Annotated in this window: 91 protein-coding genes, 5 tRNA genes and 1 pseudogene (2 of these 97 running past the window's edge); 32 read left to right on the top strand and 65 right to left on the bottom strand. The window is 70.4% G+C overall.

Annotated features, from left to right (window positions below; translation table 11 throughout):
• On the bottom strand, positions 1-1,396 hold the 5' portion of the coding sequence (gene lepA, locus ABH928_RS07580; RefSeq protein ID WP_370063418.1) for a translation elongation factor 4. It extends 479 nt beyond the left edge of the window; the window shows 1,396 of its 1,875 coding nt (coding positions 1-1,396); its start codon is at positions 1,394-1,396; the stop codon falls past the left edge of the window.
• Between the two features lie 85 nt (positions 1,397-1,481).
• Here lepA and ABH928_RS07575 point away from each other — a divergent pair, with 85 nt between their 5' ends.
• Both ABH928_RS07575 and rpsT read left to right on the top strand, forming a co-directional pair.
• Positions 1,482-1,790 (top strand): antibiotic biosynthesis monooxygenase, encoded by a 309-nt coding sequence (locus ABH928_RS07575; protein WP_370063416.1) that lies wholly within the window; start codon positions 1,482-1,484, stop codon positions 1,788-1,790.
• Positions 1,791-1,968: 178 nt separating this feature from the next.
• Positions 1,969-2,235, top strand: coding sequence for a 30S ribosomal protein S20 (gene rpsT, locus ABH928_RS07570; protein WP_111500226.1), 267 nt, complete (start codon positions 1,969-1,971; stop codon positions 2,233-2,235).
• Positions 2,236-2,431: 196 nt separating this feature from the next.
• Here the strand turns inward: rpsT and holA are convergent, their stop codons facing one another.
• The 9 genes from holA to ABH928_RS07525 all read right to left on the bottom strand — a co-directional run bounded on the left by holA (position 2,432) and on the right by ABH928_RS07525 (position 14,164).
• Positions 2,432-3,421 (bottom strand): DNA polymerase III subunit delta, encoded by a 990-nt coding sequence (holA, locus tag ABH928_RS07565; RefSeq protein ID WP_370063413.1) that lies wholly within the window; start codon positions 3,419-3,421, stop codon positions 2,432-2,434.
• A gap of 67 nt (positions 3,422-3,488) precedes the next feature.
• Positions 3,489-3,746, bottom strand: coding sequence for a hypothetical protein (locus ABH928_RS07560; protein WP_370063411.1), 258 nt, complete (start codon positions 3,744-3,746; stop codon positions 3,489-3,491).
• A 14-nt stretch (positions 3,747-3,760) separates the two neighbouring features.
• Positions 3,761-6,208, bottom strand: a complete 2,448-nt coding sequence (locus tag ABH928_RS07555) for a ComEC/Rec2 family competence protein (RefSeq protein WP_370063409.1) — start codon at positions 6,206-6,208, stop codon at positions 3,761-3,763.
• Positions 6,205-7,131 carry a helix-hairpin-helix domain-containing protein gene (locus ABH928_RS07550; protein WP_370063407.1) on the bottom strand — a complete coding sequence of 309 codons (927 nt, stop codon included), beginning with the start codon at positions 7,129-7,131 and terminating at the stop codon, positions 6,205-6,207. The genes ABH928_RS07555 and ABH928_RS07550 overlap by 4 nt, the downstream gene beginning before the upstream one ends.
• 118 nt (positions 7,132-7,249) lie before the next feature.
• The gene (locus tag ABH928_RS07545; protein WP_370063405.1) at positions 7,250-7,594 is read right to left on the bottom strand and encodes a hypothetical protein; all 345 of its coding nucleotides are present in this window, start codon (positions 7,592-7,594) and stop codon (positions 7,250-7,252) included.
• Between the two features lie 84 nt (positions 7,595-7,678).
• A complete protein-coding gene (locus ABH928_RS07540; protein WP_370063403.1) occupies positions 7,679-8,518 on the bottom strand; it encodes a DegV family protein in 840 nt (279 codons plus the stop codon).
• A 172-nt stretch (positions 8,519-8,690) separates the two neighbouring features.
• Complete coding sequence (leuS, locus tag ABH928_RS07535; protein WP_370063401.1) at positions 8,691-11,600, bottom strand: leucine--tRNA ligase; 2,910 nt, start codon at positions 11,598-11,600, stop codon at positions 8,691-8,693.
• Between the two features lie 246 nt (positions 11,601-11,846).
• Positions 11,847-13,826: a protease pro-enzyme activation domain-containing protein gene (locus ABH928_RS07530; RefSeq protein WP_370063399.1), complete on the bottom strand. Its 1,980-nt coding sequence runs from the start codon at positions 13,824-13,826 to the stop codon at positions 11,847-11,849.
• A gap of 265 nt (positions 13,827-14,091) precedes the next feature.
• Positions 14,092-14,164: transfer RNA gene (locus ABH928_RS07525), tRNA-Ala, on the bottom strand.
• 145 nt (positions 14,165-14,309) lie between these two features.
• Here ABH928_RS07525 and ABH928_RS07520 point away from each other — a divergent pair.
• A complete protein-coding gene (locus ABH928_RS07520) occupies positions 14,310-15,176 on the top strand; it encodes a helix-turn-helix transcriptional regulator (protein ID WP_370063397.1) in 867 nt (288 codons plus the stop codon).
• Between the two features lie 79 nt (positions 15,177-15,255).
• Here ABH928_RS07520 and ABH928_RS07515 read toward each other — a convergent pair.
• From ABH928_RS07515 to ABH928_RS07480, 8 genes and pseudogenes are all read right to left on the bottom strand, one after another.
• Positions 15,256-15,328 (bottom strand) — tRNA-Ala (locus ABH928_RS07515).
• Between the two features lie 33 nt (positions 15,329-15,361).
• Positions 15,362-15,434: transfer RNA gene (locus tag ABH928_RS07510), tRNA-Ala, on the bottom strand.
• An 82-nt stretch (positions 15,435-15,516) separates the two neighbouring features.
• Positions 15,517-16,164 carry a histidine phosphatase family protein gene (locus ABH928_RS07505; RefSeq protein ID WP_370063804.1) on the bottom strand — a complete coding sequence of 216 codons (648 nt, stop codon included), beginning with the start codon at positions 16,162-16,164 and terminating at the stop codon, positions 15,517-15,519.
• A complete protein-coding gene (rsfS, locus tag ABH928_RS07500) occupies positions 16,161-16,637 on the bottom strand; it encodes a ribosome silencing factor (protein WP_370063395.1) in 477 nt (158 codons plus the stop codon). The genes ABH928_RS07505 and rsfS overlap by 4 nt, the downstream gene beginning before the upstream one ends.
• A gap of 179 nt (positions 16,638-16,816) precedes the next feature.
• The gene (locus ABH928_RS07495; protein WP_370063394.1) at positions 16,817-18,601 is read right to left on the bottom strand and encodes a LytR C-terminal domain-containing protein; all 1,785 of its coding nucleotides are present in this window, start codon (positions 18,599-18,601) and stop codon (positions 16,817-16,819) included.
• Between the two features lie 83 nt (positions 18,602-18,684).
• Positions 18,685-19,302, bottom strand: a pseudogene (nadD, locus tag ABH928_RS07490) (nicotinate-nucleotide adenylyltransferase); the annotation flags it as partial.
• A gap of 116 nt (positions 19,303-19,418) precedes the next feature.
• On the bottom strand, positions 19,419-19,568 hold the full coding sequence (locus ABH928_RS07485; protein ID WP_370063393.1) for a hypothetical protein: 150 nt from the start codon (positions 19,566-19,568) through the stop codon (positions 19,419-19,421).
• A 64-nt stretch (positions 19,569-19,632) separates the two neighbouring features.
• The gene (locus tag ABH928_RS07480) at positions 19,633-19,776 is read right to left on the bottom strand and encodes a hypothetical protein (RefSeq protein WP_370063392.1); all 144 of its coding nucleotides are present in this window, start codon (positions 19,774-19,776) and stop codon (positions 19,633-19,635) included.
• Positions 19,777-19,985: 209 nt separating this feature from the next.
• Between ABH928_RS07480 and ABH928_RS07475 the strand changes: the two genes are divergently transcribed.
• On the top strand, positions 19,986-21,074 hold the full coding sequence (locus tag ABH928_RS07475; protein WP_370063391.1) for a M48 family metallopeptidase: 1,089 nt from the start codon (positions 19,986-19,988) through the stop codon (positions 21,072-21,074).
• A 52-nt stretch (positions 21,075-21,126) separates the two neighbouring features.
• Here the strand turns inward: ABH928_RS07475 and ABH928_RS07470 are convergent, their stop codons facing one another.
• The 14 genes from ABH928_RS07470 to ABH928_RS07405 all read right to left on the bottom strand — a co-directional run bounded on the left by ABH928_RS07470 (position 21,127) and on the right by ABH928_RS07405 (position 35,993).
• On the bottom strand, positions 21,127-22,620 hold the full coding sequence (locus tag ABH928_RS07470; protein ID WP_370063390.1) for a hypothetical protein: 1,494 nt from the start codon (positions 22,618-22,620) through the stop codon (positions 21,127-21,129).
• 144 nt (positions 22,621-22,764) lie between these two features.
• Positions 22,765-23,208, bottom strand: a complete 444-nt coding sequence (locus ABH928_RS07465; protein WP_370063389.1) for a hypothetical protein — start codon at positions 23,206-23,208, stop codon at positions 22,765-22,767.
• A 116-nt stretch (positions 23,209-23,324) separates the two neighbouring features.
• Positions 23,325-24,644 (bottom strand): glutamate-5-semialdehyde dehydrogenase, encoded by a 1,320-nt coding sequence (locus ABH928_RS07460; protein ID WP_370063388.1) that lies wholly within the window; start codon positions 24,642-24,644, stop codon positions 23,325-23,327.
• Positions 24,645-24,860: 216 nt separating this feature from the next.
• Entirely contained in the window at positions 24,861-25,415 is a 555-nt protein-coding gene (locus ABH928_RS07455; RefSeq protein WP_370063386.1) for a hypothetical protein, read from the bottom strand.
• Between the two features lie 72 nt (positions 25,416-25,487).
• On the bottom strand, positions 25,488-26,606 hold the full coding sequence (gene proB / locus ABH928_RS07450) for a glutamate 5-kinase (RefSeq protein ID WP_370063802.1): 1,119 nt from the start codon (positions 26,604-26,606) through the stop codon (positions 25,488-25,490).
• A 129-nt stretch (positions 26,607-26,735) separates the two neighbouring features.
• Positions 26,736-27,518, bottom strand: coding sequence for a group II truncated hemoglobin (locus tag ABH928_RS07445; protein ID WP_370063384.1), 783 nt, complete (start codon positions 27,516-27,518; stop codon positions 26,736-26,738).
• A 34-nt stretch (positions 27,519-27,552) separates the two neighbouring features.
• Entirely contained in the window at positions 27,553-29,028 is a 1,476-nt protein-coding gene (gene obgE / locus ABH928_RS07440) for a GTPase ObgE (RefSeq protein ID WP_370063382.1), read from the bottom strand.
• A gap of 188 nt (positions 29,029-29,216) precedes the next feature.
• Positions 29,217-29,471, bottom strand: coding sequence for a 50S ribosomal protein L27 (gene rpmA, locus ABH928_RS07435; RefSeq protein WP_370063380.1), 255 nt, complete (start codon positions 29,469-29,471; stop codon positions 29,217-29,219).
• Positions 29,472-29,486: 15 nt separating this feature from the next.
• Positions 29,487-29,801 carry a 50S ribosomal protein L21 gene (gene rplU / locus ABH928_RS07430; protein ID WP_196195531.1) on the bottom strand — a complete coding sequence of 105 codons (315 nt, stop codon included), beginning with the start codon at positions 29,799-29,801 and terminating at the stop codon, positions 29,487-29,489.
• Positions 29,802-30,083: 282 nt separating this feature from the next.
• Positions 30,084-33,740 (bottom strand): ribonuclease E/G, encoded by a 3,657-nt coding sequence (locus tag ABH928_RS07425; RefSeq protein WP_370063378.1) that lies wholly within the window; start codon positions 33,738-33,740, stop codon positions 30,084-30,086.
• A 207-nt stretch (positions 33,741-33,947) separates the two neighbouring features.
• A complete protein-coding gene (locus ABH928_RS07420) occupies positions 33,948-34,781 on the bottom strand; it encodes a TIGR03936 family radical SAM-associated protein (RefSeq protein WP_370063800.1) in 834 nt (277 codons plus the stop codon).
• Positions 34,782-34,838: 57 nt separating this feature from the next.
• A complete protein-coding gene (locus tag ABH928_RS07415; protein WP_370063375.1) occupies positions 34,839-35,264 on the bottom strand; it encodes a PIN domain-containing protein in 426 nt (141 codons plus the stop codon).
• The gene (locus ABH928_RS07410) at positions 35,240-35,473 is read right to left on the bottom strand and encodes a type II toxin-antitoxin system VapB family antitoxin (protein ID WP_370063373.1); all 234 of its coding nucleotides are present in this window, start codon (positions 35,471-35,473) and stop codon (positions 35,240-35,242) included. The genes ABH928_RS07415 and ABH928_RS07410 overlap by 25 nt, the downstream gene beginning before the upstream one ends.
• The gene (locus ABH928_RS07405; RefSeq protein ID WP_370063371.1) at positions 35,445-35,993 is read right to left on the bottom strand and encodes a CGNR zinc finger domain-containing protein; all 549 of its coding nucleotides are present in this window, start codon (positions 35,991-35,993) and stop codon (positions 35,445-35,447) included. The genes ABH928_RS07410 and ABH928_RS07405 overlap by 29 nt, the downstream gene beginning before the upstream one ends.
• 86 nt (positions 35,994-36,079) lie before the next feature.
• Here ABH928_RS07405 and ABH928_RS07400 point away from each other — a divergent pair, with 86 nt between their 5' ends.
• A complete protein-coding gene (locus ABH928_RS07400; protein WP_370063369.1) occupies positions 36,080-36,439 on the top strand; it encodes a VOC family protein in 360 nt (119 codons plus the stop codon).
• An 81-nt stretch (positions 36,440-36,520) separates the two neighbouring features.
• Here the strand turns inward: ABH928_RS07400 and ABH928_RS07395 are convergent, their stop codons facing one another.
• On the bottom strand, positions 36,521-38,452 hold the full coding sequence (locus ABH928_RS07395; protein WP_370063367.1) for a TIGR03960 family B12-binding radical SAM protein: 1,932 nt from the start codon (positions 38,450-38,452) through the stop codon (positions 36,521-36,523).
• Positions 38,453-38,568: 116 nt separating this feature from the next.
• Between ABH928_RS07395 and ABH928_RS07390 the strand changes: the two genes are divergently transcribed.
• Positions 38,569-39,573, top strand: coding sequence for an adenosine deaminase (locus ABH928_RS07390; protein ID WP_370063365.1), 1,005 nt, complete (start codon positions 38,569-38,571; stop codon positions 39,571-39,573).
• Positions 39,574-39,627: 54 nt separating this feature from the next.
• Here ABH928_RS07390 and ABH928_RS07385 read toward each other — a convergent pair whose 3' ends face one another.
• The 10 genes from ABH928_RS07385 to ABH928_RS07340 form a co-directional block, all read right to left on the bottom strand.
• The gene (locus tag ABH928_RS07385; RefSeq protein ID WP_370063363.1) at positions 39,628-40,581 is read right to left on the bottom strand and encodes a hypothetical protein; all 954 of its coding nucleotides are present in this window, start codon (positions 40,579-40,581) and stop codon (positions 39,628-39,630) included.
• Between the two features lie 173 nt (positions 40,582-40,754).
• On the bottom strand, positions 40,755-41,858 hold the full coding sequence (locus tag ABH928_RS07380) for a glycosyltransferase (RefSeq protein ID WP_370063361.1): 1,104 nt from the start codon (positions 41,856-41,858) through the stop codon (positions 40,755-40,757).
• 169 nt (positions 41,859-42,027) lie between these two features.
• A complete protein-coding gene (gene rodA / locus ABH928_RS07375) occupies positions 42,028-43,233 on the bottom strand; it encodes a rod shape-determining protein RodA (RefSeq protein ID WP_370063358.1) in 1,206 nt (401 codons plus the stop codon).
• Positions 43,221-45,491 carry a penicillin-binding protein 2 gene (mrdA, locus tag ABH928_RS07370; RefSeq protein WP_370063356.1) on the bottom strand — a complete coding sequence of 757 codons (2,271 nt, stop codon included), beginning with the start codon at positions 45,489-45,491 and terminating at the stop codon, positions 43,221-43,223. The genes rodA and mrdA overlap by 13 nt, the downstream gene beginning before the upstream one ends.
• 79 nt (positions 45,492-45,570) lie before the next feature.
• On the bottom strand, positions 45,571-46,287 hold the full coding sequence (gene mreD / locus ABH928_RS07365) for a rod shape-determining protein MreD (RefSeq protein ID WP_370063354.1): 717 nt from the start codon (positions 46,285-46,287) through the stop codon (positions 45,571-45,573).
• A 4-nt stretch (positions 46,288-46,291) separates the two neighbouring features.
• Positions 46,292-47,233, bottom strand: a complete 942-nt coding sequence (gene mreC / locus ABH928_RS07360; protein WP_370063352.1) for a rod shape-determining protein MreC — start codon at positions 47,231-47,233, stop codon at positions 46,292-46,294.
• Positions 47,234-47,303: 70 nt separating this feature from the next.
• Positions 47,304-48,329 carry a rod shape-determining protein gene (locus ABH928_RS07355; protein WP_370063798.1) on the bottom strand — a complete coding sequence of 342 codons (1,026 nt, stop codon included), beginning with the start codon at positions 48,327-48,329 and terminating at the stop codon, positions 47,304-47,306.
• A 306-nt stretch (positions 48,330-48,635) separates the two neighbouring features.
• A complete protein-coding gene (ndk, locus tag ABH928_RS07350) occupies positions 48,636-49,058 on the bottom strand; it encodes a nucleoside-diphosphate kinase (protein WP_370063350.1) in 423 nt (140 codons plus the stop codon).
• Positions 49,059-49,246: 188 nt separating this feature from the next.
• Positions 49,247-49,615, bottom strand: a complete 369-nt coding sequence (locus ABH928_RS07345) for a DUF4233 domain-containing protein (RefSeq protein WP_370063348.1) — start codon at positions 49,613-49,615, stop codon at positions 49,247-49,249.
• Positions 49,616-49,831: 216 nt separating this feature from the next.
• Positions 49,832-51,169 carry a folylpolyglutamate synthase/dihydrofolate synthase family protein gene (locus ABH928_RS07340; protein ID WP_370063346.1) on the bottom strand — a complete coding sequence of 446 codons (1,338 nt, stop codon included), beginning with the start codon at positions 51,167-51,169 and terminating at the stop codon, positions 49,832-49,834.
• A gap of 75 nt (positions 51,170-51,244) precedes the next feature.
• Between ABH928_RS07340 and ABH928_RS07335 the strand changes: the two genes are divergently transcribed.
• Positions 51,245-52,627, top strand: a complete 1,383-nt coding sequence (locus ABH928_RS07335) for an MFS transporter (RefSeq protein ID WP_370063344.1) — start codon at positions 51,245-51,247, stop codon at positions 52,625-52,627.
• Positions 52,628-52,820: 193 nt separating this feature from the next.
• Here ABH928_RS07335 and ABH928_RS07330 read toward each other — a convergent pair whose 3' ends face one another.
• Positions 52,821-55,448, bottom strand: coding sequence for a valine--tRNA ligase (locus ABH928_RS07330; RefSeq protein WP_370063795.1), 2,628 nt, complete (start codon positions 55,446-55,448; stop codon positions 52,821-52,823).
• A gap of 165 nt (positions 55,449-55,613) precedes the next feature.
• On the opposite strand from ABH928_RS07330, the gene ABH928_RS07325 reads away from it, so the two are divergent.
• Entirely contained in the window at positions 55,614-56,396 is a 783-nt protein-coding gene (locus ABH928_RS07325; RefSeq protein ID WP_370063342.1) for a peptidylprolyl isomerase, read from the top strand.
• 68 nt (positions 56,397-56,464) lie between these two features.
• Here the strand turns inward: ABH928_RS07325 and clpX are convergent, their stop codons facing one another.
• The 6 genes from clpX to ABH928_RS07295 all read right to left on the bottom strand — a co-directional run bounded on the left by clpX (position 56,465) and on the right by ABH928_RS07295 (position 61,547).
• Positions 56,465-57,748 (bottom strand): ATP-dependent Clp protease ATP-binding subunit ClpX, encoded by a 1,284-nt coding sequence (gene clpX, locus ABH928_RS07320; RefSeq protein ID WP_196195550.1) that lies wholly within the window; start codon positions 57,746-57,748, stop codon positions 56,465-56,467.
• A gap of 258 nt (positions 57,749-58,006) precedes the next feature.
• Positions 58,007-58,669 (bottom strand): ATP-dependent Clp protease proteolytic subunit, encoded by a 663-nt coding sequence (locus ABH928_RS07315; protein WP_370063339.1) that lies wholly within the window; start codon positions 58,667-58,669, stop codon positions 58,007-58,009.
• 58 nt (positions 58,670-58,727) lie between these two features.
• Positions 58,728-59,345, bottom strand: coding sequence for an ATP-dependent Clp protease proteolytic subunit (locus tag ABH928_RS07310; RefSeq protein ID WP_196195730.1), 618 nt, complete (start codon positions 59,343-59,345; stop codon positions 58,728-58,730).
• 266 nt (positions 59,346-59,611) lie between these two features.
• Positions 59,612-61,009, bottom strand: coding sequence for a trigger factor (gene tig, locus ABH928_RS07305; RefSeq protein ID WP_370063337.1), 1,398 nt, complete (start codon positions 61,007-61,009; stop codon positions 59,612-59,614).
• A gap of 250 nt (positions 61,010-61,259) precedes the next feature.
• Positions 61,260-61,336, bottom strand: a tRNA-Pro gene (locus ABH928_RS07300).
• A gap of 58 nt (positions 61,337-61,394) precedes the next feature.
• Complete coding sequence (locus ABH928_RS07295) at positions 61,395-61,547, bottom strand: hypothetical protein (protein ID WP_370063335.1); 153 nt, start codon at positions 61,545-61,547, stop codon at positions 61,395-61,397.
• 65 nt (positions 61,548-61,612) lie between these two features.
• Here ABH928_RS07295 and ABH928_RS07290 point away from each other — a divergent pair.
• Positions 61,613-61,686, top strand: a tRNA-Gly gene (locus ABH928_RS07290).
• 90 nt (positions 61,687-61,776) lie between these two features.
• The gene (locus ABH928_RS07285) at positions 61,777-62,286 is read left to right on the top strand and encodes an NUDIX domain-containing protein (protein ID WP_370063333.1); all 510 of its coding nucleotides are present in this window, start codon (positions 61,777-61,779) and stop codon (positions 62,284-62,286) included.
• 6 nt (positions 62,287-62,292) lie between these two features.
• Here the strand turns inward: ABH928_RS07285 and ABH928_RS07280 are convergent, their stop codons facing one another.
• The 3 genes from ABH928_RS07280 to ABH928_RS07270 form a co-directional block, all read right to left on the bottom strand.
• The gene (locus ABH928_RS07280) at positions 62,293-62,700 is read right to left on the bottom strand and encodes an ASCH domain-containing protein (protein WP_370063793.1); all 408 of its coding nucleotides are present in this window, start codon (positions 62,698-62,700) and stop codon (positions 62,293-62,295) included.
• Between the two features lie 26 nt (positions 62,701-62,726).
• Positions 62,727-62,924, bottom strand: coding sequence for a hypothetical protein (locus ABH928_RS07275; protein ID WP_196195557.1), 198 nt, complete (start codon positions 62,922-62,924; stop codon positions 62,727-62,729).
• Positions 62,925-63,287: 363 nt separating this feature from the next.
• Complete coding sequence (locus ABH928_RS07270) at positions 63,288-64,445, bottom strand: PP2C family protein-serine/threonine phosphatase (protein ID WP_370063330.1); 1,158 nt, start codon at positions 64,443-64,445, stop codon at positions 63,288-63,290.
• A 248-nt stretch (positions 64,446-64,693) separates the two neighbouring features.
• On the opposite strand from ABH928_RS07270, the gene ABH928_RS07265 reads away from it, so the two are divergent.
• Entirely contained in the window at positions 64,694-66,028 is a 1,335-nt protein-coding gene (locus ABH928_RS07265; RefSeq protein WP_370063328.1) for a GNAT family N-acetyltransferase, read from the top strand.
• A gap of 33 nt (positions 66,029-66,061) precedes the next feature.
• Here the strand turns inward: ABH928_RS07265 and ABH928_RS07260 are convergent, their stop codons facing one another.
• The 3 genes from ABH928_RS07260 to ABH928_RS07250 are packed head-to-tail and all read right to left on the bottom strand — an operon-like array spanning position 66,062 to position 68,054.
• A complete protein-coding gene (locus ABH928_RS07260; protein ID WP_370063326.1) occupies positions 66,062-66,877 on the bottom strand; it encodes an Fpg/Nei family DNA glycosylase in 816 nt (271 codons plus the stop codon).
• Positions 66,878-66,902: 25 nt separating this feature from the next.
• Complete coding sequence (locus ABH928_RS07255; RefSeq protein WP_370063324.1) at positions 66,903-67,388, bottom strand: ribose-5-phosphate isomerase; 486 nt, start codon at positions 67,386-67,388, stop codon at positions 66,903-66,905.
• Between the two features lie 57 nt (positions 67,389-67,445).
• On the bottom strand, positions 67,446-68,054 hold the full coding sequence (locus tag ABH928_RS07250; protein WP_370063322.1) for a biotin transporter BioY: 609 nt from the start codon (positions 68,052-68,054) through the stop codon (positions 67,446-67,448).
• A 390-nt stretch (positions 68,055-68,444) separates the two neighbouring features.
• On the opposite strand from ABH928_RS07250, the gene ABH928_RS07245 reads away from it, so the two are divergent.
• Complete coding sequence (locus ABH928_RS07245; protein ID WP_370063320.1) at positions 68,445-69,866, top strand: amino acid permease; 1,422 nt, start codon at positions 68,445-68,447, stop codon at positions 69,864-69,866.
• A gap of 196 nt (positions 69,867-70,062) precedes the next feature.
• Here the strand turns inward: ABH928_RS07245 and ABH928_RS07240 are convergent, their stop codons facing one another.
• Entirely contained in the window at positions 70,063-70,704 is a 642-nt protein-coding gene (locus tag ABH928_RS07240; protein WP_370063318.1) for a DsbA family protein, read from the bottom strand.
• A gap of 329 nt (positions 70,705-71,033) precedes the next feature.
• Here ABH928_RS07240 and pepN (ABH928_RS07235) point away from each other — a divergent pair, with 329 nt between their 5' ends.
• The 10 genes from pepN (ABH928_RS07235) to ABH928_RS07190 all read left to right on the top strand — a co-directional run bounded on the left by pepN (ABH928_RS07235) (position 71,034) and on the right by ABH928_RS07190 (position 88,936).
• Positions 71,034-73,622: an aminopeptidase N gene (pepN, locus tag ABH928_RS07235; RefSeq protein ID WP_370063316.1), complete on the top strand. Its 2,589-nt coding sequence runs from the start codon at positions 71,034-71,036 to the stop codon at positions 73,620-73,622.
• Positions 73,623-73,889: 267 nt separating this feature from the next.
• A complete protein-coding gene (locus ABH928_RS07230) occupies positions 73,890-75,866 on the top strand; it encodes a PQQ-binding-like beta-propeller repeat protein (protein WP_370063314.1) in 1,977 nt (658 codons plus the stop codon).
• A 224-nt stretch (positions 75,867-76,090) separates the two neighbouring features.
• Positions 76,091-77,071 carry a hypothetical protein gene (locus ABH928_RS07225; protein ID WP_370063312.1) on the top strand — a complete coding sequence of 327 codons (981 nt, stop codon included), beginning with the start codon at positions 76,091-76,093 and terminating at the stop codon, positions 77,069-77,071.
• Between the two features lie 134 nt (positions 77,072-77,205).
• Complete coding sequence (locus tag ABH928_RS07220; RefSeq protein WP_370063310.1) at positions 77,206-80,988, top strand: RHS repeat-associated core domain-containing protein; 3,783 nt, start codon at positions 77,206-77,208, stop codon at positions 80,986-80,988.
• 15 nt (positions 80,989-81,003) lie between these two features.
• Entirely contained in the window at positions 81,004-81,315 is a 312-nt protein-coding gene (locus ABH928_RS07215) for a hypothetical protein (RefSeq protein ID WP_370063308.1), read from the top strand.
• A gap of 66 nt (positions 81,316-81,381) precedes the next feature.
• Positions 81,382-81,822: an SMI1/KNR4 family protein gene (locus ABH928_RS07210; RefSeq protein ID WP_370063306.1), complete on the top strand. Its 441-nt coding sequence runs from the start codon at positions 81,382-81,384 to the stop codon at positions 81,820-81,822.
• A 208-nt stretch (positions 81,823-82,030) separates the two neighbouring features.
• Positions 82,031-82,165: a hypothetical protein gene (locus ABH928_RS07205; RefSeq protein WP_370063304.1), complete on the top strand. Its 135-nt coding sequence runs from the start codon at positions 82,031-82,033 to the stop codon at positions 82,163-82,165.
• A gap of 205 nt (positions 82,166-82,370) precedes the next feature.
• Complete coding sequence (locus ABH928_RS07200; protein WP_370063302.1) at positions 82,371-86,216, top strand: RHS repeat-associated core domain-containing protein; 3,846 nt, start codon at positions 82,371-82,373, stop codon at positions 86,214-86,216.
• A gap of 3 nt (positions 86,217-86,219) precedes the next feature.
• Entirely contained in the window at positions 86,220-86,618 is a 399-nt protein-coding gene (locus ABH928_RS07195; protein WP_370063300.1) for a hypothetical protein, read from the top strand.
• Positions 86,619-87,184: 566 nt separating this feature from the next.
• Complete coding sequence (locus tag ABH928_RS07190) at positions 87,185-88,936, top strand: PQQ-binding-like beta-propeller repeat protein (protein ID WP_370063298.1); 1,752 nt, start codon at positions 87,185-87,187, stop codon at positions 88,934-88,936.
• Positions 88,937-89,038: 102 nt separating this feature from the next.
• Here the strand turns inward: ABH928_RS07190 and ABH928_RS07185 are convergent, their stop codons facing one another.
• The 5 genes from ABH928_RS07185 to ABH928_RS07165 all read right to left on the bottom strand — a co-directional run bounded on the left by ABH928_RS07185 (position 89,039) and on the right by ABH928_RS07165 (position 93,596).
• A complete protein-coding gene (locus ABH928_RS07185; RefSeq protein ID WP_370063296.1) occupies positions 89,039-90,385 on the bottom strand; it encodes a S8 family serine peptidase in 1,347 nt (448 codons plus the stop codon).
• Between the two features lie 55 nt (positions 90,386-90,440).
• Positions 90,441-91,793: a WXG100 family type VII secretion target gene (locus tag ABH928_RS07180; protein WP_370063294.1), complete on the bottom strand. Its 1,353-nt coding sequence runs from the start codon at positions 91,791-91,793 to the stop codon at positions 90,441-90,443.
• A complete protein-coding gene (locus ABH928_RS07175) occupies positions 91,793-92,071 on the bottom strand; it encodes a hypothetical protein (protein WP_370063292.1) in 279 nt (92 codons plus the stop codon). Before ABH928_RS07175 ends, ABH928_RS07180 begins: the two co-directional genes overlap by 1 nt.
• A 121-nt stretch (positions 92,072-92,192) precedes the next feature.
• Positions 92,193-92,846 carry an alpha/beta family hydrolase gene (locus ABH928_RS07170; protein WP_370063290.1) on the bottom strand — a complete coding sequence of 218 codons (654 nt, stop codon included), beginning with the start codon at positions 92,844-92,846 and terminating at the stop codon, positions 92,193-92,195.
• Between the two features lie 9 nt (positions 92,847-92,855).
• Positions 92,856-93,596 (bottom strand): hypothetical protein, encoded by a 741-nt coding sequence (locus ABH928_RS07165; protein WP_370063288.1) that lies wholly within the window; start codon positions 93,594-93,596, stop codon positions 92,856-92,858.
• A gap of 177 nt (positions 93,597-93,773) precedes the next feature.
• Between ABH928_RS07165 and pepN (ABH928_RS07160) the strand changes: the two genes are divergently transcribed.
• Entirely contained in the window at positions 93,774-96,368 is a 2,595-nt protein-coding gene (pepN, locus tag ABH928_RS07160; RefSeq protein WP_370063286.1) for an aminopeptidase N, read from the top strand.
• Positions 96,369-96,484: 116 nt separating this feature from the next.
• Here pepN (ABH928_RS07160) and dacB read toward each other — a convergent pair whose 3' ends face one another.
• Both dacB and malQ read right to left on the bottom strand, forming a co-directional pair.
• Positions 96,485-98,077, bottom strand: a complete 1,593-nt coding sequence (gene dacB, locus ABH928_RS07155) for a D-alanyl-D-alanine carboxypeptidase/D-alanyl-D-alanine-endopeptidase (RefSeq protein WP_370063284.1) — start codon at positions 98,075-98,077, stop codon at positions 96,485-96,487.
• A 242-nt stretch (positions 98,078-98,319) separates the two neighbouring features.
• Complete coding sequence (gene malQ / locus ABH928_RS07150) at positions 98,320-100,440, bottom strand: 4-alpha-glucanotransferase (protein WP_370063791.1); 2,121 nt, start codon at positions 100,438-100,440, stop codon at positions 98,320-98,322.
• A gap of 452 nt (positions 100,441-100,892) precedes the next feature.
• Here malQ and ABH928_RS07145 point away from each other — a divergent pair, with 452 nt between their 5' ends.
• The gene (locus ABH928_RS07145) at positions 100,893-105,056 is read left to right on the top strand and encodes a beta-N-acetylglucosaminidase domain-containing protein (protein ID WP_370063282.1); all 4,164 of its coding nucleotides are present in this window, start codon (positions 100,893-100,895) and stop codon (positions 105,054-105,056) included.
• Between the two features lie 178 nt (positions 105,057-105,234).
• Here the strand turns inward: ABH928_RS07145 and ABH928_RS07140 are convergent, their stop codons facing one another.
• The gene (locus ABH928_RS07140) at positions 105,235-105,822 is read right to left on the bottom strand and encodes an HNH endonuclease (RefSeq protein ID WP_370063280.1); all 588 of its coding nucleotides are present in this window, start codon (positions 105,820-105,822) and stop codon (positions 105,235-105,237) included.
• 285 nt (positions 105,823-106,107) lie between these two features.
• Here ABH928_RS07140 and ABH928_RS07135 point away from each other — a divergent pair, with 285 nt between their 5' ends.
• The 8 genes from ABH928_RS07135 to ABH928_RS07100 form a co-directional block, all read left to right on the top strand.
• Positions 106,108-107,166, top strand: coding sequence for a mechanosensitive ion channel family protein (locus tag ABH928_RS07135; RefSeq protein WP_370063278.1), 1,059 nt, complete (start codon positions 106,108-106,110; stop codon positions 107,164-107,166).
• A gap of 195 nt (positions 107,167-107,361) precedes the next feature.
• Positions 107,362-108,501, top strand: coding sequence for a hypothetical protein (locus tag ABH928_RS07130; RefSeq protein WP_370063276.1), 1,140 nt, complete (start codon positions 107,362-107,364; stop codon positions 108,499-108,501).
• A gap of 193 nt (positions 108,502-108,694) precedes the next feature.
• Positions 108,695-109,936 (top strand): ROK family transcriptional regulator, encoded by a 1,242-nt coding sequence (locus ABH928_RS07125; protein ID WP_370063274.1) that lies wholly within the window; start codon positions 108,695-108,697, stop codon positions 109,934-109,936.
• A 188-nt stretch (positions 109,937-110,124) separates the two neighbouring features.
• Entirely contained in the window at positions 110,125-111,480 is a 1,356-nt protein-coding gene (locus ABH928_RS07120) for an extracellular solute-binding protein (protein ID WP_370063271.1), read from the top strand.
• A 141-nt stretch (positions 111,481-111,621) separates the two neighbouring features.
• Positions 111,622-112,629: a carbohydrate ABC transporter permease gene (locus ABH928_RS07115; RefSeq protein ID WP_370063269.1), complete on the top strand. Its 1,008-nt coding sequence runs from the start codon at positions 111,622-111,624 to the stop codon at positions 112,627-112,629.
• A gap of 23 nt (positions 112,630-112,652) precedes the next feature.
• Entirely contained in the window at positions 112,653-113,558 is a 906-nt protein-coding gene (locus ABH928_RS07110) for a carbohydrate ABC transporter permease (protein WP_370063267.1), read from the top strand.
• A complete protein-coding gene (locus tag ABH928_RS07105; RefSeq protein ID WP_370063265.1) occupies positions 113,558-114,826 on the top strand; it encodes a 6-phospho-beta-glucosidase in 1,269 nt (422 codons plus the stop codon). Before ABH928_RS07110 ends, ABH928_RS07105 begins: the two co-directional genes overlap by 1 nt.
• Positions 114,827-114,834: 8 nt before the next feature.
• Positions 114,835-115,343, top strand: partial view of an N-acetylglucosamine kinase gene (locus tag ABH928_RS07100; RefSeq protein WP_370063263.1) — the 5' portion only. The gene runs 580 nt beyond the window's last position; the window shows 509 of its 1,089 coding nt (coding positions 1-509); the start codon lies at positions 114,835-114,837; the stop codon falls past the right edge of the window.

Here is a 115,343-nt window from a genome sequence, read left to right as displayed (position 1 = left end):
GCGGCAGGTTGTAGCGGATCTCGACGCGGTCCTCGGAGAGGTAGTCCATGCCCTGGAGCACCCCGCGTCGGGCCTGGCAGAGCTCCATGATGGCGCCGACGAACTCGTTGGGCGCGAGGATCGTGCCGCGCACGATCGGCTCGTGGACCTCGGCGATCTTGCCGCTGGGGAACTCGCTCGGGTTGGTGACCGTGTGCTCGGACTCGTCCTCCATGACGACCCGGTAGACCACGTTCGGGGCGGTGGAGATCAGGTCGAGGTTGAACTCGCGCTCCAGGCGCTCCCGGATGATCTCCAGGTGCAGCAGGCCGAGGAAGCCGCAGCGGTAGCCGAAGCCGAGCGCCACGGAGGTCTCCGGCTCGTAGACCAGCGCGGCGTCGTTGAGGCGCAGCTTGTCGAGGGCGTCACGCAGCAGCGGGTAGTCCGAGCCGTCCAGCGGGTAGAGGCCGGAGAAGACCATCGGCTTCGGGTCCTTGTAGCCGCCCAGCGCCTCGGTGGCGCCCTTGTGCATCGAGGTGATGGTGTCACCGACGCGGGACTGGCGGACGTCCTTCACACCGGTGATCAGGTAACCCACCTCGCCGACGCCGAGACCCTGGGACGGGATCGGCTCGGGCGAGATGACGCCGATCTCCAGCAGCTCGTGCGTCGCGCCGGTCGACATCATCTGGATGCGCTCGCGCTTGTTGAGCTGGCCGTCGATCACACGGACGTAGGTGACCACGCCGCGGTAGGCGTCGTAGACCGAGTCGAAGATCATCGCGCGGGCGGGGGCGTCCTTGACGCCGACCGGGGCCGGGACCTTCTCGACGACGGCGTCCAGGATGTCCTCGACGCCCAGGCCGGTCTTGGCACTGGCCCGCAGCACGTCGGTCGGCTCGCAGCCGATGATGCGGGCGATCTCGTCCGCGTACTTCTCCGGCTGGGCGGCCGGCAGGTCGATCTTGTTGAGCACCGGGATGATGGTGAGGTCGTTCTCCAGCGCCAGGTAGAGGTTGGCGAGGGTCTGCGCCTCGATGCCCTGCGCGGCGTCGACCACGAGGAGGGTGCCCTCGCAGGCCGCCAGCGAGCGGGAGACCTCGTAGGTGAAGTCGACGTGGCCCGGCGTGTCGATCATGTTGAGGATGTGCGTGGCGCCGGCGCTCGCACCCGTGCGCGGGGCCCAGGGGAGCCGGACCGCCTGCGACTTGATGGTGATGCCGCGCTCACGCTCGATGTCCATCCGGTCCAGGTACTGCGCCCGCATCTGGCGGGGGTCGACCACGCCGGTGATCTGCAGCATCCGGTCGGCAAGGGTGGACTTGCCGTGGTCGATGTGGGCGATGATGCAGAAGTTGCGGATCAGCGCCGGATCGGTGTTGCTCGGCTGCGGAACGTTGGACGGAATGGCGGACACTAAGGATCCAGTTCTTCTGATCGGCCGGGACAAGTTTTTCCCACCCATCGTCCCATGGCCCGGCCGTGCGGCAGAATCCTGGGCCATGATCATGGAATCCGCTCTGCTCGACGTCCGCCCCGGCCAGGAGGACGCCTTCCTCGCCTCGTTCGCCGAGGCCCGGCCGCTCATCGCGGTACAGCCCGGATTCCGGTCCCTGGAGCTGCGCCGCTGTGTGGACGAGAGGGCCGAGGGGAGCAGCGCACGCTTCCTGCTGCTGGTGGAGTGGGAGCGGCTCACCGACCACACCGAGGGCTTCCGCCGGTCGGCCGAGTACGAGCAGTGGCGCGCGCTGCTGCACCGCTACTACGACCCGTTCCCGCTGGTCGAGCACTTCGGCGAGTCGGTGCTCTGACCGAGTCACGTCTGACCGGGTCACGTCCGACCGGGTTGCGTCTGACCGGGTTACGGGGGCCCTGAACAGCTCTGGTATCGTGGAGCACCGTGTCTGTGCTGTGCCATGCCCTCTAACCTGGCCCGGCGCGGACGCAGTCCCGGAAGACAGAAGAATCAACTCAGACTGAGGCTCATTCGTGGCGAACATCAAGTCCCAGATCAAGCGCATCAAGACCAACGAGAAGGCTCGTCAGCGCAACAAGGCTGTCAAGTCCTCGCTGAAGACCGCCATCCGCAAGACCCGTGAGGCTGTGGAGGCCGGCGACTTCGCGAAGGCCGACGAGCTGGCCCGTGTCGCGTCCCGTGAGCTGGACAAGGCCGTCAGCAAGGGCGTCATCCACAAGAACCAGGCCGCGAACAAGAAGTCCGCGCTGGCCACCAAGGTTGACGCGCTCAAGGGCTGAAACTCCTTGATCGACCGCCCGACCGGACTGCGTTCCCTCTCAAACGCGCCGGACGGGCCGCACAACCAGCAGCCCACGCGGCCTGCGTTCGCCACGCGGGTGGGCTGCAGTAGCTGAAGCTGACGGAAGGGCCCCGTGATCCACTCGGATCACGGGGCCCTTCTGGTTTTCCGTCCGGGCGCCCCTACCGACGCGGCTACCGGCTCTGCGTGGAGCGGGCGGCGCGGGAGACGGCGACGACGCACTGCTCCAGTGCGTACGCCGGGTCGCCGGAGCCGCCCTTGACGGCGGCGTCCGCCTCGGCGATGGCGCGCAGCGCGGCGGCGACCCCGTCGCCGGTCCAGCCACGGACCTGCTGGCGGACCCGGTCGACCTTCCACGGCGGCATGCCGAGCTCGCGGGCGAGGTCGGCCGGGCGCAGCGAGCGGTCGGCGGTGGCCACGCGGCCGATGGCCCGGACGCCGGAGGCGAGCGCGAAGACGATGCCGGTGGGCTTCTCCCCCACCGCCAGCGCCCAGCGGAGCTGGCCCAGCGCGTCGGCGGTGCGTCCGGCGACGGCCAGGTCGGCGACCTGGAAGCCGGTCGACTCGGCGCGGCCGGTGTAGTAGCGGGCGACGACGGTCTCGTCGATGGTGCCCTCGGTGTCTGCGGCCAGCTGGCTGCAGGCCGAGGCCAGCTCGCGCAGGTCACCGCCGACGGCGTCGAGCAGGGCTCGGCAGGCGTCCTCGCTGGCGGAGCGGCCCGAGGCACGGAACTCGGCGCGGACGAAGGCGAGCTTGTCGGTGGGCTTGGTCAGCTTGGGGCAGGCCACCTCGCGAGCCCCGGCCTTCTTGCCCGCGTCGAGCAGTCCCTTGCCCTTGGCGCCGCCCGCGTGGACCAGCACCAGCATGACGTCGGGGGCCGGGTCGTCGATGTAGGCCTTGATCTCCTTGACCACGTCGGCGCCGACGTCCTGGGCGGCGCGGACCGCGATGACCTTGCGCTCCGAGAAGAGCGACGGGCTGGTCAGCTCGCTCAGCATGCCGGGCTGCAGTGTGCCGGGCACGAGATCCCGCACGTCGGTGTCCGCGTCGGCGGCCCGCGCGGCGGCGACGATCTCCGCCACGGCGCGGTCGAGCAACAGCTCCTCCTGACCGACGATCAGCGTCAGCGGGGAGAGCAGGTCTTCGGTGGGTTTCCTGGCCATCGCACCCCACCCTATCCGGGGCCACCGACAGTCCGGCCCCGGACGGGGTTCGGTCCACCCGCTGGGTTCAGCTCTCCAGCCAGCCGTCGTGGTCGGCGGCGAGGGCGTCGAGCGCGGCCGGGGTCAGCCCGGAGGGGAGCGGCGCCTCCAGCACGACCAGCCACTGCGCGTCCTCGGCGTCGTCCTCACCTGCCAGCGCGTCGCGGTGCAGCTCCGGCTCGGGCAGGCCGGGGTACTCGGCGGCGAGCTTCTGCGCGAGCTCCCCGGCGACGTCGCGGTCGGGCAGCACCAGCACGTAGTGGTCATTCGAGTTCACAGGACTCATTCTCCGGCACGCGTCTACTCCTTCCGCACAGCGACCGCGAGGTGGCCGGAGGAGTCGAGGACGGCGAGGTCGCCGGAGACGTCGGTGCGCAGCACGGTCGCGCCGAAGGCGTGGAGCAGCTGGAGGGTGCTCGGCGCCGGGTGACCGTAGGTGTTATCGGCGCCGACGGAGATCAGGGCGAGGCGCGGGTGGAGGGCCGCGAGGAGCGCCGGGTCCTGCTTGGCGGAGCCGTGGTGGGCGACCTTCAGCACGTCGACGTCGCGCAGTTGCGGGTAGGCGGGCAGGTCCGCGAGCAGGCGCTGCTGGGCGGGAGGTTCGAGGTCGCCGAGGAGGGCGATGCGCAGCGGCGGCAGGTGGGAGCCGGGGTCGCCGAGCGCGAGGGTGACCAGGAGGGCGACGGAGGCGTTGTTGGGCCCGTGCGGCGGAAGCCGGGCGGCGTCGGGCCAGAGGACCTGCCAGCGGAGCCGCCCCATGCTCCGGTTCTCCCCGCGCGAGGCGCGCAGCACCGGGACGCCGTCGGCCGCCGCCCAGCGGCGGACGCGGGCGTACTCGGCGGGCGGGTCGTCGACCGTGGTGGTCTCGATCGCGCCGACGTGGCGGTCCCGCAGCACGCCAGGCAGGCCCTCGACGTGGTCCGCGTGATCGTGCGTCAGGATCACCAGGGCGAGGGTGGTCACGCCGAGGGTGCGCAGGCAGGCATCGACGGCGTGGGGATCGGGACCGGCGTCGACCAGCAGCGCCGTGGACGGCTCGTCCCCCGACGACAGGACGAGTGCGTCCCCCTGGCCGACGTCACAGGCGACCAGCCGCCAGCCCTCCGGCGGCCAGCCGGTGGCGAAGCGGGTCAGCGGCGCGGGCCGGAGCAGGGCGAGCACCAGGGCCAACGCGAGCACGCCGGCGACCACCGGATGACGCAGCACGGTCGCGGCGGCGACCAGCGCGCAGGTGACGGCCACGAGCAGCAGCGCGCCCCACCAGCCGCCGGGCCAGGCGATCTCCGCGCCGGGCAGCGAGGCCCCGAACCGGGCCAGCGCGATGAGTGCGGCGACGGGAAGCGCCGCGAGCCTGGCGATCCACTGGGCGAGGGTGAGCGAGACGGGGGCTGCCGCGAGGGCGGCGAAGCCCAGCACGGTGGCAGGGGCGACGCAGAGCTCGGCCAGCAGGTTGCAGGGGATGGCGACCAGGCTGATCCGTGCCGCGCGCAGCACCAGCAGCGGACCGACCCAGGCCTGGGCCGCGGCCGCGGCGCCGAGGGGCTCGGCGAACCGCTCGGGCATGCCGTGCCGGTGGAGCGCAGCCGTCCAGCGCGGGCCGACGGTGATCAGCCCGGCCGTGGCCAGGGCGGACAGGGCGAAGCCGTAGGAGTGCGCCAGCGCCGGATCCGCGAGGATCAGCAGCAGCGTCGCGCCGGAGAGGGCGGGCAGCGGCGCGGCCCGGCGGCCGGTGGCGAGGCCCAGCAGCATCACCAGGCAGGTGGCGGAGGCCCGCAGCACGGACGGCTCCGGGCGGCTGAGGACGACGAAGCCGCCGATGAGCAGCACGCCGCCGACCGCGCCGACGCGCAACCGCAGGCCGAGCCGGGCGGCGAGGCCACCACGCTCCGGGGTCCGGGCGCGGGAGGCGCGTCCGATCAGCAGCACCATCAGGATCGACAGGTTGGATCCGCTGACGGCCACCAGATGGCTGAGGTCGGTGGCGGAGAAGACGTCGTCCAGGTCGGCGGTCATGGCGCTGGCGTCGCCGTCGACCAGGCCCGGAAGCAGCGCCCGTTCGTCCGGGTCGAGCGGCGCGACGGCGCGACGCAGTCCGGCGCGGAGTGATCCGGCGGCGCGCTCGACGACGTTGGGCGGGCCGAGCACGCGGGGCTGATCGGTCGTCAGCAGGGTGGCGACCAGGTCCGGTGTGGCGTTCGGACCGGGCGGCCGGGCACGGGCGGTGACGACGACCTCGGTGGACGGCAGCAGCCCGAGCCAGGCGCGGGCGGCCTGGCCGCGCACCACCACGGCGACGGGCGAGCGGGTGGCCGTCCCGCCGACGCGGACCACGGCCGCCCGCAGCGCGGTGGAGCCGTCGGCGTCGCGGGTGTGCGGGTCGGTGTTGACCAACAGCCGCACCTCGGCGGGGCGTCCGGTCCTGGCCAACTCCGCGACCGGGCCCCGGTGCAGCGCCACCCCGGCGAGGCCGGTACTGAAGCACGCGGCGGCGGCGCTGAGCAGCAGCGCGCCGACGGAGCGCCAACGCGCCCGTCGCAGCAGCAGGGCCGCGCCGACGGCGAACGCACCCGCGGCGACGAACATCGCGTCGGTGTGGGAGCCGTGGAGACAGAGCAGCAGGGCGGTCACCGCCCAGACGACGGCAGCGGGCCCGGTGAGCCGCAGGTCCAGCGGCGGCGGCTCGGCCTTCGCCGTCGCGCGGGTGGCCTTGCCGCGCGTGGCCCTGCCGCTCACAGCTTTGCCGCTCATGGGCGGAGCTGGGAACGGAGGTCCTCGAGTCGGCGCTCGCCAAAGCCGGGGACCTGGCGGAGCTGGTCGACGGACTGGAAACCGCCGTGCTGCTCCCGGAACTGGATGATGCGCCCGGCCAGCACCGGGCCGACCCCGGGCAGCGCATCGAGCTGGGCCCCGGTGGCCGCGTTGAGACTGAGCGGCCCGGAGGCGCGCGACGCTCCGGGCCCGCCCTGACCGGCCGGAGCGCCCGGGCCGACGATGATCTCCTCGCCGTCGTTGACCTTGCGGGCGAGGTTCAGCCCCGTCAGATCGGTGCCGGGGAGCGGGCCTCCCGCCGCGTTGATCGCGTCCTGGACCCGTGAGCCCGGCGGCAGCGTCCGCAGGCCCGGCGCGCGGACCTTGCCGGAGACGTCGACGACCAGCTCGGCGATGGCCGTCGTCGACGGCGCGGGCGATCCGGGCGGCCCGGGCTGCGCCGGCGGCACGGGCGCTCCCGCCGCCGGCGAGCTCGTCGAGGTCGGCGCCACCGCCACGGCCGCCCCCTCCACAGCCGGGGCAGGCACGGCGACCGGCTCCGGCCGCCCGGCCCAGAAGTGCTGCACGCCGTACCCGAGCGCCAGGACCAGCAGCACGGCCAAGCCGATGACGGCGCGCCGGTCCAGATCCCAGCGCTCCTTGAGCGCGAGCCCGAAGGAGAGACGAACGCGCGGTGAGGTGGGCGCATGCGGTGAGGTGGGCGAGTGGGGTGGTGACGGCGAGTGGGGAGGATCCGAGGTCGCCGGGCCCAGGGACGGCTGGGCGAGGGACGGCTGGTCGATGGGCGGGCTGACGGACGGGAGCGGCTGCTGCGGGCCGAAGAGGGTGTCGACGCGGTGGCGGACCAGCGCGGCCGTCTCCTCGCGACGGGCCCGGGCGGCGGGGGTGAGCAGGGTTCGCATGCCGCAGACGTTAGGAGCCGCGACCCCCGTACCGGGCAAGTGAACTGACGGCCTGTGGACAACCCGGCCCTGTGGAAAACCCGCTCACCCGCAGGAGTGAGGAGCCAGGGGAGAACAACTACAACGCGGCGTCCTCCGGCAGGAACTGGCAGGCGCAGTGGCGGCAGTAGAGCTGCCGCTCCCAGTCGGCGCGGATCCGCCTCGCGCCGTCCACCGCACGGGACACGACGAAGCCGACCACCGCGCCGGTGAGCAGGAGCAGCATCCCGAGCACCGTGTTCCCCGAGGCGAAGGCGAACACGCCCAGCACGGCGACCGCAGCCGGACCAGCGTAGCCGACCGCACGGGTCGGCGGCGGCGCGAGGGCGGCCTTGAGTTCGGCGTCCTGCGCCAGCGACCGCCAGAAGGCGTCCAGTTTGAAGACCTGTCCGGGGAGACCGCACCGGGGGCAGGCGAAGGCCATGGGTTCCTCCCTCCTCCTGCGAGGAGGTTGCCCACTCCTGTGCCGCACGATGCGCACGGCGGGACGCGCAGCGCGCGAAGCGGCTCAGCGCGGGGAGACGACCACCGCGAGCAGCCCCGGGCCGACGTGCGCGCCGATGACCGCGCCGACCTCCGAGACCGTCAGCTCGCCGAGGTGCGGGATCTGCTCGCGCAGCCGTTCGGCGAGCGCCTCGGCACGCTCGGGGGCGGCGAGGTGATGGACCGCCAGATCGACCTCGGCGGCGCCCGCGTGGGCGACGGCGAGCTCCTCCAGGCGGGCGATGGCGCGGCCCGCCGTGCGGACCTTCTCCAGCGGCTGGATCCGGCCGTCGGCCAGGTGCAGCAGCGGCTTGACGGCGAGGGCGGAGCCCAGCATCGCGCGGGCCGCGCCGATCCGGCCGCCGCGCCGCAGGTACTCCAGGGTGTCCACGTAGAAGAAGCCCGCCGTGCCCTTGGCACGGGTGGACGCGGCCTCGACCGCCTGGTCGGCGGTGCCGCCGGAGCGGGCGACCTCGGCCGCCGCGAGGACGCAGAAGCCGAGCGCCATGGCGACCATCCGCGTGTCCACCACGCGTACCGGCAGCGGGGCGTCTTCCGCGGCCAGCAGGGCCGCCTCGTAGGTGCCGGAGAACTCCGCCGACAGGTGCAGTGAGACGATCTCCGTCGCGCCGCGTTCGGCCGCCGCGCGGTAGGCCGCCGCGAACTCCTCGGGGTTGGGACGCGAGGTGGTGACCGGTCCCTTGGCGCGCAGCGCGGCGGCGACCTCGCCGGGCGAGACCTCGGTGCCCTCCGCCAGGACCCGGTCGCCGATCACCACGCTGAGCGGGACGACGGAGATCCCGTAGCGGTCCACCGCGTCGGCCGGAAGGTACGCCGTGGAGTCGGTGAGGATCGCGAGGGACATGGCCTGGAGGTTACCCGCCGATGGACCGGAAGGGACAGGCGAACCTGCCCCTTCCGGAGGGATATTTATCGTTTTCTCCGACCGGCTTGCGACGGCCGGACACGAGATCGAACCGGCCGAGAATTCGAGCCGGACCGACGAGCGAGCCGGACGGGAGAGCGAGCCGGACGACTCAGATGACGATGTTGACCAGCTTCGGCGCGCGGACGATCACCTTGCGCACCTCCGCGCCGCCCAGGGCCGCGACGACGGCCGGGTCGGCCAGCGCCAGCGCCTCCAGCTCGGCGTCGCCGATCGCCGGCGGGACCTCCAGGCGGGCCTTGACCTTGCCCTTGACCTGGACGACGCAGGTCACCGAGTCCTCGACCAGGTACGCCGCGTCGGCCTCGGGCAGCTGGGCGTGGACCAGCGAGTCCTCGTGGCCCAGCTTCTCCCACAGCTCCTCGGCGATGTGCGGGGCCAGCGGGGCGACCAGCAGCACCGCCTGCTCGGCCACGGCACGCGGCGTCGAGCCGCGCTTGACCAGGAAGTTGTTCAGCTCGGTGGCCTTGGCGACCGCCGTGTTGAAGCGCAGGTTGGCCATGTCGGTGCGGACGCCGTCGATCGCCTTGTTCAGCGCGCGCAGTGTCTCCTCATCCGGAGTCTCGTCGGTGACGACGACCGCGCCGGTCTCCTCGTCGACCACGGTGCGCCACAGACGCTGCAGGAAGCGGAACGAGCCGACCACGGCGCGGGTGTCCCAGGGACGGGAGACGTCCAGCGGGCCCATCGCCATCTCGTACAGGCGCAGCGTGTCGACGCTGTACTCGGAGGTGACCTCCTCCGGCGCGACGACGTTCTTCAGCGACTTGCCGATCTTGCCGATCTCGCGGCTGACCGGCTTGTCCTCGAAGTACCAGACGCCGTCCCGCTCCTCGACCTCGGCGGCCGGGACCGGGAAGCCGCGCTCGTCGCGGTAGACGTAGGCCTGGATCATGCCCTGGTTGAACAGCTTGTGGAACGGCTCGCAGGAGCTGACGTGGCCCAGGTCGAACAGCACCTTGTGCCAGAAGCGCGCGTACAGCAGGTGCAGCACGGCGTGCTCGGCGCCGCCGACGTACAGGTCGACGCCGCCGGCCTGCTTGGCCTCGGTCGGGCCCATCCAGTAGGACTCGTTGACCGGGTTGACGACCTCGGTGTCGTCCTCCGGGTCCACGTAGCGCAGCTCGTACCAGCACGAACCGGCCCAGTTGGGCATGGTGTTGGTCTCGCGGCGGTACTGCTTCGGCCCGTCGCCCAGGTCCAGGGTGACGTTGACCCACTCCTCGGCGCGCGACAGCGGCGTCTCCGGCCGGGTGTCGGCGTCGTCCGGGTCGAAGGTGCGCGGCGAGTAGTCCTCGATCTCGGGCAGCTCGACCGGCAGCATCGACTGCGGCAGCGAGTGCGCGACGCCGTCCTCGTCGTAGACGATCGGGAACGGCTCGCCCCAGTAGCGCTGACGGCTGAACAGCCAGTCGCGCAGCTTGAAGTTGACGGTGCTTTCGCCGATGCCCTGGGAGTCCAGCCACTCGGTGACGGCCTTCTTGGCGTCTACGACGCCCAGGCCGTCCAGCGAGACGAAGTCGTTCTTGGAGTTGACGATGGCGGCGTCGTAGGAGTCGAACGAGTCGTCCCACGTCGACGGGTCGGTGCCGCGCTCGTCGCTCGGCTGGACGACGCAGCGCATCGGCAGCCGGAACGCGCGGGCGAAGGCGAAGTCGCGGCTGTCGTGCGCCGGGACGGCCATGATGGCGCCGGTGCCGTAGCCCATCAGCACGTAGTCGGCGATGAAGACCGGCACCTGCTCGCCGCTGACCGGGTTGACCGCGTAGGCGCCGGTGAAGACACCGGTCTTGACCTTGGCGTCGGCCTGGCGCTCGATGTCGGACTTGGCGGCGGCGGTACGGCGGTAGGCGGCGACGGCCTCGGCGGGTGTGGCGAAGCCGCCGGTCCACTCGGTCGGCAGGTTCCCCGACGGCTGCGTCGGCCACGCGGCCGGCATGATCGACTCGACCAGCTCGTGCTCGGGCGCCAGCACCATGTAGGTGGCGCCGAACAGGGTGTCAGGACGGGTGGTGAAGACGGTGATCGCCGCCTCGCCGTCCGCTGCGCCGTCGGCCCCGGCGGTCCGGTGGACCGTGAAGTCGACCTTGGCGCCCTCGGAGCGGCCGATCCAGTTGCGCTGCTGCAGCTTGATGGCCTCGGGCCAGTCCAGCAGGTCCAGGTCGTCGATCAGACGGTCCGCGTAAGCGGTGATCCGCATCATCCACTGGCGCAGGTTGGCCTTGAAGACGGGGAAGTTGCCGCGCTCGGAGCGGCCGTCGGCGGTGACCTCCTCGTTGGCCAGCACGGTGCCCAGGCCCGGGCACCAGTTGACCGGGGCCTGCTTGACGAAGGCCAGGCGGTACTCGCTCAGCACCTCGTCCCGCTCGGCCGGGGTCAGCGCGGACCACGCGCGGCCGTCCGGGGTGGCCTTGGCGCCGGAGGCGAACAGCTCGACCAGCTCGCTGATCGGGCGCGCCGAAGCGGCCTCGGGGTCGTACCAGGAGTTGAAGATCTGCAGGAAGATCCACTGGGTCCACTTGTAGTACGACGGGTCGATCGTGGAGATCGAGCGCCGCAGGTCGTGGCCCAGACCCAGGCTGCGCAGCTGCTCCCGGTACTTGGCGATGTTGGCCTCGGTGGTCACCCGCGGGTGGGTGCCGGTCTGCACCGCGTACTGCTCGGCCGGCAGGCCGAAGGCGTCGAAGCCCATGGTGTGCAGCACGTTGTGACCGGTCATCCGCAGGTGGCGGGCGTAGACGTCGGTGGCGATGTACCCCAGCGGGTGACCGACGTGCAGACCGGCGCCCGAGGGGTACGGGAACATGTCCATGATGAACGCGTGCGGACGCTCGGCGGTGTCGTGGCCGGCGGCCTCGGCCAGCGGTCCGACCGGGTTCGGGGCGGCGAAGACGCCGTCCTTCTCCCAGCGGTCCTGCCAGCGGGCCTCGATCTGCGCCGCCAGGGCGTGGGTGTACCGGTACGGAGCGGCGGCTGCCGCCTCGGGGGTGCTCTCGCTCATCGTCCTCAGACTCCAGGGGTGCCAGCTCGGAAAGAAGGATTTAGCCGGAAAACGAAAAAACCCCTCGTCCAGGAGGGGTCGCCACGCTGACTCCGGCCGTCTCTTCTTCCTGGCCGGTCCTTGTCAGCGCGGCCGGCTAAGGAGCAGGCGCGCGGTTCGCATGGCGCAAGGGTAGCAGGGCGGTCAGTTGCACAGTTTGGGGGCGCGGGGAACTGCGCGGGCCTCACGCCCCCAAACGACGTGCGGCTACCTCGCCGCGGGAACGCCCTTGCTCGCGCCGAAGGATGCCAAGTAGTCCTGCGACGGGGAGCCGACGCCGGTGACCTCGTCGTAGCCCGCCGTCGCGTGGAGCGACGAGTCGTGGCCCAGCGCACGCAGCGACGTCACCGTGCCGTCCATCGCGTCGACGCTGTTGCGGTAGTCGACGCGGACATCCGCCAGCTGGACGTTCTTGCCGTACGGGGTGTCGGTAACGTCGTGCAGCGCCTGCGTGCCGTACCGCTGGTAGATCGCCGGGTCGGCGAAACCGAGCGGGCGGCCGGCGGCCTGCTCGGCGAGGGCCTGCATGCCCGCGAACAGCGGGGCGGCCAGGCTCGTGCCGCCGATGCGGTACTCGCTGTAGGCGGTCGTGTTGTTGGGGAAGGTCTGGGTCTGGCCGACCACGAAGCCGGTGTTGGGGTCGGCGTCCGCCGCGACGTCGGGGACGGTGCGGTGGCCGCCGGCCAGGGTCGACGGGACCACACCCTGTTGCCAACTCGGCTCGGCCGTACGGGCGCTGACCCCGCCGCCGCCGCCGGAGAGGAACGCGCCGGGCAGGCTCGCCCAGGTCTTGCCGGACGCGGAGAGCAGCGCCTTGTCGGTGCCCCAGCCGGTCTCGAACTCGTACTGGCCGTTGGCGCCGACAGCGAGCGAGGTCCCGCCGACGGCGGTGACCCACGGGAGCGATGCGGGGACGTCCGTCTGCTTGGTGCCGGTCGCGGCCTGCTCGTCGCCGTTGTCGCCGCTGGAGAAGTAGAAGCCGACGCCCTCGTTGGCGCCGGTCTCGAAGATCTGGTCGTAGACGGGGTCCTGGGAGGGGTCGCTGGCGTTCTCCGGCTCGCCCCAGGAGTCGCTGACGATGGTCGCCAGCTTGCTGTCGACGATCTTGTTCAACGCGTCGACCAGGTCATTGTCCTGGCAGGAGGCCGCGCCGACATAGGTGACGCCGGCGGCGGGAGCCATCGCGTGCAGGGCCTCGACGTCGAGCGTCTGCTCGCCGTACCAGCCGGAGGCACCGCAGCCGTCGGGCGTCTTCGGGGTGTTGGGCTCGGTGTTGGTCCAGGTCGGCGCGTCGTCGCGGACCAGCTGGCCCGCGGTGTACGCGGCGTCGCCGTGCGCGGAGGCGTACCGCGCGGCGTCGGAGAGCAGCGTCGGGGAGTCGTAGGCGTCGACCACCGCGACCCGGACGCCCGCGCCGGTCAGGCCGCTCGCCGTGGCGCCGTAGGCACTGCGCAACTGGGCGCCGGTGTAGCCCTTGACCACGTACGGCATGGTGCGCCCGTACGCCTTGGGGGTGCTGCTCGCCGGGTTCTGCCCGTAGTAGGCGGACGTCGGCGGGGCGTTGACGAACGCGGTGGCCGGGCCGGGGAGGGTGTCGCGGCGGCCGTGCCGGACCTCGTGCGGGGAGGTGTCCAGACCGGTGACGGCCAGGACGTCGCCCGCGACGATGGCGGGGACGCTGGCCGGCCCGTCGGGAGCGGTCCAGACGTGGCCGTGCTTGCGATAGGCGTGCAGCCGGGCGCCGAAGGCGCGGAGCGCGGAGCCCGCGTCGCCGTGGACCGTCACGTAGTGGGCGTCGGTCGCGACGACGCGGAAGCCCGCGCCGGTGAGCCAGGCGCCGACCGCGTCGCGCTGGGCCTGGGTCGGCGCGTACCGCTGCTGGATCTGTTGCGGCGTCAGATAGTGCGCGTACATGTGCGATCGGGGATCGGAGACGGCGCGGGCGCGGGCCGCCAGCCCGGCACTGTCGCGATCGGCGAGGTAGACGCGGACGGTGACCGCGGAGGAGGCGGGGACCCGGCCCTCGTCGTGAGCCTGCGCCGCGGTCCAGGCGGGGGCGGAGCCGGGCAGCGGAATCCGCTCCGGGCGGGACGAGTCCGCGGCGGCGCCCGCGGGAAGCGCGGCAGCGGCCGTGACGCCCGCGCACACCAGGGCGGCCGTGACCGCCAGGAGCCTTACACGTCGCATGGGACGAACACCTCTCTTGTCGTGCAGGTCCGACCCGGTGCGGACATGCGATCGACTGGAGGATGCGCTTTGTGAGGGGGGTCGCTGCAGCGCTGCGGCTGATCGCGCCGATGATCGACTGATTATTCATCAGTTCGTGCTACTTGTCGGCCTGTCTGCACGGACGCTCCCGCAGGCCTGCCCGCACGCGCATCGGGACGCATGCCGGCACACATGCCGAAGGGCCGACATCCGTATCGGATACCGGCCCTTCGATCTCGTCTTGTGGAGCTATGGGGAATTGAACCCCAGACCTCTTGCATGCCATGCAAGCGCTCTACCAACTGAGCTATAGCCCCGCGTTTCCGCCTCCCGGCGATGCGCCTACTGTACACGTTCGCAGACACCGCCCACCAATCCGTTTCGGGCGCGAGGGAGCCGCCGCCGTCAGCTCCGTCGTGGTCAGATCCGCCGCTGTCAGTGGGGTCCGGCAGGATGGAGGGCATGACGACCGTCTCAGTCGATCGCCGCGCGCAGCTCGCCGAGTTCCTCAAGGCCCGACGGGCGCGGGTGACGCCCGAGCAGGTCGGGATGGCTCCCGGGCCGCAGGCGCGGCGGCGGACGCCGGGTCTGCGGCGCGAGGAGGTGGCGCAGCTCGCCGGGGTCGGGGTGACCTGGTACACGTGGCTGGAGCAGGGGCGGCCGATCAACGCCAGCGAGCAGGTGCTGGCGGCCATCGCGCGCACCCTCCAGCTGGACCTGGCCGAGCAGGCCCACCTCTTCCGGCTGGCCGGCCTGCGCCCGGACGTGCCGGACTCGGACGAGTGCGCCACGCAGCCCCAGGTGCAGGCGATCCTGGACGCGCTGGACCCGCTGCCCGCGGCGATCAGCAGCGCCCGCTACGACATCCTGCGCTGGAACGCGGGCTACGAGGCGATCTTCCCGGGCGCGACGCTGACCGACGCCTACCGCCGCAACGCGCTCTGGGCCGCCGCCGTGGTCCCGGAGTGCTGCAGCGTCTTCGTCAACCGCGACGAGGAGCTGCCGCGCATGATCGCGGTACTGCGGTCCGCCTACGGCGAGCACGTGGGCGAGCCGGAGTGGGAGCGGTTCATCGCCGACCTCACCGCCGCCAGCGCGGATTTCGCGCGGCTCTGGGCGCAGCAGGACGTCGCGCTGCAGTCGTCGCGGCTGAAGATATTCCGGCACCACGCCGTGGGCGAACTCCGGATGACCGCGACCAGCATGCAGGTGCTCGGCATGCCCACGGCCCGGATGGTCGTCTACACGCCCAACGACGCAGAGACGCAGGAGCGGATCACCTTCCTCCAGTCCCACCCCGGCCTGGCGAGGGTGGACCACACCCACTGAACGACAGCGCCCACTGGACGACCGCACCCGCCGAACGCAGAACCGCCCCCGGCGGGAGCCGGAGGCGGTTCATTCGCTGTGGAGCTATGGGGAATTGAACCCCAGACCTCCTGCATGCCATGCAGGCGCTCTACCAACTGAGCTATAGCCCCGTGAGGGTACCGACGATGTGCAATTGTTTTGCGTGGAGCTATGGGGAATTGAACCCCAGACCTCTTGCATGCCATGCAAGCGCTCTACCAACTGAGCTATAGCCCCGCGTTCCTGCGAACGAAGAAGACTTTAGCGGTTGTGGGGCCGAACTGTGAAATCCGACCCCGCCCGCGACCTGCGGAAGCTCTCAGGTGTCGTCGCCGATGACCGGCTCCGGGAGAGTCCCCGCGTTGTGCTCCTCCAGGCGCCAGCCGCGGTAGCCGCGGCCCAGCACCGACCAGCAGCAGTTGGAGAGGCCGCCCAGCGCCTCCCAACTGCTCGGCTCCAGGCCGATCATGCGGCCGATGGCCATCCGGATCGTGCCGCCGTGGCTGACCACGACGAGCGTGCCGCCGTCCGGCAGCCCCTCGACCGCGTCGGCGACCACCGGGACCGCACGGTCGGCGACCTCCGTGTGGAGCTCGCCGCCACCGCGGCGGACCGGCTCGCCCTGCTTCCAGAGCCGGTACTCCTCGGCGTACTGCGCCCGGATCTCCTCGTTGGTCAGGCCCTGCCAGGTGCCCGCGAAGGTCTCCCGCAGGCCGGGGTCGTGCTTGACCCCCAGGCCGGTGACCTCCGCCAGCTGCTGCGCCGTCGCGGCGGCCCGCTGGAGGTCGGAGGAGACGATCGCGTCCGGGTTCAGCGCGGCCAGCAGGCGCGCGGCACGGCGCGCCTGGGCCAGACCGGTCTCCGTCAGCGGGATGTCGGTGCTGCCCTGGAAACGACCTTCGAGGTTCCACGACGTCTGGCCGTGCCGCCAGAAGACGACACGGCGTCCGCCGTTCCGGCCGCTCAGCGCCGGACCTTCGCTGCCTCGGCGGCGAGCACCGCCTCGACGTGGGCGAACTCACTCGGCTGCTCGACCGGGGCCTCGTCCGACTCCTCGGCGCGCTTGCGGCTGGCCTTGGCGTCCTCCGGCAGCTCCAGCTCGGGGCAGTCCTTCCAGAGCCGCTCCAGGCTGTAGTAGGCGCGCTCCTCGGAGTGCTGGACGTGGACGACGATGTCCAGGTAGTCGAGCAGGATCCAACGACCCTCCCGCTCGCCCTCGCGGCGGACGGGCTTGGCCTGGTGGTCCTTGGCCAGCTTCTCCTCGATCTCGTCCGCGATGGCCTTGACCTGGCGGTCGTTGGGCGCGGAGGCGAGGACGAAGGCGTCGGTGATGGCGAGGACCTCACTGACGTCGAAGGCGATGATGTTGTGGGCCAGCTTGTCGGCGGCGGCCTGGGCGGCTGCCTCGACGAGTTCGAGGGCCCGGTCAGTTGCGGTCACAAGGATCTCTCCGCTAGGGGACACGATCTGTCCAGGATCTCACGAACCGCGGACAGCCCGCGAAGGCGTTGGCTCACACCCCGGTCCCCACCGGGAGGAGCAGCACCTTCGCGGGCATCCACGCGACCGTGGGCAGGCCCGTCGGCTCAGTCGCCGACCATGCCGACTTCGAACATCGGCTAACTGCCGACCTTGAAGTCGTGGCCCAGCACCACCAGCAGGTCGACCGACTGGCTGCCGGGGGAGACCTTCTTGATCGCCGTAGTGGACAGACCCAGGTAGTTGGCCAGGGTCTGTGCGTCCTTCAGGCGGGAGTCGTCGGTGTAGGTGATCTCCGAGCTGCTGCGCTCGGACTGCTTGCCGCCGCCGGGAACCAGGGTGAAGCCTCCGTTGGTGACCGCGGCGTCGGCGTTGGTCAGCGCGTTGGACTTCCCCGAGGCGTCGACGATCTGTACCCGGGCTGCGACCTGCGCGCCGTTCTGCTTGACCTTGCCCGCGAGCAGCCCGGAGACCATGGACGCCGCGTCGCCGCCGAGCGTCCCGTTGCCCTGCACCGGCAGGGTCTCGGTGGAGTACGAGCCGGAGCGGGCGTCCGTGGACAACCGGGCCAACAGCGCGCCCAACTGGCTGTCGGAGAACGACGGGTCGGCGACCGCGCCCATCTCGTCGATCTTCGTCGCGGCCGACGTCGGGTCGGTCGGCATCGCCTTGATCAGCGCGGCCAGCACCTGGCCGAAGCGGTTCAGCTGCGCCTGCGCCGGCTCGCCCTTGCCCTGGTAGGTGGCGTAGGTCATGGCCGCCTGGCCGTTGAGGAGGTTCTGGCCCGGCGTGGCGACCTCCTTGCCGTTGACGGTGATGGGGACGTCGTTCTGGACCTGGACCCCGCCGACCAGGTCGACCAGGTTCTGCAGGAACGGCTCGTAGACGTCCCAGGTGCCGGAGACATCGGTGCCGAGCAGCGCGTTGATGCCGGTCCTGGTGGCGTCGGTGCCCTGGCTGTCGACGGCTGCGGAGAGCGGCAACAGCGTGCTGGACGAGTCCTGCGGGATGCCGAGCGTGCCGGGCAGCAGCATGGTCACGCCCTTGTCGGAGCTGGGCTCGGAGACCAGCAGGGCGCTGTAGACGTTCTTGTTCAGGTCGTGCAGGTGGACCGCGATGACCTCGCGCTGCGTGCTGGCTGCGACGGCGCCGGGCGAGGAGGAGAGGATCTTGCCGGTGGCCCAGAGGTAGCCGACGCCGCCGACGGCGATCAGGGCCAGCGCGACCAGGAGCGCCGTTCCCCTGCTGCGCATCTTGCGGCGCCGCTCGTCCCGGCGCTCGCCTCGGGTCTCGGAGAACTTGACCCAGTCGATGACGTCCTGGGAGTCCTCCTCCTCGTCGTCGACGAAGGTGAAGGAGTCGTCGGTGTAGGACTTGTCGTCGAGCGGCCCGGGGGCCTTGGGGGCCGCGGGGCCGGCGCTGGTCGGCGCGGCGGGGGGCTCGGGCTCGGTGACCCGGTACTGCTGCTCGGCGGTGTACTGCGGCTGCGCCGGCGCCTGCGGTGCGCTGACCGGGGGCGCGAACGAGCCGGTGTCGGCGGGACCGTAGTCCTGGTAGTAGTCCTGGCCCTGGTAGGACTGCTGGCCGCCGTAGCCGTTCTGCTCGCCGCCGTAGCCGCCCTGCCCGTAGCCCGGCTGCTGCTGGTAGGCCTGGCTGTAGCCGGGCTGCTGCTGGTAGCCGCCCTGCTCATGGCCCGACTGCTCATGGCCCGGCTGCGCGTACCCCTGCTGCCCGTGTCCCGGCTGCTCGTACCCCTGCTGCGCGCCGTACTGCACCTGCGCAGGCCGCTGCTGCTGCGAAGGGAAGACCCACTCGCCCGTGTAGGGGTCCTGGTACCCCTGCTCGTAGGAGTTCTGCTGCGGCACGCCGCCGTAGAACTCCTGGCCCTGGTCCCCCGGTCCCCTGCGGTCTGCGGTTCCGGTCACGCCGCCCCTATCCCAGTTCCCTTGTTCGGCCCGGTCGGCACTGTGTCTGCGTCCTCCTGGTCGAGATCGTCGACCAGGTCGGCGTAGAGGCGTCGCTTGTCGATGTAGCGCACCACGCCGTCGGGGACGAGGTACCAGACCGGTTCGCCCCGGGCGACCCGTACGCGGCAGTCGGTGGAGGAGATGGCCAGCGCCGGGACCTCCACCAGTGACACGCCGCCCTCGGGCAGACCGGGGTCCGTCAAAGTGTGCCCTGGCCGGGTCACTCCGATGAAGTGCGCCAGGTCGAAGAGTTCCTCGGCGTCGCGCCAGGAGAGGATCTGCTCCAGGGCGTCCGCGCCGGTGATGAAGAAGAGGTCCGCGTCCGGGTGCTCGCCCTGCAGCTCGCGGAGGGTGTCGATGGTGTACGTCGGCCCGCTGCGGTCGATGTCGATCCGGCTGACCGAGAACTGCGGGTTGGACGCCGTGGCGATGACCGTCATCAGATAGCGGTCCTCGGCGGGCGAGACCGGGCTGCCGGACTTCTGCCACGGCCTGCCGGTCGGCACGAAGACGACCTCGTCCAGCTGGAACAGGCTCGCCACCTCACTTGCGGCGACGAGGTGGCCGTGATGGATCGGGTCGAAGGTGCCGCCCATCACCCCGAGCCGCTTCTTCAGCGGCTCGACGGCACCGGCGGGAGCCTCGGCGTGCTCTCTCATAGGCGGCCACCCTACGCGATCCCGCCGGGCCACGACGCTGGGGTCTGTGGCCCGGCCCGGCGACCCTGCGGCGGGCCGCCGTCGCGGTGAACACGCCGTCAGGATCGCGCGAGGTTCTAGCGGTCCTTGTTGAAACGCGTGGTGATGAAGAGCAGCGTCAGCAGGATCAGCAGGGCGCCGCCACCGGTGAACCACGGCTGGAGCGAGTCGTGCATGCCATTGCCCTCGGCGAGCTGGGCGATCGCGGCTGTGGCGTGTGAGGTCATCTGAAGTCGGACTTTCTGACTCGGCGGCAGGTCTGGCTGGTGATGCTCATGCTACGCACTTCGCTCAGTCGCGGTAGCCGCGCAGCAGCACGAACGCCATGACGACCACTCCGACGATGGCAGCGATCACGAGCACCCGCAGGAACATGCCCGGACCGCTGCCGTTGGAGATGGCGGCGAGCTGGAGCAGCGCGTCGTTGGTGTGCATGGGGAAGCCCTTCGAACGGAGTGGTGGCGCCCTCCGAGAGTAGTCCTGGCCGACCGGGAACCCGACACCGGCCCGGAACGTCTCCCCCGTGAGGGGACGAGCAGTAGCGTGACCGCAGCGCACATGCAGCGAACACAAGTCGAGTCACAGGACGGCGGGGGCCGGTGGCAGAAACCGGGGTCCGCGGTCATGCCGGGAGGAACCAGCAGATGACCCAGCCCAACGACAGCAAGGTGCCGAGCCGCGCCCGCAAGCGCTTCCCCGGCATCTCCACCCGCGCCTGGGAGCACCCCGCCGACCGTTCGGCGCTGGTGGCCCTGCGCAAGCTGAGCGGTTTCGACGACATCCTCAAGAAGCTCGGCGGCTTCGTCTCCGAGCGCGCGGTCCGGCTGATGTTCCTGGCCTCCGCCGTCCGCGCCAGCGAGCGGCAGTTCCCGCAGCTGCACGAGATGGTGCGGGACGCCGCCTACATCCTGGACCTGGAGCAGATCCCGGCCCTCTACGTCACCCAGGACCCGCGCCCCAACGCCATGTGCATCGGCATGGACGCTCCGGTGATCGTGGTGACCACCTCGCTCGTCGAGCTCCTCGACGAGGAGGAGATGCGCGCGGTGGTCGGCCACGAGGTCGCGCACGCGATGTCGGGCCACGCGGTCTACCGGACCATGCTGCTCATCCTCACCAACATCGCCACCCGGATCGCCTTCATCCCGCTCGGCGGCCTGGCGATCGGCGCGCTGATCACCGCGCTCAACGAGTGGTTCCGCAAGGCCGAGCTCTCCTGCGACCGGGCCGGGCTGCTTGTGGGCCAGGACCTGCAGGCCTCGATGCGCGGCCTGATGAAGCTGGCGGGCGGCCACCACCTGCACGAGATGAACACCGACGCCTTCCTGGAGCAGGCCGAGGAGTACGACCGGGCGGGTGACCTGCGCGACGGCGTGATCAAGCTGCTGCAGGTGCTGCCGCAGCAGCACCCGTTCGCGGCCGTCCGGGTGGCGAAGATCAAGAAGTGGGCCGAGGGCGACGAGTACCGCTCGATCATGGCCGGCGCCTACCCGCGACGGGAGGAGGACTCCGACGCCTCCTTCCGCGAGCAGGCCAAGGCCGCGGCGGACTCCTACGCGCAGTCGTTCAAGGACACCAAGGACCCGCTGATGGGCCTGATCCGCGACGTCGCGGGCGGCACCGCCGACCTGGGCGGCAAGCTGCGGGACGTCTTCGCCGGCCGCACCTCGGGCCCGGCGTCGGGCCCCGAGGGCGACGGCGAAGCCCCCGTGGACGGCGACGGCACGCACTGACGCACCGCACGAACGAGGCCCTCCGGAGCTGCTCCGGAGGGCCTCGTTCGTGTCAGAGGTTGCCCTGGAGGGTGCCGCAGACGGTCCAGGCGTTGGACTGGTGGTCGAACGGGTCGATCCCGGTCGGGCTGGCGCTGGCGCTGGGGCGCGCGGTGGGCGACGCCTTGGCGGCCGAGCCGCTCGCGTGCTGCTGCGGGAAGAGCGGCTCCAGATAGGCGCTCTGGTCGACCTGGCAGCTGGTCGCACCGGCCTGGACGACGGAGTCGACCAGCTGGACCCGGCGGCTCATGATGTCGTCCGGCGTCAGCCAGTACGTCAGCGAGCGGCGCACCGCGAAGTAGACCACCGGCTGGACCTGCGGCTCGGCGGCCTTGGCACCGCCCGCCGCCGAAGCCCCCGCCGAACCGGACGCGCCCGGGGTCGACGACGCGGCTGCGGTGGACGACGGCGACGGCGTGACGGAAGGCGAGGCGGACGGCGAGGCGGAGGCGCTCTGCTTCGGGGTCAGCGCGTAGAGGAACGTGTAGTCGCTGGTCACCTGGAGCGTCTGGGCGTCGAGCTCGCTGTAGGTGATCTTGCCGGGGCCGACCAGCACCTCGTCGGTGGCCAGCTGCGTCGTCGTCGGGTCGAAGCGGACCATCCAGCCGGTGGCCTCGTGGCGCTGGTCGTCTGTGGGACGGCTGACGCTCTGGTCGAACTGCGGGTACTGACCCGGGGAGATCCAGAGCCGGACCGCGTCGGTGTCCTGGCCGGACAGCACCTCGGGGTCGAGCGAGGAGGCCTTCAGGTAGTCCTGGACGGTGGTGAGCGCGGCCAGCACCTGGTCGTGGGTGAAGTGGTCCGTGTGCCGGGTGTTGGGCAGGTTGAAGCCCTGGTCCCCCACCGCCAGGAACTCCTGACCCGGCAGCCCGGCGAAGGGCCCGGTGGTGTCCCCGCCGGACGGCGAGGCGGAGGCGGAGGCGGAGGCGGAGGCGGAGGCGGAGGCGGAGGCGGAGGCGGAGGCGGAGGCGGAGGCGGAGGCGGAGGCGGAGGCGGAGCCGGACGCGGACGACGAGCCGCTCGGGCTGCCAGTCTTGCTGCCACCGGTGGGCTTGCTGCTGGTCGTCGGCTTACTACCGGTCGTGGCCGTGCCAGGGGGGAGGGTCGCCCGGCCGGTGGGGATGCCGTTCGGGCCCGGCTGCAGCGGGATGATCTGGACGCTCAGGTTGGCGGCCACGCCGGAGACCGGCGTCGGGTACGGATGACGCACGCCCATGTAGACGGCCGTGGCGAAGGCGAAGCCGATCAGGAGCATCAGCGCGAGCGCCTGGCGCGGCAGGCCGCCGCCACCGTGGCCGTGGTGGGTCGACCTCTCGCCGCTGCCGCCGCCCCGGCCGCTGCGGCGGCGAACCGCCCGCTGCCCGCTGGAGAGCCGCTCGCTGGCGGAGAGCTCCTGGATCCGGGCAGCACGGATGAACGATTCGTCGAACACGACGGATCGGAACTCGTCCTCGCCCCCGGCGTTGCCCTCCGGCCCGCCCTCGGGGGGCTCTGTCGGGCCGCCCATGAACCTAGAGTAAGTCGCTTCCGGTAAGTGGGAGATGCCCGGCCCGGCAAGTTCTCGGTGGGAACTGACCTTGATTGTTCGTCAGCTGACGGACAAATGAGACATTCGCCACAAACGGGCCGTGGCCGGTGCGCTCGGATGTGCTCAGCTGTGCGCCAACGCAGCAGGTGAGCTGGACGAAGACGGCGCCGAGGGCCCCGGTCCCCGATTGGTGCCGGGGGCCGATCCGCCCGAGGCCCGGTAGACCGCGGCGGCCGCGCCCAGCACGGCCACGATCCCTATGACGACCAGCATCACCCGGGCCACCACCCGCTGCCAGCGAGCGGAGTGACGGTCGGCGTAGGGCAGCGGCTTGAGTTCGAGCGGCAGGCCGTCCGGGTCGTCTTCCTCGTCCACGTCGGCGTACTCGATCGGTGTGCGGGTGCCGGTCGCCAGGGTGCGCTCGGTCGCCGACGGCTCGTGCACCAGCGCCGCGCGGACGAAGGCCTCGTCGAACACCACGGCGGTGAACTCCCCGTTCACCAGGCCGTGGTCGTCGTCGCCTGCGCCGTCGAACGGATCGGCGTCGCGGTCGGGACCGTCGGACACAGCATCAGCCTAGGGCAGCGCGCCCGCTTTGTCTGCGGGTTGCGAGGCGCTTCGTGGTGCTGCGTCGGCCCCTCGGCGGCCCTTGGGCGGCCTGCCGCCGCGCTGCCTGTGCCAGGTCAGCGGCGGATGTGGCCGTCGCCGGTGACGATGTACTTGGTGGACGTCAGCTCCGGCAGCCCCATGGGGCCACGGGCGTGCAGCTTCTGCGTCGAGATGCCGATCTCCGCGCCGAAGCCGAACTGGCCGCCGTCGGTGAACCGGGTCGAGGCGTTGACCGCGACCGTGGTCGAGTCGACCAGCTGGGTGAAGCGGCGCGCGGCGGCCTGAGAGGTCGTCACGATCGCCTCGGTGTGACCGGAGGACCAGAGCCGGATATGCGCGACCGCGTCCTCCAGGGAGTCGACGACGCCGGCGGCGATGTCGTAGGAGAGGTACTCGGTCTCCCAGTCCTCCGGCGTGGCCGGGACCACGACGGCCTTGCTGCCCTCGCGCTCCGCCGCCGCCTGCACCCGCGCGTCGGCGTGGACGGTGACGCCCGCCTCGGCGAGCGCGGTCAGCGCGAGCGGCAGGAACGCGTCGGCGATGTCCTTGTGGACCAGGAAGGTCTCGGCCGAGTTGCAGACGCTGACCCGGTGCGCCTTGGAGTTGATCAGGATCTCCACGGCCATGGCCAGGTCGGCCTCGGCGTCGACGTAGACGTGGCAGTTGCCGGTACCGGTCTCGATCACCGGCACGGTGGACTGCTCCACGACGGTGCGGATCAGCGAGGCGCCGCCGCGCGGGATCAGCACGTCGACCATGCCGCGCGCCCGCATCAGCTCCTGCACGGAGTCGCGGCTCTCCCCCGGCACCAGCTGGACCGCGTCCGCGGGCAGCCCCGCGCCGCCGACGGCGTCGCGGATCACCTCGACCAGCTTCCGGTTCGACGCGATCGCGGAGGACGAGCCGCGGAGCAGGACGGCGTTGCCGGACTTCAGGCAGAGTGCGGCGGCGTCGACGGTGACGTTGGGACGCGCCTCGTAGATGATCCCGACCACCCCGAGCGGCACCCGCACCTGGCGGACGTCCAGCCCGTTGGGGAGGGTGTACCCGCGCACCACCTCGCCGACCGGGTCAGGCAGCCCGGCCACCCGCCGCACGTCCTCGGCGATGGCGGCGACCCGCTCCCGGGTCAGCGTCAGCCGGTCCACCACGGCCTCGTCCGTCCCCGCGGCCCGCGCCCGCTCCACGTCCTCGGCGTTCGCCTCGACGATCTCCCGCGTGCGCACCTGCAGCGCGTCCGCGACGGCGAGCAGCGCGTCGTCCTTCGGCGTCCGCGGCAGCGGAGCGAGGGTCGCGGCGGCGGCACGCGCCCGGTAGGCGGCCTGCAGCACCGGCGACTTCGGCAGCGGCGAGGGCAGGTCGGGCGAGGGGAACTCGACGGAGTGGCTGCTCATACGCACAGCGTAAGGCCTCCAGCGGGGGTGGCTGTTGGCACTTTCAGTGGGTGAGATCAGGTGGTTTCGGACGACGGGGAAGTCGCACTCACCTGAGGGGCACGGGGAGCGGCGCGGGTAACCACCCGGTGCGGATGGCCCTGCTCGTTCGGCGCACCACCCGGGTGGGTGGCTTGTCGCGCAGTTCCCCGCGCCCCTGACGTTTGCAACTCACCCTCAGTAGGGATGCACTCCCCCGAGGAACGCCGGAGGCTCCCCGTACCCCTCGGCGATGCGCTTGTGGTACGTCGGGCGGTCCACCACCTCCAGGCCCACGACCTCCCACGGAGGCAACTGCGCGCTGACCCGGTGCTCGCCCCAGAGCCTGAGCGCCAGCGCCGCCGCGTCCTGGAGGTCGTCGGCCTGTTCCCAGTAGCGGATCTCCGCGTGGTCCGCGGCGTAGCGGGCCGTGAGGAAGGGCGGGTGTTCGTGGGCCAGTTGTTCCAGGCCCTGCTTCAGCTGGGGCAACGGGGTGACCCGGCCGGCGACGTTGAGGACCACGTGCCATATCCGGGCACGCTGCCCGATCTCCGCCGCGCTGGAACCGGGCTGGACCCGGCCCGCATGCTCCGGCGCCTCCGCGCGGTCGTGATCGTCACGCGCGTCGGCGTCGGGCGCGCCCGCGCCGCCGGGGATGCTGGTCAGCACCGCCCGCGCGCGGCCCTCACCGCTTCCGCTGCCTCCGCTTCCCCCACTGCCCACGGGTCGCGCTCCCTGGCGCCTGCGTCCCACCGGCGGCCTCCCTGTCGGCGATTCGTCCCCGCGGTCTGAGCCCCTTTACCCCGGGCAGCCACCGTAGGCACCTCAGCCGGTCAGGACGACGAGGTCGTCGCGGTGCACGACCTCCCGCTCGTAGGCGGGACCGAGCTCGCGTGCCAGGTCCCGCGTCGACCGGCCGAGGAGCCGGGGAAGCTCCCTTGCATCAAAGTTGACCAGCCCACGCGCGACGATGTGGCCGTTTTCGTCAAGAAGGTCCACCGGATCGCCAGCAGCGAAATCTCCCTCAACTCCGGTCACACCAGCGGGGAGCAGCGATGTTCGCCGTTCCACGACGGCTGCGACGGCCCCCGCGTCGAGGGTGACCGCGCCCCGGGGCGAACTGGCGTGCTCCAGCCAGAGCAGCCGGTCGGCCGCACGCCTGCCCGTACGGTGGAAGAGCGTTCCCGTGTCCCGGCCCGCGAGCGCGTCTGCCGCGTGGCGGGCGGCGGTGAGGATGACGGGGATGCCCGCGCCGGTGGCGATCCGCGCGGCCTCGACCTTGGTGACCATGCCGCCGGTGCCGACCCCGGCCTTGCCCGCACTGCCGATCTCGACGCCGTCGAGGTCCTGCGGGCCGCGCACCTCGGTGATCCTGCTGGTCCCGGGCTTGCTCGGGTCGCCGTCGTAGAGGCCGTCCACGTCGGAGAGCAGCACCAGCAGGTCGGCACGGACCAGGTGGGCGACGAGCGCGGCCAACCGGTCGTTGTCGCCGAAGCGGATCTCCGCGGTGGCGACGGTGTCGTTCTCGTTGACGATCGGGACCGCGCCCATGGCCAGCAGCTGCTCCAGCGTCCGGTACGCGTTGCGGTAGTGGGCCCGCCGGGACGCGTCGTCGGCGGTCAGCAGCACCTGGCCGACGCGCAGTCCGTAGCGGGCGAAGGAGGCCGTGTAGCGGGCCACCAGCAGGCCCTGCCCGACGCTGGCTGCGGCCTGCTGCCGGGCCAGGTCGGAGGGGCGCTTCTCCAGGCCGAGCGGGGAGAGTCCGGCCGCGATCGCGCCGGAGGAGACCAGCACGATCTCCACCGGTCCGGCGTCCGTGCTGCGCTCGTGGGCCTTGGCCAGGACGTCGACGAGCGCGTCGACCCGGTCCGCGTCGAGGCCGCCGGACGCGGTGGTGAGCGAGGAGGAGCCCACCTTCACCACGATGCGCCGCGCCTGCAGCACGTCTTCCCGGAGGGTGGTGCCTGTCACGCCGTCGCTCCCGTAGCCGTGCGTCCGCTGCTGTCAGCGGCGGAGAGCCCCCACCGCTGGTCAGCAATCTACGCGAACCGGACCCCGTGGCTCACTCGGGTTTCAGCCCTCGGGACGGTACGGCGGGGTCAATCCCCAGCCCCACGCGGGCATCGGGGTGTGCACGACGCGCTGCGCACCCGGTGCGGAGAAGAGCAGGGCCATCCGCGTCCCCCATTCGAGGTAGCCCCGGAACGCGGCCCGGAACTCCGGGTCGGTCGGCAGGCCGACCTCGTCGGCGGCGTCCTCCAGCAGCCAGAGCCAGCGGCGGCGCATCGGCTCGGTCAGCGCCCGGCCGAGGTGACGGGAGATCATGTGCGGGTGGCCGCCGCGCTCGGCGCTGTAGGCGGGCGGGCCGCCCAGGACCTCGCCGAGGAAGAGCGCGACGTGCTGCGGGTGCTCCGGGTCCATGCCCGCGAAGACGGGCGCGAGCAGCTCGTCGGCCAGCACCTTGGCGTAGAAGACCTCGGTCAGCCGCGCCAGCGCGGGCGCCCCGCCGAGGTACTCGTAGAGCGTCGGGTCGGTACGCCCGGCCGCCGCGCCCTCGCCGACCACGCCGGTGGCGCGGTAGTGGCGCATCTCCTCGATGTCCTGGACGTACGGCTGGATCGCCGCGAAGAACTCCGTGAACTCCGGCGAGGCCCGGAAGCCCTCCAGGTGCGCCTTGGTGGAGGTCCACCGGATCCGCAGCACGTAGACCCCCGCCTCCTCCTCACACTCCGTCAACTCGTAGTCGACGCAGTACTCGGAGGCGGCGAGGGGAACGGCCGCCCGCCGGTACGCGGCTTCGAACGCGTCCCGGCGGTCGTGACCGATGCGGTAACGGATGTACTCGACTGTGGCCATATCGCCACTGTAGGCACGTCCCCGCCGGTGGTTCTCAGTACTCGTCGTCCGACTCGATCGCGTTGCGGCTCAGCGGGTCGAACTGCGCGAACTCCTCGGACGCGGCGTCCGCGCGCTTCGCCTCGCGCTCGCGGCGGCGGTCGACGGCCGGGCGCGGCGCCTCGAAGCGGTGGTCCTCGCCGCGGCGGCCCAGCATCTCCGCGCCGGAGGCCATGGACGGCTCCCAGTCGAAGACGACGGCGTTCTCGGTGGCGCCGATGACGACGGTGTCGCCCTCGCGGGCGCCGCGCTTGGTGAGCTCCTCCTCGACCCCGAGGCGGTTGAGGCGGTCGGCCAGGTAACCGACGGCCTCGTCGTTGTTGAAGTCGGTCTGCTTGACCCAGCGCTCCGGCTTGGCGCCGGTGACCCGGTAGAGGTCCTCGGTCTCGTCGTAGACGACCGAGAAGCCCGCGTCGTCCACGGCCTTCGGGCGGATGACGATCCGGGTGGACTCCTCGACCGGCTGCGCGGCGCGCGCCTCGGCGACGATCCCGGCCAGGGCGAAGCTCAGCTCGCGCAGGCCCTTGTGGGCGACCGCGGAGACCTCGAAGACCTGGTAGCCGCGCTCCTCCAGGGTCGGCCGGACCAGGTCGGCCAGGTCCTGGCCGTCGGGGATGTCGACCTTGTTGAGCACGACGATGCGCGGCCGGTCCTCCAGACCGCCGTACTGCTTGAGCTCGTCCTCGATGACGTCCAGGTCGGTGACCGGGTCGCGGTCGGACTCCAGCGTGGCGGTGTCGAGCACGTGGACCAGCACCGAGCAGCGCTCGACATGGCGCAGGAACTCCAGGCCCAGGCCCTTGCCCTGGCTGGCGCCCGGGATCAGGCCCGGCACGTCGGCGATGGTGTAGACGGTGGAACCGGCCGTGACCACGCCCAGGTTCGGGATCAGCGTGGTGAACGGGTAGTCCGCGATCTTCGGCTTGGCGGCGGAGAGCACCGAGATCAGCGAGGACTTGCCGGCGCTCGGGTAGCCGACCAGCGCCACGTCGGCGACGGACTTGAGCTCCAGGAGGATGTCCGCGCTGTCGCCGGGCTCACCCAGCAGCGCGAAGCCGGGCGCCTTGCGGCGCGCCGAGGCCAGCGCGGCGTTGCCGAGGCCGCCGATGCCGCCCGCGGCGGCGACGTAGGTGGTGCCGTGACCGATCAGGTCGGCCAGCACGTTGCCCTTCTTGTCCATGACGACGGTGCCGTCCGGGACGGGGAGCACCAGGTCCTGGCCCTCCGCGCCAGTGCGGTTGCCGCCCGCGCCCGGCTTGCCGTTGCCGGCCTTGCGGTGCGGGGTGTGGTGGTAGTCGAGCAGCGTGGTGACCTGCGGGTCGACCACCAGGGTCACGTTGCCGCCGCGTCCGCCGTTGCCGCCGTCCGGGCCTCCCAGCGGCTTGAACTTCTCGCGGTGAACGGAGGCGCAGCCGTGGCCCCCGTTACCCGCGGCGACATGCAGCTCGACGCGGTCAACGAAGGTGGTCATGATGCGGGCGCCTCTCGGTCGGCGGAAGGGAAGTCGACGTACCACGACGTAACCGTCGGAGCCGTCGGGAATGCTGAAATGCTCAGGTCTTCTCAAACACCAAGGGTGGACCGGAATGTTCCGATCCACCCTCAGTGAGGTACTGCTACGTCCTACGTGTCGTACGTCCTACGTGTCGGCCGAACTGCTCAGGCGACCGGGACGATGTTGACGACCTTGCGGCCGCGACGGGTGCCGAACTCGACGGCACCGGCCTGCAGCGCGAACAGCGTGTCGTCGCCGCCACGGCCGACGCCCGCACCCGGGTGGAAGTGGGTGCCACGCTGGCGGACGAGGATCTCGCCGGCGCTGACGACCTGGCCGCCGTAACGCTTCACGCCCAGGCGCTGGGCGTTCGAGTCACGACCGTTACGGGTAGAGCTTGCGCCCTTCTTGTGAGCCATGGTTCCCCTCGCCCCTTACTTCGCCGAGTCGATGCTGGTCACGCGAAGCGCGGTGTGGCGCTGACGGTGGCCCATGCGCTTCTTGTAGCCGGTCTTGTTCTTGTACTTCTGGATGCGGATCTTCTCGCCCTTGTGGTGGTCGACCACCTCGGCGCGGACCTTCACACCCGCCAGGACCCACGGGTCGCTGGTGACGGCCTCGCCGTCGACGACCAGGATCGTCGAGAGCTCAACGGTCTCGCCGACCTTGGCGTCGACCTTGTCAGCCTCAAAAACATCGCCGACGGCAACCTTGTGCTGCCGTCCGCCGCTACGCACGATCGCGTACACGTTGAACCCTTCTCGATTCGGTCGGAACCTCTGACGCCAGCCGCACCGGTACCAAACGCCCGGGGGCCTCCCCCGGGCGAGAAGGCCCAGGAGGTGTGTGTGCTCAGAAGCGGGCGCGACTCGCTGATTGCAAGCACGCCGAGGGTCAAGACTACGGAAGCCCGGACCCGGGGTCAAACCAGCCCATGGGGGCTCATCCGAGCCGGAACCCGGACGTCTGCGCAGCTCGGGGCCGGTCCGTCTCGATCGCTCGACACGGACCGGCCCCGGGCGTCACGCTCGCTACTCCGCGGCCTGCTCGGTGGCGGGCTCGCCCGCGGCGGCCTTCTTCGACGTGCGCTTGGCCGTCGTCTTCTTGGCGGTCGTCTTGGTCGCCGTCTTCTTCGCGGCGACCTTCTTGGCAGCGGTCTTGCGCGGCGCACGCTTCCGCGCGGGCGGAGCAGCCTCGGCCTCGACCTCCGCCTCGGCGGGCTCGGTCGGGGCGGCCTGCTCCGGCTCCGCGACGGGCGCGGGCGCGGCGGCCGGCTCGCCTGTGATGACCACGACGGCGGGCTCGGCGCCGACCGTCGAAGTCGCCTTGCGCACCGCGCGACGACGGGTGCGGCCACGCGGGGCGGAGGCCTCGATCATGCCCTCGACCATCGCCTCGGCCTCGGCCTGCGCGGCGGCGTCGACCACCTGCGCGGCCTCGGCGGCAACCGGTGCGGCAGCCTCGGTCGCGACCTCGACGACGGCCTCCACCTCGGGCTCGCGGGAGACCAGCTCGATCTCCTCGTGCTCGTGGTCAGCGTGCTCGTGCGCCTCGTGCGTCTCCGCCGGGGTCTCGTCGCCGCCGCGACCGCGACGACGGCGCTTGGAGCCGCCGCCCTCCTCGGCCGGAGCGGTCTCGGACTTGCCGCCGCCGACACCCGGCTTCGGGCCCGCGAAGCCCTTGGGCGCGGGCACGGCCTGCTCCATGTGCACGATCACACCGCGGCCGTTGCAGTGGACGCAGTTCTCGGAGAACGACTCCAACAGCCCCTGGCCGACCCGCTTGCGGGTCATCTGGACCAGGCCCAGCGAGGTCACCTCGGCCACCTGGTGCTTGGTCCGGTCCCGGCCCAGGCACTCCAGCAGACGGCGCAGCACCAGGTCGCGGTTGGACTCCAGCACCATGTCGATGAAGTCGATGACGATGATGCCGCCCAGGTCCCGCAGCCGCAGCTGACGGACGATCTCCTCGGCCGCCTCGATGTTGTTGCGGGTGACGGTCTCCTCGAGGTTGCCGCCCTGGCCGGTGAACTTGCCGGTGTTGACGTCGACGACCACCATCGCCTCGGTCTTGTCGATCACCAGCGAACCGCCGCTCGGCAGCCAGACCTTGCGGTCCAGCGCCTTCATCAGCTGCTCGTCGATCCGGTAGGTCGCGAAGACGTCGACCTCGGAGGTCCACTTCGTCAGACGCGGCGTCAGGTCCGGTGCCACGGACGAGACGTACTCGTGGACGGTGGACCAGGCGTTCTCGCCCTGGACGATGACCTTGGAGAAGTCCTCGTTGAAGATGTCGCGGACGACCCGGACCGTCATGTCCGGCTCGCCGTAGAGCAGCGCGGGGGCGTTGCCGCTGGTGGCCTTCTTCTGGATGTCCTCCCACTGCTGCTGCAGTCGCTGGACATCCCGGGTCAGCTCCTCCTCGGATGCGCCCTCGGCGGCGGTGCGCACGATGACGCCCGCGTCGTCCGGGACGATCTTCTTGAGGATGCTCTTCAGCCGGGCGCGCTCCGTGTCGGGCAGCTTGCGGCTGATGCCGGTCATCGAGCCCTCGGGCACGTAGACCAGGTAGCGGCCGGGCAGCGAGATCTGGCTCGTCAGGCGGGCGCCCTTGTGGCCGATCGGGTCCTTGGAGACCTGGACCAGCACGGACTGCCCGGACTTGAGCACCGACTCGATCCGGCGCGGGCCGTTCTTCAGGCCCAGACCGGAGAAGTTGACCTCACCGGCGTAGAGCACCGCGTTGCGGCCCTTGCCGATGTCGACGAAGGCGGCCTCCATCGACGGCAGTACGTTCTGCACCTTGCCCAGGTACACGTTGCCGACGTACGAGGTGGCCTGCTCCTTGTTGACGTAGTGCTCGACGAGGACGCCGTCCTCCAGCACACCGATCTGGGTGCGCTCGCCGGACTGACGGACCACCATCACGCGCTCGACGGCCTCGCGGCGGGCCAGGAACTCGGCCTCGGTGATGATCGGGACGCGGCGGCGGCCCTGCTCGCGGCCCTCGCGGCGGCGCTGCTTCTTGGCCTCCAGACGGGTCGAGCCCTTGATGGACTGGACCTCGTCCGGGTCGAACGGCGCCTCGGCGGAACGGCGGCGCGGCTCACGGACCTTGACGACGGTGCGCTCCGGGTCGCCCTCGCCGGACTCGGCCTCGGGGCCCGCGTCCCCGCTGCGGCGGCGACGACGGCGGCGGCGACGGCTGGAGGAGGACAGCGCCTCGCCGAGGTCGTCCTCGTCCTCGCCCTCCTCGTCCTCCTGGCCCTCGCCCTCCGCCTCGTCGGCGGCCTGCTCGTTCTCCTCGGCGTCACCACGGCGACGACGGCGACCGCCACGGCGGCGACGGCGGGACGGGCGGCCCTCCTCGCCGTGCTGCTCGGAGTCGGCCTCGTGGTCCTCGGACTCCTCGTCCTCGGCCTCGCGGTCCGACTCGGCGAGCTCCTCGCCCTCGGCGCCCAGCTCGGTGTCCTCGCTGACGACGTAGGCGGGCGCGGTGGAACGACGGCGACGACGGCGACGGCCGACGGACTCGGCGCCCTCCTCGTCCTCCTCCGCGAGCGTGAGCGGCGCGCGGGTGCTGACCTGCTCGAAGACGGCCTGCTCGGTCGGCGCAGCGGGCGCGGCGGGCGCGGTCGCGGGGCGACGCGTGCGACGACGGCCGCCGGTGGCGGCGGCGGTCTCCTCGCCCTCGGCAGCAGCACCCGGACCGGACTCGGCGGCGGACGCAGCGGGCGCGGTGGACGCAGCGTCGGCGACGGGAGCGGCAACCGGGGACTCGGCGCGGCGGCGGGTACGGCGCGCGGGCGCCTCGGGGGCCTCCTCGTCCGGCGCGGCGAAGGCGGCCGGAGGCGCACCGGCACGGCGACCGCCGGCGGCAGCGGCCTCACCCGGGGCGGCAGCCTCGGGCTGCTGGAAGACCGGGGCCTGGAAGATCGCGGTGGCCGGACGCACGGCGCGGCGACGGGCACGCGGGGCGTGCTCCTCGGCTGCGGCGGGCTGCTCGGCAGCGGCGGGGGCGGGCTGGGCGGCGGCGCGCTGCTGGAGCGCGGCGATGCGCCGCTCCAGCTGGCTGCCCGCCTCGACCTTCAGCGTGGCTCCGGCGCGGGACACCAGGTCGGCGACGAGCGCCTCCAGCTGCACACCGGTGACCGCACCGGACTCGACCTGCTGCTCGACCTGGTCCAGCTCGCCGAGCAGGGCCAGGCTGTCGTCGGCCTGCGGCGCGGCGGGAGCCTCAGTGGCCGGGTTCTCCGCCGTCGGGGTCTCGGCGACCGGCTCGGCCTCGGCCTTCTTGCGGGTGCGCCGTGCGCGCTTGCGCGGCTCGGGAGCCTCGGCGGGCTCAGCGGCAGCGGCCCCTGCGACTGCAGGCTCAGCGGCCGGGGCCTCGGCGGCCTGCGTGTCGGGGGTTGGGGCCTCGGCAGTCGGAGTCTCGGCGACCGGCTCGGCCTCGGCCTTCTTGCGGGTGCGCCGTGCGCGCTTGCGCGGCTCGGGAGCCTCGGCGGGCTCAGCAGCGGCGGCAGGTGCCTCCGCGCTCTCCGTGCTCACCGCAGTCTCAGCGGCCTCGGCGACCGGCGGGCCCGCCGGACGGCTGGCGGCGCGGCGACGACGCGGAGCGGCCTTGGGGGCCGCACCCTGCGATTCGCTCGGCTCGTTGTTCTCGGTGTGTTCGTTGTCGTTCTCGGGCATGCGGGCGTTTCTCCCGTCACGCCCCCGGGCACCGCGCCGGATGGGCGGGCGCCGCACGGGGGCTCGCGTATGTCTTTGATGGCGTGCCCGCGGGGGTCGCGAGCTCGCCGAAGCTTCGGGTCGCGCTTTTGTCGACCGGGCCCCGGATGGCTCCCAGGACCCTGGTCGGGCGCCGACGGCGCTGCGTCGCCGTCCGGTCCGCCGCCGCTACGCGTGCTGCGGCTCGGTCGCCTCGGGTGTGAGGGCCAGTGCCGCGTCGCGGTCGGGCGCGAACGGGTCGGTCACCGCGCCGGTCTCCTCGTCGAGCGGCCCCTGCGCCAGCCTGGTCACCCCAGCGGGGACCGGCAGCGCGAGGTCGGCCGTCACACGAAGACCGGTGAGGACGTCGTCGGGTCGGACGGCGGGTGTGGCGTGCCGAACAACCAGGCGCAGTATCGCACAGGCACGGCCTGCGGGGATATCGGTCGTACTTTCCGGTAGTGCGAGTGCACCCGCGTCCACCTGCGGATCCACCACGTCGAGAGAGATCACCGCGCCGCGCGCGTCGAATGTACGCAGACCGTTCTTGGTCTGCCGCTCCACGGTGACCTCGTCCGCCGCCAGGAATGTGGCGACGGCGGCGCGGGCCGTCTCCGGCTCGACGCCGTCGAGGACGAGCCGCCAGCAGGAGGCCTCAAGGCGCTCCATGAAGTCCTTGCCGAGCGCCTCGACCGCGTCGACGACGTCCAGGCCGGGCGGCAGCGACTCGTCCAACTGGCTGCGCAGCAGCTCCGGCTCACGCCGCTCGCTGAGTGCCAGCTCCACGTACTCGGCCTCGCTGGCGGCACCGGTGGGCGCGGCGTTCATAAAGCTGATCTTGGGGTGCGGCGTGAAGCCGGCGGAGTACGCCATCGGGACGGCGGAACGACGCAGGGCGCGCTCGAGGGCTCGCTGGAAGTCGCGGTGGCTGGTGAAGCGGAGGCGACCACGCTTGGTGTAGCGGAGACGGATCCGCTGGACCGCAGGTGCGGGCGGCGGACCGTCGGGCGTGCGGCGTGCCAGTGCGCTCAGTCCTTCGGGAGTAGGGGCATTGTGCGTTTCCAAGGGTACGCGGCTGCGTCAGTCGATGGTTCCGGGCTCGGCCAGCCAGCGCGTGGGCAGATCGATGACGTTTCCCAGGGCGTGCAACTCCGCGTCGTAGTGGAGCAGCGTCAGGCCGTGCTGAGCGGCCGTGGCGACGAGCAGCAGTTCCGTCGTGCCGACCGTGCGCAACGCGCCCGCGTCCAGGAGCCGTTCCTGGATTTCGAGGGCCTGCCGGAACACCTTCTCGGGCATGGGCCACCGGTTGTAGACGGATTCCAGACCCGAGCGCAGCGACGCGAACTCCTCACGTGAGCGTGCTCCGCGGAGCACCTCCAGCGTGGTGACCTCGCAGATGCCGATCCGGCCGGAGGCGATCTGCTCCCGCCACCTCTCGATCACATCCGGGCGCATCATCCGGCCCACAGCGGAGGCATCGATCAGGAAGCCACCTGCTCCGGGCACGTCCGGGCACCTCCCCCGGCATGCATGGACGCGTCGAACGCGCCGGCCTCGTAGAGCCGAATCATCTGCTCCAGCGCCCGCTCACGCCTGGCCCGCGCCCCCACCTCGCGGAGCGCGGCATTGACGGTGTCCTTCTTGGTCCTGGTGCCGAGCGCCTCCGCTGCGAACGCCAGCGCCTCGTCATCCAGGTCGATCAGGGTTTTCGCCACGCTGTTCAGCATATTCCAACGGAGGCACTGCAGAAACATTTCCTCGGGCCCGATAGGTGCGCATCTTCGCCCGACTCCCACATACGGCCATGCTGCACCACCGGCCGCGCCCAGCCGGAGAACGGTCGTAGTAGAGCCAGCGGCAGTCCTCCGCCGCACAGGCCTTGAGCCGGAGCCAGTCCTTGCCGGAGGCCGCGATCGCAGCGGCGACCTGGGCGAACAGCAGTTCCGTGGGCGGGAGTCCGGGCGCAGGAACGAACTCCATGCTGCCGTCCAGGCGAGGCGCCAGCACCAGAGGGATAGCTGCGAGCTGCCAAATGAATATATCGAGTGAGCCAGCTGGTATATCCAGCCCCGCGTGCGCCATCCCCGCTTCACGCAGTCGCTCACGGAAGTCACGGACCCGCTCGACGTCGACGCCCTCCCCCACGAACGCCTCCAGCGCGTCCTCGCCCGTCTCCACGTCGAGCGTGTTGACGAGCTCCTGCACGAGCCGCAGTGGCCCCGGGGCGTCTCCCATGCTTGCGATGTTACCGATTGTGCGGCAGCATCCAGCAACGCCAGCAGTTACCCATAGACGGTATTAACAGGTAACGGAGACACGACATGATCGGCACCCTGCGGGCCTTCGCCCTCGACTGTCCCGAACCGCTCGCCCTGGCCGCCTTCTACGCCGAACTGGTCGGCGGAAAGGTCGACGCCGAGGACCACGAATGGGTGGAGCTCGTCGGCGACCACGGCACCAAACTCGCGTTCCAGCTGGTGGAGGACTTCCGCGCGCCCGCGTGGCCCGCTCAGGACGTCCCCCAGCAAGCACACATCGACATCGGCGTCACCGACATCGACGCCGCCCACACCCAGGTACTGGCCCTCGGCGCGACGCTGCTGGAGGACTGGGGCGGCACCAAGTCCTGGCGTGTGTACGCGGACCCGGTCGGCCACCCGTTCTGCCTCTGCGCCTGCTGAAGGACGCGACGAGGCCCGCCGATCCCTGATCGGCGGGCCTCGTTCGGCTCTGCGGTGGTGCGGTGGTACGACGCTGAGCGGCTAGCTGTTGACGACCGTCAGCGGCAGCAGCTTCTTGCCCGTCGGGCCGATCTGGATCTGGGTGTCGAGCTGAGGACAGACCCCGCAGTCGAAGCACGGGGTCCAGCGACAGTCGTCGACCTCGACCTCCTCCAGGGAGTCCTGCCAGTCCTCCCAGAGCCAGTCCTTGTCGAGGCCGGAGTCCAGGTGGTCCCAGGGCAGGACCTCCTCGTACTGGCGCTCGCGGGTGGTGTACCAGGCGACGTCGACGCCGGTGTCGGCCAGGGCCTTCTCGGCGCAGCGCATCCAGCGCTCGTAGGAGAAGTACTCGCGCCAGCCGTCGAAGCGGCCGCCGTCCTCGTAGACGGCGCGGATGACCGCGCCGATGCGGCGGTCGCCGCGGGAGAGGAGGCCCTCGATCAGGCCCGGCTTGCCGTCGTGGTAGCGGTAGCCGATGTTGCGGCCGTACTTGCGGTCGTTGCGGATCGCGTCGCGCAGCTTGAGCAGGCGCGCGTCGGTCTCCTCGACGCCCAGCTGCGGAGCCCACTGGAACGGCGTGTGCGGCTTGGGCACGAAGCCGCCGATGGAGACGGTGCAGCGGATGTCGTTGGTGCCGGTGACCTCGCGGCCCTTGGCGATGACGTTCTTCGCCATCTCGGCGATCTGCAGCACGTCCTCGTCGGTCTCGGTCGGCAGACCGGCCATGAAGTAGAGCTTCACCTGGCGCCAGCCGTTGCCGTACGCGGTGGCGACCGTGCGGATGAGGTCCTCCTCGGACACCATCTTGTTGATCACCTTGCGCAGCCGCTCACTGCCGCCCTCGGGGGCGAAGGTCAGACCGGAGCGGCGGCCGTTGCGGGAGAGCTCGTTGGCCAGGTCGATGTTGAACGCGTCGACGCGGGTGGACGGCAGCGAGAGGCCCACCTTGTCCGCCTCGTAGCGGTCGGCCAGGCCCTTGGCGACGTCGGCGATCTCGGTGTGGTCGGCGGAGGAGAGCGAGAGCAGGCCGACCTCCTCGAAGCCGGTGGCCTTGAGGCCGCGCTCGACCATCTCGCCGATGCCGGTGATGGAGCGCTCGCGCACCGGGCGGGTGATCATGCCCGCCTGGCAGAAGCGGCAGCCGCGGGTGCAGCCGCGGAAGATCTCGACCGACATCCGCTCGTGGACGGTCTCCGCCAGCGGGACCAGCGGCTGCTTCGGGTAGGGCCACTCGTCGAGGTCCATCACGGTGTGCTTGGACACCCGCCACGGCACGCCCGACTGGTTCGGCACGACGCGGGCGATCCGGCCGTCGGCCAGGTACTCGACGTCGTAGAACTTGGGGATGTAGAACCCGCCGGTGCGGGCCAGGCGCAGCAGGACCTCGTCACGGCCGCCGGGGCGGCCTTCGGCCTTCCAGGCGCGGATGATCTCGGTCATGTCGAGCACGGCCTGCTCGCCGTCACCGACCACGGCCGCGTCGAGGAAATCGGCGATCGGCTCCGGGTTGAACGCGGCGTGGCCGCCGGCCAGGACGATCGGGTCCTCGTCGGTGCGGTCCGCCGCCAGCAGCGGGATGCCGGCCAGGTCGAGGGCGGTGAGCATGTTGGTGTAGCCGAGCTCGGTGGAGAAGCTCAGGCCGAAGACGTCGAAGGCCTTGACCGGGCGGTGCGCGTCGACGGTGAACTGGGGCACGCCGTGCTCACGCATCAGCGCCTCCAGGTCCGGCCAGACGCTGTAGGTGCGCTCGGCCAGGACCCCCTCGCGCTCGTTGAGCACCTCGTAGAGGATCATGACGCCCTGGTTGGGCAGGCCCACCTCGTAGGCGTCGGGGTACATCAACGCCCAGCGGACGTCGCACGCGTCCCAGTCCTTGACAGTGGAGTTGAGTTCTCCACCGACGTACTGGATCGGCTTCTGGACGTGCGGGAGGAGGGCCTCCAGGCGCGGGAAGACCGACTCGACAGACGACATAGAGGCAGGACTTTCGTGAGAGCACCGGGGTGACCCTCAAGGTTACCGCAGGGCCTAAGGTAGGTGATTCGACCCGAATGTCCGGCCCAGTGAGAACCAGTGAGAAAGAGCGCTTCGTGCCCATACCCAAGGCGGAACTGCACCTGCACATCGAGGGCACACTGGAGCCCGAACTCGCCTTCGCACTGGCGCACCGGAACGGGGTCGACCTCCCCTACTCCTCCCCGGAGCAGCTGCGCGCCGCCTACGCCTTCGACGACCTGCAGTCCTTCCTGGACCTCTACTACCAGCTGATGGACGTGCTGCGGACCGAGGACGACTTCACCGAGCTGGCGGAGGCGTACCTGACGCGGGCGGCGGCGGCCGGGGTGCGGCACGCGGAGATCTTCTTCGACCCGCAGGCGCACACCGCGCGTGGCGTGGAGCTGGACGACGTGGTGCGCGGGCTGGACCGGGCACTGTCGCGGGCCGGCGAGCGGCACGGCATCAGCACCCGGCTGATCATGTGCTTCCTGCGGGACCTGCCGCAGGAGTCGGCGCTGGCCACGTTCGAGGCGGCCCGTCCGTGGTTCGGCCGGGCGATCACCGGTGTCGGGCTGGACTCGGCGGAGGTGGGCCACCCGCCGGCGAAGTTCGCCGACGTCTACGCCCTGGCCCGGGAGGCCGGTCTGCACCTGGTCGCCCACGCGGGCGAGGAGGGCGGCCCGGAATACGTGCGCGAGGCGCTGGACGTGCTGGGCGTGGAGCGGATCGACCACGGCATCCGCTCGATGGAGGATCCGGAGCTGGTCAAGGAGCTGGTGGCGCGGCGGATCCCGCTGACGGTCTGCCCGTTCTCGAACGTCCGGTTGCGCTGTGTGGACACACTGGCGGACCACCCGCTCCCGGCGATGCTGGAGGCCGGGCTGGTGGCGACGGTGAACTCGGACGACCCCGCCTACTTCGGCGGCTATGTGGACGAGAACTTCGCCGGGGTGGAGACGGCGCTGGGACTGACGGGGGATCAGCTGCGGCTGCTGGCGCGGAACTCGTTCGAGGCGTCGTTCCTGGAGGACGACGAGGAGCGGCGTGCGGCGCTGCTGGCCGAGGTCGACGCGTACCGGTTCCCCGCGCGGGGCTGAGCGCCCGCCCCGCGCAAGGCGCGGAGCGGGCGGGCGCGGAGCGGGCGGGCGTCCTCAGTCGTTGAGGCGGGCTCGCTTCTCCGGTTCGGACTGGCGGACCGTCGACGGCTGTGTCGTGATGGTCGTCCAGGCGTGGGTGCAGGAGACCGCGGTCGACCCGGTGGCGAAGTCGCAGGTGGTCGCATAGACCGTGCCGGTCGTGCTGATCGCGTCCACGAGGATCGTGTGGCCCTGGTCGGCCACGGCCACGCCACACGCCGAGGCACCCGTAGGCAGCGCCTGAAGGGTGGTCCAGGTGGTTGCGCCCGCGGGCATGGGGTTGACCTTCGCCGAGCCCACGTCGACGTGGCCGGGAGAGCCCTTGACCACGCCGGTGTAGAGGTAGTCGCCGTGAACCACCGAGTCGATGGTCAAGCAGGGACCCGCGGCACCGGTGGCTCCGGTCGCGCCGGTGGCACCCGCCGTACCAGGAGCACCGGTCGCGCCCGTGGCACTGGCCGTACCAGGAGCACCGGTCGCGCCCGTGGCACCGGCCGTACCAGGAGCACCCGTCGCACCCGTGGCACCCGCCGTACCCGGAGCACCCGTCGCACCCGTGGCACCCGTGGCACCCGCCGTACCCGGAGCACCCGTCGCACCCGTGGCACCCGTGGCACCCGCCGTACCCGGAGCACCCGTCGCACCGGTGGCGCCGGTCGCACCTTTAGCGCCCGTCGCCCCCTTGGCGCCCTTGGCGCCCGGAGGGCCCTTGGGGCCGCGGGGGCCGGGCGGGCACTTGCAGTGTTTGTGGTGGTCGTCGTCGCACTTGGGGGGCTTCGGCGGCTTGCCCCAGTCCGGGGTGACCGGCGTTGCCGCGTGGGACGCCGGCTTGACCGGCGCGGGGGCCGGGACCGGGTTCCTCAATGCCGCCGAGGTGTGCGTGGCGGCGAGGTCCGCGGCCATCGCCGTCACCTGCGGTGTGAGCAGCGCACCCGTGAGGGCGGCGACGCCGCCGACGCTCATGGCCACACGGGCGAATGTCCGCGGTACCGGTCTAGAGCCTCTGTGATCCGAATTCACTTCTGCCTCACACGTCATTGGTTCCGTTGTGTCGAGGCGTCAGATCCCACGCCCGAGGCGTCCTTACCACTATCGGATCGTCGTACAACTCGGTCAGCGTACAAGCACCAGCCGAAGGGCCGTCAGTTGGTTGAATCGGCGACAGGCAGCTCGCTGACGAACCAGCCGAGGTTGGCGCGGACCCTGTCCCCCTGCGGGTTGCCACGCAGCGCTCGGACGCCTGCCTGGAGGGCCTCCTCGTGGCGGCCGGAGTTGCCCAGGCAAACGGAGAGGAAATCCCAGGGCGCCCAACCGTGGTCCCGGCCCCGGACGAAGCCCTCGGTCGGCCGGGCCTGCGCCACGCTCGCGGCGCTGAAGAACGGGACCGCGCGCGCCCACTCGCCCTGCTCGTAGGGGATCATCCCGGCGACCATCCACGCCTCGGGACGGGTCGGGTCGAGCAGGATCGCCTGGACGGCCGTCTCCGCGCCCTCCCCGCTCCTGCCGATCGCGTGGAGGCACTCCGCCCGCGACAGCAGCGCGAAGTAGCGCTCCCAGGCCGGCTGCGGCACGTCCAGCACCTCCGCGTAGGCGTGGGCCGCCTCCTCGTGGCGGTCGGCGTCGCGCAACTCGTTGGCGCGGTAGTAGAGCGTGCGCGGCGAACGGTCGCCCTCGGCGTAGAGCTTCTCCAGGATCCGCAGATTGCGGCCCTCGTCCTGCGCGGCCTGCGCCGCGGTGCGGCGGTGCTCGACGACGAGCTGCGATTCCTCGCGGGTCCGCACCCCGGTGATGTCCACCACCTCGTGGATCGCCCCCGCCCAGCGCAGTCCGGCGGAGCGGCGCAGCACCCGCTCGCGCAGCGTGGTGAAGGTGGGCGCGTCGGTCTGCTCGTCGAAGCCGCAGTGGTACGGGGAGATCAGCGCGTCGACGCGGTCTCCGTCGAGAGCGGCCAGGACGCGGCTGAAGGCCTGCTGCGCAGCGGGCGGGACGCGGTCGTCGGCGTCGAGCCAGACGACCCAGTCGCCGGTGCAGGCGTCGAGGCTGGCGTTGCGGGCGGCGGCGAAGTCGTCGGTCCAGGGCACGTGCAGAACGACCGCGCCCGCTGCGGCGGCGAGCTCCGGGGTGCCGTCGGTGCTGCCGGTGTCGGCAACGACCAGCTCGTCGCAGAAGGCGGAGGCGTCGGCGAGGACGGCGCCGATCGACTCCGCCTCGTCCTTCACGATCATCGAAAGCGATACGTGGGCCACGCGACCGATTCTCTGCCGCCCGCGCCGCCAGAACGACGAGGCGAGGCAGGGTGTCCGGCCCGGTTCCCCCGCTTGCACTACGCAGGAGCGCCGCGTCCGTCGGACGGACGCGGCGCTCCTGGGCAGACGGGCGGACGGGGCAGACGGGGCAGACGGGGCAGACGGGGCGTCAGCCCGCCATCGAGCGCTGCATCTTCACCGACTGCAGGATCCCGATGCCGATCCAGATCGCGAACATCGACGAGCCGCCGTAGCTGACGAACGGCAGCGGGATACCGGCGACCGGCATGATGCCGAGGGTCATCCCGATGTTCTCGAAGCCCTGGAAGGCGAACCAGGTGACCACGCCGGCGGAGAGCACCGTGCTGTAGAGGTCGGGCGCCTCGCGGGCGATGCGGAAGCCGCGCCAGATGATGATGCCCAGCAGCACGATGATCAGCATGCCGCCGACGAAGCCCAACTCCTCACCGGCGACGGTGAAGACGAAGTCGGTCTGCTGCTCCGGCACGAACTGGCCCGTGGTCTGGGTGCCGTGGAAGAGGCCCTGCCCGGTCAGGCCGCCGGAACCGATGGCGATACGGGCCTGCGCGGTGTTGTAGCCGACGCCCGACGGGTCGAGGGTCGGGTCGGCGAAGGCCGCGAAGCGCGCGATCTGGTACTGCTTCAGCAGGTGCAGCTGGACGACCGCGAAGGCGCCCAGCGCACCGCCGGCGGTCAGCCCGAGCAGCCAGCGGCCGGGCGCGCCGGAGGCGAGCAGCAGGCCGAGGATGATGACGACCATGACCATGGTCGAGCCCAGGTCCGGCATCATCATGACGATCGCTATCGGGACCATGGCCAGGCTCAGCGCCCGCAGGATCGAGCGGCCGTCGGGCTGTTGCAGCTCGCCCGCGTCGACGCGTGCCGACAGTATCGTCGCCACGATCAGTATGATCGCGATCTTGCAGAACTCGGACGGCTGCACGGAGAAGCCGCCGCCGAGCACGATCCACGAGTGCGCGCCGTTGACGGTCGAGCCCAGCGGGCTGAGTACGGCCAGCACGCCGAGGATCGACAGGCCGTAGATGAACGGCACTGCGGTGCGCAGCCGGTGGTGGCCGAGCAGCACGACACCGACGCAGAGCGCCACGCCGATGCCCGTGTTGAGCAGGTGGCGGACCAGGAAGTACTGCGGGTCGCCCTGGTTGATGTCGCTGCGGTCGCGGGTGGCCGACCAGACCAGCAGCGAGCCGACGCCCGAGAGCGCCAGCGCCGCCAGCACCAGTGGCCAGTCCATCCGCCGCAGCGGCGAGTCGCGCTCGACCAGCCGCCGCACGCCCTCCTTGCGCGGGGTGTAGCGCGGCGCGGTCCAACTCGTGCTGCTCAGGCCTCCCATCCGTCCGCCCTCCGCTCGGGCGCCAGCGCCGCGACGTCGAGGGCGGGCAGGAGCGGCGCCTTGGAGCCGGTGGCCGGGAGGACCGCCGGGACCGCCGGGGTGACGTAGCCCGGCTGGCCGGGGACGGTGCCGTTCAGGGTGGCGCCGTTCGGCAGCGTGTAGGAGACCGGGCTGGTGACCGTGCCGTCCGGATGGAAGGACGGCAGCTGGGTGTCACCCGCCGGGGTGATCGCCTTGCTCGGGTCGATCGTGTTGTTCGCCTGGATGCCGTAGAGCGCGTTGTAGATGTTGCGCACGGCCGGACCGGCGCCGCCCGACCCGGTACCACCCTGGGAGATCGTCATCACGATCGCGTAGTCCTTGGTGTACGTGTCGAACCAGGACGTGGTCTGCTTGCCGACGACCTCGGCGGTACCGGTCTTGGCGTGCAGCTGGATCTTGTCCTGCGGCCAGCCCTGGAACTTCCACGCCGCCGTACCGCTGGTGACGACGTTGGCGGTGGCCTGGTCGATGTAGGAGATCATCTGCGGGGTGTCCGGCAGATGGCCCTGGACGACCGGCTTGATCTGCTGCACGACCTTGCCGCCCGGAGACACTATGGCCTTGGCCAGCTGCGGCTGGTAGATCGTGCCGCCGTTGGCCAGCGCCGAGTAGATGCGGGCCATCTGGATCGGGGTGACCAGCGTGTCACCCTGGCCGATCGCGTAGTTGACCTCGTCACCGGCTCGCAGCGTGGCGAAGTCGGCGCAGTCCTCGGTGGCGACCGCCTTGAGGTACGGATCGGTCTCGGTCTTGGCCTGCTGGCACCAGATGCCCTTCATCTCGTCGTAGTACGTCTGGTGCCAGGCGCGGTCCGGGACTCGGCCGGTGACCTCGCCCGGCAGGTCGATGCCGGTGGTCGTGCCGAGGCCGAACTGGTGGGCGGTCTTGTACAGCCAGTCCTTGGGGTTGGTCGGCTTGGTGCCGCCGTCCTTCAGCCACTGCTGGTAGGCGATGTTGTAGAAGACCGTGTCGCAGGAGACCTCGAGCGCCTTCGAGAGGTTGATCATGCCGTAGTTCTCGCCCTCGAAGTTCTTGAACACCCGGCCGCCGATGGTCATCGACGAGGTGCAGGGGAACGTCGAGTCGAAGCCGTAGCCCGCGTTGAGCGCGCCGGTGGTGCTTATCACCTTGAACGTCGAGCCGGGTGCGCTCTGGCCCTGGATCGCCCGGTTCAGCAGCGGGAAGTCGGAGCTCGTGCTGTTCAGCGCCGCGTAGTCGGCAGCGGAGATGCCGCCGGTCCAGATGTTGGGGTTGTAGGTCGGAGCGCTGGCCATCGCGACGATCTGGCCGGTGTGGACGTTCTCCACCACGACCGCACCCGAGTCGGCCTTGAAGTACTCGTTGCTGACCGGGTCCCAGGTCTTGCGCAGGGTCAGCAGGGCCTGGTTGAGCTGCTGCTCGGCGATCCCCTGGATCCGGGCGTCGATGCTGGTGACCACGTCGTCGCCGGGGACGGCGGGGGTGCCGCCGGCGGTGCCCTGGACCCGGCCGAGGTTGTCGACCTCCAGGTTGGTGGCGCCGTCGGTGCCGCGCAGCGCCTTGTCGTACTGGTACTCGAGTCCGGCGCGGCCCGCGGTGTCGGAGGGCGCGAGCGTGGACTTACCGCTGGCGTCGGTGGCGGCGTTGATCTCGTCCTGGGTCACCGGGGAGAGATAACCCAGTATCTGCGCCGCGTTGGCGCCGTCCGGACCCGGGTAGTAGCGGACCGCGGTCGGGCTGGCGGTGACGCCGGGGAAGTCCTCCTGGCGCTCCATGATCTGCATGGCCTGCTGCGTGGTCGCCGTCTCGGTGACCGGGATCGGCTGGTACGGCGAGCCGTTCCAGCACGGGGCGGGCGTCTGCGCGTCGCAGAGCCGGACCCTGTCGTGCATCTGCTGGTAGGTCATGCCGAGCACCTGGCCGAGCCGGGTCAGCACGGCGACGCCGCCGTCCTTCTGCTGCATCAGCACGGTACGACTGACGGTGACCACCAGCTTGGTGGTGTTGTCGGCCAGCGGCACGCCCATGTCGTCGAGGATCTCGCCGCGCACCGCGGGGTCGACGACGGTGCGGATGTGGTTGGACGAGGCCTGCGCCACGTAGGACGCGCCGTCGCGGATCTGCAGGAACCAGAGCCGCCCGCCCAGGGTGCCGAGCATCGAGAGGACCAGCACCTGGAGCACCAGCAGGCGGCCGGTGACTCTCCGGGTCCGACCCGTCTCCGGGATGTTCCCCACGAGTTCCCCTCCTTACTTCTGCCTGGCTGCCGCCGTGTCCCGCGCGGGAGGGCGACGGTGTCTCAGTTCTCGGCGGCGCTCACTTGGCGCCGCTCTTGGCGGTGCGGCTGAACCTGCTGCCGCTGCCGCTCTTGGCGGACTTGGACGACGGGTTGCCGAAGCCGGGCACCGTGCCCAGGCCGGCCGCGCCGCCGGTACGCGTACCGCGGTCGCCGAAGAAGGTGCCGCGGCGGTTGACGCCGATGCGGCGCGGCTTCGGCGTCCCGCCGCGGCTCTGCCCGTCGGCCGTCGGGTCGCTGACGGTGCGCCGGGCCAGCGCCATGACGGCGGGGACGACGAACGGGGCCAGCAGCACGTCGTAGACGACCGAGGAGATCAGCAGGCCGGTGAGGCCCACGTGCCGGGCGGCGGTGTCGCCGACCAGCGCGCCGACGCCCGCGTAGAGCACGGTCGCGCCGAACGCGGCGACCGCGACGACCGCCAACGGGCGGGTGACCGAGCGCAGGTGGCCGGTCTCCGGTCGCATCAGCCCGGCGGCGTAGCCGACCAGGCAGAGCACCAGCGCGTAGCGGCCGACCGCGTGGTCGGACGGCGGCGCGAGGTCCGCGAAGAGCCCGGCGAAGAAGCCGACCAGGCAGCCGGTGACGTGGCCGTAGACCAGCGCCAGACCGATCACGACGAGCAGCAGCAGGTCCGGCACCGCGCCGGGCAGGCCGAGCCGGGCCAGGATGCTGACCTGGACGACGACCGCGAGCACCACGAGGGCCGCGGAGAGCAGGGCGCGTTGGAACCACATGGCGTCAGTTCTTCTTCCCGGCGTGAGCGGACGTGGTCGCAGACGGGGCAGGCGCGGACGGGGTCGGGGCCGGCGCGGGCGGAGCCTGCTTGGGCGGCAGCACCGCGTACCGCGGGTCGGTGGGGGGCGGCTGGACCACAACGCCGACCAGGTCGAGCGTGGTGAAGCTGACGAACGGCTGGACCAGCACGGTCTTGGTCAGCTCACCGGGGGTGTTGACGATCTGGGTGACCCTCCCGACCGGGACGCCCGGCACGAAGGGCTTGTCGTCCTCCGAGCCGAAGCTGACCAGCCGGTCGCCGACCTTGACGTTGGCATGGCCGTTGAGCAGCTCGACGCGCATCGGGGCGTCGCCCTCGCCGGTGGCGAAGCCGACCTCGCCGCTGCCCTCCATCCGGGTGCCGACGGTGAAGCGCGGGTCGTCGGCCAGCAGCACGGTGGAGGTGGTGGGCGCGACCGTGGTGACCCGGCCGACCAGGCCGTCGCCGTCGATGACGGTCATGTCGCGCTGGATGCCGTCGTTGCTGCCGATGTCGATCGTGATGGTCCAGGAGAAGTCCTGGCTCGCTCCTATGGCGACGACCTGGGCGGCCTTGATGGTGTACTGACCCGCGCCGGCCTCGCCGAGCAGCTTGGTCATCTCGCCGTTCCGGCCCTTGACCTCGTCGGAGGAGGTCAACTGCTGCTTGAGCAGCTGGTTCTGCTGCTCGAGCGCCCGGATCCGGTCACCCTGGCTGCCGGAGTCGCGCAGCGAGTGGAGACCGTCGGCGATCGGCCGGACCAGCCCGGAGACGCCGCTCTCGACGGGTCCGAAGACCGACGCCGCGGCGGACCGCGGACCGTTCAGCGGTGAGTCGTCACCGCCGCGGATGTCCACGGTGATCAGTGCGAAGGCGACCGCCACCAGCAGGATCAGCAGAAGCCGGCTCTCTCGTGTGTCCCTCACGACTCTCGGCAGGGCCCTTCAGTTCTTCGTGCTCAGTGGCTGGAGATGAAGAAGAGGTGCTGACGCGTCGTCAGCGGCGCGGCTGGGCGTCCAGGACCTGCTGGAGCGCCTCGAACTCCTCGACGCACTTGCCGGAGCCGAGTGCGACGGAGTCCAGCGGGTTCTCCGCGATGAGCACCGGCATGCCGGTCTCACGGCGCAGTCGCTCGTCCAGGTTGCGCAGCAGCGCGCCGCCCCCAGTGAGAACGATGCCGCGGTCCATGATGTCACCGGCGAGTTCCGGCGGGCACTGGTCCAGTGTCGTCTTGACGGCGTCGATGATGGTGGAGACCGGCTCCTCGATCGCCTCGCGCACCTCGGCGGCCGAGATCACCACGGTCTTGGGGAGCCCGCTGACCAGGTCGCGGCCGCGGATCTCGCTGTGCTCCTCCTTGTCCCCCTCGGTGGGGTAGGCGGAGCCGATGGTCATCTTGATCTGCTCGGCGGAGCGCTCACCCAGGAGGAGCGAGTACTCCTTCTTGATGTGCTGGATGATCGCGTTGTCGAGCTCGTCGCCGGCCACCCGGATGGACTGCGCGGTGACGATGCCGCCGAGCGAGATGACGGCGACCTCGGTGGTGCCGCCGCCGATGTCAACGACCATGTTGCCGGTGGCCTCGTGGACCGGCAGCCCGGCGCCGATCGCCGCCGCCATCGGCTCCTCGATGATGTGCACCTGGCGCGCACCGGCCTGGGCCGACGCCTCGATCACCGCGCGGCGCTCGACCCCGGTGATGCCGCTGGGCACGCAGACCACGACCCGCGGACGGGCCAGGTAGCGGCGGCGGTGGATCTTCAGAATGAAGTACCGCAGCATCCGCTCGGTGATCTCGAAGTCGGCGATGACGCCGTCCTTGAGCGGACGGATGGCCACGATGTTGCCGGGCGTGCGCCCGATCATCTTCTTGGCCTCGGCTCCGACGGCGAGGATCCCACCGGTGTTGGTGTTGACCGCCACCACCGACGGTTCGTTGAGGACGATCCCTCGACCCCTGACGTACACCAGCGTGTTGGCCGTGCCGAGGTCGACAGCCATGTCACGACCAATGAACGACATGTTGTTCGCCATGGGGATGAGGGGCCTTCCCGAGCTCGCGGATGAGGGGGCGACGGCGGCACATGGCCGGGCGGATACGCCGACTCACGGGCCATCAGCTAGTGCTACTGCGACCATGAACGAAGCTGCCGTCGAGCAGTCACCATGGTAGCGACGGGACCTTTGTCGCCATTGTCCGTGCAGACGATCGGATATCCCGCCATTGGGACGCCGTGTGTCGAAGTTCGGTTCCGGATGGCTCAAGCAAGTGCCGTACGGATCCGGTGAAGAAGCTGTGCGGTGAGAAAAGTCGAATGTGCCTGGGGCTCAGGCGTGTCGCGGAAAGAAGATCTTGATCTCGCGCTCGGCGGAGTTCTCCGAGTCGGAGGCGTGGATCAGGTTCTCGCGGGTGATGGTCGCGAAGTCGCCCCGGATCGTGCCCGGGCCGGCCTCCAGCGGGTTGGTCTTGCCGGCGAGCAGTCGGATGCCCTCGATGACGCTCTCGCCCTCGACGATCATCGCGACGGACGGGCCGGACGACATGAACTCCATCAGCGGCGCGTAGAACGGCTTGCCGACGTGCTCGGCGTAGTGCTGCTCCAGGGTGGCCGCGTCCAGGGTGCGCAGCTCCATGGCCGCGATCCGCCAGTTCGCCTTGCGCTCGATCCGGGAGACGATCTCGCCGACCAGACCACGGGCCACGGCGTCGGGCTTGAGCAGGACCAGGGTGCGCTGGGACGACGAGGACATGGGACGGCTCCCTGGGTTGCGATGTGATGATCGACACGAACACTACCCGAGCGGTGTGTGATCTTCCGCAGCGGGACTGCCTGTTCCGAGGCTGGGCCGTGACGACGGTTCGACCGGGCAGAGCGGAGGGAAAATCACCCGGCAGAGTGGCCGGTCCCGTCGTGCGTGCGCCTGAATGCAGGGGTGTGCTAGGCGGTTGCGCTCTGGGCCGCCGGGGCCGCCTGGTCCGCTTGGGCCTCGCGGGCGGCCTTGATCGTGTCGATCTTGCGGCCGTAGTGCACGGAGCACCACCACAAGCCCGCGAAGATCACGCCGAGTGCGTACATCATCCCCACAATCGCCCCACTGGCGATCAACGCGATCTGCAGCGCCCACCCGACGGTCACCGCGCCCTTGCGGTTCAGCGCCCCGCAGAGCAGGACGCAGAGCGCCATGGCCGCGCCCGAGACGGACCACAGCGTGCCGCTGGACACATCCGACAGATGCATGGCGACGAGCGCGGCGAAGCCGATGACCATGGCTTCGCTGATGAGGGTGGTGGAGCAGAGCGTACGCACGCGGCAAGCTTAATCGCCGGTCCTGAACGCCTTGCAGCCGGGGAGGTAGCAGCTACCTCAGGGGCGCGGGGAACTGCGCGAGCAACCACCGGCATGCGGATGGCCCTGCTCGTTCGGCCTGCCACCCTGCGTGGGTGGCTTGTCGCGCAGTTCCTCGCGCCCCTGACAGTGCAACCACCGGCGGCAGCCACAGCCCCCGCGCCCTGGATAGTGCAACTACTTGCCGAGCAAGAGGCGGGCCTCGCCGATGGTGATGATGGAGCCGGTGATGAGGACGCCCGCGCCGCCGAGGTCGCCCTCCTCCTCGGCGAGGGTCACCGCGGCGTCGATCGCGTCGTCGAGGCGGGGCTCGACGTGGACGCGGTCGGGGCCGAAGACCTCGACCGCCAGCTCGGTCAGGCGGTCGACGTCCAGCGCGCGATGGGTCGAGTTCCGGGTGACCACGATCTCCGCCAGGACCGGCTCCAGCGCCTCCAGAACGCCGGTGACGTCCTTGTCGCCGCTCGGCGAGAAGACGCCGACCAGGCGGGTGAAGGCGAAGGCTTCGCCGATCGCCTCCGCCGTGGACCGGGCCCCGGCCGGGTTGTGGGCGGCGTCGAGGACGATCGTCGGGCTGCGCCGGACGACCTCCAGCCGGCCGGGCGAGCTGACGTCGACGAACGCGGCGCGGACCTTGTCGATGTCGAGCGGCTGGTCGTGCGCCGCCCCGACGCCGAAGAAGCCCTCGACCGCGGCCAGGGCCAGCGCGGCGTTCTGCGCCTGGTGCGCACCGTGGAGGGGGAGGAAGACCTCCTCGTACTCGTGCCCGCCGATCCCGCGAAGCGTGACCAACTGGCCACCGACCGCGACGTCACGGCGCACCACGCCGAACTCCATGCCCTCGCGGGCGACCGTCGCGTCGATCTCGACCGCGCGACGGAGGATCACCTCGGCGGCGTCCAGCGGCTGCTGGGCGACGACGGCCAGGCCGCCCTTCTTGATGATCCCGGACTTCTCCCCCGCGATCGCCGCGGTGGTGTCACCGAGCTTGTCGGTGTGGTCGAGGGCGATCGGCGTGATCACGGAGACGACCGCGTCGATCACGTTGGTCGCGTCCCAGGTACCCCCTATCCCGACCTCGATGACCGCCGCGTCGACCGGGGCGTCCGCGAAGCAGGCGTAGGCCATCGCGGTGACGACCTCGAAGAAGGACATCGGGTTGGGCTGCTGCGCGTCGACCATGGCGACGTACGGCTTGATGTCCTCGTAGGTCTGGACGAAGAGCTCGGGGCTGATCGGCTGGCCGTCGAGGGAGATGCGCTCGGTGATCGACTCGACGTGCGGGCTGGTGTAGCGGCCGGTGCGCAGCTCGAAGGTGCGCAGCAGCTGCTCGATCATGCGAGCGGTACTGGTCTTGCCATTGGTCCCGGTGATGTGGATGGACGGGTAGGACAGCTGGGGCTGGCCCAGGATGTCCATCAGTGCCTTGATCCGCTCCAGGGACGGGTCGATCTTGGTCTCAGGCCACTTGGCCACCAGTTCCGCGGTTACCGCGGTCAGCTCAGTGTCGCTCACGTCGCAAGTCTACGGAGCGAACGAAGGACCTTGGTCCCTAGTCGTTTGACGGTTGTCTTATGCAAAGTGGGCCAGATGTCCACAGTCATCGACAACGCACCGTATACGGCATTTCACCGGCGTCTTGCGCTGGCCTGCTCAGGCGGGCCACTGCTCGACGGCTACATCCTCAGCATCGTCGGCGTCGCCGTCACCGGCATGCAGCCCGAGCTCGGACTCAGCACGGCGGCCGTCAGCCTGATCGGGGCCTCCGCCCTGATCGGGATGTTCGTGGGGGGCGCAGTCTTCGGGGTGCTGACGGACAAGATCGGCCGCGAGGTGATGTACACCGCCGACCTGCTGGTCATGGTGGTCTGCTCCGTACTCTCGTTCTGGGCGGACCAGGTCTGGCTCATCGTCGCGCTCCGCTTCGTGCTGGGCATGGCGGTCGCAGCCGACTATCCGATCGCCACCTCACTCCTGGCGGAGTGGCTGCCCATCAAGGAACGCGGCAGGCTGCTCGGCAAGCAGATCGTCGCCTGGTACGCGGGCTCCGTGCTGGCGTACGTCGTCGGCTACTTCTTCCAGCAGTTCGGCGGCAACGGCAGCTGGCGCTGGATGCTGGCGAGCTCGGCCGTCCTCTGTCTCTTCTTCCTGGTCATCCGGCGCGGCTCGCCCGAGTCCCCCCTCTGGCTGGCCCAGCACGGGCGCGGCGAGGAGGCCGTCGCCGTGGTCCGCAAGCACCTCGGCCGCGAGGTCACCGTCGCCGAGCTGACGTCCGGTGGGACGGACGAGGCGACGGGTGACGCGACGGGCGAGCGGATCGGCGCAGGCTCGCTGCGGGTCCTGTTCAGCCCCGCCTACCGTCGCCGGACGCTCTTCTGCGGCCTGTTCTTCCTGTGCCAGGTGGCGCCGCTCTTCGCGATGCTGACCTTCGGCCCGGCCATCCTGGGCTCCTTCGGCCTGCCCGGCGGCACCGTGATGGACACCCTCGGCACCGGGCTGATCAGCCTGGTCTTCCTGGTCGGCTGCTACCCGGCGCTGCGCGCCATCGACACGCGCGGCCGGCGGCCCACGATCATCCTGTCCTTCGCTCTGATGATCGTCCCGCTGGTCTTCCTGGGCGTCTGGCCCACCGCCCCGGCGGCGCTGGCGCTGATCGCGCTGTGCTCGTACGCGTTCCTCTGCGGCGGTCCGAACGTGCTGGACTGGACGTATCCGAACGAGCTGTTCCCCACTCAGGTGCGGGCGACTGCCGTCGGTTTCGCGACGTCGGTGAGCCGGATCGGCGCGGCCGTCGGTACGTACCTGCTCCCGCTCTCCCTCAGCGGGCTGGGCATCGGCCCGACCATGCTGATGGCTGCCGCCTTGACCGCCGTGGGCCTGCTGGTCTGCGTGCTGTGGGCGGAGGAGACGAAGGGCGTCGGCCTACAGACGTCGTCCCAGACCCCGGCTGAGCCGGAACTAGTCAACGCGTAAGTAGTTGCACTACCTCAAGGGGCACGGGGAACTGCGCGAGCAACCACCCTGTGCGAATGGCCCTGCTCGCTGAGCGACTCACCACACTGGGTGGCTTGTCGCGCCCACGCGGCGGAGCCGCACATCAGCAGAGCCCCGCGCCCCTAGATAGTGCAACCACCTGCGGCAGCACAAGCACCGCTAGGTGCTGCAACTAGCCCTGGGGAAGCGCCGCCAGCTGGGCGGTCAAGCGCTCGATGTCCTCGCCCGCCTTCGTCAGGCGCCCACGGATCTTCTCCACCGCCGCCGGGGCCGCCTTCGCCACGAAGGCCTCGTTCGACAGCTTCGCGGTCGCCTGCGCCAGCTCCTTCTCCGCTGCGGCGAGGTCCTTGCCGAGCCGCTTGCGCTCGGCCTCGACGTCGATCGCGCCGGAGAGGTCCAGCGCGACCGTCGCGCCCGCGATCGGGAGGGTGGCCGTCGCGTGGAAGCCGTCCTCCGCCGGGGTGAGGCGGGCCAGGGAGCGGAGCGCGCCCTCGTGGGCGACCAGCGGGGTGCCGGCCAACTCCAGCTTGGCTGCCACCTTCTGGCCCGGCTTGAGACCCTGGTCGGCGCGGAAGCGGCGGACCTCGGTGATGACCTGCTGCAGCAGCTCGATCTCCTTCTCCGCCGTCGTGTCGCGGAAGCCGCTGTCGGACGGCCACTCCGCCACAACCACCGACTCCCCGCCGGTCAGCGTCGTCCAGAGCGTCTCCGTCACGAACGGCGTGATCGGGTGGAGCAGACGCAGCGTCACGTCCAGCACCTCGCCGAGCACGCGACGCGTCGCGTCCGCCGCCGGGCCGCCCTCGGCCAGCGTGGACTTGGTGAGCTCGACGTACCAGTCGAAGACCTCGTCCCAGGCGAAGTGGAACAGCGCGTCCGTCAGCTTGGCGAACTGGTAGTCGTCGTAGAGCGCGTCCACCTCGGCGACGGTGGTGTTCAGCCGCGACAGGATCCAGCGGTCCGCCGCGCTCAGCTGCTCCGCGGCCGGGAGCGGGCCCTCGACCGTCGCGCCGTTCATCAGCGCGAAGCGGGTGGCGTTCCAGACCTTGTTGCAGAAGTTGCGCGAGCCCTGGACCCAGTCCTCGCCGATCGGCACGTCCGTGCCGGGGTTGGCGCCGCGCGCCAGCGTGAAGCGGAGCGCGTCCGCGCCGTAGGCGTCCATCCAGTCCAGCGGGTTGACCGCGTTGCCGAAGGACTTCGACATCTTCTTGCCGAACTGGTCGCGGACCATGCCGTGCAGGGCGATGGTGTGGAACGGCGGGGTGCCGTCCATCGCGTAGAGGCCGAACATCATCATCCGGGCGACCCAGAAGAAGAGGATGTCGTACCCGGTGACCAGCACGGACGTCGGGAAGAACTTCTCCAGCGTGGGGGTCTGCTCGGGCCAGCCCAGCGTCGAGAAGGGCCACAGGCCGGAGGAGAACCAGGTGTCGAGGACGTCGGTGTCCTGGTGCCAGCCCTCGCCCGTCGGGGCCTCGTCGTTCGGGCCGACGCAGACGACCTCGCCGTTGGGGCCGTACCAGACCGGGATCCGGTGGCCCCACCACAGCTGACGCGAGATGCACCAGTCGTGCAGGTTGTCGACCCAGGCGAAGTAGCGGGACTCCATCTCCTTCGGGTGGATCTGGACGCTGCCGTCGCGGACCGCGTCACCCGCGGCCTTGGCCAGCGGGGCGACCTTGACCCACCACTGCATGGAGAGGCGCGGCTCGATGGTGGTCTTGCAGCGCGAGCAGTGGCCGACGCTGTGGGTGTAGGGGCGCTTCTCGGCGACGATCCGGCCCTCGGCGCGCAGCGCGCCGACGATCGCGGAGCGGGCCTCGAAGCGGTCCAGGCCGAGGAACGGGCCGTGGACCGTGATCACGCCGTGCTCGTCGAGGACCGCGATGGACGGCAGGCTGTGGCGCTGGCCGATCTCGAAGTCGTTCGGGTCGTGCGCGGGCGTCACCTTCACGGCGCCGGTGCCGAACTCCGGGTCGACGTGGACGTCGGCGACGATCGGGATCCGACGGCCCGTCAGCGGCAGCTCGATCTCGGTGCCGACCATGTGCCTGTAGCGCTCGTCGTCCGGGTGGACGGCCACGGCGGTGTCGCCGAGCATCGTCTCGGCACGCGTGGTGGCGACGACGATGCTGTTCTCGCCCTCGCCGTAGCGGATGGAGACGAGCTCGCCGTCGTCCTCCTGGTACTCCACCTCGATGTCGGAGATCGCGGTGAGGCAGCGCGGGCACCAGTTGATGATGCGCTCGGCGCGGTAGATCAGCTCGTCGTCGTAGAGCCGCTTGAAGATGGTCTGGACGGCCTGCGAGAGGCCCTCGTCCATGGTGAAGCGCTCACGCGACCAGTCCACGCCGTCGCCGAGGCGGCGCATCTGACCGCTGATCTGGCCGCCGGACTCGGCCTTCCACTGCCAGACGCGGTCGACGAAGGCCTCCCGGCCCAGGTCGTGGCGGGACTTGCCCTCCTTGGCGAGCTCGCGCTCGACCACGTTCTGGGTGGCGATACCGGCGTGGTCCATGCCGGGCTGCCAGAGCACCTCGTAGCCCTGCATCCGCTTACGGCGGGTCAGCGAGTCGATGATGGTGTGCTCGAAGGCGTGGCCCAGGTGCAGCGAGCCGGTGACGTTCGGCGGCGGGATGACGATGGTGTACGGCGGCTTCTCGCTCTTCTCGTCCGCCGCGAAGTAACCGCGCTCTACCCAGCGCTCGTAGAGCGGCCCCTCTACCTCGGCCGGCGTGTACTGCGTCGGCAACGTTTCGAGGGCGCTTTCGTCCCCGGTCTGGGCGGGGCGCTGGTTCATGTCGGTCACGACGGCAAGTTTAGGGGGCTGCCGAGCCTGGTCACGAACCGCTGGGAGGTAACGGAGAGCCTCGTTCGTGCGCCGTGGTCCGACCCGTCACACTGGTGTGCTGACATTGGTCGGCCGGCGGGCACAGCCGTGGCGGCACAACGGTGAGGAGCAAAGGTGAGCGAGGACCCGGGCGCGGCGCGTCGGGCGCGGATGGATGCGTTGCGCGCCCAGGAGGCGGCCAGGGCACAGCGGCAGAAGCTGCTGATCTTCGGTGGCGGGGGCCTGGTGGTCCTGGTCGTCGTCGGTCTGGTGCTGTGGCTGACCCTGGGCAACTCGTCCAGCAGCAAGAGCAGCACGGCGAGTGCCGCCAGCAGCGCCGGGTTCTGCGGGAACGTCGCCGCAGGCAGCCCGAACAACAAGCAGTGGCCGAACCCGCCTGCGCTGAGCATCGACACCAAGGCGACGTACACCGCCACCCTGAAGACCTCCTGCGGCGACATCGGCGTCAAGCTGGATGCGCAGCACGCGCCGCAGACGGTCAACAGCTTCGTCTTCCTGGCGCAGCAGGGCTTCTTCGACCACACCAAGTGCCACCGGCTGACGACGGCCGGCATCTACGTGCTGCAGTGCGGCGACCCGACCGGCACCGGCACGGGCGGCCCCGGCTACAAGTTCAACGACGAGTACCTGAGCGACCCGGCGATCCAGGGCGGCACGTACCCGGCGGGCACGCTGGCCATGGCCAACTCCGGTCCGAACACCAACGGTTCGCAGTTCTTCCTGGTCTACAAGGACAGCCAGCTGTCGGCGAACTACACGCCGTTCGGCACCATCACCAGCGGGCTGGACATCCTCGACCACGTCGGCGCCGACGGCAGCGACAACTCCAACGGCCAGGGCGACGGTCATCCCAACGACAACGTCGTGATCAACAGCGTTACGGCGGTCAAGCAGTAACAGCCGGGTGCAGCAAGAAGGGCCCGGGGCGAAACGCCCCGGGCCCTTCTTGCTGTGCCTGTTACGCGCTACGCGCTCTTCTCGCGGCGCTCGCGCTGGCCGCGGATGTCGCGCGGGACCAGCGTCGGGTTCACGTGCTCCAGCACGACCTGCTCGTCGACGACCACGCGGGCGACGTCCTTGCGAGAGGGGACCTCGTACATCACGGACATCAGCACCTCCTCCATGATCGCGCGCAGGCCGCGGGCGCCGGTGGAGCGCTTGATCGCCTGGTCGGCGATGGCCTCCAGGGCCTCGGCGGTGAACTCCAGCTCGACGCCGTCCAGCTCGAACAGCCGCCGGTACTGCTTGACCAGGGCGTTCTTCGGCTCGGTCAGGATCTGCAGCAGTGCCTCGCGGTCCAGGTTGTGGACCGAGGTGATCACCGGCAGACGGCCGATGAACTCGGGGATCATGCCGAACTTGACCAGGTCCTCCGGCATGACCTCGCGGAACATGTCGCTGGAGTCGATCTCGTGCTTGGAGCGGATGGTCGCGCCGAAGCCGATGCCCTTCTTGCCGGCCCGGCCCTCGATGATCCGCTCCAGACCGGAGAAGGCACCGCCCACGATGAACAGCACGTTCGTCGTGTCGATCTGGATGAACTCCTGGTGCGGGTGCTTGCGCCCGCCCTGCGGCGGCACCGAGGCCGTCGTGCCCTCCAGGATCTTCAGCAGCGCCTGCTGCACGCCCTCGCCGGAGACGTCACGCGTGATCGACGGGTTCTCGCTCTTGCGGGCGACCTTGTCGATCTCGTCGATGTAGATGATCCCCGTCTCGGCCTTCTTGACGTCGTAGTCGGCCGCCTGGATCAGCTTGAGCAGGATGTTCTCGACGTCCTCGCCGACGTAACCGGCCTCCGTCAGCGCGGTGGCGTCCGCGATGGCGAACGGGACGTTGAGCATCCGGGCGAGGGTCTGCGCCAGCAGCGTCTTGCCGGAGCCGGTGGGGCCCAGCAGCAGGATGTTGGACTTGGCGAGCTCGATGCCGTCGTCGCGGCCGTGCTTGCCGTTCTCCCCTGCCTGAACGCGCTTGTAGTGGTTGTAGACAGCCACCGAGAGCGACTTCTTGGCCGACTCCTGGCCCACCACGTAGCCGTCGAGGAACTCGTAGATCTCGCGGGGCTTGGGCAGCTCCTCGAAGCGGACCTCCGAGGTCTCCGCCAGCTCCTCCTCGATGATCTCGTTGCACAGGTCGATGCACTCGTCGCAGATGTACACGCCGGGCCCGGCAATGAGCTTCTTCACCTGCTTCTGGCTCTTGCCACAGAACGAGCACTTGAGCAGGTCGCCACCGTCACCGATGCGTGCCACGAGGTGCTTCCCCTTCGCCAACGGCTCCCTGGGGGACGGAGCCTGGTGCTTGGTATCCGACGGTACTCCGCCAGGACCCCCGATTCGCCGTCTTCGGCGGTTCCCACTTCCGCCCTGGGCGAATATCCGGCTCACGACCGGACAACGGAACGACGGAACGATAAGTCGGTACTGACGATGGTGCCAGGCCCTGCCCCCGGCTCCAAGAGCCGGGGGCGGTCTGGCTGCGTGGTACTGGTCTCAGCTACCCGCTGCTGCTCAGTCCTGCAGGGAGTTCTTGCGAGTGGAGACGATCTGGTCGACGAAGCCGTACTGGAGCGCCTCCTCGGCCGTGAGGATCTTGTCGCGCTCGATGTCCTCGCTGATCTCCCGCTGGGTCTTCTTGGAGTGCTTGGCCAGCAGCTCCTCCAGCAGTTCGCGCATGCGCTGGATCTCGTGCGCCTGGATCTCCAGGTCGGAGACCTGGCCGCGGCCGGTCTCGGTGTACGGCTGGTGGATCAGCACGCGGGCGTTCGGCAGCGCCATGCGCTTGCCCGGCGTACCGGCGGCCAGCAGCACGGCGGCGGCCGAGGCGGCCTGGCCCATGCAGACCGTCTGGATGTCGGGCTTCACGAACTGCATCGTGTCGTAGATGGCCGTGAGCGCGGTGAAGGAGCCGCCGGGCGAGTTGATGTACATGGAGATGTCCCGGTCCGGGTCCATCGACTCCAGGCAGAGCAGCTGCGCCATGATGTCGTTCGCCGAGACGTCGTCGACCTGGGAGCCCAGGAAGATCACGCGCTCCTCGAAGAGCTTGGCGTACGGGTCGTACTCACGGATGCCCTGCGAGGTGCGCTCGACGAAGCGCGGAATGATGTAGCGGCCCTCGGCACGCATGTCCTCCATGCGCGCCTTGGCACTGTCGAGGCTGGGGATGTTCATCGGGTCTTCCGTCCTCCGGAACGATGGTCTGTGGTGGTTGGTGCGACCGACGCGGCGCTCAGGCGCCGGTGCCGCCGCCACCGGGGACGTCCGCGGCGCTGTGCATGATGTTGTCGATCAGGCCGTACTCCTTGGCCTCGACCGGCGTGAACCAGCGGTCGCGGTCGGAGTCCTTGGTGATCTGATCCGTCGTCTGACCGCTGTGCTCGGCGATCAGTTCGGCCATCCGGTGCTTGAGGCGGACCAGCTGCTGGGCCTGGATGCGGATGTCCGTCGCGGAGCCGCCGAGGCCCGCCGAGGGCTGGTGCATCAGGATCTCGGCGTTCGGCAGCGCGAAGCGCTTGCCCTTGGCGCCGGCGGTGAGCAGGAACTGGCCCATCGAGGCGGCCATGCCCATCGCGATGGTGACCACGTCGTTCTTGATGTACTGCATGGTGTCGTAGATCGCCATGCCGGCGGTGACCGAGCCGCCCGGAGAGTTGATGTAGAGGAAGATGTCCTTTTCCGGGTCGGCCGCGAGCAGCAGGAGCTGCGCGGTGATCCGGTTGGCGATGTCGTCGTCGACCTGCTGGCCGAGGAAGATGATGCGCTCGTTGAGCAGACGGTTGTAGACCTGGTCCCCCAGTCCGCCACCGCTGATGTCACCGGCGGCACGGGGAGTCACAAGCCCGGGCATCGAGATCTGCGGAATCGTCACGTATCCACCTGCTCGTTGTTGGCACGACAGCTGATCGTCGAAGACAGCCGTCACAGCGTTTCCACCGACCCTAACGCGCGGGACTTGCCTGGCCATCCCTCACACCGACCTGTTCGCTTTGAGCGTCACGTGTGCGGACCAGCGCGTCGCGCTTCGGGCCTCCGGATCGGATACGGCAGGGCCCGGACCGCGCACTGCGGTCCGGGCCCTGCCGGTGTTCGTCAGGTACTGACGTCCAAGGGGGCTCAGGCCTCCTCGGTCTCCTCAGCCTCGACCACGACGGTCTCGACGGCCTCGGAGATCTCGTCGTCGGCGTCCTCGTCGTCCTCGAAGTCGACGACCTCGCCGTTGGTGTCGACGACCTTGGCGGCCTCGACCACGGACGCCAGCGCCTTTCCACGGACGACCTCACCGACGAGCAGCGGCACCTGGCCACCCTGGACGACCTGCTGGGCGAACTCGTCCGGGGTCATGCCGGAACCGGCGGCGCGGCGCAGCAGGTGCTCGGTGAGCTCCTCCTGGCTGACGTTCAGCTCCTCCTTGGCGGCGATCGCGTCGAGGACGAACTGGGTCTTGATGCCCTTCTTGGCCTGCTCGTCGAGCTCGGCGTCGAACTCCTCGGCGGTCTTCTCCTGCAGCTTCAGCCAGGCGTCCATGTCGATGCCCATCTGGGGCAGCTGGTGGTGCTCCAGGTTGTGCTTGCGGGTCTCGATCTCGTCCGCGAGCAGCTTCTCCGGGTACGGCATGTCGACGAGCTCGAGCAGCGCGTCGAGGACCTTCTCCTGGGCCTGGGTGGCCTGGTCGAACTCCTTCATGCGGGCGAGCCGCTTGCGGGAGTCGTCCTTCAGCTCGTCCAGGGTGTCGAACTCGCTGGCCATCTGGGCGAACTCGTCGTCCAGGGCGGGGAGCTCCTTCTCCTGCACCGCGGTGACCGTGACGGTGACCTCGGAGTCCTTGCCCGCGGCGGAACCGCCCTTGAGCTCGGTGGTGAAGGTGGCGGTGCCGCCGGCCTCGAGGCCGATGACGGCCTCGTCGATGCCGTCCAGCAGGCGGCCGGAGCCGATCTCGTAGGTCACGCCGGTGGCGGTGCCGTCCTCGGGCACGTCACCGTCGACCTTGGCCGTAAGGTCCACGACGACGATGTCGCCCTCGGCGGCGGCGCGCTCGACGGCGTTGACCGAGGCGAAGCGCTCGCGGAGCTGCTCCAGGCTCTTCTCGAGGTCCTCGTCGGTGACCTCGATCGCGTCGACGGTGACCTCGATGGTGTCGAACTCGGGGAGCGTGACCTCGGGACGGATGTCCACCTCAGCGGTGAACTTCAGGTCGCCGCCGTCGGCAAGCTTCTCGACGCCCTCGATCTCGGTGATCTCCGGCTGGCCGAGGACGTCGATCTTGCCCTCTTCGACAGCCTGACCGTAGAACTTCGGCAGCGCGTCGTTGACGGCCTCCTCCAGCACGGCACCGCGGCCGAAACGCTGGTCGATGACGCGAGCCGGGATCTTGCCCTTACGGAAACCCGGAACCGTGACCTGCTGGTTGATCTTCTTGTACGCCGCGTCGAGGCTGGGCTTGAGCTCCTCGAAGGGCACCTCGACGGTGAGTCGAACCCGGGTCGGGTTCAGAGTCTCCACGGCGCTCTTCACGGTTGGGTCTCCTTGGGGGCTTTACGGGTCGGTGTGTCCGCCCCGGCCCGCATTCTCGGGCGCGCGGCGAGACGGGTGATGCGTCTTGGTGACTATCGCCCGCCGGGCAGGTGGTTGGTTCGCCTTCGCAGACGCCACCAGCGTCCCATCCTACCGGCTACCACATGCGCCTTCGCCCCGGTGTCGGCGGAGACCATCGCCGCTGCGTTTTCGCAGCTCAGCGGGGGTGGGAAGGAGAATCCCAGAAAATTGGTCGGGGTGACCGGATTCGAACCGACGACCTTCCGCTCCCAAAGCGGACGCGCTACCAAACTGCGCCACACCCCGTACGTCTTTCGCTTGGCGAGACGTAGCGTACATGGTCGACCACGTCGTCCCGAGCGATTTACCGCGCACCGCGGCGCGGGTCTTCGCGGGGGCCGTTCCGCAGGTCGCCGCGCATGTCGTTGCGCAGGTCGTTGCGCATGTCGTTGCGCAGGTCGTTGCGCATGTCGTTGCGCATGCCGTCGTCCATGTCGCGGAAAGGGTCGTCGCGCATGTCGTCGATCAAGTGGTGTGCATGGGCCGCCCCGCGTCCGCTACCCTGTTCCCCGAACGGCACTCGCGGGCGTAGCTCAATGGTAGAGCCCTAGTCTTCCAAACTAGCTACGCGGGTTCGATTCCCGTCGCCCGCTCCAACGCCGAAGGCCCAGGCCAGGGACATGCTCCCCGGTCTGGGCCTTCCGCTTTGAGGGGACGATCCCGTCGCACGAGGAAGGCCGAGGCGCATGGCGAATGGCTGGATGCCGCCCGAGGAGTACGTCCGGACGCTGCCAAAGCAGACCGGGTACGCGTGTCTCTACTTCACCGACGAGCACGGCAACCCGCTCCAACTGCGGTCCGTGCACGCCGAACACGCCGAGATGTGGCAGTGGTTCGGTGGCAACCTGGATGCGGGCGAGACGCCATGGGCGGCGGCTGTCCGGGAGTGCCGGGAGGAGACCGGGCTCGACTTCCGGGGCGAACCGCGGCTGCTGCTCACGCACTTCGTCACGCCGCGGGCCACCTGGCCCTGCCCGCACGTCGGCTTCGTCTTCGACGGAGGGACGCTCACCGCACGCGAGCTGGCGGCCATCACGCTCGATCCCGCCGAGCACGGCGAGTGGGCCGTGCGCTCACCGGAGGCGTGGCGCGACGACATGGACGACTCGACCTACCGCCGCCTCGCCGCCGCCGTCGAGGCGCGCCGCACCGGGGTCGCCGGGTACCTGGAAACCCTTAACCGTAGCGGCGATTGAGCGCACTCAGGGGTTCGCCACGGCGCGGAAGCGTTCGAGGAGGACGAGGGTGGCGTTGTCCACCGTGAAGGCCGGGTCGTCCCGTTCGGCGACGCACTTCGGACTCAGCCAGAACTCCGTGTGGTCCGCGCGCCATTCGGCGATCGAGGTGAAGCCCTCGCCCTCGTCGACGCAGTGCGCCAGGTCCACCTCGCCGAGCGGCACGACGCGGACCTCCGTGGTCTCCAGCACCGCCACCCGCCGACCGTCCGAGTCCACCACGGCGCCGCGCCTGCCGACGACCGGAAGCTCCTCGCCCGGCCGGTAGTCGGCGAAGAGCGAGGTCGTGGAGGTCTTGCTGCCGTCGAGAACCGCCGCGACCAGGCGGTCGCGGAGCGGACCGGGGAAGGCGAACTCGACGATCGGCAGCGTCATTTGGGACCGAGCCACGTGCGGCCTGGTCACTTGACGATGCTGTTGACCGTGTTGGCGATCTGGTCGAGGAAGCTCTGGATGGGCGTCGCCGCCGACGTCTTCGCCAGGAAGAACCCGAAGAGTATGGCCAGGATCGTGTACCCCATCTTCATCGACTTGTTCCTGATGAAGACGACGAGCAGGATGCCCAATAGGACAACGGCGGAGATGGAGAAGGTTGTCACGGGCCCCTACTTCCTCGATCGAGCGTGACAGCAACGGCTGTTACGGCTGAGGGACGCTCGACAGCCGGGGACACGCGCCGTGATCACGACACCACCCCCTGCGCACGATCGCCCGCTTAGTCAGTCTCTCCGGATCAACGCGCTCCGTAAAGCACTTCTGGCTCACACCCACCCCGAGGGTTCCATATCAGCCGAGAATGTCCGAAGATCGTGTGATGGATGGTACAAGTGAGGCCGTTGATAAGGCCATTCGGCCCAGGTCCACCACGTGAACGCCTCGCGCAGCACCTGTGCGCCGCCCGTGCGCCCCGCCTGAACCGTCAGCCGTGCGGCGTCCGCGGGGCCCGCAGCATCACCCCGGCGTCATTCGCGCCAGAGCAGCAGCAGTGCCCGGTCGTCGCTGCGGTCCTTGGCGACCGCCTCGATCAGGCGCCAGGCGCAGCCGGAGAAGGTCGTGGCCAGCAGGCGGTCGGCCTCGCCCATCAGTCGGTCCATACCGTCCGTCAGGTCCCGTCCCGGGGCTTCGACCATGCCGTCCGTGCAGAGCATCAGCACGTCGCCGCGGCCCAGTACGCCGCGGACGCCCTCGAACTTGGCGCCGTCGTAGATGCCGAGCAGCGGGCCCTCGGCCTCCTTGGTCTCCCAGCGGCCCAGGCCGCTGCGCCGCTGCATCCCCGGGAGGTGACCGGCCGACAGCAGCTCGAATTCGCCGGTGTCCAGGTCCAGCACCAGGTGGACGGCGCTGGCGAAGCCCTCCTCCCAGCCCTGGCGCAGCAGGTAGCCGTTGGCGGCCGGGAGGAAGTCGTGCGGCGGCAGCGAGCCCACCAGTCCGCCGAACGCTCCGGAGAGCAGCAGTGCCCGCGAGCCTGCGTCCATGCCCTTGCCGGAGACGTCGGCGAGCACCACCTCCAGCACGCGCTTGCCGTCGCCGGTGCGCGCGGCGACCACGAAGTCGCCCGAGAACGACTGCCCGCCGGCCGGACGCAGCGCCATCTCCGCGTGCCAGCCGTCCGGCAGCGCCGGGATCCGGCTCTGCACCTTGAGCCGCTCACGCAGGTCGAAGAGCATCGACCCACCGCGCCGCCACGGCACGCCGACCCGGGCCCGGAACTGGGCCAGCAGCAGCCCGACCGCGCCCACCGCGCCCACCACCAGCACGCAGCCGGGCGTGACCCGGCCCGGCCCGGCGTCGTAGGGGCCGAGGACGACGGACTCGACGGCGAGGGCGGCGGCCGCCGCGGAGTAGAGCAGCACCAGGCTGCTGGGCCGCAGCAGCAGCGCGCCGGAGATGACGGGGATCACCAGCGCGGTCGGTGGGCACCACGGCGGCGCCAGCACGGTGAGGAAGGCCAGCAGCGGCACGAGGGCGGCGATGACGACGAAGGCCATCCAGTCCGCGCCGTCGCCGCGGAAGTAGTCGACCCCGCCTCGGCGCACCCGACGCCAGACCCGGCGTTGCGCCCTGCGCCACCGGGCCGTGCGGGTGTCGACCGGGTGTCGACCGGTCTCGCGACGTGCCATTCCGGGAGACCCTACCGACCCGGACGGCCCATAGTCGATGCGCTTCGGGTGCGAGATGCAACCGATCCGAGCACGGACGTCGACTTCCGGCCGACGTCGACGCACGTGTCGGCGCAGGTGTCGACCCAGGCGCTGGCGTAGGTGCCGGCGTAGGTGTCGACCCAGGTGTCGCCGACGCTCCGTCCGCACGCGCACGGGCCCGCCGATAACCGTTCGCTTCGCGTTCGCGACACTGCTAGGCAGGTCGTATGAGCCTTTCGAGCGAGTCTTCGCGCGCACCAGGGAACGCCCCGTCATCCCCATCCACTGTCTCCCCCGAGCTGCGGACCGTCGACCCCGACGGCTTTGATGCCTGGTACGACGCCCTGCTGGACGCGTTCGGCGGCGTGCCCGAATCCCCCGAGGAGCGGGCGCTGTGGCGCGAGCTTACCGAGCACGACCGCTCGATCGGCGCATTCGACGCGAAGTCGGTGGTCGGCTCGGCCGCGGCGTTCACCTTCGGGTTGGCCGTTCCCGGCGGGTCGGGCGAACATCGCACATCCGCGCGGGGGCTGGTGCCGGCGGCGGGCGTGACCATGGTCGGCGTGCGCGGCACCCACCGGCGACGCGGACTGCTCACCGCCATGATGCGGCGTCAGCTCGACGACGTACGTGAGCGCGGCGAGCCGCTCGCGGTGCTGACGGCGTCGGAGCCGTCCATCTACGGCCGGTTCGGCTACGCCGTGGGCACCTCGAAGGTGGGGCTGGAGATGGACCGGCACCGGGTGCGGATCGCCGAGCAGGCGATCGACGCGACCGGGGCGGCGGAGGTCCGGCTGCGGCGGGTCGACCCGGCGGAGTCGCTGGCGCAGTGCGAGGAGCTGTACACCCGGGTCGGGCAGCAGCGTCCCGGCTGGCTGCGCCGGCCGGAAGGCTGGGAGCAGCAGGCCCTCCTGGACCCGCCGTCGGAGCGCGAGGGGAACTCCCCGCTGTTCTGTCTGCTCGCCGAGCACGCCGACTCCGGCGAGTTGCTGGGCTACGCCCACTACACCGTCAAGCCCGACTGGGAGCGTCAGGGCCCGAAGGGCACCGTCAACGTCCGCGAGGTCTATGCGGCGACGCCGGGCGCGACGGTCGCGCTCTGGCGGCACCTGCTCGACGTCGACCTGACGGACCGGGTCGAGGTGCGCAGTCGTCCGGTGGACGACCCGATCCTGCACCTGGTCGACGACGTCCGCCGGTGCAACGCGACGATCACTGACAGCCTGCACGTCCGCCTCGTCGACGTCGGCGCGGCGCTGTCGGCGCGGGCGTACTCGCGTCCGGTGGACGCGGTGGTGGAGGTCACCGACGCGTTCTGCGGCTGGAACACCGGCCGTTGGCGGCTGAGCGGCGACGAGACCGGTGCGTCCTGCGCGCGCACGACGGATCCGGCGGACGTCTCGCTGACCGTCCGCGAGCTCGCGGCGTCGTACCTCGGTGGCACGACGCTCCGGGCGCTGGAGCAGGCGGGCCGGGTCGCGGAACGGCGGGCGGGCGCGCTGGGGGCGCTCTCCGTGGCGTTCGCGACGGACGTCGCGCCGTGGCTGCCGCGCGGGTTCTGACGGGCTCCTGACGGATTTCTGACTATCCGTCAGTCAGGCCTGGCAGCGCGGGCACCAGAAGAGGTTGCGCGCCGCGTGCTCCTCGGTGCGGACCTCGGTGCCGCAGACCAGGCAGGACTGGCCGGCCCGCCGATAGACGTAGACCTCTCCGCCGTGGTCGTCCTGGCGGGGAGGCCGCCCCATCGCCTCGGGCGTGTGCTCGGGCCGGACCGTGTCGATCCGGCCCACCCGCACGCCCTCGCGCATCAGCGGACGCAGGTCCGCCCAGATCGCGTCCCACTCGGCGCGGTCCAGACTGCGGCCCGCACGGTACGGGTTGACGCCCTGTCGGAACAGCACCTCGGCGCGGTAGACGTTGCCGACGCCGCAGAGGACCTTCTGGTCCATCAGCAGTGCGGCGATGGTGGTCCGGCTGCCGCTGATCCGCTTCCACGCGGCGTCGCCGGTGTCCTGCGGACGCAGCGGGTCCGGGCCGAGACGCGCCTCGACCTCCTGCTTCTCCCCCGCGTCGACCAGCAGGCACTTGGTCGGCCCGCGCAGATCGCAGTACGCGTCGTCGGTCGCGATCCGCATGCGGACCTGGCCGACGGGCTCGGGAGCAGGGCCGTGCCCCCAGAAGACCTTGCCGTAGAGCCCGAGATGGATGTGCACCCACCTCCCCGAATCGACCCCGTCGAACCCGAGGAAGAGGTGCTTGCCCTTGGCGTCCGTCTCGGCGAGAACGCGTCCGTCCAGGCGGGCGGCGGCGTCCGCGAACGGCCCCTGCGGTGAAGAGACAGCAACGGCCTGGCCGCCGAACACCCGGTGGTATTCGGCGGCCAGTCGGTGGATGGTGTGGCCTTCGGGCACGAGTCGATGGCTCCGGCGGACGGGATCAGCCCTGGGGGTGGTGGGCCGGGATCGGCGGGAGCTCGCCCGTGGTCTCGTAGTCGGTCAGCATGTCGATCCGCCGGATGTGGCGCTCCCCCTCCGAGAACGGGGTGTTGAGGAAGGCCTCCAGGAACGAGGTCGCCTCGTCGGCGCTGTGCATGCGGGCGCCGACGCTCAGCACGTTGGCGTTGTTGTGCTCACGGCCGAGCTGCGCCGTCTCCACGCTCCACGCCAGCGCGGCGCGGACACCCTTCACCTTGTTTGCGGCGATGGCCTCACCGTTGCCGCTGCCACCGATGACGACGCCGAGGGCCTCGGCGTCCGCAGCGGTGCGCTCGGCGGTCCGGAGGCAGAAGGGCGGGTAGTCGTCGACGGCGTCGTAGATGTGCGGACCGCAGTCGATCGGCTCGTGTCCGGCCTCGGTCAGCCACTTCACGAAGTGCTGCTTCAGTTCGAAACCGGCGTGGTCGGATCCCAGGTAGACGCGCATGCGGAGAGTATGGCAGGAGAGAAAGTTGGTCTACCTCAGGGGCACGAGGAACATCCGCTACGCGTCCTTGCGGCCCACCAGACGCCACGCCGCGGGCAGCAACCCCATCGCCAGGGCGATCTTCACCGCGTCGCCGATCAGGAACGGGTACAGACCCAACTCCGCCGCACGCGTCAGCGACACGTGGAGCGAGACGGCCAGCCACGGCACGCCCACGGCGTAGATCGCGAGCTGGCCGAGCGCCATCGCACCCGCCGTCCGCAGGACACCCCGATCCGCGCCCCGGCGCGCCAGCGCGCCGACGAGCCCGGCCGCGAGGACGAAGCCGACGACGTAGCCGAAGGTCGCGCCCGTACCGGAGGTACCGCCCGTGAACCACGGGACGCCGGCCAGGCCCGCCAGCAGGTACAGGCCCAGCGCGGCCACACCCCGCCGCGCGCCCAGCGCCGTGCCGACCAGCAGCGCGGCGAGCGTCTGCCCCGTCACCGGGACCGGCGAGCCCGGGATCGGGACGGCGAGCTGCGCGGCCAGGCCGGTGAACGCCGCGCCGCCGAGCACGAGTGCCGCGTCACGGACGAGCGCGCGTGCGCGACCGTCTTCGGCTGTCGGCAGCAGGTCGGCGAGGACGGCGCCGGGACGGACTATCGGAGTGGCGGCGAGGCTCACTGCAGGCTCCTGAGCTGGGGTCTTGTCGGATCTTGTCGATGAACGAACGTCAATGAACGAACGTCAACGAACGTTTGCGAACCTATCCGTTCGAGCACCGTCCCACTCTGCGGACATCCCACAAAAGGTCCGCCGCCCGCTTGGGCGATCCGCACGCCGGGGCCACAGCGGAACCACAGAGTGCGTGCCCGCGATCGACAGAGAGTCACAGAGATTTCCGCATGGTGGCGGGCGGGTCCGGCTTCTCGACATATCGGGCACCCTTGACCGAATAGTGGGCTGGTCGGTCCAACATTCGAACCGACCGGTCCTTTTCGCGCTCTTGTGCGCCGACCTGTACGACCCGTAGAACCGTGTACGACCTGCCCGCCGAACCTCTGGATCCCGCCCATGAGCGTCACCACCCCTGAGCAGCCGGAGACGGCCGCATCCACGGCCACATCCACGGCCACGCCCAGCGCTGCCTCTCCGGGCCTCTCCCACGGGCTCAAGCAGCGGCACCTGTCGATGATCGCCCTCGGTGGCGTCATCGGCGCGGGCCTCTTCGTCGGGTCCGGCGCGGGCATCGCGGCGGCGGGACCGTCGATCATCCTCGCCTTCGCGGCATCCGGCCTGCTGGTCATGCTCGTTATGCGAATGCTCGGTGAGATGTCCGCGGCACGACCCGCCTCCGGCTCGTTCTCGGTGCACGCGGAGAAGGAGATCGGCGTCTGGGCGGGGTTCACCTCCGGCTGGATGTACTGGCTGATGCTCTGCGTGGGCGTCTCGGCCGAGGCGACCGCCGCCGGCGGGATCATGACCAACTGGCTGCCCGGCACGCCCACCTGGATGTGGGTGGCGCTGTTCATGGCCTTCTTCTGCGGCAGCAACCTCGCCGCGGTGAAGAACTTCGGCGAGTTCGAGTTCTGGTTCGCCGCGATCAAGGTCGCCGCGATCGTCGGCTTCCTGGTGCTGGCGCTGCTCGCGATCTTCGGCGTGATCGGCCACGGCGCACCCGGCCTGACCAACCTGACCGGCCACGGCGGCTTCCTGCCGCACGGCATGTCCGGCCTGGTCGTCGGCCTACTGGCCTCCGTCTTCGCCTACGGCGGCCTGGAGACGGTCACCATCGCGGCGGCCGAGTCCGAGGACCCGGTCCGCAACGTCGGTCGCGCGGTGAAGACCGCGATGTGGCGGATCGCCGTCTTCTACATCGGGTCGATGGCGGTCATCGTGACGCTGCTCCCCTGGAACGACCCGAACGTCGTCAAGAGCGGCCCGTACATCGAGGTCCTGGACCACATCGGCATCCCCGCGGCGGGACAGCTGATGAACGTGGTGGTGCTGATCGCGCTGTTGAGCGCGATGAACGCGAACATCTACGGCTCGTCGCGGATGGCGTACTCGCTGGTCCAGCGCGGCCTGGGCCCGAAGGCGCTGGCCCGCGTCAGCGGGGGCGTGCCGCGGCTCGCGGTGCTGGCCTCGTCGGCGTTCGGGTTCTTCGCGGTGCTGCTGAACTTCTGGTGGCCGACGACGGTCTTCCAGTGGCTGCTGAACGTGGTCGGCGCGTCGGTCCTGGTGGTCTGGGCGTTCATCGCCGTCGCACAGCTGCGGATGCGGCGGCGGTTGGAGCGCGAGGCGCCGGAGAAGCTGACGGTCCGTATGTGGGGCTTCCCATACCTCACGTGGGTGGCGCTGAGCGGGGTCATCGCGGTGCTGGCCCTGATGCTGCAGAGCCACGGCAACCGCGTGCAGCTCGCCTGCACGCTGGGCGCGACGGTCGCGCTGAGCGCTGTGGGGTTCCTGCGGAGCAGGCGCGCGCAGGGCGCGTAACTCGCGCACTGACGGAAGTTGCAGCACGTCAGGGGCGCGGGGAATCTGCAGGCGAGCAGCCATGCACATCGGGGGCGCGGGGAACTGCGCGAGCAACCACCCCGATGCGGATGGCCCTGCTCGTTCAGCGACTCACCACACACGGTGGCTTGTCGCGCAGTTCCCCGCGCCCCTGGACAGTGCAACGGACCGGCGATTACTCGAAGTTCGGACCTTCGGTCCGCGTGCGCTTGATCTCGTAGAAGCCCGGCGTCGACGCGACCAGCAGCGTGCCGTCCCAGAGGCGGGCGGCGGCCTCACCGCGCGGGGCCGGGGTGACGACGGGGCCGAAGAAGGCGACGCGCTCGCCCGTGACGCCGGGGACGGCGATGACGGGGGTGCCGACGTCCTCGCCGACGAGGCCGATGCCCTCGGCGTGGGACTTGCGCACGGCCTCGTCGTACTCCGTCGAAGTCATCGCGTCCGCAAGGGACTTCGGCAGGCCCGCTTCCTCCAGCGCGGACTCGATCGTCGCGCGGTCGCGCGGCTGCTGGCCGTTGTGGAAACGCATGCCCAGCGCGGTGTAGAGCGGACCCAGTACGTCGGAGCCGTGCGCCTGCTCGGCGGCGATGCAGACGCGGACGGCGCCCCACGCCTCGTCCATCAGCTCGCGGTACTTCTCCGGCAGGTCGCGGCCCTCGTTGAGGACGGCCAGGCTCATCACGCGCCAGCGGACGTGGACCGGGCGAACCTTCTCGACCTCCAGCATCCAGCGGGAGGTCATCCACGCCCACGGGCAGAGCGGGTCGAACCAGAAGTCGGCGGTCACGGGCTCGGCGGCAGCGACGTCGGCAGTCATGGGCGGGGCTCCTCGATCGATGATCAGGCATGCGGAATAGGCGGGACAAGCAGGAAAAGCAGGTCATGCGGGTCGAGCGGGTCAGACTGAAGGGCCCGCGCGGAACCAGACGCGCGGGTCGTCCGTCAGACGCAACGACGTGCCCGGCCGCTCCATTCCCCGGCGTTCCGGACCTTCCCGATCCCCGACCGTCCGTTCGGACGGTCCGCCCGCCCGGCTGCCAGGACGCATGAAAGGATGCCGGAACAGGTAGACAGGTAATCCAGGTAGACCACGGTTCTGCGGCGCGACCACCCCCACGCGCCCGCTACGTACAAGGGAGTACGGACGTGCCCGGCACGAATCTCACCCGCGACGAGGCCCGCGAGCGGGCACGGCTCCTCGATGTCGACAGCTACGCCGTCCAGCTCGACCTGCGCAGTGCCCTGGGCGAGACGGGCGTCTTCCGGTCGCGCACCACGCTGCGGTTCCGCTGCGCCGAGCCGGGCGCCGACTCGTTCGCCGACCTGCTGGCCCCGAAGGTCCACCGCGTCACGCTGAACGGGCGTGAGCTGGACCCGGCCGAGGTGTTCGACGGTTCGAGAGTCGCGCTGCCGGGTCTCGCCGCCGAGAACGAGCTCGTCGTCGACGCCGACTGCGCCTACAGCCACACCGGCGAGGGCCTGCACCGCTTCGTCGACCCGGTCGACGGCGAGGTGTACCTCTACACCCAGTACGAGCCGGCCGACGCGCGCCGCGTCTTCGCCAACTTCGAGCAGCCGGACCTCAAGGCGCCGTTCTCCTTCACCGTGACCACGCCCGGCCACTGGGAGGCGTTCTCCAACTCCGCCACCGGCGGCGACCCGGTCCGCAACGAAGACTCGTCCCTGACCTGGATCTTCAGCCCGACGCCGCGCATCTCCACCTACATCACCGCCGTCGCCGCCGGTCCGTACCACGTGGACCGCGACAGCTGGAGCCGTGAGCTGCCCGACGGCCGGCTGCTGGAGATCCCGCTGGGCGCGCTCTGCCGCAAGTCCCTGGCGCAGTACTTCGACTCGGACGAGATCTTCACCGTCACCAAGCAGGGCCTGGACTTCTTCCACGACGAGTTCGACTACCCGTACCCGTTCGGCAAGTACGACCAGGCCTTCGTGCCCGAGTACAACATCGGCGCGATGGAGAACCCGGGCCTGGTGACCTTCCGCGAGGAGTACATCTACCGCTCCAAGGTCACCGAGGCCGCGTACGAGGGCCGGGCCAACGTCATCCTGCACGAGATGGCGCACATGTGGTTCGGCGACCTCGTCACCATGCAGTGGTGGGACGACCTGTGGCTCAAGGAGTCGTTCGCCGACTTCATGGGCGCGTTCTCGCAGGTCGAGGCCACCAAGTACCAGGCGGGCTGGATCACCTTCGCCAACCGCCGCAAGGCGTGGGCCTACCGGCAGGACCAGCTGCCGACCACACACCCGATCACCGCGGACATCCGCGACCTCGAGGACGCCAAGCTCAACTTCGACGGGATCACGTACGCCAAGGGCGCCTCGGTGCTCAAGCAGTTGGTCGCGTACGCCGGGCGGGACGCGTTCCTGGAGGGCGCGCGCCGGTACTTCAAGCGCCACGCGTTCGGCAACACCACCCTGGACGACCTGCTCGCCGTCCTCGCCGAGACCAGCGGTCGCGGCACCGAGGCGATGGCCGAGTGGTCCCGCGCCTGGCTGCAGACGGCGGGCGTCAACGCGCTCACGCCCGAGCTGACGGTGGACGCCGAGGGCCGGATCACCGACTTCGCCGTGCTGCAGGAGGCCGCCGAGGAGCAGCCGACGCTGCGTCCTCACCGGATCGGCATCGGGTGCTACGACCTGGTGGAGGACGGCCGCCTGGTCCGCTCCGCGCGGGTCGAGGTGGACGTGCAGGCGGCGGCGCGGACCTCCGTACCGGACCTGGTCGGCAAGCCGCGCCCGGCGCTGGTGCTGGTCAACGACGACGACCTGACGTACTGCAAGATCCGTTTCGACGCGGAGTCGCTGGACACGCTGCGCGCCTCGCTCGGCGACATCGAGGACCCGCTCGCCCGTGCGCTGTGCTGGTCGGCGGTGTGGAACATGACCCGCGACGGTCTGATGCCTGCCCGCGACTACCTGGACCTGCTGCTCCGCTTCGCCGGTCGGGAGACCGACATCGGCGTGCTGCAGCAGCTGCACGTCCAGGCCCAGCTGACGCTGGAGCAGTACGTCGCGCCGGAGGGGCGCGAGGCCGCGGCGCAGGCCCTGGCTGAGGGCGCGCTGAACGAGCTGCGCGCCGCCGCTCCCGGCGGGGACCACCAGTTGACCTGGGCACGGTTCTTCGCGAAGACCGCGCACAGTGAGGAGGACCTGCGTCTGGTCTCCGGCCTGCTGGCCGGGACCGCGCGGATCGACGGCCTCGACGTGGACCAGGAGCTGCGCTGGGCGCTGCTCGCGGCGCTGGTCGTGGGCGGCGCCGCGGGCGACGCCGAGCTGACGGCGGAGCTGGCGCGCGACAACACCGCCAGCGGCAAGCGCCTGGAGACCGCCGCCCGCGCCTCCGCACCGACGGCCGAGGCCAAGGCCGAGGCCTGGCGCCTGGTAGTGGAGACCGACGAGCTGCCCAACGCGCTGGTGGAGGCGGAGATCTCCGGCTTCCAGCAGTCCTCGCAGCGGGAGCTGGTCGCGCCGTACGCGGAGCCGTACTTCGAGGTGCTGGAGAAGGTCTGGGCGGAGCGGTCGATCGAGATCGCGCTGCGCATCGTCAAGGGCCTCTACCCGTACCTGGTCGACTCGGACGCGACGCTGACCCGCACGGACGAGTGGCTGACCGAGCACGAGGACGCGGCCCCCGCGCTGCGCCGTCTCGTCCGCGAGTGCCGCGACGACCTGGCCCGCGCCCTGCGCGCCCAGGCCTGCGACGCGCGCTGACGGTCGGTCGATAGTCAGCCGGTAAGTCGGTCGCTCGGTCGGTAGGTCGGTAGGTCGGTCGGCAAGCAGGACCGGGGAGTCGTTCGCTCACCATCCGTTCGCAGGCGGACGGTACCAGGCGGGTAACGGCTCCCCGTCCGATCGACGGTCACCTCCGGCCCGCTTTCACACGACCTCTACCATGGCTCGCGGGGGCGGGCCGCCTCGATCTCCCTTCCCCGCGCTGACTGAACGCCAGTCGGTGGGTGACGCAAGGAGGACGGGGGCATGACCGACCAGACGCCGGACAACGGCGCCGCGGAAGAGCCGAAGGGCGCAGACCCGAGACCTGGGCAGGCACCCGCACAGGTACCTGGACAAGCACAGCAGCCTGAGGGCCCGGAGTTCGCGCCCACGTCGTACGCACTGCAGGCACCGCCGACGATGTCCACGTCGTACGCGCTGCAGGCACCGCAGATCCCACAGGACGGCGCGCCGTCGCTCGAGAAGAGCGCGCCGCCGGCCGGCGCTCCGTCGGGTGCGCCGGGTGGTGCACCCGGTGGTGCGCCTGGCGGTGCGCCTGGCGGTGCGCCCGGCTACGGGTTCCCGAACCCGAACGTGCCTCCACAGCAGCCCGCTCCCGGGGCGGGCTACGGCTATCCCAACCCGCAGCCGCAGCAGGGCATGCCGCCGATGGGACAGCCGGGGATGCCGCCGATGCAGGGCATGCCTCAGCAGCAGCCGCCGTTCGGCCAGCCCGGCTACCCGCAGGACCCGTACCAGCAAGGCCAGTACCCGCAGGGCCAGTACCAACAGGATCCGTACCAGCAGGGCCAGTACGCGCCGCAGGGACCGTACCCGCAGGACCCCTACCAGCAGGTCCCCGGCCAGCCGGACCCGTACCAACTGCCGCCCATGGCCCAGCAGATGCCGCCGATGCAGGGCATGCCGCCCATGCAGGGCATGCCTCCCGCGCGGTCCGGTGCGTCCAAGGGTCTGCTCTTCGGCCTGATCGGCGGCGGCCTCGCGCTGATCCTGATCATCGTCGTCGCGGTCGTCGCGTTCGGTGGCAGCGGCGGGGGCGGGGGCGGCGGAGGCGGCAACAACGGCACGCCGGCGCTCGCCGTCGGCTGGAAGACGGCCAACGGCACGGATTCGGGGAGCCTGATCGGCAGTTGGATCACGGACAAGGACCTGATCCGCGTCGGTGACACCGCGTCTGCCTACAGCCTCGCGGACGGCAGCGTCGCGTGGACCGTGGCACCGCCGTCCGGGGCCTCGGTGCCCTGCGGCATGTCCCCGACCGTGTCGTCCTCCGGCATCGGCACGATCGCCTTCGGCACCGACGACCACAGCTGCACGAACGTGGTCGGCGTGGACACCACCACGGGCCGCGAGCTCTGGAACCTCAAGCTGAACATCCCGCAGGGCGGCTCGGCGTCGGAGGTCAACACCTTCATCAGCGGCACCGTCGCCACCGTCACCGGCAGTGGCGTGATCGGCGGAGTCGACCTCACCAGCGGTAACACCGTGTGGCAGTACAAGCCCCGCGGCCAGTACTGCAACGACGACGCCTACGCCGGTGGCGGCGTCGTCCTGGTCAACGAGTTCTGCGCCGACGTCAACCCGACCTACGTGCTCACCGCGCTGGACGGGGCGACCGGCAAGCAGCTGTGGCAGAAGACCGAGTCCGACAACGTCATGTTCACCTCGGTCCTCAACGGCAACCCGTTGGTCGCGCAGCAGGACGGCAGCGGGGGCCAGCCGGTCACCAACATCTACGACAGCAGCGGCAACCCGACGCCGCTGACCGGCGGAGACACGATCAGGGCCAACGGCTCGGCGCGCAACACGCTCGTCGTGCGGATGCTGAACAGCACGACCATGCTGACCGAGTCGCAGAACAGTTCCAGCAACCCCGGCGTCGAGGCCGTCAACGTGTCCACCGGGCAGGTCCTCTGGACGTACTACGGCCAGAACAAGTCCGGTGCCACGCTGGCTCTCCTGTCCCAGACGAACGCCAGCGGCCCGATCTACGCGATCTCGCAGCCCTCGGACTCGTACAACGGCGCCGGTGGCTCCCTCGTCCAACTGGACCCGACTACGGGCAAGGCGACGGTCGTCGCCAACTTCCCGTCGTCGACGGACTCGACGTACTTCCTGGGCGAGACCGCTCTGGTCGCGCCGGGCACCGGGAGTGAGCGCCCCCGAGTGTACCTGGTCAACGAGGGCTCGGAGCTCCCGGAGATCCAGGAGCTGAGGTAACCCAGGCTCAGCTCAGCTCAGTTCAGGTTCGGGAAGGTCTGCCCCAGGCTCCTGGGGCAGACCTTCCCGCTTGTGTCAGCGGATAGTTGACGCACCTGCGTTCGGTCACTGTCCGTGTAGGTGCTGGTCACTGGGCGTGGTAGCGTCGGCTGCATACCAATCGAATAGTTGACCCCGGCAGCGCGCCAACGCTCCGGGGTCCGGCAGCAGGAGCAGTCACTCCCGTGCAGATTCATCGTAGCCCGCATATGCGCGGCTTCACGTCATTGCCCAACTACCTGTTGCAGGACCGCCGCCTGTCGTACCGGGCCCGGGGCGTCCTGACCGACCTGCTCTCCCGCCCGGACGGGTGGCGTGAGGACGGCCGACTGCTGGCCGACTCCTGCGTCGAGGGGCGCGGCGCCGTCGCCAGGGCCCTGCGTGAGCTTGCCCGCGCCGGGTACTACCGCGTCGAGAAGGTCCGCAAGCCGGACGGCAGCATCATCAGCGTGGCTCACGTGTACGACAGCCCACAGCCTCCGGCGCCGGGTGCCAAAAAGACGGGCTCCGGCAAGGTGAAGTCCGGCGCACCTGACGGCCAATCAAAGAACCAGGGAAAGAACCCCACCCTCCCCTCCCTCCTCCCGGCCGAGCCCGCCGTGAGCGAGGCCGACGAGGCGTCAGTAACGGAAGACAACGCGGCATCCGAAGCCGCCGCGCTTCCCGCCGCGCCTCCCGCTTCGGCTCCCGCTCCCGCTCCCGCCAAGGAAGTGCCGCCGGAAGTGCGGGAGGCGGCAGCCACGCTCTTCCGCGTGCTACGCCCCGAGCCACGCCTACGGCTCGGCATGACCGAAGCCCTTGCCCTGGCGCCATTGGTCGCCGAGTGGCTGGAACTCGGCGCGACCGAACAGGACCTGACGGTGGCGTTGTTGCCCGGCCTACCCCAACCCGTCCACGCCCCGGCCGCCCTCCTCCGCAACCGCCTCACCCGCAAACGCCCACCAGCGCCTGCCACTTCGCAGCAGCCCGCCGCCCCGGCCCGGCGCTGGCACGAGTGCGCCGAATGCGCCGCCCCCATCCCCCAACCCGGCATCTGCCGCACCTGCGCAGGCCTGGCCGCACCCCCACCCGCCATCAGCATCGCCTCAGCCGTGGCCATTCGCGGCGCCGCCCTGGCCCGAGCCGCCCTGCACGGCATCACACCGGCTGCGGCGACAGCCGCCTGACCTGCCGCGCATCCCAACGGGCAGGCATGGAGAGGCCCTTGGGCGATCACGAAACGCTGGGCCGACGGCCTGGCCGCTTGGTAGCGTGCCCCTGACGGCCTGTGGGGAACGGCAGTTCGGGGGCGGGGTCCGACATGAGTCAAATAGCCAAGGCGATCTCGGAAGCGGCGCAGAAAGCCGGCAAGAGTCTGGCGGAGGACTTCGCCAAGGCGTACCGCAGCATCCTCAAGGACACCGAGAGCGGAGCTAAGAAGGCCTCGGAGAACGCCGCCAAGAACGAGGCGGAGACTGCCGAGAGCCTGGCCAAGTCCGCCGAGAAGGACGCGCACGCACCCCACGTGGACGACCCGCATGCCCCCGGGGGCGGTGGTCCGTCCGATCACCCGGGCGAGGAAGGGCCGGGGGCGGGCCGTCAGCAGGCGTCCGATCCGCACGACGCGGGGCGTAGTGAGGACGCCGTGTGCCCCGGCGGTGAGCCGGTGGACATGGCCACGGGCCGGATGTTCATCGACCAGACCGACGTGCTCCTTCCGGGGTCGCTGCCGCTGAAGTTCACGCGCTGCTTCGAGTCCGGCTACGGCGCGGGTCGGTGGATGGGTCGACGCTGGGTGTGCACGTTCGACGAGCGCCTGGAGATCGACGAGCAGGGCGTTGTGCACCTCGGCGCCGACCGGGTCACCCAGGCCTACCCGCATCCGGAGCCGGGCCTGCCGGTGCAGGCGAGCGCCGGGCGGAGGCTCGACCTGGAGGTCGACAGCCGGGGCCGCGCGTACTCCTTGACAGACCGTCACAGCGGCGTGGTCCGGGAGTTCACCGTCCAACCAGGCGGACGTGCCGCTCTCCTGACCCGCGTCCGGGACCGCTCCGGCCGCTCCTACACGCTGGAGTACGACCGCGCCGGCACCCCGCTGGGCATCGACCACAGCGGCGGCTACCGCCTGCGGGTCACCGTCGCCGACGGGCGGATCACCGAACTGTGGCTGGCGGACGGCGCACCGGACGGCGGCGACCAACTCCTGCTCCGCTACGGCTACGACCGCGGTCACCTGACGCAGGTGTGGAACTCGTCGGGTCTGCCGATGGTGTTCGCCAACGACGCCGCCGGACGGATCACCTCCTGGACCGACCGCAACAACAGCCAGTACTGGTACGTCTACGACGAGCGCGGCCGGGTCGTGGACGAGGGCGGCGCGGACGGCAGCCTGCGCTTCCAGTTCCACTACGGCGAACCCGACCCCGAGACCGGCCTTCGCGTGACCACCGAGACGAACGCGCTCGGCCACACCACGCAGTATCACGTCAACGCCCGCTCCCAGATCGTCGCGATCGTCGACCCGCTCGGCAACACCACCCGCTACGAGCGCGACGAGTTCAACCGCCTCCTCGCCGAGACCGATGCGCTCGGCGCGACGACCCGGTACGAGTTCGACGCGTTCGGTGACCTCATCACCGTCACCCGACCCGACGGCGAGCAGACGACCGCCGCGTACGCCGGCGAGCTGAGCCTACCGACGGTCGTCACCGAGCCAGACGGCGCGGTATGGCAACAGACCTGGGACGAAGCGGGCCGACGTGCCTCGGTGACGGACCCGCTGGGCGTAACCACCCGATTCAGCTACGACGAGCAAGGCCATCTCGCTTCCATCACAGACGCGTTGGGGCAAACCACCCGCGTCGTCTGCGACCCGGCCGGACTGCCCGTCGAAATCACCGACCCTGGCGGCTCGGCCACGCGCATCGAACGCGACGCCTTCGGCCGCTCGATCGCGATCACCGACCCGCTCGGCGCAACCACCCGGATGACCTGGACCGTCGAGGGGCATCCGGCCGCACGCACCGGCCCGGACGGCGCGACCGAGCGTTGGGAGTGGGACGGCGAAGGCAACTGCCTCACGCACACCGACCAACTCGGCCAGACCACCACCTTCGAGTACACCCACTTCGAGACCCTGGCAGCCCGTACCACCCCCGACGGCGCGCGGGTCGCGTTCGCGCACGACGCGAACATGCAACTGGTCACCATCACCGACGCGTTGGGGCGGACTTGGGAGTACGACTACGACCTGGCCGGGCGCCTGACTGGCGAGAAGGACTTCGAAGGCCGCCGCCTCCGGTATGAACTCGACCCCATAGGCCGCCCGACTGCCCGTACCAACGCGGCCGGGGTGCGCACCACCTACCGCTACGACGTCCTCGGCTGCCTCATCGGCAAGGATGCCGGTGGGCAGACCACCCAGTACGCCTACGACCCGGCCGGTCGCCTGGTGCATGCGGTGGGCACTGACGCCGAGATCGCCCGCACCTACGACCCGCTCGGCAACCTCCTCGTCGAGACGGTCAACGGACGCTCCCTCACCCAGACGCACGACGCGCTCGGCCGCCGCACCCGCCGCGTCACCCCTGCCGGGCACGCCACCGACTGGACCTACGGCCTCGCCAGTCGCCCCACTCGCATTGCCACCCTGGCGGGCACCCTCGACTTCACTCACGACGCCGCGGGCCGCGAGCACACCCGTACCGTCGTCGCCACCGCTGTTGACCCGACCGGCCTGACCCTGACGAGTAGCTGGGACACCGCCGGACGCCTCATCGACCGTACCGTCCATGCCGGCGAACAGGTCCTCCAGCGCCGAAGCTGGCACTATCGCGCCGACGACAACCTCATCGGGATAGACGACTCGCTGACCGGTCCACGCAGCTTCGACCTCGACCCGGCCGGTCGCGTCACCGCCGTCCACGCCCGCGACTGGACCGAGACCTACGCCTACGACCCGGCCGGCAACCTCACCGAAGCCCACTGGCCCGCCACTGACGCCACTCGCCCCGCCGAAGGCCGGCGCACCTACACCGGCACCCAACTCACCACCGCCGGACGTGTCCGCTACGAGTACGACACCGCCGGGCGTATGACGCTACGTCAAGTCACCCGACTGTCACGCAAACCCGACACCTGGCGGTTCACCTGGAACGCCGACGACCGGCTCACCGATGTCACCACACCCGACGGTACCCTCTGGCACTACCTCTACGACCCACTCGGCCGCCGCATCGCCAAGCACCGCCTCGCCGAGGACGGGCACACCGTCGTCGAGCGCACCGACTTCACCTGGGACGGCCCGCAACTCGCCGAGCAGAGCACCCACGCCCCCTACCTGCCCGGCCCGCACACCCTGAGCTGGGACCACCACGGCCTGCAGCCCCTCGCCCAGACCGAGACCATCACCGCTCAGGACCAGATCGACCGGCGCTTCTTCGCCATCGTCACCGACCTCGTCGGCAGCCCCACCGAACTCCTCGACCCCACGTCAGAATCTGTCGCCTGGCGCGCCACCAGCACCCTGTGGGGCTCCACCACCTGGCCCGCCGCCAGCAGCACGTACACCCCGCTGCGCTTCCCGGGCCAGTACTTCGACCCTGAAACCCGCCTCCACTACAACGTCAACAGGTACTACGACCCTGAAACTGCCCGCTACACCTCCCCCGATCCTCTCGGCCTCACACCTGCCCCCAATCCCGAAACGTATGTCGAGAACCCCCACACCTGGGCCGATCCCTTCGGACTCTCCCCACACGTCGTTGCGGAGAACGACGCAGGTCGATTCGGAGATATGGATCCTGGCGTGGTGGGCGACGGGCTGACACCCCACCACATTCCGCAGGATGCGCTCCACCACATGCCGAGGGATGAGGGTGGTGCAATTGTGATGAAGGAGGCAGACCACGCTCTCACCAGGACGTATTGGAAGCTTGGGAAGATCACCAAGGCCGCGGATCAGAACCTGCCCTGGCGTACAGTAGTCGCGATGGACCTCTGGGACATGCGCCGGATCGGTCAGTTGCAGTACGGCGATCCCAGTTATTTCAACACCGGCATTCTTCGACTGCTTGCTTACTATCGCAAGGTTGGGAAGATGTAACAGTGGAGTGTTTCCATGCGTCGTGAGGTAGAAGATTTCGTCAGCGCCGGACCTATCCCTTCGGAGGATGCTTCTGACGAGGAGATCGACAGGTGTGGTGAGCAGTTGAAGCGAATTACCCCGCCGGTCTCGGACGATGAAGCCCAAGCTTTGGCGACGGCCTTCGGTCCCGACGACTGCTTCGGTCTTGCTTGGACGTTGTTGCACCTGATCGAGACGGCTCCCGGGGCAGCGACGGCTGACTATCAGCGGGATCCTGACAACTACTGGGTGAAGCGGCTCAATGCGCGCGTGGAGAACACTCGTGGCACGCGCGACACAGGCTGAGCCGTGTGCCCACTCGCTTTGAGGGAATCCGTGCGGACTTGACGCAGGGTCGGAAGGACTAGGCGAATGTGGAAGGAACTGGCCCGAGAGGTGTATCCGGAGTCCGGCTTCGTCGAACCTGCCACGCCGTCAGCTCTGAATGATGCCGAGCGAGTGCTGAGTGAGTCGCTGCCCGAGGAGCTGCGGAGCCTCCTGGCGGAGACCAACGGGATCCTGGCTCATACGAGTTCTCGTGCGGTGTGGCCGGTCGAGGAGATTGTGCGGCGCAACGTCAGTCTCCGGCAGGACGAGTCGTTGACTGCGCTCTACATGTCCTTCGACCCCTTCCTGTTCTTCGGGGACAATGGCGGTGGTGATCTGTTCGCCTTCGTCATCCGACCGCAGCGACCCGACATTTTCGTCTGGCAGCACGAGAGCGACAGCCGGAAGTGGGTCGCCCGCAATTTGCAGGACTATCTGCGGCGCCGCCTGGTACAGGGTGGCGATGACTGGTATGAGGGTTACTGACGCCTCCCGGAGCCTGCGCCAGTCCCTCCCGGAACGGTTCCGCCGCTGGCGAGGGCGGGGCCGAGCAGACAAGTCGACCTCTACGATGATGCCCCGCGCCGACTGATCGTCAGTCGGTGCGTGACGCAAGGAGGACGGGGGATGACCGACCAGACGCCGGGCACCAGCGCTGCGGACGGGAAGAGGGGCGCGGACCACCGTCGCGAACTTGCCGACCTCCGCCATGGCCGTCGATTTCCGCAATGGCACCCCGGTCGTCGTGCCGGCCGGCGGCTTCGCGCACCCCTCGCTGTACTTTCTCTCGTCCGGCACGGTGCATCCGGGCGTGCAGGAGTACAAGTGACTCTGAGCTGACGGGAGATTCTCGTCCGCTTCTAGCTCATGACGGCCCCGCGACAGTTCGGTCGCGGGGCCGTTTGCTGCGTCGACGGCCTCGCCAACGGGCGAACTTGGGAAAACAATTGGCCGATCTCGAAACGGCGGGCCGCTGACCCGACCGCTTGGTAGCGTGCCCATGACGGGAACGGTCGTTCGGGGGCGGGGTCGGCGTGAGTCAAATAGCCAAGGCGATCGCGGAAGCGGCCCAGAAGGCTGGCAAGAGTCTGGCGGAGGACTTCGCCAAGGCGTACCGCAGCATCCTCAAGGACACCGAGAGCGGCGCGAAGAAGGCCTCGGAGAACGCCGCCAAGAACGAGGCAGAGACCGCCGAGAGCCTGGCCAAGTCCGCTGAGAAGGACGCGCACGCACCCCACGTGGACGATCCGCATGCCCCCGGGGGCGGTGGTCCGTCCGATCACCCGGGCGAGGAAGGGCCGGGGGCGGGCCGTCAGCAGGCGTCCGATCCGCACGACGCCGGACGCAGCGAGGACGCGGTATGCCCCGGCGGCGAACCCGTCGACATGGCCACCGGCCGGATGTACATCAACCAGACCGATGTCACGTTGCCCGGCTCGCTGCCGCTGAAGTTCACGCGTTGCTTCGAGTCCGGTTACGGCGCGGGCCGGTGGATGGGTCGACGCTGGGTCTGCACGTTCGACGAGCGCCTGGAAATCGACGAGCAAGGCGTTGTGCACCTCGGCGCCGACCGAGTCACCCAGGCCTACCCGCATCCGGAACCGGGCCTGCCGGTACAGGCCAGCGCCGGGCGCAGGCTCGACCTGGACATCGACGCGCGAGGGCGTTCCTATTCTCTGACGGACCGCCAGAGCGGCATTGTGCGGGAGTTCACCGTCCAACCCGACGGGCGCACCGCTCTCCTGACCCGCGTCCGAGACCGCTCCGGCCGCTCCTACACACTGTCGTACGACCGCGACGGAACCCCGCTGGGCATCACCCACAGCGGCGGCTACCGCCTGCGCGTCACCATCGCCGACGGGCGGATCACCGAACTGTGGCTCGCCGACGGCGCACCCGACGGCGGCGACCAACTACTGCTCCGCTACGGCTACGACCGCGGCCACCTCACGCACGTCTGGAACTCCTCCGACCTGCCGATGGTGTTCGCCAACGACGCCGCCGGACGGATCACCTCCTGGACCGACCGCAACAACAGCAGCTACTGGTACGTCTACGACGAGCGCGGCCGGGTCGTGGACGAGGGCGGCGCGGACGGCAGCCTGCGCTTCCAGTTCCACTACGGCGAACCCGACCCCGAGACCGGCCTTCGCGTGACCACCGAGACGAACGCGCTCGGCCACACCACGCAGTACCACGTCAACACCCGCTCCCAGATCATCGCCATCGTCGACCCGCTCGGCAACACCACCCGCTACGAGCGCGACGAGTTCAACCGCCTCCTCACGGCGACCGATCCCCTGGGCGCCAATACTCGCTACGACTACGACGCGTTCGGCGACCTGATCACCATCACCCGACCCGACGGCGAGCAGACGACCGCCGCCTACGACGGCGAGCTGAGCCTGCCGACAGTCGTCACCGACGCGGCCGGCGCGGTATGGCAACAGACCTGGGACGAAGCGGGCCGCCGCACCTCAGTGACAGACCCGCTGGGCGCGGTCACCCGCTTCGGCTACGACGAACTCGGCCATCTCGCCTCCGTCACCGACGCGCTGGGGCACACCACCCGCGTCGTCTGCGACCCGGCCGGGCTGCCTCTCCGAACTGCCGACCCGACCGGTGCCATGACGAGCATCGAACGCGACGCTTTCGGCCGCCCGGCCGCCATCACCGACCCGCTCGGCGCGACCACGCGGATGACCTGGACCGTCGAGGGTCATCCGGCCACCCGCACCGGTCCGGACGGCACGACCGAGAGCTGGGAGTGGGACGGCGAGGGCAACTGCCTCACGCACACCGACCAGCTCGGCCAGACCACCTCATTCGAATACACCCACTTCGAGACCCTCGCCGCCCGCACCACCCCCGACGGCGCACGGGTCGCCTTCACGCACGACGCGAACATGCAACTGGTAAGCGTGACCGACGCGTTGGGCCGTACCTGGGAATACGACTACGACCAGGCAGGGCGGTTGGTCGGCGAGCAGGACTTCCACGGCCGCCGCCTCCGGTATGAACTCGACCCCGCCGGACGCCCATCGAACCGCACCGACGCGGCCGGGGTGCGCACCACCTACCGCTACGACGTCCTCGGCCGCGTCATCGAAATGGAAGCCAACGGGCAGGCCACCCGGTATGCCTACGACCCGGCCGGTCGCCTGGTGCACGCGACGGGCGCTGATGCCGAGATAGCCCGGACCTACGACCCTCTCGGCAACCTCCTCACCGAGTCAGTCAACGGACGCAGCCTCACCCACGCCCGCGACGCCCTCGGCCGCCGCACCCGCCGCACCACCCCGGCCGGGCACGCCACCGACTGGACCTACGACCCGGCCGGTCGCCCCACCGGTGTTGCCACGGCGGCGGGCACCCTCGGCTTCACTCACGATGCCGCAGGCCGCGAGCACAGCCGCACGGTCGCCGCCGCCCTTGCCTCGACCGGCCTGACCCTGACCAGCCGGTGGGACGCTTCAGGACGTCTCACCGACCGCACCGTCAGTGGTGGCGAACAGGTGCTGCAACACCGTGACTGGCACTACCGCGCCGACGGCAACTTGATCGGGATCGACGACTCGCTGACCGGTCCGCGCAGCTTCGATCTCGACTCGGTCGGTCGCGTCACCGCTGTCCATGCCCGCGACTGGACCGAGACCTACGCCTACGACCCGGCCGGCAACCTCACCGACGCCAACTGGCCCGCAACCGACGCCACCCGCCCCGCCGAAGGCCCCCGCACCTACACCGGCACCCAACTCACCATCGCCGGACGTGTCCGCTACGAGTACGACACCGCCGGACGTATGACGTTGCGTCAGATAACCCGGCTGTCCCGCAAGCCCGACACGTGGCGCTTCACCTGGAACGCCGAGGGCCGACTCACCCACGTCACCACCCCCGACGACACCCTCTGGCACTACCTCTACGACCCACTCGGCCGCCGCATCGCCAAACACCGCCTCGCCGACGACGGACACGGCGGCCATACCGTCGTGGAACGCACCGACTTCACCTGGGACGGTCCCCAACTCGCCGAACAGACCACCTACGCCTCATACCTCCCCGGCCCCCACACCCTCAGTTGGGACCACCGCGGCCTGCAGCCCCTCGCCCAAACCGAGACCGTCGCCACTCAGGAGCAGGTCGACCGGCGCTTCTTCGCCATTGTCACCGACCTCGTCGGCACCCCCACCGAACTCCTCGACCCGGCCACCGCCACCGTCGCCTGGCGTGCCACCAGCACCTTGTGGGGCTCCACCACCTGGCCGACTGGCAGTAGCACGTACACCCCACTGCGCTTCCCCGGCCAGTACTTCGACCCGGAGACGCGCCTCCACTACAACCTCCACCGCTACTACGACCCCGAGACCGCTCGTTACCTCACGCCTGACCCGCTAGGACTCACCCCCGCCCCCAACCCCGACACCTACGTCAGCAATCCCCACTCCTGGGCCGACCCCCTCGGACTCTCCCCACACGAAGGGGATGGAGGAAATTCCGATTTCTACACTGTCCAAGGGCCGGACGACGCGGCGCGACTGTTGTCGGGTGGGGAGCCCTGGCCTACCGAGCCCCACCGGGCTCACTTCGGCCCTGGGGTCTACGCTTGGGGAAGCCGCGCCGAGGCGGAAGCCTACGCAGCGAACAAGCCTGGAGCGCAGATCCTGTCGTTCTCCGTCCGCAACAGTGATCTTGCCGCGATGCGCCAGACGCATTTCAGCGCCATGTCGGATGATGAAGCCACAGAGTTCATGGAGTCCCACAGCCTGCTCTGGGATGGAACCCCCCACCATGGGCTTGACTACATCACCCGCCCGACGGCAAAGGGCACCGAAAACTACTTCTCTTCGTCCGTATCCCACCTCCTCCATTTCCGGTGAGGCATGTCCAGGACATACACATTCAAAGTCATCAAGGGATCATGGGGAATTCGCGTCGCCCTAACGGCCCGGGCCGACCGACGCGACCCATCTGGGGGCATGGCCAGTTCGCAGCGACCGATCCTGGACATCGAGGACGGGGTGAACCTATCCGCGGCAGAAAAGGCGCAACTCGCCCGCGGCTTCGCGTTCGCCGCTGACGAAGTGATGACGGTCTGCGCCCCCCAGGCCGTGACAGTCGTGGTGGAGTCAGTCTCCTATGTCGAATCGGACTATCAGCCCGAAGGTCTCGCGGTGGCGATCCTCAGGTGGCTTGAAGAGGAGTTCTGCCTCCCTGGCCACGATGTCCACGTCACCTTCGATCGGGATGCGAACCTCTACAGGTTCGAGTGGCCCAAGTGAGCGTCTGCCACTGCCAGACCGAGTTTGGACATCGTGACATCTTCGAGTGAACGGGCTCCGCGGTGGCCGTCGCTGGCGAGAACCTCAAATGCTGGGCATGCCGGGTAACTGAGCTCACCTCAAGGTTCACGGCTGGCTTCGAGGCCCGGTTCGGACAGCCACCTGGCGACAACGAGTTGGTCAGCGCCACGCCGCAGGCGCGCGGGCCGCACAGGCGCACTCCGCGCAAGAGGACTGCCCTACGCGGCATCAGGACCTCTGCAGGAGCGGCCGCCTGACGTCGCCGTCTGCGGGCGGGATTGCTGTCACGGCTGCCCTTCCGTGGCCGGAGGGAACGTCGCGGCGATCTCCCGCAGGGTTCCGACCATGGCGACCAGGTCCTCATGACCACGACGACGAGGAAGCCGGCCCAAGACGAGCTTCCCATCGACATGGGGAGGCCTTGTGGACCGATGGAAGCCCGCTCCCGCATGCCCTCTACGATGACCCGCGGGACGGGCCGCAAGATCACCGTCCCCACGCTGACTGAACGCCAGTCGGCGCGTGACGCAAGGAGGACACGGGGGATGACCGACCAGACGCCGGGCAACGGCGCCATGCCTGCGCCGGGTGCACCGAGCTATGGATACCCGAACCAGAACATACCGCCGCAGCAACCCGCGGCAGCGGCGGGCTACGGCTACCCCACCGCGCAACCGCAGCAGGGCATGCCACCTGTGCCGCCGCAGGCTCAACCTGGCCAGCCGGGGATGCCTCCCACTGCACCGCCGATGGGCCAGCCCATGCCGCAGCAGCAGCCGTTCGGCCAGCCCGGCCCCTACCGGCAGGTCCCGTACCAGCAGGGCCAGTTCGTGCCGCAGGGGTCGTACCCGCAGAGCAGCCCCTACGCACAGGGCCAGCCCATGCCCGGCCAGCCCGGCCCCTACCAGCAAGTCCCCGGCCAGCAGCCGACCATGGCCCCGCCGATACAGGGCATGCCACCGATGCCGCCCGCAGGTCAGGGCGGCCCGAAGAAGGGCTTGCTCTACGGCGCGATCGGCGGCGGCCTCGCGCTGATCCTGATCATCGTCGCGGTCTTCGTGTTCAGCGGCGGCGGTGGCGGTGGCAACCCGCTGACCGGCGGGGGCAGCGCTCCCGCGCTGGCTTCCGGCTGGAGTACCCCCGTCGGCCCCTTTAAGGAGCAACTGGTCGGCACCTGGATCACAGACAAGAACCTGATCCGCGGAACCACTACCAACGAGGTGCGGGCGTATGACCTCGCCACCGGCAGCCTCGTATGGACCGTTCAGCCGCCCACGGGAGCCAACGTCCCGTGCAGCATGTCGTCCACGGTGTCGTCGTCCGGAGTCGGGACCATCGCCTACGGGACCGACGCCCACACCTGCACCGCCGTAGTCGGCGTGGACACCACCACCGGCCACGTGCTCTGGCACGCGTCGCTGGCCGGTTCCCCCAGCTCCGGTAGCACGCCCGGGAACGCGACCACCCTCCTCAACGGCAACGTCGCCGCCGTTGTCAGCGACACCGTGATCGGAGGATTCGACCTCAACAGCGGCACCCCGACATGGACGTACAAGCCGCGCGATCCGTCATGCAGTGACAGTGCCGCGGGTGCGGGAAACACCATCCTGATCGGCGACATGTGTTCCGAGGCCAATCAGCCCTACATGATGACTGCTCTGAACGCGACGACGGGCGCACAGCTTTGGCAGAAGCCCGTCTCGAACGGGTACACGGTCCAAGCTGCTTTCGCGGCCAGCCCGCTGGTCGCACAGGTTCAGGACGAAAGCGGCAACGGCAGCACCAACGTCTACGACAGCAGCGGCAACCCGACCCCTGTCAGCGCCGCCAGCGGGCTCGAGTCCAGCGGCCAGGGCGGTGGCGTTAGCAACACGCCGCTCGTGCAGATGGTGGGCAACACCCTGGTGTCCGAGACGACGGCCAAAATGCCGAACAGCTCGGACGACATGTTCGAAGTCGAAGCCATCGACGTGACGAGCAACAAGGTCCTCTGGACGTATAGCGGCGACAACAAGGCTGGGGCCGCTCTGGCCCTCGCTCCGCAAGCAAGCGGGAGCACGATCTTCGCTGTCTCCTCCCCTCCTCCCATGGGAGGGAGCGGCAACGGCGCGCTCGTCACACTGGACCCGACAACGGGCGCGGCAACCACCCTCGCAACGATGCCGTACTCATCGGGGCCCGAAATCACCGCCGCCAGCCCGGGCCCACTCGTGGTTCCTGGGAGCGGTTCCGCGCACCCTCGGGTGTACCTGGTCACTTCCGGATCCGTGCTGCCGGGCATCCACGAGTACAAGTAACTGTCGGCTGACTGGCAGGGTCTGCTCTGCGTCAGGTCCGCGCAGAACGGCCCCGGGACTGTCGTCCCGGGGCCGCGTCGATCAGTCAAACACTCGCATCAACTACTGCTGACGCGGCGGCTGCCCCTGCTGCTGGTAGGGGTTGTTCGGCATCTGCTGGTACGGCTGCTGCTGCGGCTGGCCACCATACTGGCCCGTCGGCGGCTGGTAGGGCTGCTGCGGAGCGTTCGGGTACGGGGGCGCCGTCGGGTACGCCGGCTCACCACCGCCACCACCGCTTCCACCGCGACGACGAGTGCGCGCGATGACCACGCCGATGATGACCAGGAGCACCACGCCACCGACGGCTCCAAGGCCGATAGCCATCCCGTTGCCGGACGAACCGCTGCTCGCGTTGGTCCCGGTCGTCACGGGTGCTGCGCTGGGGGACGACGACGAATCCGACGGCGCACCAGTCGCTTGCGGCAACGGACCGGCAGCCGGGCCAGCCGAGACGTTGGTGGTGAAGTCCGGCGAAGCAACACCGTAGCCATACTGCGGATCGGGAGCGGTGTGGCCCGAGGGCATGATTGCCGTCTTGATGATCCGGTTGACGACCTGACCTGCCGTCAAGCTCGGGTAGGCAGAACGGAAGAGCGCTGCAATGGCAGACACATAAGCAGCAGCGCCGCTGGTACCGTCAGCCTGACCCATCTGAGTGTCGCTGGCGCCTCCGTCTTGAAGAAGTGCAACTCCAGCACCCACCACAGTAATGTTGCCCGAATCCGATTTGGGCCAGATATTGGTGGACTGATCGACGGCACCAACTTTGACCACACCTGGATAGTCGCCGGGGTAAGATTGCGTGGAGTTGCCATCGTTGCCTGCGGCAGCCACAAGGACAACGTTATGCTGCTCGGCGTATGCGACCGCCTGTTCCTCAGCTACGGTCGGCGCCGCCGCACCAATGGACATGTTGATGACCTGAGCCCCATGGTCGACGGCGTAGCGGATGGCTTGAGGCACATAGTCACTGCCGCCGCCAAGGCTCTCAACGCCGGCACCGATTCCAATTGGCAGGATCTTGGCACCAGGTGCGAGGCCCATGATGCCGTCCTCACCGTTCGGCCCATGTCCGTGCCCCGCAATGAGACTGGCCATGCCGGTTCCGTGCCCAATTGGGGAGTGGTCGGTCCAGCCGTTGCCGCCAAATGCGAAATCCGTACCGGGGAGCACCTGTCCGGTCAGGTCGACGTGGGTGGCCCGCACTCCGGAGTCGATGACAGCGACCGTGATGCCCTTGCCAGTGGAGTGGTTCCACACCAGGTTGTTCTCGGCGCCGTACACCTTCAACGGCCACTGCGCCGCACGGGCTCCGTCATTGGCCTGTGCCACTGGCGACACGCCAATGACGAGGGCTCCAGCGAGCGCTGCCCCTCCGATTGCGTGCAGTGCTCGCTTGAAGCCCATACCCCGTCACCCCGCTCGCGTACGTTCAACAGTCGAGCAGGACACTACTTGAATCTCAGAACGTAATCACGCCCGGGTTCACCGGAGCGTCGACGCCCCAGGTCTCCTCGTCCTCGACGAGGTACTCGGCGCGGCCCTTACGCTGCTTCTTCTTGCCGGCGGCGTTCGCGAGACCGCCCAGGCCGCCCGCACCCATGCCGCCCTCGCCACCAGCGCCTGCAGCCCCCTCGCCTTCACCAGCCGCCATAGCTTCTTCGCCAACGCCACCGGCCTCACCCGCCGCGCTGCCAGAACCAGCGCCGCCAGCCAGGCCACTCGCGCCAAGGCCCGACATTCCAACCATGCCACCACCGAGGCCAGCTCCGCCAGCTCCGCCGCCAACACCGAGACCGCCGACGCCACCGACCCCACCGCCACCGCCGAAGCCACCGCCGGTGCTAAGGCCGCTGTGGAGCCCTCCCGCAACACCGTCGAGCTTGCCGCCGACGCCCCAGTTGTTACCTCCGAGCTGACCACCGTGGATTCCGCCCACGTTGCCTCCGCCCTGGAGCACCGACCCACCGTTGTTGACGCCGGGGGTGAAGGTGCCACCGGTTACGCCGCCGCCCGTGATGGGCTTGACCGCAACGTTTCCACCCTGGTTCGGCGGGAGGGGGGTGCCACCGACCGGGCTGCCGACGGGAGAGGTAGAAGTCGGCGGCTGGGGCCAAACCTTCCACGGACCATCCTTTGTGCCTGGCCCGCCAGCCAACTTGGCCGTCGCATCGTTGTACGACTGCCCGAGGTTCTGCATCAGCACAACGGCCTCTTGATGCGCCTGCTCCATGGCACTCAGTTGGCCGCCGTCCATCTGAAGGGCCTTCGTCAGACCGTACTTCACGGCGTCTTCATGGAACTGAACGTCGCTCTCGCCGCCCAGCGCACTTCCAACCTTGTCCCAAAAGCCCGGCTTGCTCGGGAAATTCCGCTGAGCACTCAACAAGGCGTCACTCGCGCTGTACACCGCGGTCGACGTGAGGGACGCATACTGAGCGCCGTTGTTCAGGCTTTCGTTCAGGTCAGAGGCGTTCTGCCGGAATGCATCCGCGGATGCACCGGACCAGTGCTCCAGCACGGTGTTGACGGTCGTCGAGAGCAGCTTGCTTGTTGCCTGCAGTTCAGTGGCGATACCAGCCCAGTGGTCGCCGGCCGTCCGCATCGCCACAGGGTCAGCATCCCGGATCATGGCATGGAGGGCGTCGTAACCTGCGGCAGCCTCAAAGTTGGTGGTGAAGCCCGCATTGCCCGTCTTCCCACCAGCATCTTGCTGAAGGAACTTCTTCCAGGCCGCGTCGCCCTGCTTCTGCTCTTCCTGCTGCTGCTTGATGTAGGCCTGTTCCGCCTGGTACTCACCGTATGCGTCTGGCATCAGGACATCCCCTTGTTGAACCCGCCAGCGGTGTTCGTTTCCTGGTCGGAGTAGGCCTTGTGGGCACTACTCGTCTTGCCCTGGAACTCCTGGATCATCTGCTGCAAGGTCCCGATCATGTTGGTGACGTCAGTCTGCATCGCCTGATGCGCGCTCAGCAGCGCCTGAGCCTCCAGGAAGCCATGACTACCCAACTGACTCTGCGTCAGGTTCGTCTGGTACTTGGCCTTGCCCTTCGTGGGATCCAAGCCATCCGCGACACTCTGAAGCTGTGTCATCGCCTGCTGAAGGTACCCGAGGTCTACCTCGTACCCATTCCCGGCTGCCATCTCTGCGACCGCCTCCCCGTTCGTTCGTACCGGCCCATGTACATGATAGGGATGTTCGCCGACAAGTTCGCTACCGGATACGGACCGAGACCCAGTCCCCCACGGCCTCCACCAGCGGAGGGATGACGTCCACCTCCGACTTACGCACCGCGAAGGCGTGATTGCCTGCCGGGAGCGCGATCAGACGGTGCGTCTGCTTCGGGAGCGGAGGGAACTCGTCCGGGCTGCCGAAGGGGTCGCGGGCGCCCTGGATGACGAGCGTCGGGATGCCTGTGGCCAGCAGTTCGTCGGCCCGCGAACGATCCGGCTTGCCTGGTGGGTGGAGCGGGAAGGCGAGGGCCACGACGCCCGCCGCACCCGTCCCAGCGCCCGTGCGGCAGGCAACCCGCGCGCCCGCGCTGCGCCCACCGACGAAAACCGGAACGTCCGGCCCGACCGCCTCCCGCACATGCGCGACGACCGGGAGCCACCCCGCGTCCAAGGTCTTCGGCGCGGGCGCAAGGCGCTTTCCGGCCACGCGCCAGGGCTGTTCGACCAGCCCGACCGCGACGGAGTCGACGCCCGCCGCGATCGCCTGGAGGTCCGGGGCCTCGATGCCGCCGCCCGCGCCGTGGCCGAGGAGGAGGACGCCGTGCGGGGCGCGGTCGCGGTGGTGCCAGGTGATCCGGGCGTCGCCGACGTCGGTCGGGACGAGTTCGGTCGCACTGCCAGGGGTCGCACGCATACGCCCAGCCTAGGACCCCTCGCGCTGCTGCTTTTCGCGGCGCATCCGGCGATTCTCCGTCAGGTTGCGGAAGGGGTTGGTGGTCGCCGTCACCGCCGCCGCCCGGACGTCACCGTCCGACCAGGTGCTGAAGCGTTCCAGGTAGGCGAGGACGACCAGGCGGGAGAGGCGGGGGTCATGGACGACGACTTCGTAGACGGCGGTCGGGCCGGCGTTGCGGACGAGGTCGAAGCCCGGCGATGTCGGGCCGGTGCAGCGGATGTGGGCGGAGAAGATCGCGTCCTCTACGCTTCGGCCACGGCCGCCCAGGCCGAACCCTGGGGCGAACTCGTCCAGCAGCCGGAATGCAGTACGCGCCGCACGGCGGCCGCCATTCAGTTCCTGGCGCACCGCGGTGAGCGTTTCAGGGAGACCCTGCTGCACGATCGGTGCCGCGTCGAAGTCGAGGCGTCGGCCGTTCGGCCTCGTCCCGCCCACCAGGACCTGCCCGGCGTCCCAGGCCTGCCCGAGTTTGACGTAGCCGAGCAACTGCTGCGGACCGAACGCCGGGTAGACGTAGTACGGCCGGACGTGCACGTCGTACGGATAGTCCTTGTGCATGCGCACGATCGGCTGCTGCTGCCCGGCCGGGTACACCAGAAAAGTGGTGTGACCGCGGCCGTAGTCGACCAGGACGGTGAATGCCGTCAACGACTGCAACAGATCCGACGAATCCGACGGAACGCCCATCGACGTGTCCCCCGCGTCCATATCGTCCCCCTTCACACCGACATACGGCCACACACCGTACCGGTGGGTACCGGGCACCACCATCGCGCTCCGCGTAATGCACCCGGTGACCCCGGCAGGACGTGCAAAGATGCCAGCGAAGACCGAAGACAGAGTCAATGACGTCAATGACGACAGTCGACAAAGGAGTCACGCAGCGTGCCTGGCACCAACCTGACCCGTGAGGAGGCCCGGACCCGGGCCGCGCTCCTGCACGTGGACGCCTATGAGATCGAGCTCGACCTGAGCGCGGCGGCGGAGGGAGGCACGTTCCGGTCCACCACCGTCGCCCGGTTCACCGCCGCCACCCCGGGTGCATCCAGCTTCATCGACCTGATCGCGCCCGCCGTGCACGAGGTCACCCTGAACGGGGTGGCGCTCGACCCGGCCGAGGTGTTCGCGGACAGCCGGATCACGCTGCCGTCGCTCGCGGCCGAGAACGAGCTGCGCGTCGTAGCGGACTGCGCCTACAGCAGCACCGGCGAGGGCCTGCACCGCTTCGTCGACCCGGTCGACCAGCAGACCTACCTCTACACGCAGTTCGAGGTCCCGGACGCGCGCCGCGTGTTCGCCTCGTTCGAGCAGCCGGACCTCAAGTCCACCTTCCAGTTCACCGTCACGGCCCCGACCGGCTGGAAGGTCATCAGCAACGAGGTCTCCCCCGAGCCGGAGAAGGGCGAGGTGGAGAACACCGAGGTGCACCGGTTCCCGGCCACGCCGCGGATGTCCACCTACATCACCGCGCTGATCGCCGGTCCGTACTACGGCGTGTTCAGCGAGTACGTGAGCCCGGACGGCGAGCAGCGGGTGCCGCTGGGCATCTACTGCCGTCCCTCGCTGTCGCAGTTCCTGGACGCGGACCACATCTTCGACGTGACCCGCCAGGGCTTCGACTACTTCCAGGACAAGTTCGACTTCGCCTACCCGTTCTCCAAGTACGACCAGCTGTTCGTGCCGGAGTTCAACGCGGGCGCGATGGAGAACGCGGGCGCAGTGACCATCCGCGACCAGTACGTCTTCCGCTCCAAGGTGACGGACTCCGCCTACGAGGGCCGGGCGACCACGATCCTGCACGAGCTGGCGCACATGTGGTTCGGCGACCTGGTCACCATGGAGTGGTGGAACGACCTCTGGCTGAACGAGTCGTTCGCGACCTTCGCGGAGACCGTCTGCCAGGCCGAGGCCGAGGGCACCCGCTGGCCGAACATCTGGACGACCTTCGCCAACGAGATGAAGACCTGGGCCTACCGCCAGGACCAGCTGCCGTCCACCCACCCGATCATGGCGGAAATCAACGACCTGGAGGACGTCCAGGTCAACTTCGACGGCATCACCTACGCCAAGGGCGCGTCGGTGCTGAAGCAGCTGGTCGCCTACGTCGGCCAGGACGCGTTCTTCGCGGGCGTGCAGGCGTACTTCAAGCGGCACGCGTGGGGCAACACCCGCCTTTCCGACCTGCTGACCGCGCTGGAGGCGACCTCCGGACGCGACCTGAAGGCCTGGTCGAAGGCGTGGCTGGAGACAGCCGGTATCAACATCCTCCGTCCCGAGCTGGAGGTCGGCGCCGACGGTGTGATCACCTCCTTCGCCGTCCGCCAGGAGGCCCCGGCGCTTCCGGCGGGTGCCCGGGGCGAGGCGGTGCTGCGTCCGCACCGGATCGCGATCGGCCTCTACGAACTGGACGGCGCGGCGCTCAAGCGCGTCGAGCGGATCGAACTGGACATCGAGGCGGCCGAGCTGACGGAGGTTCCGCAGCTGGTCGGCCGCGACCGTCCGGCGGTGATCCTGCTGAACGACGACGACCTCACCTACTCCAAGATCCGCCTGGACGAGGTCTCGCTGGCCAACGTCACGCAGCACATCGCGGACTTCGCCGACTCGCTGCCGCGCGCCCTGTGCTGGGCCGCCGCCTGGGACATGACCCGTGACGGCGAGATGGCCACCCGCGACTACCTGGAGCTGGTCCTGCACGGCGTCAGCCGCGAGACGGACATCGGCGTCGTCCAGTCGCTGCAGCGTCAGGTCAAGCTGGCCGTCGAGCTCTACGCCGCGCCGGAGTGGAAGGCCACCGGCCGGGCCAAGCTGGCCGAGGCCGCCGAGCAGCTGCTGCGCGGCGCGGAGCCGGGCAGCGACCACCAGCTGGCGTGGGCGCGGGCGTTCGCCGCTTCGGCGTCGAGCGTCGAGCACCTCGCGCTGCTGTCCGGCCTGCTGGACGGCTCGGTCGAGATCGAGGGCCTGGCCGTCGACACGGAGCTGCGCTGGGCACTGCTCGGGCGGCTCTCGGCCGCCGGTGTCGCCGACGAGGCCGCGGTGATGGACGAGCTGGAGCGCGACGCCACGGCCGCGGGTGAGGCGCACGCCGCCACCTGCCGTGCGGCGCGCCCGACGGCGGAGGCCAAGGCCGCCGCCTGGGCCTCCGTGGTGGAGGCGGAGACGCTCTCCAACACCGTGCAGGAGGCCGTGATCCGCGGCTTCATGCAGACCGAGCAGGCGGACCTGCTGGCGTCCTACACGGAGAAGTACTTCGCCGCGATCAAGGGCATCTTCGAGCAGCGCTCGCACGAGATGGGCCAGCAGATCGTCGTCGGCCTCTACCCGACGATCCAGGTCTCCACGGACACCCTGGAGGCCACGGACGCGTGGCTCGCGGCAAACGACCCGGCCCCGGCGCTGCGCCGCATGGTCGTCGAGTCCCGCTCCGGCGTCGAGCGCGCGCTGCGCGCCCAGGCGGCGGACCACGCCGCGGGGGCGTGAACCCGGTTCGGTAGTGGCTGACCGCTGACCGACGGAGCACGACAGAGAACGACAGAGGGTGGTGCCGGGCGCTTCACGCGCCGGGCACCACCCTCCGTCGTGATTCCGACGGGTGGTCAGTGACCGCCTGCCGCCTGCTCCTGGAGCAGACCGGCGATCCGGGCCAGGTCGTTGATGCCGTCGATGACACCGTTGATGTCCGGCGTCGCGCCGCCGTTCATGACCAGGTAGTAGGTGTAGTAGTGGCCGGCGCAGACCTCCATGTAGCCGCCGATGGCCAGACCGCCCTCCGCGATCTGCGTGTTGAGGGCGTCCTCGGTGGCCGTCACGCCGGTCTTGCCCCAGACCTTGCCCTTGCCGGGACAGGTGGGGCTGCCCAGGCAGACGTCGGCGAGCCCGCCGTTCACACCCAGCAGCGGCAGCGCGTCGCGGAAGACCTTCGCGTCCGGGGTGTGCAGCCAGTAGTGCAGGATCTCGTTGATGCCCTTGGGCGTGACCCGGTCGGTGGGGTTGCCGCCGCGCCCGTCCAGCAGCTGGAACTGCATCGGATCGATCCCGGCCTGCACCAGGAACCGGTGGAGCACCGGGAAGCCGTCACCGCACTGGTGGCTGTGCGCGGAGACCGCCTGGAGACAGACCGCCAGGTTGGCCCCGAGATTGTGGCTGACCTTGAAGATCAGCTTCACGTACTGGGAGAAGACCGGCGACACGTAGGCGGCGACGGTCGGCCCGCTGTAGGAGCCGGGCAGCAGCCGGACCGGGTTGGGTCCGGTCGGGGCGGCGCTGACGGTGACCCCCGCGCGCCGGAGCGCCTCGATCAGGGCGGTGCGCCCGAAGGCCGCCGGGTTCTGGATGTTGGAGATGCGCAGCTGCGGCTGCGAGCCCGCGGCGATGGTGCCGGAGAGGTGGATCCGGGTGCCGTCGGGTGACGCGGTCACAGCGATGTTCGTCGTGCCGCCCGCAGCCACGGTCCGCACGCTGGAGGTGACCTGGTACGGCGCGACCTGAGGACGCCAGAGCAGCTTGGCCGCGTGGCCCGGCGTGGTCGCGGTCGAGAGCAGGTCGATGACGTTGTCGTTGATGATCAGCGGATCCGGCGCCGGGTCGAAGGCCGGGAACGTGGTGAATAGCCGGTTGTCGACGACGACGTTGCCCTGCACGTGGGTGATGCCCGAGTGGCGGACCTGCTGGGCGATCTGGTCGATGCCCGCGAGCGGGTCCTCCGGGGTGAGCTGCGCGCCGGGGACGTCGTTGGCGTAGGTGTGGTCGACCGGGCGGTAGTCCACCGTCCCGTCCGGGCGCGTCCGGCCGCCCATGGTCAGGTCACCCTTGGCCACCAGGGACAGCGCCCCGTCCAGAGTGGACCCGTGCCGCGTGCCGAGTTGCCGCACGGGCGTGCTGAACCGGTAGTCGGCGCCCAGCACGTGCAGCGCCCCGGAGACGGCCACCAGCTTGGCGGTCGATCCGGGGACGAACATCTGGTCGGGGTACTGGGAGTGGATGACCCGACCGGTCTGGTCGTCGATCTCCAGCAGGCCCCACTGCGCGTGCGCGTAGGCGGGCTTGTGCATGATCGCTTCGATGTCGGGACTGAGGGCGGCGTCCCGGTGCGCGGCGGCGGGGCCCCCTGCCGCTGTCGTCAACGCGGTGACCAGCGCCGCGGTCAGGGCCGTGGCCCAGCGACGCCAGGGTCTGGCGGTCAGACTCATCCATTCACCTGTTCCGGCCCGTGCCGACGGCATGGCCCTGCGTGCGGAGGTGCGTGCGGTGCTCCGAGCGGTGCTCCGAGCAGAGCTCCGAGCGGAGCTGCGTGCGGAGCTGCTGTGAGCACCTCAGTGGTACCTCGGCCGGGACGGCTCCCTACCTCCGCTCCCGGCCTTTCACTCGCCCGTGGCAGCAGCAGAGGTGATGATGCGTCAGTTGCGCGTGGCCGCCGGGCTGCCACCGGGGCTCACCCCTCCCGCAGCACCGCGCCCAGCTCCGCCGTCCGCTCCGCCGAGGCGAGGCTTTCCAGAGTGGTCGGCTTGCCGTCGGCGTCCGCGATGGGAAGGCGCCAGTTGGGGTACTCCGTCGAGGTGCCCGGCAGGTTCTGCGGGCGGGGGTCGCCGACCGTGTCCGGGAGCCAGACGCCGACCAGCTTGGCGGGGGTGCGCAGCAGGTAGCGGTGGAGGGCTCCGACGGCGTCGGGGAGGTGGCGGCCGTCCGGGGGCTCCAGCAGGTCGGCGGCCGGGCCCTCGCCGTAGGGCGGGACGGTCATCAGGCCCTCGCGGGCCAGCTCGCCGAGCCACTCCTCGCGCTCTTCGTCGTCCTCCGCCTGCTCCTCGGCCAGCGGCTTGTTCAACAGGCCGAGGCGATGCCGCAGTTCGACGTGCTCGCCGCTGAGCCGGGCGGCGGTGCTGGGCAGGTCGTGGGTGGTCAGCGTGGCCAGGCACTGCTCGCGCCAGCGGTCGGGCGGGAGCGGCGAGCCGCCGCCCTTCTCGGACCAGTCGCGTTCGAACCAGAGCACCGACGTGCCCAGCACGCCCCGGCCCTCCAACTCCTCGCGGACGCCCGGCTCGACGGTGCCGAGGTCCTCGCCGATCACGATCGCGCCCGCGCGCTGCGCCTCCAGCGCCAGGACGCCGAGCATCGCCTCGGGGTCGTAGCGGACATAGGTGCCCTCCGTCGGCGGGCGGCCCGCCGGCACCCACCAGAGCCGGAACAGGCCCATGACGTGGTCGACCCGGAGCCCGCCCGCGTGGCGGAGGTTGGCGCGCAGCAGGTCGGCGAAGGGCGCGAAGCCCGCGTCGGCGAGGGCGTCCGGGCGCCACGGCGGCAGGCCCCAGTTCTGGCCGTGCGCGTTGAACGCGTCCGGCGGCGCGCCCGCGCTGATGCCGTCGGCCAGGCAGTGCTGCAACGCCCACGCGTCCGCGCCGTCCGGGTGGACGCCGACGGCGAGGTCGTGGACCAGGCCCAGCGGCATTCCGGCCGCGCGCGCCGCGTCCTGGGCGGCGCCGAGCTGTTCGTCGACCAACCAGGCCAGCCAGCAGTGGAAGTCGACGCGTCCGGCCAGCTCGGCGCGGGCGCGCAGCACCGCCGCGCTGCCGGGATCGCGCAGCCCGCCGGGCCAGCGTCGCCAGTTCGGCCCGTGCACCTCCGCGAGCGCGCACCAGGTCGCGTACTGGAGCAGGCCGTCGCCCTCGCGGCGCAGGAACGCCTGGTAGGCGGCCTCGCGGCCGACGCTGCGCGGGACGGCGTGGAGCACCCGCAGCGCCTCGCTCTTGGCGGCCCAGACCGCGTCGCGGTCGATCAGCGCCTCCTCGACCAGCACCTCCTCGCGCAGCCGCGCGCCGCGCAGCGCGGCGTCCCGTACCCGTTCGCGCTGTTCGGCCGTCAGGTACGCGTACTCGGGGACGGCCTCGACGCGCAGGTGCGCCGGGTCGGCGAAGCGGCGCGAGGAGGGGCGGTAGGGCGAGGGGTCCGAGTGACCGTCAGGTCCCGGCGGCATGCCCGCGTGCAGCGGGTTGACCTGGACGAAGCCCGCGCCGAGGGTGTGGCCGGACCAGAGCGCGAGGTCTGCCAGGTCGCCGAGGTCGCCCATGCCCCAGGAGCGCTCGCTGAGCAGTGAGTAGAGCTGGACCAGGAAGCCCCAACTGCGCTGCTCCGGCCCGGCCAGCCGGTCCGGGGCGACCAGCAGCGGCGCGGCGGCGGAGAGCCGGTCGCCGAGGCGGGCGCAGAGGGTGTGGCGGCCGACGGGCAGGTCCGCCGGGATCGGCCGGGTCTCCCCCGCTTCCCCGCGGTGGGCGCCGCGGGGGAAGGGCGTCGGCAGGGTGACGCTGCCGCCGTCCTCCAGCTCGACCCAGGCCTCGGCCGCGCCGGGCAGCGCCACCTCCTCGGTGCGTCCGGCGCGGACCACGACCGCGCGCGGAAGCAGCCGCTGCGCGCGCCGGGCGTACAGGCCCTGGAGCGCCTCGTCGGCCCGCGCGGTGTCCCCGGCGTCGACGCCCATCGCGGCCAGCACCGCCACCAGGGTCGTCTCGGGCACGGGCCGGCCCTCGAACTCGGTGTCCACCCCGTAGGCGTGGGCGAGCATGTGAAGCGCGCCTGCGCCAGGGGAGTTCGGAGGTTGGGCGGCGGCCACGTGGTCTCCTCGTTGCGCGGTGTCGGACCCTGTGTGCAGGGTGTCGCAGGACGCGGGCGGCGCGGCGTCGCGACACGGACCGCGCTTCCGGCCCGGCGGGGCACCTTGTCACCTACCCAGGCGGGTGGCTCTTCGACACCGGCAAACGGGTGGTGACGCGCGCGGCACCGGGCGGTTGCCAACACGCCCGTACGTTGACATGTCGTGGCCGGAGATGGTGGGGTTGAACCCGTTCGGCGGAGTTCAGCCAGGCGGTTCCGGGGGCGCGTGCGACTCTTCGCCGATCTCCTGGCCCGCGTACGGGCGCGAGCGACGCCTGCGACGCTCGGAGGCTGTCGGCTGGATCGGCCCGGCTCCAACGGGCGCGACCGCTGCACGCTTCCGACCAGGCATCAGGAGTCCCCGTGGAGGACCACCGGCCCGCTCCGGCCAACGACGGGATCGTCGCGGCCCTCGGCAGCAGTCTGCGGCGGACCATCGCCGAACACACCGGCCTCCAGAACCTGTTCGGCTCCGCGCCCGCGCTGAGCGCCCGCCGGACCGCCGCCCGCACCGCGCGCCGTCTCGCGCCGGAGACGGCGGACCGGCTGATCTCCCAGTTCAAGGGCACCGCACCATTGCTGGCGCTGAGCAGCCGGATGAGCGCGCAGGTGGGCGCGCAGATGCGCAACCGCAGTGCGGCGCTACGGGCCAGTGCCGCGTTCACCGTCGCCGCCGTGGTCGGCGGCGGGCTGGTCGGCTCGGCCGGACCGGCCGCCGCCCTCACGCCCAACGCCGTTGCCAGGACCGTCGGCGTGGGAGCCACCACCGGCGGCGCGCGGAGCGGCAACGCCGGCAACACGGCCAATGCGAGCAACACGGGCAATACGGCCAACACGGCCGGACTCTCGCACGCCACCTCGGGCGCGCCGAGCGGCGGCGCGGACGTCTCCGGGCCTGCCATCTACCCGCGCCCGCAGCGCGAGCACACCCAGGGCACGGCCGTCGCCAAGCCGGCCCGGGTCGCGCTCGCCGCCGCGCCGCACGCCGACCCGGGCGCTCTCGCCGTGCTGAAGGCGGCGCTCCAACTCGCGGGCGTGCGCAAGGTGGACACCGTCTCCCCCGACACCGACCCGCAGCCGGGCGTGCTGACGATCTACCTCGGCGGCGGCGCCGAGGGCGCGAGCGGCGGCACCGACCGCGCGCTGCGCACGCTCTCGACCCCCACCTCGGCCGTCCCCTCGCCCAGCGGCCTGCCCGCCGGCGGCTACGTGCTCGCCACCGGCAGCGCCACCGTGGGCACGCCCGGCAAGACCGCGCCGGCCGGCATCGCCGTGCTGGCCGGAGTCGACGCGGACGGCACCTTCAACGCGGTGCAGTCGTTCCGGCAGATCCTCGGCCAGGGCGGCGCGCTGCCCGGCCTGGTCGTCCAGGACTGGCCCTCCTCCGTCCGACGCGGCGTCAGCGAGGGCTTCTACGGCACGCCGTGGACCACCCAGCAGACCGTCGACATGCTCGACTTCATGGGGCGGACCAAGCAGAACTACTTCCTGTACGCGCCGGGCGACGACCCTTACCGCTCGACGCTGTGGCGCAACCCCTACCCCGCCTCCCAGCAGGCCGGGCTGCGGACGATCACCCAGGCCGCCGCGGCGGACCACATCACCGTCGCCTACTCGCTCTCGCTCGGCGGCTCGCTCTGCTACACCTCCAACCAGGACCAGAACGCCCTGGTCGCCAAGCTGCAGCAGCTGTGGTCGCTGGGCGTGCGCTCCTTCCAGCTCGACTTCTCCCAGGCCACCTACTCCCACTGGCACTGCCAGGCCGACGCCGACGCCTACGGCCACGGCCCGGAGGCGGCGGCCCGCGCGCAGGCGGACCTGGTCGACGTGGTGCTGCGGCGGTTCATCACCCAGCACCCGGACGCCGACGCGCTGACCCTGCTGCCCAGCGAGTACTACCAGGACGGCAGCACCCCCTACCGCACCGCGCTGGCCAAGGAGTTGGACCCCAGCGTCCTCGTCGTCTGGACCGGCGTCGGCGTGCAGCCCGCCACCATCACCGCGAGCGACCTGACGGGGGCCCAGCAGGCGTTCGGCCACCCGCTGGTCACCGAGGACAACTACCCCGTCAACGACTCCGCGCAGGACCGCCTCTACCTCGGCGCGTACGAGGGCCGCGACCCGTCCGTGGCCAGCGACGCCGCCGGACTGCTGGTCAACGCCATGCAGCAGCCCGTGGCCTCGCGCATCCCCCTCTTCACCGCGGCCGACTTCGCCTGGAACCCCGGCGGCTACCAGCCGCAGGGGTCCTGGCAGGCCGCCGTCGCCGACCTGGCGGGCCAGAGCGGCCTATCGGGGCAGGACAGCGCATCCGGGCAGGACGGCGCATCCGGGCACGGCGGTGCATCCGGCCAGGACTCCCGGAAGGCCCAGGCCTCGCAGGCCGCCGTCGCCGCGCTCTCCGCACTGGCGGGCAACAGCGCCTCGTCCCCTCTCGGGCAGACGGAATCCGCCTACCTGCGCCCGTTGTTGGACGCCTTCTGGTCAGCGTTCGAACCGGCCTCGCCCCGGCCGAACTCCGACGATCCTGCTGCGACGGCCGCCCGCTCCCAGGCCGCCGCCCAGCTCCGTGCCGCGTTCACCACCATGGCACAGGCCACTGACGATCTGGCCCAGGTCGACGGCGGACAGCTGGAGTCCGAGGACGACGCCTGGGTCGCCCAGCTCGCGGGCTACGGCCAGGCCGGGCAGACCGCCGTCGACATGCTGAGCGCCCAGCGCGCGGGCGACAACGCGACCGCCTGGAAGCTCCGGCTGAGCCTCGCCCAGCAGGAATCCGCTCTGGACGACAACGGCGTCACCGTCGGCGACGGCGTGCTGGACCCGTTCCTGGACCGCGCGCTCAAGGCCTCCGACAGCTGGGCCGGGCTCGACACCGGCCAGCTGACCGCGACCAGCAGCATGGGCACCGCGCAGAACGACGACCCGGCCCTGATGGTCGACGGCGACCCGAACACCTACTACTGGTCCGCCGACCCGCCGCAGACCGGGGACAGCTTCGGCGTCGACCTCGGCAGCGCCACCCCGGTGCGCAGCGTCCACATCCTGATGGGCGGCCCGGCGGGCGACGTCGCCGCGGGCGACATCATGCAGGACGCGGTGCTGGAGTACGCCACCGACGACAGCGGCTGGCAGACCATCGGCACGTACCACGGTCAGTCCGAGATCGACGCGACGCTGCCCTCCGGCGTCGTCGCCCGCTACCTGCGGCTGCGCTCGACCGGCACCCAGGACAGCTCGGTCGCGGTCCGCGACTTCAGCGTCACCACGCCGTTCACCACGCCGATGACGGCCGACGGCCCCGCCGCCGCGTCCGGCTACCCGCTGGCCAACCTGGTCGACGGCGACCTCGACTCCCCCTACCGTGCGGCGTCCGCCGCGCAGCCGGGCGACGCGGTCACGGTGACACTGGGTCAGACTCGCCCGCTGAACCGGGTCGTGGTGCTGACGGATCCGAGTACGTACGCGCCCGGCACCGTCGAGGTGCACAGCGCGGACAAGGGCTGGACCGCGATAGGAGCGGTCGCCCGCGACGGCTACACCGAGCTGGACGCCGACCCGAAGCTGAAGGTCGACCGGATCCGGATCGCCTGGACCGGCGGCGCGAACAGCCCCGCGGCGGTCGTCTACCAGGTCGTCCCCTGGTACGCGGACACGCCTCCGGCGACGCTGCAGCTCGCCCAGCAGAGCGTCGACCTGCAGTCGGGCGGCGGCTCGGTGCCGGTGGGCGGGGTGCTGCAGGCGCAGGGCGTCGGCGGAGCGACGGGCACGGTGACGGCCCAGCTGCCCGCTGCCGCGAAGGGCCTGACCGTCAGCGGCACCGGCCCGGTCGCGCTCCCCCGCGGCGGCGCGGCCGACGTCCCGCTGGGCTTCGCGGCGGCGGCGAACACGCCGACGGGGACGTACACGGCGCACGTCGTCTTCACCGTCGGTGGGCGGGTCGCGACGCAGGACGTCACGGTCCACGTCTACCCGAAGACCGGCGGCCCGGACCTGGCCCTCACCGCGACGGCGTCCTCCTCGGCGGACGAGACCGCGGACTTCCCGGCCACCAACGTCAACGACGGCGATCCGACCACGCGGTGGTCCTCGCCCGCGGACGACAACGAGTGGGTCCAGCTGCAGTTGGCGCAACCGGCGGTGATCGGCGAGGTCGGCCTGCAGTGGCAGGACGCGTACGCGTCGAAGTACCAGATCCAGACCTCGATGGACGGTCAGAACTGGACCACCGTCGCCACGGTGAACAACGGCCAGGGTGGCGCCGAGACCGTCCGGTTCGGCGCGGTGAACGCGCTGTACGTGCGCATGCAGGGCGTGGCACGGGCGACCAGGTTCGGCTACTCGCTGTGGGGCATGAACGTCTACGCGGTCACCAACCCGCCGGCGTCCCTCACCCCACCGCCGGGGTCGACCGCGAGCCCGTCCCCGAACCCGTCGAGCACGCCGAGCCCGTCCCCGACGGACACGGCAACGCCGGACCCGACGGACACCTCGACCCCGGATCCGTCCGCCTCCGCGACCCCCTGAGCAGATCTTTCAGACCAGGCACGCGGGGAAGTCGCACCATCCAGGGGCGCGGCAGCACAGGCTCGGCCTCTCGCGCGCACGCGGCGGAGCCGCATATCGGCAGAGCCCCGCGCCCCCGGGTAAGTGCGACGTCCCGTCTGCCCGGGGTAACGAAAAGGCCCCGGGGAGACGCGCGCGTCTACGCGCTGAGCTCCACCGGGGCCCCTGGGGGCGCTCCGCCGGCTTGATGAAGGGCTTGGACTGGCGCGAGATGCGCCAACTCCTCCGCCGTTCCGTAGGGCTCCAGGTACGGGCGCCAGCGCGGGTCGCGGTGGCCCGTGCCGATGATCCGCCAGGCGAGGCCGGTCGGAGGGGCAGGGGTCCGCTTCATCCGCCAGCCGAGATCGGCGAGGTGGCGGTCCGCCTTGACATGGTTGCACCGGCGACACGCGGCGACGACGTTGTCCCACGCGTGCTGCCCGCCACGGCTGCGCGGAATCACGTGGTCGACGCTGGTTGCGACGCCACCGCAGTACACGCAGCGCCCGCCGTCGCGGGCGAACAGCGCCCTGCGGGTCAGCGGGACCGGGCCACGGAACGGGACTCGGACGAAACGGGTCAGCCGGACGACGGACGGCGCCGACATGGCTGAGGTCGCACTGTGCATGAGTACCCCGGTGTCCTCGAGGCTCACCGCCTTCTTGTCGAGGACGAGGACCAGGGCGCGTCGTAGTGACACGACACCCAGTGGCTCGTAGGACGCGTTCAGGACCAGAACTTGCGGCACGAGGGCCTCCCTTTCCGCCGACGGCGCGTGGCTCGCGCCGGGACGACTGATCACCCGGACGGGGTGATCTCCTGACAGTGTCGCCGCCCGAGGTGCCGGGGCGCCACCATGTCCTGAGGTCCGACCGGGTGTGTGCTCCCCCACACCGGAAGCCCACATCGCCATCATGCCCACAGTCACCGCAGGTGAAGCACGGTAACGGCGGGTCAGCGGAGTGATCCACACACCCCTCTCGCGCCCCCTCGGGTTTGCCTCGGGTTCGGGGCCGGTGGCTACTCTGGGGCGATGCCCAGCCAGACCTCTACAACTTCCACTCCGACCTCCCCCACGGTCTCCCTGCACGACGCGAGCCAGGCCGTCGGCTACGTCAGCCAGCACTGGCAGGCCTGGGTCACCGACGCCCTGCGCATCATCTTCATCGCGGTCATCGCGCTGGTGGTGCGCGCCGTGGTGGTGCGGCTGATCGACAAGATGGTCGAGAAGATGGCCAACAGCACCTCGCACCACCACTCGGAGAGTGCGTGGATGTCGGGCCTGCTGGCCAACGCGGAGCGACGGCGGCAGCGGTCCCAGGCGATGGGGTCGGTGCTGCGCAGTGTCTCTTCCTTCGTGATCCTCGGCACAGCGGCGATCACCATCCTGCCGGTGCTGGGGATCAACCTGGCTCCGCTGCTGGCCAGCGCGGGCGTCGCCGGTGTCGCGATCGGTTTCGGCGCGCGCAACCTGGTGACGGACTTCCTCTCCGGCGTCTTCATGATCCTTGAGGACCAGTACGGCGTCGGCGACCAGATCGACACCGGGGTGGCCACCGGCACCGTGCTGGAGGTCGGCCTGCGGGTGACCAAGCTGCGCGGGGCGGGCGGGGAGATCTGGTACATCCGCAACGGCGAGGTGAAGCGGATCGCCAACCTGAGCCAGGGCTGGGCGACCGCCAGCGTGGAGATTCCGCTCGGCTACCACGAGGACCTGGACCGGGTGAAGGAGCTGATCCTGGCCGCGGCGGAGGAGATGGACAAGGAGGAGGAGTGGGCCGAGACGCTGATCGAGCCGGTCAAGGTGCTGGGCGTCGACTCGCTGGCCGCCGACTCGATGATCGTCCAGGTCTCGGTCAAGGTGCTGCCTGGCAAGTCGCTGGGCGTCGCGCGTGAGCTGCGCCGCCGGATCAAGATCGCCCTGGAGCAGGCGGGCATCCGCCTCGGGGTCACCGTGCCCGTCGAGGACGCCGTTCCGGCCCAGCGCGCGGCAGCGGACATCAACGCACCGTCGGTCCTCGGCGACCCGATGAGCGCGCAGTCGCGCGGCACCGCGCCGATACCGGGCCTGGACGACCCGACGCAGAAGTAGACACCCCACAGACACCCGTACGCGAGGGCGCGGGCACGACCGCTCACCGGTCGGCCCGCGCCTTCTGCGTCTGCCGGCGCCTGCCGATGCCTGCCGGCGTTTGCCGGCGCGTGCACGTTTGCTGACTCAGGTAATCCGTTGTAAAGTACAACTTAAGTCTTAGTTGTAAATACCAACCGCTTTTCTGGGGTGATCATGTCCGCCACCGCCGCGCCCTCCGAACGCGCCGTACTCCGGCGCGTCCTCACGCACCTGCTACTGCCGCTGCTCATGTGCCTCGGCATGGGTCTCGCCTACGAGAGCGCGTTCCACGCGCCGTCGCCGCACCACATGAAGGTCGCGGTCATCGGCACCACCCCGCAGGCGGACGTATTGGCCCAGACGATCAAGGACCAGGCCGGCGACGCGCTCGACGTCACCACCCTGCCGAGCACGGACGCGGCCAAGGCGCAGATCATGAACCGCTCACTGGTCGCCGCCTACCAGCCCAGCGCCACCGGCTCCGCCTCCCCGCAGTTGTACGTCGCCACCGCCAACTCCGGCACCGACGTCGAGGTCGCCACGAAGATCTTCACCACCGTCGCCTCGCTCCAGCACCAGCCGCTGGCCACGGTCGACCTGACCCCGATGCCGACACAGGACCCGACCAACCAGGCGCTCTTCTTCCTGCTGGTGGCGATCAGCATCGGCTCCTACGGCAGCGTGGCCGTGATCGGCGGCGCGGGCGCGGCGCTGCAGGTGCGGACACAGGCGGCGCTGTGCGTCGGCGTCTCGTTCACGGTCGCGGTCATCGGGACGGTTCTGGCCGGACCGGTCTTCGACTTCGTCCACCACGACCTGGCCGGGCTCTTCGCACTCGCCTGGGTCTACTCCTTCGCGGTGGCCGGGATCGGAACCGTGCTGCACCACTTCCTGGGCCGCTGGACCACGCTGGGCACGATGCTGCTCTTCGTGATGCTGAACTTCACCTCCTCCGGCGGCGTCTTCCGCCCCGACCTGCAGAACGGCTTCTTCGGTTCACTGCACTCGTTCTGGATCGGCTCGGGCTTCGTCGAGGGCGCGCGGAGCATGATCTACTTCGACGGCCGCGGCGGCTTCGCCACCGACGTGTGGATCCTGATCATCTGGGCGCTGGTCGCCGTCGTCGGACTGGGCGTCACCGGCCTGGTCAAGTCCCGGAAGTCGCAGGCCCCGACGCTCGTCACGGCGTCGAACGTCTCGGCTGCGGTTCCGGCCCAGGCCGTCCACAGCAACGTCCCGGAGGGCGACGTCCCGGAGGGCGACGTCCGGGAGGGCGACGTCCGGGAGGAAGAGGAGGAGGCCGTCTCGGTCTGATCCACTCCCGCTCCCCAGGGACGAATGCCCCGGGTAACGCTTCGGTCTCCAAGAGAATCGAGGCGTTCCCGGGGCATTGACATCCCCTCGCCCGCAGCCGTACGTTCCTGGCCAACCGTTAGGAAAGTTTCCTTCCAGTTCAGGGGCTCAGTCGTCCTCGCTGAAGGCGACGCGAGGAGAGTGAGGGAACGCCATGGCGACCGGCCGCAGCAACCCCTCGCAGCCCGGCACCCCGAGGCTGCTGCGAGCGATCAACGACCGGGCCGCGCTGGAGCTGCTGCTCGAAGAGGGCCCCCTGTCCCGGAGCCAACTCGGCGCGCTGACCGGGCTGTCCAAGCCCACCGCCTCCCAACTGCTCGCCCGGCTGGAGAGCGCCGGACTGGTCGTCCCCGTCGGCACCACCGCCGGACGGCCGGGGCCCGGCGCACAGCTCTACGAGATCAACCCGCGTGCCGCCTACGTGGCCGGGCTGGATGTCAGCCCCGAGCGGGTCCGGGTCTCCATCGCGGACGTCACCGGACACGTGGTCACCGAGCACCGGCTGCCGCAGCACGCGGACGACCCCGGCCAGGCCGTGGAACAGGTCGGGCGCGCCCTCGACGTCGCCACCACCGCAGCGGGCCTCGACCGGAGCGACCTGCGCGCCGTCGTCATCGGCACGCCCGGTGCGCTCGACCCGGCCACCGACGAACTCCGGTACGCCGCACACCTTCCCGGCTGGCACTCACCCCGCCTGCTGGAGGAGCTGACCGCGGACCTCGGTGTCCCGGTCGCGCTGGAGAACGACGTCAACCTGGCCGCCGTCGCCGAACAGCGCGTAGGACTGGCAAGGGGCGTCCAGGACTTCGTGCTGCTCTGGGTCGAGGCGGGCATCGGCGCCGCCCTGGTCCTGGGCGGCCGGATGCACCGCGGCCACACCGGCGGCGCGGGCGAGATCGGCTACATGCCGATGCCGGGCGCGCCGCTGATCAAGAACCCCGAGCTGGAGACCGCGAACTCGGGCGGCTTCCAGGAACTGGCCGGTGCCCCGGCCGTGTTGGACCTGGCCCGGGAGCACGGACTCGACAGCGACACGGCGCAGGCCGCCGTCGCCGACGCGGTCCGACGCGCGGAGGCAGGCGAGGACGCGGAAGCGGGGGACGCCAGGAACCTGGGGGACGCGGGGGACGCGTTCCTGCGCACCCTCGCCGAGCGCCTGGCCACCGGCCTCGCGGCGGTCGTCGCGGTGGTCGACCCGGAGCTGGTCGTGCTGAGCGGCGCGGTCCCGCGCGCCGGGGGCGAACGCCTGCGGGCGCTGGTGCAGGAGGAGTTGTCGGGGCTGGCCGTGCCCCGGCCGCGCCTGCTGCAGAGCGAGCTGTCCGGCTCCCCCGTCGTCATCGGCGCGCTGCAGACCGCGTTGGCGACCGCGCGAGAGCAGGTCTTCTCCACCCACTGACCCACCTGCTGACCCAACTGCCGACCCACCCACCGAACCACTCACTGACCCGCACCACAGGCACCACCGGCACCAATCTCGCACCGCCGCACCATCGGCACCTCGCAACGGACCGGCACCCGCACCCGCACCTGGCCGCGCCCGTAGCCCCGTGCATCCACCACCGGTCCGAACCCACTGGAGTCCCCGTGTCGACTGCCCTCCCCCGCAGAGGACGCCGCGCCCTGGCGGCCCTCGCCGTGACGGCCTCGCTCGCACTCACCGCCGCCGCCTGCACCGGCCAGCCCAACACCGGCGCGCAAGGCGGCACCGGGACCGACAACAAGCCGGTCACCATCACCTTCTGGCACGGCTGGAGCCAGCCCAACGAGCTCGCCGCGATCAACACGGACATCGCCGCGTTCGAGAAGCTGCACCCGAACATCAAGGTCAACGCGGTCAAGGCGGTGTCCGGCGACACCATCACCCAGGGCCTGCGGGCCACCGGCGCCAGCGCGCCCGACGTGGTCTCCGACTTCTCCACCACCGACGTCGGCAAGTTCTGCTCGACCGGCGCGTTCGTCAACCTGGACCCGCTGATAGCGAAGGACGGGATCGACCCGAAGACCACCTTCTCGCCGACCATGCTCAGCTACACCCAGTACAAGGGCGACCAGTGCTCGCTGCCGCTGCTGGGCGACGCGTACGGCCTCTACTACAACGTCGACATGTTCAAGGCCGCGGGCATCGCCTCGCCGCCGAAGACCTTCTCCGAGCTGGCCGCCGACGCGGTCAAGCTGACCAAGGGCGACGGGTCGCAGCAGCTCGGCTACATGCCGCTGTGGGACTACTACGAGCAGAACACCGGCTACGTGGGCGGCCAGTACAACCCGACGTACTTCACCCCGGACGGCAAGTCCGCCCTTTCGAGCGACCCGACCTGGCCGGCGCTGTTCTCCTGGCAGAAGAGCCTGGTCAGCCAACTGGGCGGCTACGCCCACCTGGAGAAGCTGCGCACCGGTTACGGTGACGAGTTCGCCGCCAACGCCTTCGACAAGGGCAAGGTCGCGATGCAGCTGGACGGCGAGTGGCGCATCTCCAACCTGCAGCAGGACAACGTCCCGTTCCACTGGGCCACCGCGCCGTTCCCGGTCCCGGACAGCATGGCGGCCGACTACGGCATGGGCTTCCAGACCGGAACCATCATCGGCATCAACCGCAACAGCCAGAAGCAGGCCGCAGCCTGGGATTTCGTGAAGTTCATGACCACGGACACCAACGCCCTGGTCACCTTCGCCAACGCGATAGACAACGTGCCGAGCACCCTGGCCGCGCTCAAGTCGCCCGACCTGAAGCTGCCGAGCACCTTCCAGACCTTCCTGAACGTCGCGGCCGACCCCAAGTCGGTCACGCAGCCCGCCACTCCGGACGGCGACAACTACGTCACCATCCTGCAGAACCTGGGCCTGGATCTGCAGTCCGGCAAGCAGACCGACGTGACGGCCGGGCTGAAGAAGGCCGACACGGACATCGACAACTCGCTCGCCCAGGCAGGGGCGCAGTGACCTCCACCAGTTGACGCTCCGTCAACGTCCGCCGACCCGTCAACATCCGGCCCGGTCGAGACGCGTCCCGCCTCGACCGGCCCGGCCGGCAGCGCCCGGAACCCGCCCCAACTCCTCCCCCGTCACCCGGTGGTGAACGTCATGAGCAGCACGACAGCCGAGACCGGCCTGTCCCCCACCCCGCGCCGGGCGCGCGCAAGCAAACCCCCGGTCGCGCCCGCGCTCAAGCGCAAGCGCCGCCGCGAGCTGCGGGTGGCGCTGGCCTTCCTCTCCCCCTGGCTGATCGGCTTCGCGATCTTCTTCGCCTACCCGCTGATCTCCACCGTCTACTTCTCCTTCATGCACTACGACGGCTACAACCCGCCGAACTTCGTGGGCCTGAAGAACTGGAACTACGTCCTCACGGAGAACCCGTACTTCTGGCAGGCCATGCGGAACACGCTGTGGCTGGTCGTGGTCATGGTCACGCTGCGGGTGATCTTCGGGCTCGGCATCGGGATGCTGATCACCAAGATCAAGACGGGCGCCGGTTTCTTCCGTACCGCCTTCTACCTGCCGTACCTGGCCCCGCCGGTGGCGGCCACCATCGGCTTCGCCTTCCTGCTCAACCCCGGTACCGGGCCGGTCGACCACCTGCTCGGCAAGCTCGGGCTGCCGCAGCCCGGCTGGTTCAACGACCCGAACTGGTCCAAGCCCTCGCTGGTGCTGCTGGCGGTGTGGGGCATCGGCGACCTGATGGTCATCTTCATGGCGGCGCTGCTGGACGTGCCGACCGAGCAGTACGAGGCGGCGTCGCTCGACGGCGCGGGCCCGTTCCAGCGGTTCCGGTACGTGACGCTGCCGAACATCACGCCGATCATCATGTTCGCCGTGGTCACCGGCGTGATCCAGACGCTCCAGTTCTACACCCAGGCGATCGTCGCGGGGCAGGTCGCCTCCGGCGTGATCAGCGGCGCGGGAACGAACTACGTCCCCGGCTACCCCAGCGGGTCGACCTGGACCGTTCCCCAACTCGTCTACAACCTCGGCTTCCAGAGCAACGACGACATCGGCTCGGCCTGCGTGGTCTCGCTGGTCCTCTTCGTGCTCGCGATGGCCTTCACCTCCCTGCTGATGCGCCGGCGCTCCGGCCTCATGGGCGACGACTGAGCAGGAAAGGGGCCCATCAGACCATGAGCGAGACACTGACTCTCGACACCCCCGCGAGCGCCCCCGCGCCCGCGCCGCGAACGGCCGCGCACCGCCGGGCCGTTCGCAACCGCAGGCTCAACTGGATCGCCGTGCACTCGCTCGGCATCGCTGCGGCGCTGTTCTTCCTGCTGCCGTTCGTCTTCCTCTTCCTGACCTCGCTGATGAGCGACAACCAGACGCTCAGCGCCAACCTCTGGCCGCAGCACTGGGTCTGGAGCAACTACGTCAACGTGTTCAAGGTGCCGGGCTTCACCAGCTGGTGGAAGAACAGCATCATCTACTCCGTGGCCGGGACGGTGCTGACCGTCGTCTCCTCGGTCCCGGTCGCCTACGCGCTGGCCAAGTTCCGCTTCCCAGGGCGCCGGGTGGCGATGATGGCGGTCATCTCGATGATGATGCTGCCGCCGCAGGTGATCATCGTCCCGATGTACCTGGTCTGGACGAACCAGCTGCACCTGACCGGCACGCTGTGGCCGCTGATCATCCCGATGGCCTTCGGCGACGCGTTCTCCATCTTCCTGCTGCGCCAGTTCCTGCTGACCATCCCCAAGGAGTACCTGGACGCGGCCAAGGTCGACGGCTGCGGCGAGCTGCGCACGCTGCTCCGGGTGATCCTGCCGATGATCAAGCCCGCCATCTCGGCGGTCGCGCTGTTCCAGTTCTTCTACTGCTGGAACGACTTCTTCGGCCCGCAGATCTACCTGGCGCAGAACCCCGCCTCGTGGACGGTCTCCTACGGTCTGCAGACCTTCCACAGCGCGCACCACACCGACTGGAACCTGACCATGGCCGCCACGCTGCTGGTGATGGCGCCCGTGATCATCGTGTTCTTCTTCGCACAGAAGGCCTTCATCGAGGGCGTGACGCTGACGGGAGTCAAGGGCTGATGAGCCTCAAACTGGTCGTGGTCGGGGGCGGCTCGACCTACACGCCGGAGCTGATCGACGGCTTCGCGAGACTCCGGGACACCCTGCCCGTCGGCGAACTGGTCCTGGTGGACCCGGCTGCGGAGCGGCTGGAGCTGGTCGGCGGTCTGGCCCGGCGGATCTTCGCCAAACAGGGCCACCCGGGCACCGTCACCACCTCCAGCGACCTCGACGCGTCCGTCCAGGGCGCGGACGCGGTGCTGCTGCAGCTCCGGGTCGGCGGGCAGGCCGCCCGCAACGAGGACGAGACCTGGCCACTGGAGTGCGGCTGCGTCGGCCAGGAGACGACCGGTGCGGGCGGGTTGGCCAAGGCGCTGCGCACCGTCCCGGTGGTGCTGGACATCGCCGAGCGGGTCCGCCGGGCCGCGCCGGACGCGTGGATCGTCGACTTCACCAACCCGGTGGGCATCGTCACCCGGGCGCTTCTGACGCACGGTCACAAGGCGGTCGGGCTCTGCAACGTGGCCATCGGCTTCCAGCGCAAGTTCGCCGGGCTGCTCGGCGTCGCGCCGGAGCGTGTGCAGTTGGACCACGTCGGGCTCAACCACCTCACCTGGGAGCGGGGCGTCCGACTGGACGGCAAGGACGTGCTGCCGGACCTCATCTCCGGCCACGGCGAGGCGATCGCCGAGGATCTGGAGCTGCCGCTGTCGCTGGTACGGCAGTTGGGCGTGGTGCCGTCGTACTACCTGCGCTACTTCTACGAACACGACGCGGTCGTGGCCGAGTTGAAGAAGCAGGGCTCGCGCGCCGCCAAGGTGGCGCAGATCGAGCGCGAGCTGCTGACCATGTACGCGGACCCGTCGCTGGACGAGAAGCCGGAGCTGCTGGCGCAGCGCGGCGGCGCGTTCTACAGCGAGGCGGCAGTGCAGTTGGTCGCGTCACTGCTGGGCACCCAGGGCGGCGCGCCGTCCGAGCAGGTGGTCAACCTGCTCAACCGGGGCACCCTGCCGTTCCTCCCGGACGACGCGGTGATCGAGGTCCCGGCTCTGGTCGACGCGGAGGGCCCGCGCGCGCTGCCGGTCGCGCCGGTCGAACCGCTCTACGCCGGGCTGATCGGCCATGTCACCGGCTACGAGCAGCTCGCCCTGGATGCGGCGCTGCGCGGCGGCAGAGACCGCGTCTTCCAAGCCCTGCTGGCCCACCCGTTGGTCGGACAGATCGATCGGGCCGAACAACTGACGGACCGTCTGATATCCCACAACCACGCGCACCTGGCCTGGGCGTGACGACCTTCATGACCGCCGATCACCGCGACGCCGATCCCTCGGACGACGGCGAAGCCGGGAATCCCCTCGGCGCCGGCACGGTCGGCGCCGAGGGCAACGAGCTGGTCGCGGGCGTCCTCGCGATCGACGCGGGCAACAGCAAGACCGACGTGGCCATCGTGACCGCGACCGGCACCGTCCTCGGCAGCGCCCGTGGGGAGGGCTTCCGGCCCTACCTGGCCGGGCCGGACGCCGCGATCGACCGGCTGGCGGAGATCGTCGCCGAGGCGGCCGCAGCGGCGGAACTCCCCCTCGACCACGGCCCGTTGGTCACGCACGCGTCGGCGTGCCTGGCCAACGCGGACCTGCCGGTCGAGGAGCGGGAACTCCAGCAGGCCATCGCGGCCCGTGGCTGGTCCCGGACCACGGTCGTGGCCAACGACACCTTCGCCCTCCTCCGCGCCGGCACGGACGCGCCGCGCGGCGTCGCGGTCGTCTGCGGTGCGGGCATCAACTGCGTCGGCCTGCTCCCCGACGG

Origin of the sequence: Streptacidiphilus sp. MAP5-3, from assembly GCF_041262505.1 — a bacterium.
GTDB lineage: Bacteria > Actinomycetota > Actinomycetes > Streptomycetales > Streptomycetaceae > Streptacidiphilus.
Note: the sequence above shows the minus strand (reverse complement) of the source record. Positions and strands in the feature narration are given on the sequence as shown.

What these genes read in the sequence shown, in the direction of transcription:
- ABH928_RS07575 (WP_370063416.1), top strand. Translation starts at nt 1,482, where the DNA reads ATGATCATGGAATCCGCTCTGCTCGACGTCCGCCCCGGCCAGGAGGAC.
- holA (WP_370063413.1), bottom strand. Translation starts at nt 3,421, where the DNA reads ATGGCCAGGAAACCCACCGAAGACCTGCTCTCCCCGCTGACGCTGATC.
- ABH928_RS07560 (WP_370063411.1), bottom strand. Translation starts at nt 3,746, where the DNA reads ATGAGTCCTGTGAACTCGAATGACCACTACGTGCTGGTGCTGCCCGAC.
- ABH928_RS07555 (WP_370063409.1), bottom strand. Translation starts at nt 6,208, where the DNA reads ATGAGCGGCAAAGCTGTGAGCGGCAGGGCCACGCGCGGCAAGGCCACC.
- ABH928_RS07550 (WP_370063407.1), bottom strand. Translation starts at nt 7,131, where the DNA reads ATGCGAACCCTGCTCACCCCCGCCGCCCGGGCCCGTCGCGAGGAGACG.
- ABH928_RS07545 (WP_370063405.1), bottom strand. Translation starts at nt 7,594, where the DNA reads ATGGCCTTCGCCTGCCCCCGGTGCGGTCTCCCCGGACAGGTCTTCAAA.
- ABH928_RS07540 (WP_370063403.1), bottom strand. Translation starts at nt 8,518, where the DNA reads ATGTCCCTCGCGATCCTCACCGACTCCACGGCGTACCTTCCGGCCGAC.
- leuS (WP_370063401.1), bottom strand. Translation starts at nt 11,600, where the DNA reads ATGAGCGAGAGCACCCCCGAGGCGGCAGCCGCCGCTCCGTACCGGTAC.
- ABH928_RS07530 (WP_370063399.1), bottom strand. Translation starts at nt 13,826, where the DNA reads ATGCGACGTGTAAGGCTCCTGGCGGTCACGGCCGCCCTGGTGTGCGCG.
- ABH928_RS07520 (WP_370063397.1), top strand. Translation starts at nt 14,310, where the DNA reads ATGACGACCGTCTCAGTCGATCGCCGCGCGCAGCTCGCCGAGTTCCTC.
- ABH928_RS07485 (WP_370063393.1), bottom strand. Translation starts at nt 19,568, where the DNA reads ATGACCTCACACGCCACAGCCGCGATCGCCCAGCTCGCCGAGGGCAAT.
- ABH928_RS07480 (WP_370063392.1), bottom strand. Translation starts at nt 19,776, where the DNA reads ATGCACACCAACGACGCGCTGCTCCAGCTCGCCGCCATCTCCAACGGC.
- ABH928_RS07475 (WP_370063391.1), top strand. Translation starts at nt 19,986, where the DNA reads ATGACCCAGCCCAACGACAGCAAGGTGCCGAGCCGCGCCCGCAAGCGC.
- ABH928_RS07470 (WP_370063390.1), bottom strand. Translation starts at nt 22,620, where the DNA reads ATGGGCGGCCCGACAGAGCCCCCCGAGGGCGGGCCGGAGGGCAACGCC.
- ABH928_RS07460 (WP_370063388.1), bottom strand. Translation starts at nt 24,644, where the DNA reads ATGAGCAGCCACTCCGTCGAGTTCCCCTCGCCCGACCTGCCCTCGCCG.
- ABH928_RS07445 (WP_370063384.1), bottom strand. Translation starts at nt 27,518, where the DNA reads ATGGCCACAGTCGAGTACATCCGTTACCGCATCGGTCACGACCGCCGG.
- obgE (WP_370063382.1), bottom strand. Translation starts at nt 29,028, where the DNA reads ATGACCACCTTCGTTGACCGCGTCGAGCTGCATGTCGCCGCGGGTAAC.
- rpmA (WP_370063380.1), bottom strand. Translation starts at nt 29,471, where the DNA reads ATGGCTCACAAGAAGGGCGCAAGCTCTACCCGTAACGGTCGTGACTCG.
- ABH928_RS07425 (WP_370063378.1), bottom strand. Translation starts at nt 33,740, where the DNA reads ATGCCCGAGAACGACAACGAACACACCGAGAACAACGAGCCGAGCGAA.
- ABH928_RS07405 (WP_370063371.1), bottom strand. Translation starts at nt 35,993, where the DNA reads ATGGGAGACGCCCCGGGGCCACTGCGGCTCGTGCAGGAGCTCGTCAAC.
- ABH928_RS07400 (WP_370063369.1), top strand. Translation starts at nt 36,080, where the DNA reads ATGATCGGCACCCTGCGGGCCTTCGCCCTCGACTGTCCCGAACCGCTC.
- ABH928_RS07395 (WP_370063367.1), bottom strand. Translation starts at nt 38,452, where the DNA reads ATGTCGTCTGTCGAGTCGGTCTTCCCGCGCCTGGAGGCCCTCCTCCCG.
- rodA (WP_370063358.1), bottom strand. Translation starts at nt 43,233, where the DNA reads ATGGGAGGCCTGAGCAGCACGAGTTGGACCGCGCCGCGCTACACCCCG.
- mreD (WP_370063354.1), bottom strand. Translation starts at nt 46,287, where the DNA reads ATGTGGTTCCAACGCGCCCTGCTCTCCGCGGCCCTCGTGGTGCTCGCG.
- ABH928_RS07355 (WP_370063798.1), bottom strand. Translation starts at nt 48,329, where the DNA reads ATGTCGTTCATTGGTCGTGACATGGCTGTCGACCTCGGCACGGCCAAC.
- ndk (WP_370063350.1), bottom strand. Translation starts at nt 49,058, where the DNA reads ATGTCCTCGTCGTCCCAGCGCACCCTGGTCCTGCTCAAGCCCGACGCC.
- ABH928_RS07335 (WP_370063344.1), top strand. Translation starts at nt 51,245, where the DNA reads ATGTCCACAGTCATCGACAACGCACCGTATACGGCATTTCACCGGCGT.
- ABH928_RS07330 (WP_370063795.1), bottom strand. Translation starts at nt 55,448, where the DNA reads ATGAACCAGCGCCCCGCCCAGACCGGGGACGAAAGCGCCCTCGAAACG.
- ABH928_RS07315 (WP_370063339.1), bottom strand. Translation starts at nt 58,669, where the DNA reads ATGAACATCCCCAGCCTCGACAGTGCCAAGGCGCGCATGGAGGACATG.
- ABH928_RS07310 (WP_196195730.1), bottom strand. Translation starts at nt 59,345, where the DNA reads ATGCCCGGGCTTGTGACTCCCCGTGCCGCCGGTGACATCAGCGGTGGC.
- ABH928_RS07295 (WP_370063335.1), bottom strand. Translation starts at nt 61,547, where the DNA reads ATGCGCGACGACCCTTTCCGCGACATGGACGACGGCATGCGCAACGAC.
- ABH928_RS07285 (WP_370063333.1), top strand. Translation starts at nt 61,777, where the DNA reads ATGGCGAATGGCTGGATGCCGCCCGAGGAGTACGTCCGGACGCTGCCA.
- ABH928_RS07280 (WP_370063793.1), bottom strand. Translation starts at nt 62,700, where the DNA reads ATGACGCTGCCGATCGTCGAGTTCGCCTTCCCCGGTCCGCTCCGCGAC.
- ABH928_RS07270 (WP_370063330.1), bottom strand. Translation starts at nt 64,445, where the DNA reads ATGGCACGTCGCGAGACCGGTCGACACCCGGTCGACACCCGCACGGCC.
- ABH928_RS07265 (WP_370063328.1), top strand. Translation starts at nt 64,694, where the DNA reads ATGAGCCTTTCGAGCGAGTCTTCGCGCGCACCAGGGAACGCCCCGTCA.
- ABH928_RS07255 (WP_370063324.1), bottom strand. Translation starts at nt 67,388, where the DNA reads ATGCGCGTCTACCTGGGATCCGACCACGCCGGTTTCGAACTGAAGCAG.
- ABH928_RS07245 (WP_370063320.1), top strand. Translation starts at nt 68,445, where the DNA reads ATGAGCGTCACCACCCCTGAGCAGCCGGAGACGGCCGCATCCACGGCC.
- ABH928_RS07240 (WP_370063318.1), bottom strand. Translation starts at nt 70,704, where the DNA reads ATGACTGCCGACGTCGCTGCCGCCGAGCCCGTGACCGCCGACTTCTGG.
- ABH928_RS07230 (WP_370063314.1), top strand. Translation starts at nt 73,890, where the DNA reads ATGACCGACCAGACGCCGGACAACGGCGCCGCGGAAGAGCCGAAGGGC.
- ABH928_RS07220 (WP_370063310.1), top strand. Translation starts at nt 77,206, where the DNA reads ATGAGTCAAATAGCCAAGGCGATCTCGGAAGCGGCGCAGAAAGCCGGC.
- ABH928_RS07215 (WP_370063308.1), top strand. Translation starts at nt 81,004, where the DNA reads ATGCGTCGTGAGGTAGAAGATTTCGTCAGCGCCGGACCTATCCCTTCG.
- ABH928_RS07210 (WP_370063306.1), top strand. Translation starts at nt 81,382, where the DNA reads ATGTGGAAGGAACTGGCCCGAGAGGTGTATCCGGAGTCCGGCTTCGTC.
- ABH928_RS07195 (WP_370063300.1), top strand. Translation starts at nt 86,220, where the DNA reads ATGTCCAGGACATACACATTCAAAGTCATCAAGGGATCATGGGGAATT.
- ABH928_RS07190 (WP_370063298.1), top strand. Translation starts at nt 87,185, where the DNA reads ATGACCGACCAGACGCCGGGCAACGGCGCCATGCCTGCGCCGGGTGCA.
- ABH928_RS07185 (WP_370063296.1), bottom strand. Translation starts at nt 90,385, where the DNA reads ATGGGCTTCAAGCGAGCACTGCACGCAATCGGAGGGGCAGCGCTCGCT.
- ABH928_RS07180 (WP_370063294.1), bottom strand. Translation starts at nt 91,793, where the DNA reads ATGCCAGACGCATACGGTGAGTACCAGGCGGAACAGGCCTACATCAAG.
- ABH928_RS07175 (WP_370063292.1), bottom strand. Translation starts at nt 92,071, where the DNA reads ATGACACAGCTTCAGAGTGTCGCGGATGGCTTGGATCCCACGAAGGGC.
- ABH928_RS07170 (WP_370063290.1), bottom strand. Translation starts at nt 92,846, where the DNA reads ATGCGTGCGACCCCTGGCAGTGCGACCGAACTCGTCCCGACCGACGTC.
- ABH928_RS07165 (WP_370063288.1), bottom strand. Translation starts at nt 93,596, where the DNA reads ATGGACGCGGGGGACACGTCGATGGGCGTTCCGTCGGATTCGTCGGAT.
- dacB (WP_370063284.1), bottom strand. Translation starts at nt 98,077, where the DNA reads ATGAGTCTGACCGCCAGACCCTGGCGTCGCTGGGCCACGGCCCTGACC.
- malQ (WP_370063791.1), bottom strand. Translation starts at nt 100,440, where the DNA reads ATGCTCGCCCACGCCTACGGGGTGGACACCGAGTTCGAGGGCCGGCCC.
- ABH928_RS07135 (WP_370063278.1), top strand. Translation starts at nt 106,108, where the DNA reads ATGCCCAGCCAGACCTCTACAACTTCCACTCCGACCTCCCCCACGGTC.
- ABH928_RS07130 (WP_370063276.1), top strand. Translation starts at nt 107,362, where the DNA reads ATGTCCGCCACCGCCGCGCCCTCCGAACGCGCCGTACTCCGGCGCGTC.
- ABH928_RS07125 (WP_370063274.1), top strand. Translation starts at nt 108,695, where the DNA reads ATGGCGACCGGCCGCAGCAACCCCTCGCAGCCCGGCACCCCGAGGCTG.
- ABH928_RS07115 (WP_370063269.1), top strand. Translation starts at nt 111,622, where the DNA reads ATGAGCAGCACGACAGCCGAGACCGGCCTGTCCCCCACCCCGCGCCGG.
- ABH928_RS07110 (WP_370063267.1), top strand. Translation starts at nt 112,653, where the DNA reads ATGAGCGAGACACTGACTCTCGACACCCCCGCGAGCGCCCCCGCGCCC.
- ABH928_RS07105 (WP_370063265.1), top strand. Translation starts at nt 113,558, where the DNA reads ATGAGCCTCAAACTGGTCGTGGTCGGGGGCGGCTCGACCTACACGCCG.